108 protein-coding genes (1 of these 108 only partly in view) are annotated in these 114,539 nt (G+C 69.4%); 81 read left to right on the top strand and 27 right to left on the bottom strand.

Annotated features, from left to right (window positions below; translation table 11 throughout):
- The first annotated feature begins 95 nt into the window (after positions 1–95).
- Positions 96–1,751, top strand: a complete 1,656-nt coding sequence (locus FDZ84_RS03165) for a CdaR family transcriptional regulator (RefSeq protein ID WP_246868762.1) — start codon at positions 96–98, stop codon at positions 1,749–1,751.
- 338 nt (positions 1,752–2,089) lie between these two features.
- Here FDZ84_RS03165 and coaA read toward each other — a convergent pair whose 3' ends face one another.
- On the bottom strand, positions 2,090–3,022 hold the full coding sequence (gene coaA, locus FDZ84_RS03160; RefSeq protein WP_168584637.1) for a type I pantothenate kinase: 933 nt from the start codon (positions 3,020–3,022) through the stop codon (positions 2,090–2,092).
- A gap of 323 nt (positions 3,023–3,345) precedes the next feature.
- A complete protein-coding gene (locus FDZ84_RS03155) occupies positions 3,346–4,797 on the bottom strand; it encodes an amino acid permease (RefSeq protein WP_168584636.1) in 1,452 nt (483 codons plus the stop codon).
- Positions 4,798–4,982: 185 nt separating this feature from the next.
- On the opposite strand from FDZ84_RS03155, the gene FDZ84_RS03150 reads away from it, so the two are divergent.
- The 5 genes from FDZ84_RS03150 (at position 4,983) to FDZ84_RS03130 (ending at position 12,894) form a co-directional block, all read left to right on the top strand.
- A complete protein-coding gene (locus FDZ84_RS03150) occupies positions 4,983–5,201 on the top strand; it encodes a hypothetical protein (RefSeq protein WP_246868761.1) in 219 nt (72 codons plus the stop codon).
- Between the two features lie 297 nt (positions 5,202–5,498).
- Positions 5,499–6,878 carry an FAD-binding oxidoreductase gene (locus FDZ84_RS03145; RefSeq protein ID WP_168584635.1) on the top strand — a complete coding sequence of 460 codons (1,380 nt, stop codon included), beginning with the start codon at positions 5,499–5,501 and terminating at the stop codon, positions 6,876–6,878.
- Between the two features lie 127 nt (positions 6,879–7,005).
- Positions 7,006–8,235: a cyclopropane-fatty-acyl-phospholipid synthase family protein gene (locus FDZ84_RS03140; RefSeq protein WP_168584634.1), complete on the top strand. Its 1,230-nt coding sequence runs from the start codon at positions 7,006–7,008 to the stop codon at positions 8,233–8,235.
- Positions 8,236–8,420: 185 nt separating this feature from the next.
- A complete protein-coding gene (locus tag FDZ84_RS03135) occupies positions 8,421–8,903 on the top strand; it encodes a VOC family protein (protein WP_168584633.1) in 483 nt (160 codons plus the stop codon).
- Positions 8,904–8,925: 22 nt separating this feature from the next.
- The gene (locus tag FDZ84_RS03130) at positions 8,926–12,894 is read left to right on the top strand and encodes a tetratricopeptide repeat protein (RefSeq protein WP_168584632.1); all 3,969 of its coding nucleotides are present in this window, start codon (positions 8,926–8,928) and stop codon (positions 12,892–12,894) included.
- 274 nt (positions 12,895–13,168) lie between these two features.
- On the opposite strand, the gene FDZ84_RS03125 is transcribed toward FDZ84_RS03130, so the two are convergent.
- On the bottom strand, positions 13,169–14,581 hold the full coding sequence (locus FDZ84_RS03125; RefSeq protein WP_168584631.1) for a lipase maturation factor family protein: 1,413 nt from the start codon (positions 14,579–14,581) through the stop codon (positions 13,169–13,171).
- A gap of 61 nt (positions 14,582–14,642) precedes the next feature.
- On the opposite strand from FDZ84_RS03125, the gene FDZ84_RS03120 reads away from it, so the two are divergent.
- Positions 14,643–15,467, top strand: coding sequence for a putative RNA methyltransferase (locus tag FDZ84_RS03120; protein WP_168584630.1), 825 nt, complete (start codon positions 14,643–14,645; stop codon positions 15,465–15,467).
- Between the two features lie 12 nt (positions 15,468–15,479).
- Here FDZ84_RS03120 and FDZ84_RS38500 read toward each other — a convergent pair whose 3' ends face one another.
- From FDZ84_RS38500 to FDZ84_RS03105, 3 genes are all read right to left on the bottom strand, one after another.
- Positions 15,480–15,683 (bottom strand): DUF397 domain-containing protein, encoded by a 204-nt coding sequence (locus tag FDZ84_RS38500; protein WP_246868760.1) that lies wholly within the window; start codon positions 15,681–15,683, stop codon positions 15,480–15,482.
- Positions 15,684–16,069: 386 nt separating this feature from the next.
- Positions 16,070–16,345 carry a hypothetical protein gene (locus tag FDZ84_RS03110; RefSeq protein WP_168584629.1) on the bottom strand — a complete coding sequence of 92 codons (276 nt, stop codon included), beginning with the start codon at positions 16,343–16,345 and terminating at the stop codon, positions 16,070–16,072.
- 327 nt (positions 16,346–16,672) lie between these two features.
- Positions 16,673–16,903, bottom strand: a complete 231-nt coding sequence (locus FDZ84_RS03105) for a cold shock domain-containing protein (protein WP_168584628.1) — start codon at positions 16,901–16,903, stop codon at positions 16,673–16,675.
- Positions 16,904–17,353: 450 nt separating this feature from the next.
- Here FDZ84_RS03105 and FDZ84_RS03100 point away from each other — a divergent pair, with 450 nt between their 5' ends.
- The gene (locus tag FDZ84_RS03100; RefSeq protein ID WP_168584627.1) at positions 17,354–17,719 is read left to right on the top strand and encodes a hypothetical protein; all 366 of its coding nucleotides are present in this window, start codon (positions 17,354–17,356) and stop codon (positions 17,717–17,719) included.
- An 89-nt stretch (positions 17,720–17,808) separates the two neighbouring features.
- On the top strand, positions 17,809–18,111 hold the full coding sequence (locus FDZ84_RS03095) for a hypothetical protein (protein WP_210435408.1): 303 nt from the start codon (positions 17,809–17,811) through the stop codon (positions 18,109–18,111).
- A gap of 12 nt (positions 18,112–18,123) precedes the next feature.
- Here FDZ84_RS03095 and FDZ84_RS03090 read toward each other — a convergent pair whose 3' ends face one another.
- Positions 18,124–18,465 (bottom strand): DUF397 domain-containing protein, encoded by a 342-nt coding sequence (locus FDZ84_RS03090; protein WP_168584626.1) that lies wholly within the window; start codon positions 18,463–18,465, stop codon positions 18,124–18,126.
- Positions 18,462–19,337: a helix-turn-helix transcriptional regulator gene (locus FDZ84_RS03085; protein WP_168584625.1), complete on the bottom strand. Its 876-nt coding sequence runs from the start codon at positions 19,335–19,337 to the stop codon at positions 18,462–18,464. The genes FDZ84_RS03090 and FDZ84_RS03085 overlap by 4 nt, the downstream gene beginning before the upstream one ends.
- A gap of 144 nt (positions 19,338–19,481) precedes the next feature.
- Between FDZ84_RS03085 and FDZ84_RS03080 the strand changes: the two genes are divergently transcribed.
- Positions 19,482–19,796, top strand: a complete 315-nt coding sequence (locus FDZ84_RS03080; RefSeq protein ID WP_168584624.1) for a hypothetical protein — start codon at positions 19,482–19,484, stop codon at positions 19,794–19,796.
- A gap of 222 nt (positions 19,797–20,018) precedes the next feature.
- Here the strand turns inward: FDZ84_RS03080 and FDZ84_RS03075 are convergent, their stop codons facing one another.
- Positions 20,019–21,488, bottom strand: a complete 1,470-nt coding sequence (locus tag FDZ84_RS03075) for an aldehyde dehydrogenase (NADP(+)) (RefSeq protein ID WP_168584623.1) — start codon at positions 21,486–21,488, stop codon at positions 20,019–20,021.
- Positions 21,489–21,659: 171 nt separating this feature from the next.
- Positions 21,660–23,009: an FAD-dependent oxidoreductase gene (locus tag FDZ84_RS03070; RefSeq protein WP_168584622.1), complete on the bottom strand. Its 1,350-nt coding sequence runs from the start codon at positions 23,007–23,009 to the stop codon at positions 21,660–21,662.
- Between the two features lie 337 nt (positions 23,010–23,346).
- Here FDZ84_RS03070 and FDZ84_RS03065 point away from each other — a divergent pair, with 337 nt between their 5' ends.
- From FDZ84_RS03065 to FDZ84_RS03050, 4 genes are all read left to right on the top strand, one after another.
- On the top strand, positions 23,347–24,156 hold the full coding sequence (locus tag FDZ84_RS03065; RefSeq protein ID WP_168584621.1) for an SAM-dependent methyltransferase: 810 nt from the start codon (positions 23,347–23,349) through the stop codon (positions 24,154–24,156).
- A gap of 5 nt (positions 24,157–24,161) precedes the next feature.
- Positions 24,162–26,273 (top strand): bifunctional diguanylate cyclase/phosphodiesterase, encoded by a 2,112-nt coding sequence (locus tag FDZ84_RS03060; RefSeq protein WP_168584620.1) that lies wholly within the window; start codon positions 24,162–24,164, stop codon positions 26,271–26,273.
- Between the two features lie 184 nt (positions 26,274–26,457).
- The gene (gene thrS / locus FDZ84_RS03055; protein ID WP_168589760.1) at positions 26,458–28,473 is read left to right on the top strand and encodes a threonine--tRNA ligase; all 2,016 of its coding nucleotides are present in this window, start codon (positions 26,458–26,460) and stop codon (positions 28,471–28,473) included.
- A complete protein-coding gene (locus FDZ84_RS03050; RefSeq protein ID WP_168584619.1) occupies positions 28,470–29,045 on the top strand; it encodes an HIT domain-containing protein in 576 nt (191 codons plus the stop codon). Before thrS ends, FDZ84_RS03050 begins: the two co-directional genes overlap by 4 nt.
- A gap of 108 nt (positions 29,046–29,153) precedes the next feature.
- Here FDZ84_RS03050 and FDZ84_RS03045 read toward each other — a convergent pair whose 3' ends face one another.
- Entirely contained in the window at positions 29,154–29,678 is a 525-nt protein-coding gene (locus FDZ84_RS03045) for a YceI family protein (protein ID WP_168584618.1), read from the bottom strand.
- 185 nt (positions 29,679–29,863) lie between these two features.
- Here FDZ84_RS03045 and pgsA point away from each other — a divergent pair, with 185 nt between their 5' ends.
- Together pgsA and FDZ84_RS03035 are read left to right on the top strand one after the other, a co-directional pair.
- Complete coding sequence (gene pgsA / locus FDZ84_RS03040) at positions 29,864–30,469, top strand: phosphatidylinositol phosphate synthase (RefSeq protein WP_168584617.1); 606 nt, start codon at positions 29,864–29,866, stop codon at positions 30,467–30,469.
- A gap of 180 nt (positions 30,470–30,649) precedes the next feature.
- A complete protein-coding gene (locus tag FDZ84_RS03035) occupies positions 30,650–31,486 on the top strand; it encodes a transposase family protein (protein WP_168584616.1) in 837 nt (278 codons plus the stop codon).
- Positions 31,487–31,690: 204 nt separating this feature from the next.
- Here the strand turns inward: FDZ84_RS03035 and FDZ84_RS03030 are convergent, their stop codons facing one another.
- Positions 31,691–33,805 (bottom strand): elongation factor G-like protein EF-G2, encoded by a 2,115-nt coding sequence (locus FDZ84_RS03030; protein ID WP_168584615.1) that lies wholly within the window; start codon positions 33,803–33,805, stop codon positions 31,691–31,693.
- Between the two features lie 212 nt (positions 33,806–34,017).
- Here FDZ84_RS03030 and pdxS point away from each other — a divergent pair, with 212 nt between their 5' ends.
- The gene (gene pdxS, locus FDZ84_RS03025) at positions 34,018–34,935 is read left to right on the top strand and encodes a pyridoxal 5'-phosphate synthase lyase subunit PdxS (protein WP_168584614.1); all 918 of its coding nucleotides are present in this window, start codon (positions 34,018–34,020) and stop codon (positions 34,933–34,935) included.
- 80 nt (positions 34,936–35,015) lie between these two features.
- Here the strand turns inward: pdxS and FDZ84_RS03020 are convergent, their stop codons facing one another.
- The gene (locus FDZ84_RS03020; RefSeq protein WP_168584613.1) at positions 35,016–35,588 is read right to left on the bottom strand and encodes a helix-turn-helix domain-containing protein; all 573 of its coding nucleotides are present in this window, start codon (positions 35,586–35,588) and stop codon (positions 35,016–35,018) included.
- 68 nt (positions 35,589–35,656) lie between these two features.
- Here FDZ84_RS03020 and FDZ84_RS03015 point away from each other — a divergent pair, with 68 nt between their 5' ends.
- The 13 genes from FDZ84_RS03015 (at position 35,657) to FDZ84_RS02955 (ending at position 48,293) form a co-directional block, all read left to right on the top strand.
- Entirely contained in the window at positions 35,657–36,364 is a 708-nt protein-coding gene (locus FDZ84_RS03015) for an AzlC family ABC transporter permease (RefSeq protein ID WP_168584612.1), read from the top strand.
- On the top strand, positions 36,361–36,672 hold the full coding sequence (locus FDZ84_RS03010; RefSeq protein WP_168584611.1) for an AzlD domain-containing protein: 312 nt from the start codon (positions 36,361–36,363) through the stop codon (positions 36,670–36,672). The genes FDZ84_RS03015 and FDZ84_RS03010 overlap by 4 nt, the downstream gene beginning before the upstream one ends.
- Positions 36,673–36,759: 87 nt before the next feature.
- Positions 36,760–37,416 carry a pyridoxal 5'-phosphate synthase glutaminase subunit PdxT gene (gene pdxT / locus FDZ84_RS03005; RefSeq protein WP_168584610.1) on the top strand — a complete coding sequence of 219 codons (657 nt, stop codon included), beginning with the start codon at positions 36,760–36,762 and terminating at the stop codon, positions 37,414–37,416.
- Positions 37,417–37,431: 15 nt separating this feature from the next.
- Complete coding sequence (locus FDZ84_RS03000) at positions 37,432–38,181, top strand: YebC/PmpR family DNA-binding transcriptional regulator (RefSeq protein WP_168584609.1); 750 nt, start codon at positions 37,432–37,434, stop codon at positions 38,179–38,181.
- Positions 38,182–38,311: 130 nt separating this feature from the next.
- The gene (locus FDZ84_RS02995; protein ID WP_246869116.1) at positions 38,312–38,779 is read left to right on the top strand and encodes a DUF4262 domain-containing protein; all 468 of its coding nucleotides are present in this window, start codon (positions 38,312–38,314) and stop codon (positions 38,777–38,779) included.
- A 220-nt stretch (positions 38,780–38,999) separates the two neighbouring features.
- Entirely contained in the window at positions 39,000–39,590 is a 591-nt protein-coding gene (gene ruvC, locus FDZ84_RS02990; RefSeq protein ID WP_168584608.1) for a crossover junction endodeoxyribonuclease RuvC, read from the top strand.
- Entirely contained in the window at positions 39,587–40,186 is a 600-nt protein-coding gene (ruvA, locus tag FDZ84_RS02985; RefSeq protein ID WP_168584607.1) for a Holliday junction branch migration protein RuvA, read from the top strand. Before ruvC ends, ruvA begins: the two co-directional genes overlap by 4 nt.
- Before the next feature lie 10 nt (positions 40,187–40,196).
- On the top strand, positions 40,197–41,267 hold the full coding sequence (gene ruvB, locus FDZ84_RS02980; protein ID WP_168584606.1) for a Holliday junction branch migration DNA helicase RuvB: 1,071 nt from the start codon (positions 40,197–40,199) through the stop codon (positions 41,265–41,267).
- 412 nt (positions 41,268–41,679) lie between these two features.
- On the top strand, positions 41,680–42,060 hold the full coding sequence (yajC, locus tag FDZ84_RS02975; protein WP_168584605.1) for a preprotein translocase subunit YajC: 381 nt from the start codon (positions 41,680–41,682) through the stop codon (positions 42,058–42,060).
- 380 nt (positions 42,061–42,440) lie between these two features.
- On the top strand, positions 42,441–44,003 hold the full coding sequence (secD, locus tag FDZ84_RS02970) for a protein translocase subunit SecD (protein WP_168584604.1): 1,563 nt from the start codon (positions 42,441–42,443) through the stop codon (positions 44,001–44,003).
- The gene (gene secF, locus FDZ84_RS02965) at positions 44,000–45,187 is read left to right on the top strand and encodes a protein translocase subunit SecF (protein ID WP_168584603.1); all 1,188 of its coding nucleotides are present in this window, start codon (positions 44,000–44,002) and stop codon (positions 45,185–45,187) included. Before secD ends, secF begins: the two co-directional genes overlap by 4 nt.
- Positions 45,184–45,750 carry an adenine phosphoribosyltransferase gene (locus FDZ84_RS02960; RefSeq protein ID WP_210435406.1) on the top strand — a complete coding sequence of 189 codons (567 nt, stop codon included), beginning with the start codon at positions 45,184–45,186 and terminating at the stop codon, positions 45,748–45,750. Before secF ends, FDZ84_RS02960 begins: the two co-directional genes overlap by 4 nt.
- Before the next feature lie 224 nt (positions 45,751–45,974).
- Positions 45,975–48,293, top strand: a complete 2,319-nt coding sequence (locus tag FDZ84_RS02955; protein ID WP_168584602.1) for a bifunctional (p)ppGpp synthetase/guanosine-3',5'-bis(diphosphate) 3'-pyrophosphohydrolase — start codon at positions 45,975–45,977, stop codon at positions 48,291–48,293.
- Positions 48,294–48,363: 70 nt separating this feature from the next.
- Here FDZ84_RS02955 and FDZ84_RS02950 read toward each other — a convergent pair whose 3' ends face one another.
- A complete protein-coding gene (locus FDZ84_RS02950; protein WP_168584601.1) occupies positions 48,364–49,206 on the bottom strand; it encodes a peptidylprolyl isomerase in 843 nt (280 codons plus the stop codon).
- A gap of 184 nt (positions 49,207–49,390) precedes the next feature.
- Here FDZ84_RS02950 and FDZ84_RS02945 point away from each other — a divergent pair, with 184 nt between their 5' ends.
- Genes FDZ84_RS02945 through FDZ84_RS02935 form a run of 3 tightly spaced genes read left to right on the top strand, consistent with a single transcriptional unit; the run spans position 49,391 to position 51,995 of the window.
- Positions 49,391–50,074 carry an MBL fold metallo-hydrolase gene (locus FDZ84_RS02945; RefSeq protein WP_168584600.1) on the top strand — a complete coding sequence of 228 codons (684 nt, stop codon included), beginning with the start codon at positions 49,391–49,393 and terminating at the stop codon, positions 50,072–50,074.
- 20 nt (positions 50,075–50,094) lie between these two features.
- A complete protein-coding gene (hisS, locus tag FDZ84_RS02940) occupies positions 50,095–51,363 on the top strand; it encodes a histidine--tRNA ligase (protein WP_168584599.1) in 1,269 nt (422 codons plus the stop codon).
- The gene (locus tag FDZ84_RS02935) at positions 51,360–51,995 is read left to right on the top strand and encodes a hypothetical protein (protein WP_168584598.1); all 636 of its coding nucleotides are present in this window, start codon (positions 51,360–51,362) and stop codon (positions 51,993–51,995) included. Before hisS ends, FDZ84_RS02935 begins: the two co-directional genes overlap by 4 nt.
- 53 nt (positions 51,996–52,048) lie before the next feature.
- On the opposite strand, the gene FDZ84_RS02930 is transcribed toward FDZ84_RS02935, so the two are convergent.
- Positions 52,049–53,515, bottom strand: coding sequence for a YibE/F family protein (locus FDZ84_RS02930; RefSeq protein ID WP_210435405.1), 1,467 nt, complete (start codon positions 53,513–53,515; stop codon positions 52,049–52,051).
- Between the two features lie 132 nt (positions 53,516–53,647).
- Between FDZ84_RS02930 and FDZ84_RS02925 the strand changes: the two genes are divergently transcribed.
- Genes FDZ84_RS02925 through FDZ84_RS02910 form a run of 4 tightly spaced genes read left to right on the top strand, consistent with a single transcriptional unit; the run spans position 53,648 to position 56,759 of the window.
- Complete coding sequence (locus FDZ84_RS02925) at positions 53,648–54,640, top strand: radical SAM protein (RefSeq protein ID WP_246868759.1); 993 nt, start codon at positions 53,648–53,650, stop codon at positions 54,638–54,640.
- Positions 54,641–54,697: 57 nt separating this feature from the next.
- A complete protein-coding gene (tnpA, locus tag FDZ84_RS02920) occupies positions 54,698–55,096 on the top strand; it encodes an IS200/IS605 family transposase (RefSeq protein WP_168584597.1) in 399 nt (132 codons plus the stop codon).
- A gap of 4 nt (positions 55,097–55,100) precedes the next feature.
- Positions 55,101–56,318 (top strand): RNA-guided endonuclease TnpB family protein, encoded by a 1,218-nt coding sequence (locus FDZ84_RS02915; RefSeq protein WP_168584596.1) that lies wholly within the window; start codon positions 55,101–55,103, stop codon positions 56,316–56,318.
- A gap of 24 nt (positions 56,319–56,342) precedes the next feature.
- A complete protein-coding gene (locus FDZ84_RS02910) occupies positions 56,343–56,759 on the top strand; it encodes a hypothetical protein (protein WP_246868758.1) in 417 nt (138 codons plus the stop codon).
- Positions 56,760–56,982: 223 nt separating this feature from the next.
- Here FDZ84_RS02910 and FDZ84_RS02905 read toward each other — a convergent pair whose 3' ends face one another.
- Positions 56,983–58,026, bottom strand: a complete 1,044-nt coding sequence (locus tag FDZ84_RS02905) for a hypothetical protein (protein ID WP_168584595.1) — start codon at positions 58,024–58,026, stop codon at positions 56,983–56,985.
- A gap of 520 nt (positions 58,027–58,546) precedes the next feature.
- Here FDZ84_RS02905 and aspS point away from each other — a divergent pair.
- From aspS to FDZ84_RS02830, 15 genes are all read left to right on the top strand, one after another.
- Positions 58,547–60,367, top strand: a complete 1,821-nt coding sequence (gene aspS, locus FDZ84_RS02900) for an aspartate--tRNA ligase (protein ID WP_168584594.1) — start codon at positions 58,547–58,549, stop codon at positions 60,365–60,367.
- Positions 60,368–60,388: 21 nt separating this feature from the next.
- Positions 60,389–61,330 (top strand): DUF389 domain-containing protein, encoded by a 942-nt coding sequence (locus FDZ84_RS02895; protein ID WP_168584593.1) that lies wholly within the window; start codon positions 60,389–60,391, stop codon positions 61,328–61,330.
- A gap of 220 nt (positions 61,331–61,550) precedes the next feature.
- The gene (locus tag FDZ84_RS02890) at positions 61,551–62,765 is read left to right on the top strand and encodes a phosphotransferase family protein (protein WP_168584592.1); all 1,215 of its coding nucleotides are present in this window, start codon (positions 61,551–61,553) and stop codon (positions 62,763–62,765) included.
- 69 nt (positions 62,766–62,834) lie between these two features.
- Entirely contained in the window at positions 62,835–63,188 is a 354-nt protein-coding gene (locus tag FDZ84_RS02885; RefSeq protein ID WP_246868757.1) for a GNAT family N-acetyltransferase, read from the top strand.
- Positions 63,189–63,494: 306 nt separating this feature from the next.
- Entirely contained in the window at positions 63,495–63,866 is a 372-nt protein-coding gene (locus FDZ84_RS02880) for a hypothetical protein (protein WP_168584591.1), read from the top strand.
- A 90-nt stretch (positions 63,867–63,956) separates the two neighbouring features.
- A complete protein-coding gene (locus tag FDZ84_RS02875) occupies positions 63,957–64,508 on the top strand; it encodes a carbonic anhydrase (protein ID WP_246868756.1) in 552 nt (183 codons plus the stop codon).
- A gap of 86 nt (positions 64,509–64,594) precedes the next feature.
- Positions 64,595–66,109 (top strand): SulP family inorganic anion transporter, encoded by a 1,515-nt coding sequence (locus FDZ84_RS02870; RefSeq protein WP_168584589.1) that lies wholly within the window; start codon positions 64,595–64,597, stop codon positions 66,107–66,109.
- Between the two features lie 30 nt (positions 66,110–66,139).
- Positions 66,140–67,495: a replication-associated recombination protein A gene (locus FDZ84_RS02865; protein ID WP_168584588.1), complete on the top strand. Its 1,356-nt coding sequence runs from the start codon at positions 66,140–66,142 to the stop codon at positions 67,493–67,495.
- Between the two features lie 153 nt (positions 67,496–67,648).
- The gene (locus FDZ84_RS02860; protein ID WP_168584587.1) at positions 67,649–68,614 is read left to right on the top strand and encodes a D-glycerate dehydrogenase; all 966 of its coding nucleotides are present in this window, start codon (positions 67,649–67,651) and stop codon (positions 68,612–68,614) included.
- 243 nt (positions 68,615–68,857) lie between these two features.
- On the top strand, positions 68,858–69,265 hold the full coding sequence (locus tag FDZ84_RS02855; RefSeq protein WP_168584586.1) for a DUF948 domain-containing protein: 408 nt from the start codon (positions 68,858–68,860) through the stop codon (positions 69,263–69,265).
- Positions 69,262–69,573 carry a hypothetical protein gene (locus tag FDZ84_RS02850; RefSeq protein ID WP_168584585.1) on the top strand — a complete coding sequence of 104 codons (312 nt, stop codon included), beginning with the start codon at positions 69,262–69,264 and terminating at the stop codon, positions 69,571–69,573. The genes FDZ84_RS02855 and FDZ84_RS02850 overlap by 4 nt, the downstream gene beginning before the upstream one ends.
- Before the next feature lie 77 nt (positions 69,574–69,650).
- Positions 69,651–72,323 (top strand): alanine--tRNA ligase, encoded by a 2,673-nt coding sequence (gene alaS / locus FDZ84_RS02845; RefSeq protein WP_168584584.1) that lies wholly within the window; start codon positions 69,651–69,653, stop codon positions 72,321–72,323.
- The gene (gene ruvX / locus FDZ84_RS02840) at positions 72,320–72,790 is read left to right on the top strand and encodes a Holliday junction resolvase RuvX (RefSeq protein WP_168584583.1); all 471 of its coding nucleotides are present in this window, start codon (positions 72,320–72,322) and stop codon (positions 72,788–72,790) included. Before alaS ends, ruvX begins: the two co-directional genes overlap by 4 nt.
- Positions 72,787–73,986, top strand: coding sequence for an endolytic transglycosylase MltG (mltG, locus tag FDZ84_RS02835; RefSeq protein ID WP_246868755.1), 1,200 nt, complete (start codon positions 72,787–72,789; stop codon positions 73,984–73,986). The genes ruvX and mltG overlap by 4 nt, the downstream gene beginning before the upstream one ends.
- Positions 73,973–74,827 carry a shikimate dehydrogenase gene (locus FDZ84_RS02830; protein WP_168584582.1) on the top strand — a complete coding sequence of 285 codons (855 nt, stop codon included), beginning with the start codon at positions 73,973–73,975 and terminating at the stop codon, positions 74,825–74,827. The genes mltG and FDZ84_RS02830 overlap by 14 nt, the downstream gene beginning before the upstream one ends.
- A 252-nt stretch (positions 74,828–75,079) precedes the next feature.
- Here the strand turns inward: FDZ84_RS02830 and FDZ84_RS02825 are convergent, their stop codons facing one another.
- The 3 genes from FDZ84_RS02825 to FDZ84_RS02815 are packed head-to-tail and all read right to left on the bottom strand — an operon-like array spanning position 75,080 to position 77,517.
- Entirely contained in the window at positions 75,080–75,349 is a 270-nt protein-coding gene (locus tag FDZ84_RS02825) for an HPr family phosphocarrier protein (protein WP_168584581.1), read from the bottom strand.
- A 39-nt stretch (positions 75,350–75,388) separates the two neighbouring features.
- The gene (locus FDZ84_RS02820) at positions 75,389–76,651 is read right to left on the bottom strand and encodes a PTS transporter subunit EIIC (RefSeq protein ID WP_168584580.1); all 1,263 of its coding nucleotides are present in this window, start codon (positions 76,649–76,651) and stop codon (positions 75,389–75,391) included.
- A complete protein-coding gene (locus FDZ84_RS02815) occupies positions 76,648–77,517 on the bottom strand; it encodes a GntR family transcriptional regulator (protein WP_246868754.1) in 870 nt (289 codons plus the stop codon). The genes FDZ84_RS02820 and FDZ84_RS02815 overlap by 4 nt, the downstream gene beginning before the upstream one ends.
- A 287-nt stretch (positions 77,518–77,804) precedes the next feature.
- Between FDZ84_RS02815 and FDZ84_RS02810 the strand changes: the two genes are divergently transcribed.
- The 8 genes from FDZ84_RS02810 to FDZ84_RS02775 all read left to right on the top strand — a co-directional run bounded on the left by FDZ84_RS02810 (position 77,805) and on the right by FDZ84_RS02775 (position 84,572).
- Complete coding sequence (locus FDZ84_RS02810; protein ID WP_168589754.1) at positions 77,805–78,041, top strand: glucose PTS transporter subunit EIIB; 237 nt, start codon at positions 77,805–77,807, stop codon at positions 78,039–78,041.
- Positions 78,038–78,493: a PTS glucose transporter subunit IIA gene (locus FDZ84_RS02805; RefSeq protein WP_168584579.1), complete on the top strand. Its 456-nt coding sequence runs from the start codon at positions 78,038–78,040 to the stop codon at positions 78,491–78,493. Before FDZ84_RS02810 ends, FDZ84_RS02805 begins: the two co-directional genes overlap by 4 nt.
- A gap of 129 nt (positions 78,494–78,622) precedes the next feature.
- Positions 78,623–79,234: an A24 family peptidase gene (locus FDZ84_RS02800; protein ID WP_168584578.1), complete on the top strand. Its 612-nt coding sequence runs from the start codon at positions 78,623–78,625 to the stop codon at positions 79,232–79,234.
- A gap of 146 nt (positions 79,235–79,380) precedes the next feature.
- Positions 79,381–80,586: a chorismate synthase gene (gene aroC / locus FDZ84_RS02795; protein WP_168584577.1), complete on the top strand. Its 1,206-nt coding sequence runs from the start codon at positions 79,381–79,383 to the stop codon at positions 80,584–80,586.
- Positions 80,586–81,110: a shikimate kinase gene (locus tag FDZ84_RS02790; RefSeq protein ID WP_168584576.1), complete on the top strand. Its 525-nt coding sequence runs from the start codon at positions 80,586–80,588 to the stop codon at positions 81,108–81,110. Before aroC ends, FDZ84_RS02790 begins: the two co-directional genes overlap by 1 nt.
- Positions 81,111–81,204: 94 nt before the next feature.
- Positions 81,205–82,314, top strand: a complete 1,110-nt coding sequence (gene aroB, locus FDZ84_RS02785) for a 3-dehydroquinate synthase (protein WP_168589753.1) — start codon at positions 81,205–81,207, stop codon at positions 82,312–82,314.
- Positions 82,311–82,745 carry a type II 3-dehydroquinate dehydratase gene (gene aroQ, locus FDZ84_RS02780; protein WP_168584575.1) on the top strand — a complete coding sequence of 145 codons (435 nt, stop codon included), beginning with the start codon at positions 82,311–82,313 and terminating at the stop codon, positions 82,743–82,745. Before aroB ends, aroQ begins: the two co-directional genes overlap by 4 nt.
- Positions 82,746–83,102: 357 nt before the next feature.
- Positions 83,103–84,572 carry a beta-xylosidase gene (locus FDZ84_RS02775; protein WP_246868753.1) on the top strand — a complete coding sequence of 490 codons (1,470 nt, stop codon included), beginning with the start codon at positions 83,103–83,105 and terminating at the stop codon, positions 84,570–84,572.
- A 123-nt stretch (positions 84,573–84,695) separates the two neighbouring features.
- Here FDZ84_RS02775 and FDZ84_RS02770 read toward each other — a convergent pair whose 3' ends face one another.
- The gene (locus tag FDZ84_RS02770) at positions 84,696–85,667 is read right to left on the bottom strand and encodes a GlxA family transcriptional regulator (RefSeq protein WP_168584574.1); all 972 of its coding nucleotides are present in this window, start codon (positions 85,665–85,667) and stop codon (positions 84,696–84,698) included.
- On the opposite strand from FDZ84_RS02770, the gene FDZ84_RS02765 reads away from it, so the two are divergent.
- Complete coding sequence (locus FDZ84_RS02765) at positions 85,666–87,033, top strand: MFS transporter (RefSeq protein WP_168584573.1); 1,368 nt, start codon at positions 85,666–85,668, stop codon at positions 87,031–87,033. The genes FDZ84_RS02770 and FDZ84_RS02765 overlap by 2 nt on opposite strands.
- On the opposite strand, the gene FDZ84_RS02760 is transcribed toward FDZ84_RS02765, so the two are convergent.
- Together FDZ84_RS02760 and FDZ84_RS02755 are read right to left on the bottom strand one after the other, a co-directional pair.
- Positions 87,008–88,183 (bottom strand): glycoside hydrolase family 64 protein, encoded by a 1,176-nt coding sequence (locus tag FDZ84_RS02760; RefSeq protein WP_168584572.1) that lies wholly within the window; start codon positions 88,181–88,183, stop codon positions 87,008–87,010. The two genes, FDZ84_RS02765 and FDZ84_RS02760, sit on opposite strands and share 26 nt — an antisense overlap.
- Positions 88,184–88,951: 768 nt before the next feature.
- On the bottom strand, positions 88,952–89,590 hold the full coding sequence (locus FDZ84_RS02755; protein ID WP_246868752.1) for a methylated-DNA--[protein]-cysteine S-methyltransferase: 639 nt from the start codon (positions 89,588–89,590) through the stop codon (positions 88,952–88,954).
- On the opposite strand from FDZ84_RS02755, the gene FDZ84_RS02750 reads away from it, so the two are divergent.
- The 3 genes from FDZ84_RS02750 to nusB all read left to right on the top strand — a co-directional run bounded on the left by FDZ84_RS02750 (position 89,589) and on the right by nusB (position 91,848).
- The gene (locus FDZ84_RS02750) at positions 89,589–90,698 is read left to right on the top strand and encodes a Xaa-Pro peptidase family protein (protein WP_168584571.1); all 1,110 of its coding nucleotides are present in this window, start codon (positions 89,589–89,591) and stop codon (positions 90,696–90,698) included. The genes FDZ84_RS02755 and FDZ84_RS02750 overlap by 2 nt on opposite strands.
- 88 nt (positions 90,699–90,786) lie before the next feature.
- Positions 90,787–91,353 (top strand): elongation factor P, encoded by a 567-nt coding sequence (efp, locus tag FDZ84_RS02745; protein ID WP_168584570.1) that lies wholly within the window; start codon positions 90,787–90,789, stop codon positions 91,351–91,353.
- Positions 91,354–91,404: 51 nt separating this feature from the next.
- Positions 91,405–91,848, top strand: coding sequence for a transcription antitermination factor NusB (nusB, locus tag FDZ84_RS02740; protein ID WP_168584569.1), 444 nt, complete (start codon positions 91,405–91,407; stop codon positions 91,846–91,848).
- A 228-nt stretch (positions 91,849–92,076) separates the two neighbouring features.
- On the opposite strand, the gene FDZ84_RS02735 is transcribed toward nusB, so the two are convergent.
- Complete coding sequence (locus tag FDZ84_RS02735; protein ID WP_010311046.1) at positions 92,077–92,565, bottom strand: transcriptional regulator; 489 nt, start codon at positions 92,563–92,565, stop codon at positions 92,077–92,079.
- Positions 92,566–92,854: 289 nt separating this feature from the next.
- On the opposite strand from FDZ84_RS02735, the gene pyrR reads away from it, so the two are divergent.
- From pyrR to FDZ84_RS02670, 13 genes are all read left to right on the top strand, one after another.
- Positions 92,855–93,472 (top strand): bifunctional pyr operon transcriptional regulator/uracil phosphoribosyltransferase PyrR, encoded by a 618-nt coding sequence (gene pyrR / locus FDZ84_RS02730; RefSeq protein ID WP_168584568.1) that lies wholly within the window; start codon positions 92,855–92,857, stop codon positions 93,470–93,472.
- Positions 93,472–94,404 (top strand): aspartate carbamoyltransferase catalytic subunit, encoded by a 933-nt coding sequence (locus FDZ84_RS02725; RefSeq protein WP_168584567.1) that lies wholly within the window; start codon positions 93,472–93,474, stop codon positions 94,402–94,404. Before pyrR ends, FDZ84_RS02725 begins: the two co-directional genes overlap by 1 nt.
- A gap of 172 nt (positions 94,405–94,576) precedes the next feature.
- Positions 94,577–95,887 (top strand): dihydroorotase, encoded by a 1,311-nt coding sequence (locus tag FDZ84_RS02720; protein ID WP_168584566.1) that lies wholly within the window; start codon positions 94,577–94,579, stop codon positions 95,885–95,887.
- The gene (locus FDZ84_RS02715; protein WP_246868751.1) at positions 95,887–96,495 is read left to right on the top strand and encodes a transporter; all 609 of its coding nucleotides are present in this window, start codon (positions 95,887–95,889) and stop codon (positions 96,493–96,495) included. The genes FDZ84_RS02720 and FDZ84_RS02715 overlap by 1 nt, the downstream gene beginning before the upstream one ends.
- Positions 96,492–97,613, top strand: a complete 1,122-nt coding sequence (gene carA / locus FDZ84_RS02710; protein WP_168584565.1) for a glutamine-hydrolyzing carbamoyl-phosphate synthase small subunit — start codon at positions 96,492–96,494, stop codon at positions 97,611–97,613. The genes FDZ84_RS02715 and carA overlap by 4 nt, the downstream gene beginning before the upstream one ends.
- A gap of 163 nt (positions 97,614–97,776) precedes the next feature.
- Complete coding sequence (gene carB, locus FDZ84_RS02705) at positions 97,777–101,112, top strand: carbamoyl-phosphate synthase large subunit (protein ID WP_168584564.1); 3,336 nt, start codon at positions 97,777–97,779, stop codon at positions 101,110–101,112.
- Positions 101,109–101,957, top strand: coding sequence for an orotidine-5'-phosphate decarboxylase (pyrF, locus tag FDZ84_RS02700; RefSeq protein WP_168584563.1), 849 nt, complete (start codon positions 101,109–101,111; stop codon positions 101,955–101,957). The genes carB and pyrF overlap by 4 nt, the downstream gene beginning before the upstream one ends.
- Positions 101,958–102,061: 104 nt before the next feature.
- Entirely contained in the window at positions 102,062–102,589 is a 528-nt protein-coding gene (locus tag FDZ84_RS02695; protein ID WP_168584562.1) for a hypothetical protein, read from the top strand.
- Positions 102,590–102,683: 94 nt separating this feature from the next.
- On the top strand, positions 102,684–103,190 hold the full coding sequence (locus tag FDZ84_RS02690) for a YbaB/EbfC family nucleoid-associated protein (RefSeq protein WP_168584561.1): 507 nt from the start codon (positions 102,684–102,686) through the stop codon (positions 103,188–103,190).
- A gap of 11 nt (positions 103,191–103,201) precedes the next feature.
- A complete protein-coding gene (locus FDZ84_RS02685; RefSeq protein ID WP_246868750.1) occupies positions 103,202–103,525 on the top strand; it encodes a WXG100 family type VII secretion target in 324 nt (107 codons plus the stop codon).
- Positions 103,522–104,688, top strand: coding sequence for a WXG100 family type VII secretion target (locus FDZ84_RS02680; RefSeq protein WP_168584560.1), 1,167 nt, complete (start codon positions 103,522–103,524; stop codon positions 104,686–104,688). Before FDZ84_RS02685 ends, FDZ84_RS02680 begins: the two co-directional genes overlap by 4 nt.
- On the top strand, positions 104,685–105,383 hold the full coding sequence (locus tag FDZ84_RS02675) for a hypothetical protein (RefSeq protein WP_168584559.1): 699 nt from the start codon (positions 104,685–104,687) through the stop codon (positions 105,381–105,383). Before FDZ84_RS02680 ends, FDZ84_RS02675 begins: the two co-directional genes overlap by 4 nt.
- Positions 105,384–105,394: 11 nt before the next feature.
- Positions 105,395–106,090, top strand: coding sequence for a hypothetical protein (locus tag FDZ84_RS02670; protein WP_168584558.1), 696 nt, complete (start codon positions 105,395–105,397; stop codon positions 106,088–106,090).
- A gap of 175 nt (positions 106,091–106,265) precedes the next feature.
- On the opposite strand, the gene FDZ84_RS02665 is transcribed toward FDZ84_RS02670, so the two are convergent.
- Complete coding sequence (locus FDZ84_RS02665) at positions 106,266–107,174, bottom strand: serine/threonine-protein kinase (protein ID WP_246868749.1); 909 nt, start codon at positions 107,172–107,174, stop codon at positions 106,266–106,268.
- 46 nt (positions 107,175–107,220) lie between these two features.
- The gene (locus tag FDZ84_RS02660; RefSeq protein WP_210435403.1) at positions 107,221–109,077 is read right to left on the bottom strand and encodes an ABC transporter ATP-binding protein; all 1,857 of its coding nucleotides are present in this window, start codon (positions 109,075–109,077) and stop codon (positions 107,221–107,223) included.
- A 547-nt stretch (positions 109,078–109,624) separates the two neighbouring features.
- Between FDZ84_RS02660 and FDZ84_RS02655 the strand changes: the two genes are divergently transcribed.
- Together FDZ84_RS02655 and FDZ84_RS02650 are read left to right on the top strand one after the other, a co-directional pair.
- Positions 109,625–110,899 carry a serine/threonine-protein kinase gene (locus FDZ84_RS02655; RefSeq protein WP_168584556.1) on the top strand — a complete coding sequence of 425 codons (1,275 nt, stop codon included), beginning with the start codon at positions 109,625–109,627 and terminating at the stop codon, positions 110,897–110,899.
- Positions 110,896–111,387: a hypothetical protein gene (locus tag FDZ84_RS02650; RefSeq protein ID WP_246868748.1), complete on the top strand. Its 492-nt coding sequence runs from the start codon at positions 110,896–110,898 to the stop codon at positions 111,385–111,387. The genes FDZ84_RS02655 and FDZ84_RS02650 overlap by 4 nt, the downstream gene beginning before the upstream one ends.
- 320 nt (positions 111,388–111,707) lie before the next feature.
- On the opposite strand, the gene FDZ84_RS02645 is transcribed toward FDZ84_RS02650, so the two are convergent.
- Both FDZ84_RS02645 and FDZ84_RS02640 read right to left on the bottom strand, forming a co-directional pair.
- Positions 111,708–112,895 (bottom strand): hypothetical protein, encoded by a 1,188-nt coding sequence (locus FDZ84_RS02645; RefSeq protein ID WP_168584555.1) that lies wholly within the window; start codon positions 112,893–112,895, stop codon positions 111,708–111,710.
- 251 nt (positions 112,896–113,146) lie between these two features.
- Positions 113,147–113,362 (bottom strand): hypothetical protein, encoded by a 216-nt coding sequence (locus tag FDZ84_RS02640; RefSeq protein ID WP_168584554.1) that lies wholly within the window; start codon positions 113,360–113,362, stop codon positions 113,147–113,149.
- Between the two features lie 162 nt (positions 113,363–113,524).
- Between FDZ84_RS02640 and FDZ84_RS02635 the strand changes: the two genes are divergently transcribed.
- Entirely contained in the window at positions 113,525–114,373 is an 849-nt protein-coding gene (locus FDZ84_RS02635; protein WP_246868747.1) for a helix-turn-helix transcriptional regulator, read from the top strand.
- On the top strand, positions 114,370–114,539 hold the 5' portion of the coding sequence (locus FDZ84_RS02630; protein ID WP_168584552.1) for a DUF397 domain-containing protein. 55 nt of this gene lie beyond the right edge of the window; 170 of the gene's 225 nt are visible here — the first part of the coding sequence; the start codon lies at positions 114,370–114,372; its stop codon lies off the right edge, out of view. Before FDZ84_RS02635 ends, FDZ84_RS02630 begins: the two co-directional genes overlap by 4 nt.

The following is a 114,539-nucleotide window of genomic DNA, read 5'->3' as shown; positions in this document are numbered from 1 at the left end:
TTGGGAGGTTAAGGTTTCGTTAGCGCCCCGGGCTTGTCCGTTCGGCTATCGTTGACATTGTTGGATTGTTCGGTTGGACAAGTGGGGTCCTTGGGTTGCACGAGGTCGAAGTTGACGCCGTGGGCGTTGCCGTGGTGGGCGTGCCGTTGCGCCAACTCCTGATCGCAGTGGGGGAACCGCTGGTCGACGTGCTCGCGGCGCCGCGCGGCTTCGACGTCGAGGTGCGCGACGTCGTAATTGTCGACCCGGAGGAGGAGTCCGGCAGCGGTCGCAGCGGCGATTTCGTGCTGGTCATCGGCGCGCGGGGCAGGGCGGCCGCCCGGTTGGTGCGCGCCGCGGCCCGCGACGGGGCGGCTGCCGTGGCGGTGAAGGTCGATTCCGAAACCGACGCGCGGGCCCTGCGCGACACCGCGATCGACTGCCGGATCGCGCTGCTCGGCGTGCGGCCCGAGGTCCGCTGGGAGCAGCTGGAGTCCTTCGCGCGTTCGGCCGTCGACAACGCCCGGCTGACCACCGACGCGGACCTGGGCGAGGCGCTGGGCGACCTGTTCTCGCTGGCCCAAACGGTGGCGGCGATGACCGACGGCATCGTCGCGATCGAGGACACCGCTAGCCGCGTGCTGGCGTATTCGCGCTCCGACGACGAGGTCGACGAGCTGCGCCGCCTGTCGATCCTGGGGCGGCAGGGGCCGGAGCCGTACCTGGCGATGCTCCGCGAATGGGGCGTTTACCAGCGGTTGCGTGCCGGTGAGGACGTCGTGCGCATCGACGAGCGGCCGGACCTGGGCATCCGCCGCCGGATGGCGGTCGGTATCCACGCGGGCGCCCAACCGCTGGGCACGATCTGGGTGCAGGAGGGCAAGCGGCCGCTGTCCGAGCATTCCGAGCGGGCGCTGCTGGGCGCGGCGCGCGTGGCGGCGCTGCAGCTGATCCGGCAGCGCACCGAGGCCACGGCCGGGCCGCGGTTCCGGGAGAACCTGCTGACGGGTCTGCTGGACGGCCTCATCGACGCGCAGTCGGTGGCCGGCAACATCGGTGCGGATCCGGCGAAGCCGGCGGTGGTCGTGGTGTTCACGCTGCGCCCGTCGGACGCCAGCGCGGACCGCTCCGAACTTGAGCTGCAGCGGTCCGAGATGACCAGCCTGATCTCGGTGCACGCCTCGGCCTACCGGCGCAGCGCGCTGGTCACCACGATCGGTTCACGGGTGTACGTGCTGCTGCCGGACCTGCCGGAACGCTCGGCGGTGGCGTCGGCGCTGGGCCTGACCAGGGAGATCGTGGCGGCGGCCAAGCAGCACCTGCGGACGCGGGTGCAGGTGGGCGTTGGATCGGCGGTCCGGACGCTGGACGAGGTGGCGGAGTCGCGCACCGAGGCGGACCGGATCCTCGACGCGATGACCCACGACCTGCACGCGGAGATCGCCACCATCTCGGATGTGCGGGCGCAGGTGGTGATCAGCGAGATCCTGACGGTGCTGCAGGGCAACGAGCAGTTCCGCGACTCCCGCCTGGCGGCGCTGCACGAGCACGACGCGGAGCACGGAACCGACCTGGCCCGCTCGTTGCTGGCGTACCTGGAGGCCTTCGGCGACGTCCGCGCGGCCAGCGACGGCTTGCACGTCCACCCGAACACCCTCCGCTACCGGGTCCGCCGGGCCGGTGAGATCACGGGCATCGACTTCGCCAACCCGACAGAACGCCTGAGCGCCCACCTGCAACTACTGCTCGCCCGCCGGACCGCCCGCCGCTGACGGCCACTCGGTAGCGTTCTTGCGGTGCTCGCCACCAGCAAGGCGAAGTCGTCGTAGGACGCCGGATCAGCACCGTCGCCGGGCCACCAGCCGTACGCGGTCCACTCGCCGGCAGGCTGCACCCCGAGACGTTCCTGGCAGTCGTGAGTGCGCAAGCGGGCTCCCACCCGCTTATGCACTCACGACCTGACCGGGGTCACAGGAGGGCGAGGACTGAACCCGTTGCCGTATCCCATCATCGCCGGACTGCCAGATCCACCGCCGATCTCGTGATCGTACCGGCGGCAAAAGCGGTGACCTGGACTTTTCGTTGCGCTATCTGGGATCGGCGTCCGGCGTCAGAGCTTGCGGAGGCGGACCCGGTTGATCGAGTGGTCGATGTCCTTGCGCAGCACCAGGGTTGCGCGGGGGCGGGTCGGGAGGATGTTTTCCACCAGGTTCGGTTCGTTGATCGTGCGCCACAGGTGCTCGGCCTCGGCGCGCGCCTCGTCGTCGGAGAGCTCGGCGAAGTGGTGGAAGTGCGAGTTCGGGTTCGCGAACGCCGTGCTGCGCAGCGTCAGGAAGCGGTCGGTGTACCAGCGGGCGATGTGGTCGGTGTGCGCGTCGACGTAGATCGAGAAGTCGAACAGGTCCGACACGGCCAGGCTCGGCGCGGGCTGCAGCACGTTAAGCCCTTCGATGATCAAGATGTCCGGCTTGCGGACCACGTGCTGCTCGCCGGGCAGGATGTCGTAGGCGACGTGTGAGTAGACCGGCGCGGCCACCTCTGGCGCCCCGGACTTCACCTCGGTGACGAAGCGCAGCAGTGCCCGCCGGTCGTAGCTCTCGGGGAAGCCCTTGCGGTGCATCAGGCCGCGGCGCACCAGCTCGGCCTTCGGGTACAGGAAGCCGTCGGTGGTGACCAGGTCGACCCTCGGGTGGTCGGGCCAGCGGGCCAGCAGCGTGCGCAGGATCCGCGCGGTGGTCGACTTGCCGACCGCGACGCTGCCTGCGATGCCGATCACGAACGGCACCTTCGTGCCGCGGGTCTCCTCGCCCAGGAACGTCGTGGTGGTCTCGTGCAGCCGCTGGCGGGCGGCCACCTGGAGGCTGATCAGCCGCGACAGCGGCAGGTAGACGTCGGCGACTTCGGCGAGGTCAACCGGCTCGCCGAGCCCGCGCAGGGCGACGAGCTCGTCCTCGGTCAGCGGCAGGGGAAGGGAGTCGCGTAGTTCCCGCCACTGCGCGCGGTGCAACTCGACATACGGGCTCAGTTCGCGAACGCGCGTCACAGGCACCCCTCGGCATTGAGGCCCGGTAGGAACTCAGACGCCCCCGGGAGATTTCCGGCGGCGCTGGGAAAAACCCTAGGACGCCGATGCCGTGCGACGCTGTGACCCAGTGCACGCTGAGACGCAGCGAACACCCTTGATCGATCGCGAGTTCTTCCGCTTCGCGGACACCAAATTCCATTTCCAGCAATTTCAATGGAAATCGGACCTTCGATTTCCATTGAAATCGCACTACCGGAACGCCGGAACGCCGGACGTCGTAGGGAGACGACGTCCGGCGTTCCGGGGTCCGGGTTCCCGGTCCTCCGACCGGGGTCAACGGCTCACTTCTGGGGGTCGGTAGACGAGAGCTCGTTGAGCTTCGACTTCCGGTAGCCGTAGGCGAAGTAGATCACCAGGCCGATGGCGAACCAGACGGCGAACCGCAACCACGTCACCGGGTCGAGGAAGGTGACCAGCCAGATCGAGAACACGATCCCGATGATCGGCACGATCGGCATGCCGGGGCACTTGAACCCGCGTGGCAGCTCCGGCCGCTTGTAGCGGAGGACGATGACTGCGGCGCACACGATCACGAACGCCAGCAGGATTCCGATGTTGGTCAGCTCCGCGGCCTCGCCGATCGGCAGCAGACCCGCGATCAGTGCCGAGGCGATGCCGATGAGCCAGGTGAAGCGGCTCGGCACCTTGCGCACCGGGTGGGTCTTGGAGAACCACTTCGGCAGCAGGCCGTCCCGGCTCATCGCGAAGCCCACCCGGGTCACGCCGAGCATGAAAGTAAATAGCACGGTGAGGATGCCCAGGATGGCGCCGACGGCGATGACCGCGCCCAGCACCGGCAGACCGACGTCGGCGAAGGCCGTGGCGAACGCGCTCTCGGCGCTGATCTGCTGGTACGGGATCATGCCGGTCAGCACCAGGCAGGCCAGCACGTAGAGCACCATCGAGATGGCCAGCGAGTACATGATCGCCTTCGGCATGTGCCGCTGGGCGTCCTTGGACTCCTCCGCCGCCGTGCTCATCGCGTCGTAGCCGAACACCGCGAAGAACACCGTTGCCGCACCGGCGAACGCGCCGCTGATGCCGAAGGGGAAGAACGGGTTGTAGTTGCCGGTGTTGATGTGGAACGCGCCGACGACGATCACGACCAGCACCACGGCGACCTTCAGGTACACCAGCAGCGTCTCGAAACGCGCCGCGCTCTTCATGCCCTGGTTGAGGATGAAGGCGATCAGCAGGCACAGCAGCGCCGCGAACAGGTTGATCTTGTAGCTGCCCGCCGGGGCGGCGCCGTCCTCGGTGCCCGGCGCACCCATCATCCACAGCGGCAGATCGATATGCAGGAAGCCGAGCAGCTCGTTGAAGTAACCCGAGATGCCGATGGCGACCACCGCGACGATCGCGGTGTACTCCAGCAGCAGGTCCCAGCCGATCAGCCAGCCGACGACCTCGCCGAGCACCGCGTATCCGTAGGTGTAGGCCGAACCGGCCTTGGGGATCATGCCCGCGAACTCCGCGTAGGAGAACGCCGCGGCCGCGCTGGCGATACCCGCGATCAGGAAGGAGATCAACACCGCGGGTCCGGCTTTTTCGTTGGCGACGGCGCCGGCCAGGGAGAAGATCCCGGCGCCGATGATGCCGCCGACGCCGATCGCGGTGAGCTGCCACAGGCCCAGCGAGCGCTTGAGCCCGGTCTCTCCGTCGTCCTCGACGATCGAGTCGATCGGCTTGCGGCGGAATATCCCCCGCCCTGGGGTCAGGCTTGGTGTGGTCACGGATTCTCCCGAATGCGTTCGTCCTGCGCGAAAGGGTACGTACATCGCGTGATCCGGCCCGGTGGACGTCCCGCGCAACGTCGTCCGTGTCCTGCATCACCGAAGGGATTGCACGTCGCGGCGAAACCTACGCGCCGCCGACGCGTCACTTGGTTGTGGGGTCGGATGAGAGTTTCGAGCCTCGTTTGGTCGAGCGGACAAACGGCTGGTGGACGTCCCGCGGGGCGGAGGCGACGAAGATCGAGACCTTCGCGTCGGTGGCGTGCCCGGCCTCGGTGCTGGTGGAGCGGGAGCTGGCGGCCGCGTTGCGGGGGCACCCGGAGTACCGGCTGATCTCGGTGGGGCCGACCAAGGTGCAGGGCTTCCGCGGCCTGCGCGCCTGGGCGCTGCGTCGTTCGTGGTGAAGTCGCATCGCCTGCCATGAGTCTTTCGGGTTGCTGTTGCCGCCCAGAAGGCTCACGGTCGGCGTGCGGCACCGGCCCGGTGCCGATGTGACCGAAATCCCGCTGCATTTGCATGCGGCAAGCAAGGATCTTTGATAGCGCACCGGTTCTACGTCGATCACCTGGCGTTTTGCGATCCCCGACGACCGTCGCCGACGGTCCCGCCTGGTTGATTTACCCCTTTCACCCGCGTTGCCGCCACGTTCGGTCCACGTAAAACGGGATGCCTGGGGGCTGGACCAGCAATAGAGTCGAGGCATGGCCGATCGGGGAACAGTCGTGGCAGAAAGCCATTCCGACGAAGTATCCGCTCTGGTGGCGCAGTACGGCCGGTTGCCGGCCGGCGCGCCAGTGCGCCTTGCCAAACCGACCTCGAACCTCTTCCGCTTCCGCGCGCCGTCGCAGGGGCCGGGACTGGACGTCGGGCGGTTCAACCGGGTGCTGGAGGTGGATTCCGCCGGCCGCACCGCGCAGGTGCAGGGCATGGCGACCTACGAGAGCATCGTCGACGCGCTGCTGCCGTCCGGGCACATCCCGCTGGTGGTGCCCCAGCTCAAGACGATCACGCTCGGCGGTGCGGTCGCCGGGCTGGGCATCGAATCCACCTCCTTCCGCAGCGGTCTCCCACATGAATCCGTGCGGGAGATGGAGATCCTCACCGGAGCCGGTGAGGTGGTCCGGGCCCGGCCGGACAACGAGCACGCCGAACTCTTCCGGGGATTTCCGAACTCCTACGGCACGCTGGGCTATGCGCTGCGGCTGGAGATCGAGCTGGAGCAGGTCAAGCCGTACGTCCGGTTGCGGCACGCGCGCTTCGGCTCGGCGCGGGAATGCGCCACGGCGATCGCCGAGATCTGCCGCGACCGCAGCTTCGACGGGGAGCCGGTCGACTTCGTCGACGGCACCGTGTTCAGCCCACGCGAGCAGTATCTGACGCTGGGGTCCTATGTGGACGAGGCGCCGTTCACCAGCGACTACACCGGGCAGCAGGTCTACTACCGGTCCATCCAGCAGCGGCAGGTCGACTACCTGGGCATTCACGACTACCTGTGGCGCTGGGACACCGACTGGTTCTGGTGCTCCCGAGCGCTCGGCGCGCAGCACCCGCTGGTCCGCCGCTTCTGGCCGCAGCAGTACCGCCGCTCCGACGTCTACCGCCGGATCGTGGCCTGGGACCGCCGCCACTCGGTCACCGACCGGATCGCGGTGCTGCGCGGCAAGGGCCTCAACGAGCCGGTGATCCAGGACGTGGAGATCCCGGTGGACCGGCTGCCGGAGTTCCTGGAGTTCTTCCACCGCGACATCGGGATCTCCCCGGTCTGGCTGTGCCCGGTGCAACTGCGCGACCGCGAGGGCTGGCCGCTGTACCCGATGGACCCGGACACGCTGTACGTCAACGTCGGTTTCTGGGCCACGGTGCCGCTGAAGCCGGGCGAGGCGCCGGGGCGGCACAACCGGGCCATCGAGCGCGCGGTGACCGAACTCGGCGGGCACAAGTCGCTGTACTCCAACTCCTACTTCGAGGAAGCGGAGTTCTGGCAGCTCTACAACCTCTCCGCCTACCAGCAGTTGAAGGAGAGGTACGACCCGAAGGACCGGCTTCCCGGGCTATACGAGAAATGCGTGGGGGAAAGATGATTTCTACGCAGCTTGAGTCATGGTCACGTCGTTTTTGGCAGGCCGGGCACGTCGCTCGAATGCCCTTCGGGCATAAAAGCAAATCCCACGCAGCCCTCGAACTGAGCGGCAGGAAGGAGATCCGCTGATGGGCTGGGCAGAGGCGTTCACGCGCATCCTCGGAAGCGACGTCTCGGTGGAGGTCCGCGCGTTCGACGGCAGTCGCGCCGGGCGTGCCGGGGCGGATGTGTGCGTAAAAATCCGTTCGCCGCTCGCACTTTCGCATCTCGCCGCCGCGCCGGGCGAGCTCGGCCTGGCGCGCGCCTACGTCACCGGGGCGATCGAGGTGCACGGCGACATGTACACCGCGCTGACCGCGTTCCCCAGCGTGGCGCTCAACGACATCTCGCCGAGCCTGCGGCGCGAACTGGCGGTGAAGCTGGCCGGGTACCGGTTGTGGTGGCCGGTGCGACCGCCGGCGGTGGAACACCGCCCGCGCGGCTGGCGGCACTCGAAGCGCCGCGACAGCAAGTCGGTCTCGTACCACTACGACGTGTCCAACCGGTTCTACGAGTGGGTGCTGGGCCCGTCGATGGCCTACACCTGCGCGGTGTACCCCGAGGCGACGTCCACTTTGGAGGAGGCGCAGTTCACCAAGCACGATCTGGTGGCGCGCAAGCTCGGACTGCAGGAAGGCATGCGGCTGCTGGACGTCGGCTGCGGCTGGGGCGGCATGGTGATGCATGCGGCCGAGCACTACGGGGTGCGCGCACTCGGCGTGACGCTGTCCCGGCAGCAGGCGCAGTGGGCGCAGAAGACCATCGCCGAACGCGGGCTGGCCGACCTCGCCGAGATCCGCCACCTGGACTACCGCGACGTCACCGAGACCGGATTCGACGCGGTCAGCTCGATCGGGCTCACCGAGCACATCGGCCTGGCGCAGCTGCCGGGCTACTTCTCGTTCCTGGCGGGCAAGCTGCGCCCCGGTGGGCGGCTGCTCAACCACTGCATCACCCGGCCGGACGGCAGCCACGGGTCGCGGCCGGGCAAGTTCATCGCCCGCTACGTCTTCCCGGACGGCGAGCTGGAGCCGGTGGGCACGCTCGTGTCGGCGATGAACGACAACGGCTTCGAGGTGCGGCACGACGAGAACCTGCGGGAGCACTACGCGCTGACGCTGGCCGGTTGGTGCCGGAACCTGGAGGAGCACTGGGACGAGGCGGTCGCCGAGGTCGGCTTCGACCGGGCGCGCGTGTGGCGGCTCTACATGGCGGCCTGCCAGCTGGGTTTCGAACGCAACATGGTCCAACTGCACCAGGTCCTCGGCGTCCGCCTGGACGGCACCGACGCCCACTACCCGCTACGTCCGACCTGGTAACCGCTCCATGCCGGTCATCCATGTAGGGCTCGTGAGGACATGGGGTCCGCAAGTTCCATTGAAATCGAAGGTTCGATTTCAATGGAACTTGCGGAGGACGGACTTCGCACCCGCGATGAGTTCTGCCGCGGTGGCCGGTCTACCTGTCTGCGGCCAGCATGATGGCGACGAGACGGGAGACGGGCATGTACGAGATCAAGCAGAAGATCATCACCAACCTCTGGTTCGACACCGCGGCCGAGGAGGCAGCGCGGTACTACGCCGCCATCTTTGACGACTCGCGCGTCGTGCACGTGCAGCGCTACGGCGAGGCGGGGCCGGGCGAGCCGGGAACGGTCATGACCGTGCTGTTCGAGCTGGCCGGGCAGCAGTTCGTGGGCATCAACGGCGGGCCGCATTTCAAGTTCACCGAGGCCATCTCGCTGGAGGTCCTGTGCGACTCGCAGCACGAGGTGGACCGGCTGTGGCAGCAGCTCGGCGAGGGCGGCGAGCCCGGCCCCTGCGGCTGGCTGAAGGACAAGTACGGCCTGTCCTGGCAGATCGTCCCGCGCCGTCTGTACGAACTGATCACCGCTGCGGACGAGGCCAAGGCCCAGCGAGCGATGAAGGCGATGCTGAGCATGGGCAAGCTCGACATCGCCACCCTTGAAGCAGCAGCCGAAGGCTGAGCGCCCCCAGCGTCGGCGACGGGTGACGGCGATCTGCGCGTTCTTCCCCGGGCTGGTGTTCGCTGCTGGCAAACTGCCGCTGGCAGCGAACGCGAGGCGAGGGGTGAGCAAGATTTCCAGGGAAGTGCGCGACATCAGCGACATCGACCTGCTCCGACGCCGCTGCGACTTCGGCGCGGCGCAGCAGGCCGCCGATGCGGCCCTTGCCCGCGGCGACAGCGCCGAACTGCGCATCCTGCGAGGCAGGGTGGCGTTGGGCCGGATCGCCATCCGAACCGCGCTGGTGGATTTCGAGCGCGCGCTCGAACTCGACCCGGCATCCGAACGCGCGCACGCGTGGCGCATCGCCGCGTTGGAGCGCAGCTACCGCTACGCCGCGGCGCTGGAGTTCGCCGAGTCCGCGCTTGAGCGGTTCCCGGAAGGCGTGTTCGTCCGCGTGGCGATCGGGCGCCTGCTCATCGAGATGCAACGGCCCGACGATGCGACGCGCCACCTGGAGAAAGCGCTCGCGATCGCCCCGGATGACGTCAATGCCATCGAATGGCGATGCTTCGCGCTGCACGCGGCAGGCGACCTGAACGCCGCCGTTGCCACTTCGCGCGAAGCGCTGCGCCGATTCCCGGACGAGGCAGATCTCGTGGACCTGCTGGCCTTCCTGGAGGTCGAGGAGCTCCGCTACGAGGCGGCGTTGCGCACCGTGGACCGCGCGCTCGAACTGGACCCTTGGCACGAGCTCGCCCATGAACGCAAGATCTTCCTCTTGCGGCTGCTGGACAGGTTCGAGCAAGCCGAGCAGGCGGCCTCCGAGGCGCTCACCCGGCTGCCGCATTCCCCGGATCTGGTCTGCGAGCACGCACTGGTGGCCAGTCGGCGAGGCCAGGACGAGCTGGCCGTCGAGCGCATCGAGCGGGCCGCCGCTGCGGACCCGGACAACCCGTTCCTCGCCGACTGGTACGCGACGTTGCTCCGGGACGCGAAGCGGCCCGAAGACGCCGAAACCGTGCTTGACGCGGCCCTGGCCGCGAACCCGGAATCTCCCCGGCTGCTGCTTGAACAGGCGTGGCTGCGCGACGCCCAGGGCCGCTTCGACGAGGCGATCGAGCTGGCGCGGACCGCAGCGCGGATTGATCAGTACCTGCCACGAGCCCGCAGCATGGAGGTCATCCTGCTGCGCAGCGCAGGTCGGCCGGAAGACGCCGGGAAAGCGGCCAGGGACGCACTGCGGCAGTTCCCCACCCACCGACCGCTGCGGCTCGGGTTGGTCAACTCGCTCAACGCCCGGGGCCGGACCGATGAGGCATTGCAGGAGTGCGTCCGCTTCCTGGACGACGACCCGTACGACATCGACCTGATTCTCGCCAGGTGCAACCTGCTCAACGGGTTGTACCGCTACGACGAAGAGCTGGCGGCGGCGCAAGAAGCACAGCGCCGGTTCCCGGACGTACCGGCGCTGCGCTACCGGTTAGGGCGAATCCACCGGGCCCGGGCGGACTACGACGCCGCACTTCCGTGGGTGGAACGCACCCTGGAGGTGGCGCCGGGCCACGTCGAGGCGTTGGAGTCCAAGGCCATCGTCCTCCGCCTGACCAGCCGGTTCGACCGAGCCGAACAGGCCGCCCGGGAGGGGCTGCGCGAAGCCCCGCTCGCCCCCGAACTGCATGAGGAACTCTCCCTCGCGCTGTCTTGCCAGGGCCGGTACGACGCTGCGGTCGCTGCGCTGGAAGACGGGCTCGAGGCATGCGGCGAGACTTGGTACCTGCGCCAGGCGCTGATCGCGGAGTACGTCCGCCAGGGCCGCTACGAGGAGGCGTTGCAGGCCACCGATCATGCATTGCGATCGGACACCGGGAACGTGCCGGCCTTGCTGGAACGCTACGACGTCTTGGTGGAGCTGCGCCGGTTCGGCGAGGCCGAGGCCGTCGCCGCCCGAATGGCCGAGGAGTTCGGTGCGGATGAGGACGTCATCCGCACCCTCGGATGGCGGGAGGTTCGCTTCGGCCGCATCGATGCGGCGATCGAGTTCTTCCGTCGCAATTCCAGCAGCGACGATTCGATGCTCGCCTTGCAGGATCACGTTCGGGCGCTGCGCATCGCCGATCGTTACGACGAAGCCGTCGCGTTGCTGCGCGGGGAGCTGGCGCAGGACCCGGATTCGCGATTCCTCCTGGTGGAACTGAGCCGGACGTTCCGGCAAGCCGGTCGGTTCGAGGACGCCTTGCGGCTGGCGCGCCGGGCGAAGCGGGCGGAGCCGCATTCCCGGGTGGCGATGTGGGACGAGATCATCGCATTGCGGCGGATGCGCCTGGCCGCGGAGGCCGAGGAAGCCACGCTGGCCGCGATCGAGCGGTTCCCCCACGACCTGGACTTCTTGCGTCTGCTGGGCGAGATCTACGTCGACACCTACCGCCTCGATCAGGCGCTGTCCTGTGTGGCCAAGATTCTGGCGATCAGGCCGCTCAGCCTGAACGCCGTTGTGCTGAAGACCGGTGTGCTGCGCAAGCAGCGCAGGTATCGCGAAGCGGAGCACGTCGTGCGCGGTTACCTGCGGCGATTCCCGGGTGATCGGTCGCTGCTGGTCGAGCTGGGCTGGATCGAGCTCGCGCAGCAGCGGTTCACCGAGGCGGAGAAGCACTTCTCGGCACTGCTCGACGACGCGTTCGGACCGGACGAGCGAGGCGACGCGCTCGTGGGCCTGGGCCGGGTGGCGTTGCGCGGCAACGACATCCAGAAGGCGCAACGGCATTTCCGGGCCGCACTGGAGATCGACCCGCGCGACGACGAAACCCGGCTCTCGCTGGCCGCCGCGTTGCTGCGCGACGTCGGAACAGCGCAGCACGACGAGGTGGAACGGCTGTGCCTGGGCGTCATCGAAGACGACCCGTGCGACGACGAGGCGCATGCGCTGCTGGGCGTGCTGAACTTCCGGCGCGGCAACCACGCCGCAGCCGAGCACCACCTGCGCACCGCCACCGAACTCGACCCCTACGCCGGCGCCCACGTCGACCTCGCCGCGCTGTACAGCCAGCTCGGGCGTTTCGACGAGGCCGAGAAGCTGCTTGACCAGGCCGTCGAACGGGACTGGTACGACGTGCAGGCGCACGTCGAGCTGGGCAACGTCTACCTCCAGCGGGACGTCGACGGCGGGGAGCCGGGGGAGTGGGCCGGGCGGGCGACGCAGCAGTTCCGCCAGGCGACCGTGCTCGATCCGGGCAACGGGACGGCCGCGATCGGCCTGGCGCGCTCGGTGGTGCGGTCCGCCGGGGACCTGGTGAGCGCGGAGGAGCCGCTGCGCTACGTGCTCGACCGGTCCGACTGCGACCTGCCGAAGTGGCGCCTGCAGGTCGAGTTGGCCCGGCTGCTGGTCCAGCGCGGCGACGCGACCGGCAGCGAGGACCTCTACCTGGAGGCGCTGGCGGTCGCCCGGGAAGCGATCGGTTCGGCCTCGGACCAGGCCGAACCGTACTTCGTGGCCGGTGTCGCGGCGTACAAGATCGGGGAGAGCGGCGACGTGCAGCTCTCGTCGCTGCACTTCCGCCGGGCGATGCGCTATCTGCGCCGGGTGGAGAAGTTCGACAGCCGGCACTCCGAGGCGCACCGGGTCCGGGTGCTCGCGCAGCAGCGCATCCGGCGGGCCCGCTCCAGCGTCGTCGGCAGCACCGCGCTGATCACCGTGTCGCTGGTGATGCTGGCGTTGATGTGGGGCGCGTTCTTCCTGCGGTACCAGGTGCCGACCGTGCTGCTCGGCACCTTGACGCCGGTGCTCGTGGCGATGGTGGCGATCGGTTTCCTGCTGCCGCTGCTGGTCCGGCTGAAGCTGCCGGGCGGTCTGGAGGCCGATCTTTCCGCGAGCCTGCACCAGGTTTCCTCCGGGCCGACCGGTGAGGTCACCCTCGGCGCCGGGCGTTACGGGGGTCGGCGCAACGAGCAGGCGCGCTCCCGCCCGGCATCGCTCAGCGAAGGTCCGCGCGGGGAGCTCTCCGGCCGTAGCTGACTAAGAGGGCGCGCAGGATGGGATCGCCCCGCGCCGCGATTTTGGTGGGGCGACGGAGCGAACGGACAGTTCGCGCAAACGCCCGTCCGGCCGCGCGCGTAGCAACGCCCGGTAAGGCCGACAGATCCGTTCCAGGACAGGCAAGCCGTCAGTCCGTTCGAGGGTCAGACCCACCAGCGGCGTCACTACACACATCATCACTGTCCGTTCGCGCCAACCAGCGACCCCGTGAGGAGGGGGACCGCGGCGATACTCACGCCAATCCGCACAGCCGCTACACCAGGTCCTCCAGCGTCAGGGGCGGGATGAAGTCGCCGACGCGACTGCGGATCCAGAATGCGCCGGTCTCGCGGCGTTCGGCGCGGGTCGCGAAGCGGTAGCGGTACAGGTGCGCCCGCACGAACATCGGCGGCGACTCCGGGAACGGGTTGCGGCGCAGCAGGCGCAGCACGTGTTCTTCGTTGCGCAGCAACGCTGCCACCAGGTTCGGGAGCCACGTCCGGCCGTAGCTGGGGGAGATCGCCAGGAACCACATCAGCCAGTCCAGGCGGAGGTGGTAGGGCGCGACCTGCGGCGGACGCCGCCCCGGGTCGCCGGGCTTGCCCTTGAACTCGTACTCCAGCCAGGCGCCGTCCGCGTCGGCCGCGCCCTCGATGATCACCTCGTAGCGGGTTCGCGTGACGCTGCCGAAGGCGCCGTAGGTGTTGCCCAGGTGCAGCCGGTTGAAGCTGCGGTTCATCACCTGCCGCCGCCCCAGCATGTTCCGCACCGGCCAGTAGCTGAGCACCATGAAACCCACCGTCACGGCGAGCACCGCGGCCACGAACCACGGCGGCGGGGCGGTCAGCGGCGGCGGGGCGGGCGTCACCCAGCGCAGCAGCCACGAGCCCATCGCCGAGAACGCCAGCGTGATGGTCAACCAGTTCAGCCACGCGAAGTTGCCGCTCAGCATCAGCCAGCCCTGCGTCACCACGACGATCAGCGCGGCCACCGTGGCGGCGGGCTGCGGGGCGAACAGGATGAACGGCACCACCAGCTGCGTGCCGTGGTTGGCCATGACTTCGACCTTGTGCAGCGGGCGCGGCAACCAGTGGAACCAGCGGCTGAACGGGCCGGGCATCGGCTGGGTCTCGTGGTGGTAGTACAGCGCGGTGAAGTCCCGCCAGCAGGAGTCGCCGCGCAGCTTGATCAGCCCGGCGCCGAACTCGACGCGGAACAGCAGCCAGGTGAGCAGCCACAGCACCGGTGCGGGCGGGGCGACCGATCCGGGGCCGAGGAAGATCGCCAGGAATCCCGCTTCCAGCAGCAGCGATTCCCAGCCGAACGAGTACCAGACCTGCCCGACGTTGACGATGGACAGGTACAGCAGCCACAACACCAGCCACAGCGCGATCCACGCCCACAACGGCGCGAGGTCAACGACCAGCGCCAACAGGCTCCCGACGACCCCGACCCAGCAGACGCCCGCGTAGAACCGGTCGGAGTAGTGCAGGTGGAACAGGCTCGGCGAGCCGCGAAACGGGACCCGGGCCAGGAACCGGGGGATCGGCGTCAGGCCGCGTTCGCCCAGCAAGCCCCGGAACTGGCGCAGCGCGCTGGTGAAACCAAGCAGGTATCCGACCGCGATCAGGTGCTGCACCGCGAACCGCGCGGCCCAGTAGTCGGGTGCCGAAACCCAGTCCCCCATCCTCCCCACCCCTGCCGGTGGACGGCTCCTAGAATCGCGTACCGACGGTGTGGAGGCGAGCTTGCTGGACGACGTGGTGGTGCTGCTGGCCTGTCCGCACTGCGGTGCGGACCTCGACCGGGCCGGGAACAGCCTGCGCTGCCCGGCCAACCACGTGTTCGACATAGCCCGCCAGGGCTACGTGAGTCTGCTGTCCGGCGGCACGAAGGTCGTCGGTGACACGGCGGCGATGGTCGCGGCGCGCGCGGAGTTCCTCGAAGCCGGCCATTACGCCCCGATCGCCGAAGCGGTCGCGACGGCGGTGTCCTCGCTTGCTGGCTGCATCGTGGATGTCGGCGCCGGCACCGGTTATTACCTGGCCCGGGCCCTGGGCGGATCTGACCGGGTCGGGGTCGCGCTGGACGTCTCCAAGTACGCCTGCCGCCGCGCGGCGAAGGCGCATCCGCGCCTGGGAGCGGTGGTGGCCGACGCGTGGCAGGCGCTGCCGGTGCGCAGCGGTGCGGCAGCGGCGGTGCTGAACGTCTTCGCGCCGCGCAACGCCGCGGAGATGCACCGGGTGCTGCGTCCGGGCGGCGAACTGGTGGTTGTCGTCCCGAACTCGGGCCACCTCGCGGAGCTGGTGTCCGCCCTCGGATTGCTGAACGTGGACGAGCGCAAGCAAGAGCGGCTCACCGAACAACTGGCCGACCACTTCGACCTGGTCTCACAGGAGACCCGCGAGTTCGGGTTATCGCTGAGTCCGGAGGAGGCGGTGTCGGTGGTGGCGATGGGCCCCAGCGCCTGGCACGCCGACCCGGAAGACCTCCGGGCCCGAATCGCCGACCTGCCGAAGCCCCTCACCCTGACCGCATCTGTCACGGTCGCCCGCTACGCCCGCCGAGGCTGAGCCCGGCGCTGTTCAGCGGTCGAATCGATCCGCCTTGAGGCCGCTGAGAAACCCGTCCCAAGCATCGGCGCCGAACAACAGCGCCGGACCACTCGGATCCTTCGAGTCCCGAACCCCGGTCAAGGACTTGGCGCCGATAGAAACCAACGTCTGCTGGTCCGCGGCGTCGGCGAGCTCGTCGACGCGTCGTGAGTGATGCGAGTGAGTGAAGGGCACCTTCGACCGGCAGATCAATCTTGTAGCGGTTCGCGATCGCCAGGACGTAGATCAAGATGTCCGCAAGTTCTTCATTGACCGTGCCGGTCACCGACTGGTGGTCGATCGGAACTTGGCCTGCTTGCGGATGGCCTTGAACAGCTCGCCCACTTCTTCGCCGAGTTTGAGGCCCTGCTCCAGAACGGTGCTGTCAGCGAACCTACGCTCCCCAAATGGGCATCCGCGATTTGCTTGACAGCAGCCCCGATCCCTGTAAAAGCAGAATCGAATAGTGGGAACGCAACGAGTCCCGCGCCGATCCGATGTACCGAATCGGCGCGGGGCCCTGTGCTGTCCGACTGGCAGCCCTTCTACCGCGCCCCTTCGATCTAATCGTTAGGGCGAAATCAGCCGGCGTGATCAACCGTCAGGACACTCGAAAATGGCGCAGACGACGCACTGCTGGGGGTTGTGACACTCGCAGGTTCATCGAGGTACGTGATCTCCAGGTTGCTGGAGAATTTCGACCCCTGCTCGTCCTCCACGAGCGTCCGGGGAATGTTGTTAATCGAATATCGGAATTCGAGCTTTAGATTGGCAATACCGGGTCGGCCGCCGACATTCACATTGAAACGACAGTTGCCCCACATGTCGTAGGGAGTGCCCAGGTAGCTGCCCGTCACGGTCGAGTGCCAAAGGTAGGTAACCGGCACGCTCGGGTGGCGGTCGTGATACGGAGGTATGGGCTGGACGAGCCCAGCGCTACAGTCCATTGGCGACGTTGCGATCGCTTCGATGTGCGGTGCAAGATCCCAGGACCATGCCATCGGCACGCCAGGGGCGGAAAAGTTTACTTGCCCGGTAAACCTGCCGTTGTTGTCCGTCGCATCAAAAGCTGGATAGTTCAGGAAAAGTCGTGATAATATGCGGCTTGAGCAGTACCAGTAAGGCCGACAAACGACAGTGTGGTAGCGACTAGAACGCCAAGCGAAGAGAAAACCTTTCGCAAATCAAGGCTCTTTTCTGATCCAGGTAGCACGCCAATGGTAGCCATCTTGATCTGCGGGCTCAGCCTTGATTTTCACTCGATCGCCAATGGCAAGTGAGCGAAACCCTGAAGCCTCTATGTGTGAATAATGGCCCCAGATTTTGCTGCTTTGACCTTGCACGCCGACAACCCCCCAGCCATCATTGACGTGCCAGATTTCTACATGTCCATTGTATTCAACGCCAGACTCCATGTCGAAATACTAGCACGATATCGCGTTTAGTGCCTCCTTTTTCTAGACTGCGCCAAAGGGGTCGATCTTTCCACGGCTTTACAGGGAAATGCAATACTAGAACATCTGGCAAAGGTCATATCACCCTTTTGGGTGACAACGAAAGTGGTATAGGAAAGCTAGAGTCAGGTATTAACATGAGTGTTGGACAGGTTCAGTTGTCCTCGAAGTACATAGACAGCTGGTACGGCTCGCGACCCGCTCAAGTTTGAGGCGGTTCGACCACGAACGCGTCGGCCTGTTCCTTGTTGTCCTGCCCACCGGGGCGGTGACCTACTGTTCGACGACCGGCCCATCATGTCGGCGATGATGGGCTTCAAGACGGTCGCCTCGGCATGCGGGTTGGCACCGCCGGCGCTTTCCAGCCAGGCGGCGATGCCGAGGGCCAGGTCGGTTCAGGCGGTGGCGTCCATGACGGCGTTGGTCATGTTCTCGGCGGCCTGGAGCGGGCGCTGTCGGCGGCGTTGGGTCCGTGGCGGCCGCCGCTGGCAGTGCATGATCCGGGCAAGATCGTGGCCGATCTCGCGATCGCGGTCCGCGCTGGGCGGGGACTACGCGTCCGACATCGCCGTCGTGCGCACTCAGCCGGAGGTCTTCGGGGCGGTGATCTCGGATCCGACCGTGTCGCGACTGATCGACAGGCTGGCCAAGGGTGCCGATCGGGCGCTGCATGCGATCCGCGGTGCCCATGCTGCCGCGCGGGCGCGGGTGTGGGACCGGGCGGGCACCCCGCGGCAGACGGGAACTGGTAGTGCTGGGATCTGGACGGCACCCTGATCGCCGCTCATTCGGAGAAAGAATGGGTAGCCAAGACCTGGAAGAAAGGCTTCTGGTTTCACCCGCTGTCGCCTACGCCGATCATGGTGATGGCGGCACCGGGGAAGCCGGTCGTCGGTTTGCTGCGTCAGGGGTACGTGAGTCTGCTGTCCGGTGGCACGAAGGTCGTCGGTGACACGGCGGCGATGGTCGCGGCGCGCGCGGAGTTCCTCGAAGCCGGCCATTACGCCCCGATCACCGAAGCGGTCGCGACGGCGGTGTCGGTGGTGGCGATGGGCCCCAGCGCCTGGCACGCCGACCCGGAAGACCTCCGGGCCCGAATCGCCGACCTGCCGAAGCCTCTCACCCCGACCGCATCTGTCACGGTCGCCCGCTACGCCCGCCGAGGCTGAGCCCGGCGCTGTTCAGCGGTCGAATCGATCCGCCTTGAGGCCGCTGAGAAACCCGTCCCAAGCATCGGCGCCGAACAACAGCGCCGGACCACTCGGATCCTTCGAGTCCCGAACCCCGGTCACCAAGGCCCCAAGCCCAACCTCAACGCACTGCCCACCACCATGTCCACTTCGACTGCTCTTCCGCCAGATCATGCCGACCTCGACGCATGCTCCGCCGTTGGGGCCGCTGTAGCTGCTCTTGCGCCAGCTCACGCCGACTTCGACGCATGCTCCGCCACCTGAACCGCTCCGGCTGCTCCGACGCCAGGCCACGTTGGCTAACTCAGAGGCATCGGCGACATGGGTGTTCATGCTGTGTCCTCCACTAGCTCGGCTAGGAACTTCGTAGATTCTGCGGGTGATAGCGCTCTTTGTTCAAGCTGCGCGAACTCCTCATGGAATCCGGCGATCTCGTGGGGCTCTTCGAGGTACAGGCCGCCCTTCTGGTTCTCGACGTAGACGACTCCGGGATCGTCCGGTCTCGGAAAACCAAGCCACTGAAATGACCCCAGTTGGCCCCGATGCGGCCCTGCTTCGAACGGGATGACTTGCAACGTGACCTGCCGGTGACTGCTGACCGTAACGAGGAACTCCAGTTGCTCGCGCATCACCTGCGTACTTCCGACCCGGCGTTGCAGAGCGGCCTCGTCAACGATCGCATGGAGTTTCAACGGGTATTCCGCTCGATCAAGCGCCGTCTGCCGGTGCAACCGAAGTTCCGTCTGCTCGCCAAAATGGCGCTCAGTGGCCGTTAGGCCATCCCGAATCACCGCCGCCGCGTACGACCTCGTCTGAAGCAGACCTGGCACGTATCCCAGATCCCACTCGTGGATCTCGCTGGCTCCCCATTCGAGTCCGATGTAGAGGGAGAACCACTCCGGGATCGCACGGTTGCCGTCCCACCAGCCCTTTTCCTTGGCGGTGTCGGCCAGTTGCAGGTACCAGTCGACGCGTTCCGACGGCACGCCGAGGAACGGGAGCATGACCTCCAGATCCGGGCCGCTGACGGCGTTCCGCATGCTCTCGATATGCGCGATCTTCGCGTGGTTGCACCGAAGGCGCTTGGCAACGTCGGACTGCTTGAGGCCGGCGGCCTCGCGCAGTCGCTTGATTTCCTGCGCCAGCCATCGACGACCCACGGTCGGGCTGATCGTCTGCGGGCTCGGCGCCTCGGCGTCGTTCACGGTCACCCCTTCAGGTCTGAGCGGTCGCTACCACCCAAACGAGGCCTTGTCGTGTCAAGTTTACTGCGTCAAATTGACTACTGTCACTCTCGGCGCGGACAACACTACTTTTCGCAACTGTCACCACTGTCACGGGGAGGCTCCATGCGCTGTGCGATTGCCCTTTACCAGGTCGTTCGCCCCGAATCGATCGGCTCGTACGACAGGCTGCTGCTCGTCGAGCCACTGCTCGGGGACGAATCGCTGGACGTGTGGCAGGGATGCCTGCACGACTGGGCGCTGGCGAAGCTCCGTCGAGGCGATCACAGCTTCGGGATGTACCTCGCCGCCGTCGTCCCGGTCGACGACCACGGGCAGCCGGACGAGGAAATGCTCTACGACCTCATCGAGCAGGACTTGGCGCCGATCGAAACCAACGTCTGCTGGTCCGGCGTCGGCGAGCTCGTCGAAGCGTCGTGAGTGACGCGAAGTGAGTGAAGGGCACCTTCGACCGGCATAGTCCTTCGGTCAAAGGTGCCCTTCACTCGTCGCCTGAAAGCGCGGGTTAAGGCGCGCGGGCTGGGCCTTGCCCTGGGGCGATTTCGCGCGAAATCGGCACTTGTTGTGCGTGCGGGGCGGCGATTTCGCGCGAAATCGCCGCCCCGCACGCTCCAGGTGACGTGCCCCGTTATGCGCGACCAGTTACCTGGGTTCGTGAACGGTTTGCGGGATGCCCCACGGGTTTTCGTCGCGTAGCGCCTCGGGGAGGAGATGCTGCGGGACGTTCTGGTACGTCACCGGGCGCAGGAAGCGGTCGATCGACGCCGTGCCCACCGACGTGAAGCGGGCATCCGTCGTCGCCGGGTACGGTCCGCCGTGCTGCATCGCCGGGGACACCGCGACACCGGTCGGCCAGCCGTTGAACAGCACTCGGCCCGCGCGCTTGCGCAAGCGGCTCACCAGGGTTCCCGCGAACTCCGTGTCGTCGTCCTCCGCGTGCAGCGTTGCGGTGAGGTTGCCCTCGAACGCCTCGGCCGCGCGCCGGGCCTCGTCCTCGGAGGAGTAAGTGACCACGATGGACAGTGGTCCGAAGACTTCCTCCAGCAGTTCCCGGCGGTTCGCCAGCAGCGTGTCGACGTCGGTGGCCAGCAGCGTCGGCACCGCGCCGTCGTCGACGCTGCCCTCCGCCAGCGCCCGCACGCCCGCCACCTCGGTGACGGCGGCACGCCGCCCGCAGTAGCCGTCGTGCAGGCGCTCGTTGAGCAGCTTGTGCGCCGCGACGGCCTTCGACTCCGCCGCGAGCACCTCGTCCAGGCCGTGGTCAGCAGGCAGGAACAGCAGCCCCGGCTTGGTGCAAAGCTGCCCGGCGTTGCCCGAGTACGACGCCACGTAGCCCTTGGCGATCTCCTCGCCGCGGGCGCGCGCCGCGCTGGGCGTTACGAAGACCGGGTTCAGGCTGCCGAGCTCGCCGAAGAACGGGATCGGCGTGGGCCGCGAGTTGGCGATGTCGAACAGGGCACGACCCGCCGGGACCGAGCCGGTGAACGCCGCCGCCTTGATCCGCGGGTCCTGCAACGCAGCGGTGCCGACCTCGAAGCCCAGCACGACGTGGAAAGCCCCGTCCGGGGCACCGGATTCGGCCAGCGCCTGCACGATGATCTCGCCCGTGCGCACCGAAAGCCGTGGGTGCCCGGGGTGGCCCTTGAGCACCACCGGGCAGCCCGCCGCGAGCGCCGAGGCGGTGTCGCCGCCGGCGACGGAGAATGCGAACGGGAAGTTGCTCGCCGCGAACACCAGCACCGGGCCGATCGGCTGCAGGATCCGGCGCAGGTCCGGCTTGGCGCCCAACGGGAATGCGGCGTCCGCGCGGTCCAGGGTGGCCTGCAGGTAGCTGCCCTCGTCGAGGACCTCGGCGAACAGCCGCAGCTGGAAGGTGGTGCGCTTGAGCTCGCCGGTCAACCGCCCTTCGGACAGGTTGGACTCGGCCATCGCCAGCGGCACCAGCTCGCCGCTGGCGGCGTCAAGCGCGTCGGCGACGGCGACGAGCTGGCGGGCGCGGGCGGCGGGCGACTGCGCGCCGAAGGGCTCGGCGGCGTCGGCGGCCCGCTGCAGTACGGTGTCGAGTTCGGCTTGGGTGGTGTCCGGAATCCGGGTCGCGGTCAACGTGCCCATCCTTTGCGCGGTACGAGAGCTTCCCCCCACACCGTAGTGCGCCACACAACCGGCAGACCGAACGACGTTCGAAATCGCGCACCGCGTGGTGTCAATTTCGCGAGAAATTGACGTTCACCCGGGTGACGGTCAATTTCTCGCGAAATTGCGCCCCACCCGCCGCGGGAAAGATCACTCGCCCCGCGAGATTCGGACCATCTCCTCGCGTGGGACGACCTTGATGCGCTCGCGGCCCTGGGCTTCGCCCAGCGCCTTCTCGTGCGCGTCCAGGCGGCCCCAGCCCTCCCACGTCGTGTACTCGACGCCGCGATCTTCCAGCAGCCGCAGGATGCTCTCGCCCGACGGCTCCTCCGCCTTCGGCATCGTCGCCAGGTCCGCGAGAAGGTTGTTGATCGTCTCCAGCGCGTCGCCCTTGGTGTGGCCGATCAGGCCCACCGGGCCGCGCTTGATCCAGCCGGTGGTGTAGACACCCGGGATGTGCTCGCCGTCCAGGTCCAGCACCCGGCCGCCCTCGTTGAGCACGGTGCCCGTCTGGTGGTCGAACGGGATGTCCGCCACCGGCGAGCTCAGGTACCCGACCGCCCGGTAGACCTGCTGCACCGGGTAGGTCTCGTACTCGCCGGTGCCGCGCACGTTGCCGTCGCCGGTGAGCTCCATGACCTCGACCTTGAAGCCCTCGACCCGGCCGGTGCCCAGCACCTCGACCGGTGAACGCAGGAAGTGCAGGTGCAGCCGCCGCGCGGTGTCGTGCTTCGGGTCCCGCAGCGCCCAGTCCTGCAGCGTCTTGACGATCGTCTTGACCTGGTTGTGGGCGCGGATCGCCTCCTCGCTGGCTTCGTCGAGCTCGAAGCCCTCGGGGTGCACGATGATCTCCACGCCGGCCTGGTGGTCGAGCTCGCGCAGTTCCAGCGGGGTGAACTTGGCCTGCGCCGGGCCGCGCCGGGCGAACAGGTGCACGTCGGTGACGCGGGAGTCCTTCAGGCCCGCGTGCACGTTGTCCGGGATCTCGGTGCTCAGCAGGTCGTCGGCCTGCTTGGCCAGCACCCGGGCCACGTCCAGCGCGACGTTGCCGGCACCGATCACCGCGACCTTCTCGCCGTCCAGCGTCCAGTCGCGCGGGGCCCCCGGGTAGCCGTCGTACCAGTAGACGAAGTCGGCCGCGCCGAAGCTGTGCGGCAGGTCGATGCCGGGGATGTCCAACGCCCGGTCCTGGTCCGCGCCGGTGGCGAAGATGACCGCGTCGTAGTGGTGTCGCAGGTCGTCGAGCTTGACGTCCACGCCGTAGTCCACGTGCCCGAAGAACCTGATCTCCGGCTTCTCCAGCACCCGGTGCAGCGCGCTGACGATGCCCTTGATGCGCGGGTGGTCCGGAGCCACGCCGTAGCGGATCAGGCCGTAGGGCGCCGGCATCCGGTCCAGCAGGTCGATCTCGACCGGGGTCTCGGACTTGGTCAGGATGTCGGCGGCGTACACGCCGGCCGGACCGGCCCCGACGATCGCAACCCGCAAAGGGCGAGTCATTCCATCTCCTCCTACGCCCCGCACCGGCCCGAACGGATATCGGCCGGATTGCGGCGCTCGCTGACTGGCCCATCACGACTGGGCACGGTGGGCGTCCACCAAGACCCCACCAGCTTAGGTACCCCTTATCCCGGATCCCGCGATGCGGACGGTGACAATGCTCATATCCGGTTCCGGGGCCTCCGGTGGGCGACGTCAAGTGCGTGACTCGAAGCGGTGGGTGACAGTAGGATCGCCGCTTGATCAACGCTCCCGAGCGCGGTGACCACAGCTCGAAATGGTTCTGGTCGGTGCCGCGGTTCGGGGCGCCGGAAGATCAGCGCTGGAGGTCACGCGCATGGAGTTACGGCCGGACTGGATACCCGAGGGCGTCGACCTGGAGAAACCCAGCGCCGCCCGATGCTACGACTTCTACCTCGGCGGGGCGCACAACTTCGCCGTCGACCGCGAACTCGGCCGCAAGGTCATGGAGGTCGTGCCGAACGTGCGGGAGGTCGCCCGGAACAACCGGGGCTTCCTGCGCCGCGCGGTTCGGTACTGCCTCGATCGGGGCGTGCGGCAGTTCCTGGACATCGGCTCCGGGATCCCCACCGCGGGCAACGTGCACGAGATCGCGCAGGCCGTAGACCCCACGACCCGCGTGGTCTACGTCGACAACGAGCCGGTTGCCGTGGCGCACAGCCGTTCGATCCTCAACGGCAACGAGAACGCCACGATCGTGCAAGCCGACCTGGCCGACGTCGATGACGTCCTGGACGCCCCGGAGACCCGGCGGATGCTCGACTTTTCCCAGCCCATCGCGGTCATGATGGTCGCGCTGGTGCACTTCGTCCCGGACAGCAGCAAGCCCCGCGAGGTGATCCGGCGCTACCACGACCGCCTCCCGGCCGGCAGCTACCTCGGCTTCTCCCACGTCACCGGCGACCACTACCCGGAAGGCGTCCAGGGCCTGGTCGAGCTGTACAAGAGCAGCACCAACCCGGTAACGCTGCGCACCCGCGACGAGGTCGCCGAGCTGGTGTCCGACTTCGAGATCGTCGATCCGGGCGTGGTCTACGTGCCCGATTGGCGCCCCGACACCGACGAAGACGTCTGGGAGAAGCCGGAGCGGTCGATCGTTTACGGGGCCGTGGCCTGCAAGGTGTGACCCGCATGCCAGGAACGGGGGGATCGGTTGCCGACGGCGGGGAGCTAGGCCAGGAGGACCTGGTCAGGCAGTGGACCCGGGAGGTCATCCACACGAGCTACGTCCCGATGGGCCGCCCCGACGTCGAGGCCTTCCTGGCCGAATGCGTCGACGATCTGCTGTCCGTCCTCGACGGCGGACCGGTCGATGCCGCGCGCGGCATCGGTGAGCGGCTCGTCGGGGCGCACCTCACCAACTCGGCGGCGCTGGCCCGCACGCTGCGGCACCTCGCCACGGAGCTGCCGAAGATCCGGGAGACCGACCCGCTCAGGCTGATCGAGGCGCTCAGCGAGCTGGCCGCCGGGTTCGCCGGGGTGTTGCGGGAGCAGACGCTGCGCGAGCAGGAAGTGATCCAGCGCGCCGTGTCGGACGCCCGGGACGCGGCGGAGGAGGCGCTGCGTTCCAGCGAGGCGCGCTTGCGCGCGGTCTTCACCTCCTCGGCGCTGGGCATCGCGGTCGTCACGCTGGACGGGGTGGTGGAGGAGTCAAACGGGGCGCTGGCGCGGATCTTCCGGCGCCCGGAGTCCCAGCTCGTCGGCGGCACCGTGTTCGAGCTCGCCGACGAGACGTGGCTGGCACAGCTGACCGGCACCATCGCCGAGCTGGCGGCCGGCGTCGCGAACCGGAGCTTCCTGGACATCCGGTACACCGCTCCCGACGGCGCGCACGTGTGGACCCAGCTGTCCGCGTCGCTGGTCCGCGACGCCCACGGCGAACCGGACTACCTCGTGCTGCTCTACGAGGACATCACCGACCGGCACATGCTCCAGGAGCACTTCCGCCAGCAGGCCGTCCGGGACCCGCTGACCGGCCTGGCCAACCGCACCAAGCTGGGATCCAGCCTGGACGCCGCGCTGGAGCCGACGCGCCCGGGCCGCCGGGTGGGGCTGTGCTTCTTCGACCTCGACGGGTTCAAGGCGGTCAACGACAGCCTCGGCCATCCGATCGGCGACCGGTTGTTGCGGCAGGTCGCGCAACGCCTGGAGGCGATGGCCGTGGCGGTGGGCGCGGTCGCGGCGCGGATGGGTGGCGACGAGTTCGTGGTGCTGGTTCCCGACTCGAGCGGCGCAGGCCCGGTGATCGACCTGGTGGAACGCCTGTTGCGGGAGATCACGCGGCCGGTGCTGATCGGCGCGCACGAGCTCAGCGCTTCGGCCAGCGTCGGCGTCGTGGAGCGCGAGGTGGCCGGCACCGACGCCGGGGCGCTGCTGCGGGACGCCGACATCACCCTCTACCGGGCCAAGAGCGACGGCCGCGCGCAGTGGGTGCTGTTCGACCCCGAACGCAACGCGGCGGCGCGCGACCGGTTCAAGCTCTCGGCGGCGCTGCCCGCTGCCCTGGACCAGCACGAGCTGTTCGTCGAGTACGAGCCGGTCATCGCGCTGGCGAGCGGACGGCTGGTCGGAGCCGCCGCCAACATCCGCTGGGACCACGAGGAGTTCGGCGAGCTGGGCGAGGAGCGGTTCCTGGGGTTGGCGGAGGAGACCGGGCTGATCACCCGGCTTGGCACCTGGGCGCTTCAGCAGGTGTGCGAGCACGCCGCGCGCTGGGTGAAGCGGCTGGGCCCGGAGGCGCCGGTCGCTGCGGTGCACCTCTCGCCGCGGCACTGCCGCGACCCCGAGCTGGTCGCCGACATGCAGCGCATCCTCCGCGAGACCGGGCTACCGCCGCAATACCTAGCGCTCGGGCTGCCCGAGTCCGCGCTGTTCGATCACCAGGGTGACCCGGTGGACACGCTGGAGATCTTCGCCGAGATGGGGCTGTGGTTGGGCGTCTACCAGTTCGGTGGCGACTACGCCCGGCTGCCGCGGCTGAAGGGGCTTCCGCTGGGGATGGCGCGCATCGAGGGCCCGCACCTGGACAGCTTCGTCGACCCGGACGGTCCTGACCCGCTGGACCGGCATCTCGTGGCGGCCGCCTGTGGCGCGGCCCAGCTGCTGGGCCTGCCGGTCACCGCTGCCGGCGTGCGCGATCGGTTGCAGGCGCACCGCCTGCGCGAGCTGGGCGTGTCGCTGGCGCTGGGGCCGTTCACCGGCGGTCTGGTCTCGGCGACGGAGCTGGAGCAACTCGCGTCGTGAGTGCGCAGCCGGGCCGGGGCCCGGCTGCGCACTCACGACCCCCGGGCGCGGGAGCTGGGGGAAAGCGGTCCGCGACAGGCCGATAGCATCGGTAAGCGAAGTGCGTCCGCGCCGGTCGGTGGGCCGGCCCAGCCTAGGAGTGATCGTGTCCGTACAGCCTTCCCAAGCTCAACAAGCTCTCCGGGTGAAGGTTCCGGCGGGCACTACTGCGGGCGAGGCGGTCGCCGAGGCGGGGCTGCCGTCGAAGGGGCCGGAGGCGGTCGTGGTGGTCCGCGACGCCGAGGGCAACCTGCGTGACCTCGCGTGGGCGCCGGAGGCCGACGTCGAGGTGGAGGCGGTCGCCGCCGACACCGAGGACGGCCGCAGCGTCATCCGGCACTCCGCGGCGCACCTGCTGGCGCAGGCGGTGCAGAACCTCTTCCCCGACGCGAAGCTGGGGATCGGTCCGCCCGTACGGGACGGCTTCTACTACGACTTCGACGTCGACCGCCCGTTCACCCCGGAAGACCTGCAGGCGCTGGAGAAGCGCATGAAGCAGATCATCAAGTCCGGGCAGAAGTTCTCCCGCCGCAGGCTGGAGTCGGTCGACGCCGCCAAGGAGGAGCTGGCGGGCGAGCCGTACAAGCTGGAGCTGGTGGACATCAAGTCCGATGTGGACACCAGCGAGGTGATGGAGGTCGGCGGCGGCGAGCTGACCGTCTACGACAACATCGACCGGCACGGCGAGGTCGTCTGGGGCGACCTGTGCCGCGGCCCGCACGTGCCGCACACCCGGTTCATCCCGGCGGTCAAGCTGATGCGGGTGGCCGCCGCGTACTGGCGGGGCAACCAGAACAACCCGCAGCTGCAGCGGGTCTACGGCACGGCCTGGGAGTCCAAGGAGAAGCTCGACCAGCACCTGGAGTGGCTGGCCGAGGCCGAACGTCGCGACCACCGGCGGCTCGGCGCCGAGCTGGACCTGTTCTCCTTCCCGGACGAGATCGGCTCCGGGCTGCCGGTGTTCCACCCCAAGGGCGGCATCATCCGCCGCGAGCTGGAGGACTACTCCCGCAAGCGGCACGAGCAGGCGGGCTACGAGTTCGTCAACACCCCGCACATCACCAAGGACACGCTGTTCAAGACATCCGGGCACCTGGACTGGTACAAGGACGGCATGTTCCCGGCGATGCACCTCGACGAGGAGCGCGACGCCAACGGTGAGCTGCGCAAGCCGGGCGTGGACTACTACCTCAAGCCGATGAACTGCCCGTTCCACAACCTGATCTTCCGCTCGCGCGGGCGCTCCTACCGGGAGCTGCCGCTGCGGCTGTTCGAGTTCGGGTCGGTGTACCGGTACGAGAAGTCCGGCGTGGTGCACGGGCTGACCCGGGTGCGCGGCATGACGCAGGACGACGCGCACATCTACTGCACCCCCGAGCAGTTGCAGGACGAGCTGAAGTCGCTGCTGGGCTTCGTGCTGGACCTGCTGCGCGACTACGGCCTGGACGACTTCTACCTGGAGCTGTCCACCCGCAACGACGAGAAGTACGTCGGCAGCGACGAGAGCTGGGCGGTGGCCACCGAGGCGCTGCGCACCGCCGCCGTGGACTCCGGCCTGGAGCTGGTGCCGGACCCGGGCGGGGCGGCGTTCTACGGCCCGAAGATCTCCGTGCAGGCCAAGGACGCGCTGGGCCGCAGCTGGCAGATGTCGACCATCCAGGTCGACTACCACCTGCCGGAGCTGTTCAATCTGGAATACACGGCGCCGGACGGCAGCAAGCAGCGGCCGATCAAGATCCACCGCGCGCTGTTCGGCTCGATCGAGCGGTTCTTCGGGGTGCTCACCGAGCACTACGCGGGCGCCTTCCCGGCCTGGCTGGCGCCGGTGCAGGCGGTCGGCATCCCGATCGCCGACGAGCACGTCGAGCACCTGCAGCGGGTGGCGAAGGCGTTGCGCGCCAAGGGGATCCGCGTCGACGTCGACACCAGCGACGACCGGATGCAGAAGAAGATCCGCACCCACACCACGCAGAAGGTGCCGTTCCTGCTGCTGGCCGGCGGCAAGGACGTGGAGGCCGACGCGGTGTCGTTCCGGTTCCGCGACGGCAGCCAGATCAACGGGGTCCCGGTGGACACCGCGGTCGCCGCGCTGGAGGAGTGGATCGCGCGCCGCGAGAACGCGTCGCCGAGCGCGGCGAACTTCCAGGCGGAGCGGGCGTGAGCGGAGTTCGCGGCCCGGAGGGCGTGGAGCTGAGCGAGCAGCACGGCGTCGGCGTCCAGGACGCGTTGCAGCGGCTGTGGACCCCGCACCGGATGGCCTACATCCAGGGCGAGAACAAGCCGGAGGGCGACGACAGCGACGGCTGCCCGTTCTGCCGGCTGCTCGAGTCGGGGCGGCCGGACGACGAGACACTGATCGTCGCGCGCGACGAGTTGGTCTTCGCGATCCTCAACCTGTACCCGTACAACCCGGGGCACCTGATGGTGCTGCCGTACCGGCACGTGGCCGACTACACCGAGCTCAGCGCGGCGGAGACGGTGGCCGTCGCGGAGTACACGCAGCGGGCGATGCGGGTGATCCGGCGGGTTTCCGCGCCGCACGGCTTCAACATCGGGCTCAATCAGGGGCCGGTGGCGGGGGCGGGCATCGCCGCGCACCTGCACCAGCACGTGGTGCCCCGCTGGGGCGGCGACTCGAACTTCATGCCGGTCATCGGCCACACCAAGGTGCTGCCGCAGCTGCTCGGCGAGACCCGGCAGCTGCTGGCCGACGCCTGGTCCGAAGTGGACTGACCGGGCGGTCGCCTTTTTCCGTTGAAACTGCACCGGGACGGCACAGCGGGCCGAGGACCTGGTCGTCCTCGGCCCGCTGCGTCGTCGGCCCGCTGCGGCGTCGTCAGCTCAGCTGCGGAGCTTGGCCTCGATGTCGAGGGTGATGGTGATCTTCTCGCCGACCATGGCGCCACCGGCCGGGCCCACGCCGAAGTCGGTGCGGTTGAGGACGACCTTGGCGGACAATCCCAGCAGGCCGTCGGCGAAACCGCCCAGCTCGGTCTCCAGCGACACCGGCTTGGTGACGCCGTGCAGGGTGAACTCGCCGTCGATCACGAAGTCGTCGCCGTCCTGGCGGACGCCGGTGGAGCGGAAGGTCGCGGTGGGGAACTGCTCGACGTCGAGGAAGTCGGCGTTGCGCACGTGCGCGTCGCGGTCGGTGTTGCCGGTGTCGATCGACGAGGCGTCGATCGTGGCGGTGACCGTCGACTCCAGCGGGTCGGCGGCGGTGACGATCTCGCCCTGGAAGCTGCCGAACCGGCCTCGGGACTTGCCGATGCCCAGGTGGCGAACGGAGAACGCGATGTCCGAGTGGACGGTGTCGATGTCCCAGGTACCCGCGACGTAGCCGGGGATCTGCGCCGTTGCCGTCATGCTGCCTCCAAGGAAAGAACGGGACGGAAGTTTCGACCATCCAAACGCGGTTGAAGCTTCAAGCATTCCGATCTGTGTCCGAACTCACTGCGCCCGCGTTCTCGGGCGTCCGCCGGTGCCGCTGATCACCGACGGCTAATCTGCAGGCAAGGACAACTCTGCACAGGCGGCTGACACTACAAGCAATGCTCAACATCTTCGCGCGGGCTTCTCTATCGCGACTGACCGACCCGATCGGCGCGGGCTTGGTCCGCCTCGGGCTGTCGCCGAACGCGGTGACGGTGACCGGCACGGCCGCCAGCATCGCCGCTGCGCTCTGGTTCTTCCCGCACGACCAGCTGTTCGTGGGCACCGTGGTGGTCGCGGTCTTCCTGCTGTTCGACATCCTCGACGGCGCGATGGCGCGAGCCGGTGGCAAGGCGACGCGGTTCGGCGGCGTGCTGGACGCGAGTTGCGACCGGCTGGTCGACGGCGCGCTGTTCGGCGCACTGGTGTGGTGGTCGCTGGTCGTCGAGGTGAACCAGCTGCGCGGCCTGGCATTGCTGATCTGCCTGGTGAGCGCCCAGGTGATCTCGTACGTGAAGGCGCGTGCGGAGGCCAACGGCCTCAGCGCCGACGGCGGCCTCGCGGAGCGCGCCGAACGGTTCCTCGTGGTCCTGGTCGGCACCGGCCTCCACGGCCTGGGCGTGCCGTACGTGCTGGACGTCGCGGTCTGGCTGCTGGTGGTGCTGTCGCTGATCACGATCGCCCAACGCCTGATCGCCGTCCACGCCACCTACCGCGACCCCTGATGCGCCCCACCCCGCGTTCCCCGCAATTTCAATGAGGTGATCTCAGTAAGAAGTCTCTGGAGGGCGGCCTGCCGGAATGGGTGTGTGATCGGGTAGGGCTGGCCCGGGGAGAGTGGGACGTGGGGTCCCTGGTAGAAGAAGTTCGACCAAGAAAGGATCTTCGACCAGGGAGGGCCCCACGTGGTCACGTATTCTGCCAAACTCGATGTTCCCCGTGAACTGGTGGTCTTCCTCAGCCGGCTGTTGGCCGGTGAACGCCGCCGGAAAGGGACCCGCAAGGGGCGCCGGGCGTTGACCACGTTCTGGCAGGCTGTGCTGGTCCTGCGGTGGTTCCGGGACGATACCGACATCACCAAACTGGCTCGCGATCACGGTGTCGCCCGTGCCACCGGCTACCGGTATGTCGACGAGGGCATCAAGGCACTGGCCGCGCAGGCCCCGGATCTGCACGACGCCCTGCAACGGGCCAAAGACAACGGCGACGCCTATCTGATCCTGGACGGCAAAAACTTCTCCTCCGACCGTCTCGGCGAAAAGACCACCAGCGCCAAAGGCGCCGAGATCGACCTGTGGTACTCCGGGAAAACCCGCGAACAAGCCGGCAACATCCAAGCACTGACAGACCCGGACGGGTTCCCGCTGTGGGCCTCCGACGTCGAGCCCGGGTCCATCCACGACATCACCGCCGCTGAAAACCACGTCCTCGGCGCCCTGTACTGGGCTTACTCCCAGCTCAACCTACCCACCCTGGCCGACGGCGGCTACCAGGGTGCCGGAGCCGGGGTCCTCACCCCGATCAAACGCCCCAAAACCAGCAAAGGCCGCCCACTCGACGTCGACAACCAGACCTACAACAAACTGCTGCGCGGCCTGCGCGCCCTCGGCGAACGTGGATTCGCCCTGCTCACCGGCCGTTGGCGCGTCCTACGACACTTCACCACCAGCCCCCGCAAAATCGGCCTCATCGTCAAAGCCGCACTCGTACTCACCCAATTCGAACACGGCCGACTCGCATAACCCCCTACTGAGATCAATTCAATGGAAATCGAACCTTGAACCTTCGATTTCCATTGAAATTGCGGAACCCCGAACCCGAACCCCGAACCCGAACCCCGAACCCGAACCCCGAACCCGAACCCCGAACCCCGAACCCCGAACCCGAACCCGAACCGCCCGGGAACCCGGAACCCGGGAACCCGGAGCCCGGGGCCGGGGCGGTGGTCACTTCTGCGGGACGAGGGACTCCGGCATCGGTTCGTAGCTCTCGAACTGCCGTGTGTAGGTCGCGCTGCCGGAGCTCAGCGACCGCACGTTCACCGTATAGCGCACGAGTTCGCTCGCCGGCACGTGCGCGCGCACCACGGTCCACCCGCTGTCCTCCGGCTCGGTTCCGATCACCTTGCCGCGCCGGCTGGACAGGTCGCCGAGCACCGCCCCGAGGTGCTCGTCGGGGATTCGCACCGCGACCTCGTCGACCGGCTCCAGCGTGATCAGCCCCGCCTGCTCGGCGGCGGCCTTGAGCGCCAGCGCGCCCGCAGCCTGGAACGCCGCGTCGGAGGAGTCGACGCTGTGCGCCTTGCCGTCCACCAGCGTGACCCGCACGTCCACCAGGGGGGCGCCCTCGTTGATGCCCTTCTCGATCTGCGCCCGCACGCCCTTCTCGACGCTCGGGATGAACTGTCGCGGCACCGCGCCGCCGACCACCCGGTCGGCGAACTCGACGCCCGAACCGCGCGGCAGCGGCTCGACCTCGATGTCGCACACCGCGTACTGACCGTGCCCGCCGGACTGCTTGACGTGCCGCCCGTGGCCCTTGGCGGGCTGGGCGAAAGTCTGCCGCAGGGGCACCCGAACCGGCACCGTGTCGACCTCCGCGCCGCCTTCGCGCAGCCGTTGCAACACCACTTCCGCGTGCGCTTCGCCCATGCACCACAGCACCAGCTGGTGGGTCTCGCTGTCGCGGTCCAACCGCAGGCTCGGATCGGCGGCGATCAGCCGGTTGAGGTTGCGCGCCAACGCGTCCTCGTCGCTGCGGGTGTGCGCGGTGACGGCGATCGGCAGCAGCGGCTCCGGCATCGGCCACGGCTTGAGCAGCAGCGGCTCCGACGGATCGGACAGCGTGTCACCGGTCTCGGCCGAGCCGATCTTGGTCAGCGCGCACAGGTCGCCGGCGATGCAGTGCGGCACCTCGCGCAGGTTCACGCCCAGCGGCGAGTACAGGTGGGCCACCCGCTCGTCCTCGTCGTGGTCGGGGTGCCCGCGCTCGGCCATGCCGTGACCGGAGACGTGCACCGGGCGCTCCGGGCGCATCGTGCCGGAGAACACGCGCGCCAACGAGACGCGGCCCACGTACGAGTCGACCGAGGTGTGCACCACCTCGGCCGCCAGCGGCCCGTCCGGGTCCGGAGTGAGCGTGCGCGGGTTGCGGCCTTGCGGGTCGGTGAACTCCGGCAGCGGGTGCTCCAGCGGCGACGGGAAGCCGCGCCGGATGCCCTCGAGCACCTCGCGGATGCCGACCCCGGTCATCGAGCACACCGGCAGCACCGGGTGCAGGCCGCCCTGGGCCACCGCCTTCTCCAGGTCGGTGATCAACGTGTCCTCGTCGATCTGCTCGCCGTTGAGGTAGCGGTCCATCAGCGACTCGTCCTCGCTCTCGGCGATGATCGCCTCGATGAGCTCGCCGCGCGGCTGGTCGATCTGCTCGCGCAGCCGCTCGTCGGCCGCGACGGTGCCGCCGAGCTCGTAGACCTGCTCGGTGAGCAGGCCCACCAGCCCGAAGAACTCGCCTTCCGCGTCGAAGTGCGGCAGGTACAGCGGCAGTACCCCGGAGCCGAAGGCGTCCTGGCAGCTCAGCAACGCGGTTTCGTAGTCCGCGCGCGGCTGGTCCAGCCGGGCGATGATCACCGCGCGCGGCATGCCGACCGCCGCGCACTCCTGCCAGATCGCACGGGTCGCGGGGTCGACGCCTTCCGCGGCCGCTACCACGAACAACGCGGCGTCCGCGGCGCGCAGCCCGGCGCGCAGCTCGCCGACGAAGTCCGCGTAGCCGGGCGTGTCGATCAGGTTGACCTTGATGTCGCCGTGGTGCATCGGCGCGACGGCGAGGCCGATGGACCGTTGCTGCTCGATCGAGGCGGGCTCGTGGTCGCACACCGTGGTGCCCTCGGTGACCAGCCCGGTTCTGGGGATCGTCGAGGTGGCGGCCAGCATCGCCTCGGCGAGCGTTGTTTTGCCGGCCGCCGACGGGCCGACCAGCACGACGTTGCGGATCTTCGCGGGTTCTGAGGGGGCCGGGATCGCCGGCCCTCCTACCGTGCCGCTTTGTTTGCTGCCCATGAGTCAACTCCCTGCGCGCTCCCGGCGACCGACTGTGTCTCCGATCACACACCTCGTATCCGGGTCGTGCAAGGCCGGTGGTCACCCGTCGTGCGGGTGGTTTCCGGTGGCCGCAAGTGGACTACCGGAATTCGGGGTTAGTGGACCGTGGAAATGGTCCAGTTCCGGAATAGCCTGGTCGCGGCAGAGTACCGACAACAGGAAGGCCGAAGGTGACGACCGTCGACGCCAAGGACACCACCGGCAACGCCCAGACCGGTACGGACGGGGTCAAGCGGGGCATGGCCGAAATGCTCAAGGGCGGCGTGATCATGGACGTGGTGACGCCCGAGCAGGCCAAGATCGCCGAGGCCGCCGGTGCGGTCGCGGTGATGGCGCTGGAGCGGGTGCCCGCCGACATCCGCGTCCAGGGCGGTGTGGCCCGGATGTCCGACCCGGACATGATCGAGGGCATCATCGACGCCGTGTCCATCCCCGTGATGGCCAAGGCGCGCATCGGCCACTTCGTCGAGGCGCAGGTGCTGCAGTCGCTGGGCGCGGACTACATCGACGAGTCCGAGGTGCTCACCCCGGCGGACGAGGTCAACCACATCGACAAGTGGGCGTTCACCGTGCCGTTCGTGTGCGGCGCGACCAACCTCGGCGAGGCCCTGCGGCGCATCTCCGAAGGCGCGGCGATGATCCGCTCCAAGGGCGAAGCCGGTACCGGGAACGTCGTCGAGGCGACCCGGCACATGCGGCAGATCCGCGCCGAGATGCGGCGGCTCTCGGTGCTCAGCGACGACGAGCTCTACGTCGCGGCGAAGGAGCTGCGCGCCCCGGTGCAGCTGGTCCGGGAGATCGCCAAGACCGGGAAGCTGCCGGTCGTGCTGTTCACCGCGGGCGGCATCGCGACCCCGGCCGACGCGGCGATGATGCGCCAGCTGGGCGCGGAAGGGGTCTTCGTCGGCTCGGGCATCTTCAAGTCCGGCGACCCCGCGAAGCGCGCCGAGGCGATCGTCAAGGCGACGACGTTCTACGACGACCCGGACGTGATCGCGAAGGTCTCCCGGGGCCTAGGCGAGGCGATGGTCGGCATCAACCTCGACGACCTCACCGAGCAGCAGCGCTACGCCCAACGCGGCTGGTGATCCCGATCGTGTGCAGGTGAAGGGCGCCGCTGGCCGGCTACGTCGGTCGGAGGCGCCCTTCGCGGCATTCGTGATCGCCGTCAGGCGTGTTCCATGACGAGGACCGCTTTGGTGCTCGGTTCGAGGGCTTCGTAGATGTGGGGGACGTCGCCGGAGAAGGAGATGTAGTCGCCAACCTCCAGTTCCACCGGGTCCTCCTCCGGACCCGCTCGCAGGCGCCCCGCGGTGAGGACGACGTGCTCCACCGAACCCGGGATGTGGGCGTCCGCGCGGCGGACCCTGCCCGGTTCCAGTTCCAGGACGTAGAGGTCGCGGCGGGCGCCGGAGCGGCCCGAGGACAGCAGCGCCGCGGCGTAGGCCGACTGCTCCGAGCGCACGAGCGGGACCTGACCGGCCCGGACGACCCGCACCTGCGGAGTCGGCGGGTCGACGAGACGGCTGAACGGCACGCCCAGCGCCACGCCGAGCGCCCACAGCGTTTCCACGCTGGGGTTTCCGGTGCCGGATTCGAGCTGCGACAGGGTGGACTTCGCGATCCCGGCGCGCCGGGCTAGTTCGGTGAGGGTCAGCCCGGCGCGGTCGCGTTCGCGGCGCAGGGAAGCGGCGATGGTCTCCAGCGGCGGCGCGGCCGCGGTGTTCTCGGTCTCACTCATGGCTGTTCGCTCTATCAGTCCTTGAATTCGGTTTGACGAACACGGCCTCGGTGTTCAGGATAGCGAACGTGAGTACGTTAGAGCGAACACGAGTGGGATTCTGGCGGGATGAGCTGCTGCGCGACGTGCTTTCGATGGCGGTGGCGATGGCCGTTGTCGGCGCCTCGCTCGGCGCCATTGCGGTGAGCAAGGGCGTGCCGCTGTGGATGATCACGCTGATGGGCGCGGTCGTGTTCGCCGGCGGCTCGGAGTTCATGGTGGTCGGCCTGGCCGCGGCCGGCGCCGCCCCGGTCACCGCCGTCCTCGGCGGGCTGATGCTCAACGCCCGCCATCTCCCGTTCGGCGTGGCGGTCGGCGGACTGCTGGACCGCGGCTGGCCGAGCCGGTTGATCGGCAGCCACCTGATGGTCGACGAATCCGTCGCGTTCGCGCTCGCGCAGGACACCGCTACCGAGAAGAAGCGCGCGTACTGGCTGACCGGCATCGCGCTGTACACCGCCTGGGCCCCGTCGGTGTTCCTCGGCGGGCTGCTCGGCCAGGGCGTCGGCGACCCGGGCGCCTTCGGCCTGGACGCCGCGATGCCCGCGGCGCTGCTCGCGCTGATCATGCCGTCGCTGCGCGAATTCCGGACCCTGCGGGCGGTCGCGGTGGGTGCGCTGGTCGCCGTGCTCACCACCCCGCTACTGCCCGAAGGCTTGCCCGTGATGGCCGGGCTGGTCGGCCTGGCCGCCGCGCTGCCGCTGCCGAAGCGACTGGCGGGGGAGGCGGTCCGATGACGCTCGGAGTGGTCTTCGCGCTCGCCGCAGGCACCTACGCCATGCGCCTGGCCGGCCCGCTGCTGCGCGACCGGATCCGGATCTCCGACCGGTGGGAGCAGCTGATGTCGATCGCCGCGATCGTGCTGCTCGCGGCGTTCGTCGCCACCAGCACCGCGTTCGAGTCCGGTGGCTTCGCCGGCTGGGCCCGCTTCGCGGGCGTCGCGGTCGGCGGTGTGCTGGCCTGGCGCCGGGCCCCGTTCGTGCTCGTGGTGGTCGCCGCGGCCGTCACCACGGCCCTGCTCCGGCTCACCGGCATCGCGCTGTAGGTCCTCGGTTCGTAGCGCCGGGCGCGGGCTCGCGAGCGACGCATCCCGGGTTTCGGCTGCGGGCGGAAGTGCAGGAGAATCGGGACCGTGACGAAACCCGTGATCGGAGTCCTCGCGCTGCAGGGCGGCGTGGCGGAGCACCTGGCCGCGCTGGAGCGCAGCGGGGCCGACGCCCGGCCGGTCCGCCGCCCCGAGGAACTGGCCGCGGTGCACGGCATCGTGGTGCCGGGCGGCGAGTCGACCACGATGACCCGCCTGCTGGACACCTTCGAGCTCTACGAGCCGCTGCGCGAGCGGCTCGCGGCGGGGCTGCCCGCCTACGGCTCGTGCGCCGGGATGATCATGCTCTCCGGCGAGGTGCTCGACGAGGACCGGGAGCCGCCAGCGGTCCGCCCGCTGGGCGCGCTCGACATTGTCGTGCGGCGCAACGCCTTCGGGCGACAGGTCGACTCCTTCGAGACCGACCTGGACTTCGCGGGCATTCCGGACGGCCCGGTGCACGCGGTGTTCATCCGCGCACCTTGGGTCGAGAAGGTCGGCGCCGACGTAGCGGTGCTGGCGACCGTGCCCGACGACCCGGACAACACCGGGCGGAACGAGGCCGCCGGTAGGATCGTCGCGGTTCAGCAGGGACCGGTGCTCGCCACCTCCTTCCACCCGGAGCTGGTAGGCGGGGACGAGCGCGTGCACCGCTATTTCGTAAAGATCGTCCAAGCGCGGCTGAATACCGCAGCGCAGGCGTAGAAAGACGGAGGAGAGATGAGCGGCCATTCCAAGTGGGCCACCACCAAGCACAAGAAGGCCGCCCTCGACGCCAAGCGCGGCAAGCTCTTCGCGAAGCTGATCAAGAACGTCGAGGTTGCCGCGCGGACCGGTGGGGGCGACCCCGAGGGCAACCCGACCCTGTACGACGCCATCCAGAAGGCACGCAAGAACTCGGTGCCGTTGGACAACATCGAGCGGGCGCGCAAGCGCGGTGCCGGTGAAGAAGCCGGCGGCGCCGACTGGCAGACGATCATGTACGAGGGCTACGGCCCCAACGGCGTCGCGATGCTGGTCGAGTGCCTGACCGACAACCGCAACCGGGCGGCCGGCGAGGTCCGCACCGCGATGACCCGCAACGGTGGCTCGATGGCCGACGCGGGCTCGGTGGCGTACCTGTTCAACCGCAAGGGCGTCGTGCTGCTGCCGAAGAACGGCCTCAGCGAGGACGACGTGCTCTCGGCGGTGCTGGAGGCCGGCGCCGAGGAGATCAACGACCTCGGGGAGAGCTACGAGATCCTGGCCGACCCGACCGACCTGGTCGAGGTGCGCAAGGCGCTGCAGGTGGCGGGCATCGAGTACGACTCGGCGGAGACCAACTTCCTGGCCTCGGTCAACGTCGAGCTGGACGCCGAGGGCGCCCGCAAGATCTTCAAGTTGATCGACGCGCTCGAGGACTGCGACGACGTGCAGAACGTCTTCGCCAACTTCGACATCTCCGACGACATCATGGCCGAGGTCGGCTGACACGAGCCGTGCACGGACCGCTCCCGTCGGTGTCCACAGTGGCCCAGTGCCCTGGGTGCCGGCGGGGGCGGTTTTGTTTCGCGGGCAGAATGGCGCCGTGGTCGACACTGATGAGGCTCTGCGCAAGTGGATGGTGAACACCGCGGACGAGCACGGCGCCGCGGTAATGCACGTGGCGGGCGACGACCGCGGCGCGGCGTACGCGTTCTCGGTGGGCGCGTGGCGGCGCTTCGGAAAGCCCGAGGTCGTCGTGATCGGGCTGCCCCAGGAGGTCGCGCACACGGTGGTCAACACCTACGTGGAGCGGGCGGGCAGGGGCGAGCGGTTCCAGCCGGGGCAGCTATACGACGGCTTCCTGCAGGGCTGCCCGATCACCTTCGAGAAGGTCGCGCTGCAGCACTACCCGGAGTACCTGGGCAGCGCGTTCCTGGTCTACAACGGGCCGGACTTCCCGGCGGTGCAGCTGATCGCGTCAAGCCCGGAGGGCGGCAAGTTCCCCTGGCAGCCCGACGCCCCGGGCGGCTTCCGCGAGTACCAGCCGATCCTGACCGACAGCGGCCTGCCCGAGAGCTGGACCCCCGGCGCCAACGGCCCCTGACCGGCTGCCCACCCACCGCCACTCCGCAGGGGAGCAATTTCGTGAGAAATTGACGTTCACCCGGGTGACGGTCAATTTCTCACGAAATTGCACCCAACCCGGGTGATGGAGCCGTTGCTGGACTTGCCCGGGTGAGGTGCGCGCGTGTCGGTGCGGTGTCGGTGTCCGGCTATTCGATAGGGTTCGAACGAATGTTCATCGGGCGAGGGCGGGTGGCGTCGTGCGCGTGCTGGGAGTCGACCCCGGGCTGACCCGCTGCGGGCTCGGCGTGGTCGACGGCGGTCGCGGCCGGGAGGTCGCCTGCGTCGCGGTCGGCGTGGCGCGCACCCCGCCCGAGGACGCGCTGGCCAGCCGGCTGCTGGCGGTCGCCGACGTGGTGGAGCAGTGGATGGACGAGCACCGCCCCGAGGTGGTGGCGATCGAGCGTGTCTTCAGCCAGCACAACGTGCGCACCGTGATGGGCACCGCCCAGGTCTCCGGCGTCGTCGCGCTGGCCGCCGCCCGGCGCAACCTGCCGGTGGCCTTCCACACGCCGAGCGAGGTCAAGGCCGCCGTCAGCGGTTCCGGCCGCGCCGACAAGCGCCAGCTCACCACGATGATCACCAAGATCCTCGGGCTGGCCGCAGCGCCCAAACCGGCCGACGCCGCCGACGCGCTGGCGCTGGCGGTCTGCCACCTGTGGCGGGCCCCGATGGCGGCCCGGCTCGCCGCGGCGGAGGCCCGCGCCGCCGAGCTCGCCCGCAACCACCGCGCCCGGCTGAAGGCCGCGCAACAGGCCACCCGGGCTCGAACAGGAGGGTTTTCCCGATGATCTCCACGGTGCGAGGTCCCGTGCTGTCCGTCGGGCTGGACCACGCCGTGATCGAAGTCGGCGGCGTGGGCATGGCGGTGCACGCCACCCCGGTCACGCTGGCCGGGCTGCGCCGCGGCGAGGAGGCGCGGCTGTGGACGTCGCTGATCGTGCGCGAGGACTCGCTGACGCTCTACGGCTTCGCCGACGCCGAGGCCCGCGACCTCTTCGTGCTGCTCCAGACCGCCTCCGGGGTCGGCCCCCGGCTCGCGCTGGCCACGCTCGCGGTGCTCGCGCCCGACCAGCTCTGCCACGCGCTGGCCGACGGCAACCTGACGGTGCTCACCCAGGTGCCAGGCATCGGCAAGAAGAGCGCCGAGCGGCTGGTCCTGGAGCTGCGCGACAAGGTCGGGGTGGTGGCCGGGTCCGCGGCCGGTCCGCCGGCGGCGGTGGACCGCGGCCGGGTCCGCTCGGAGGTGTCCGAGGCGCTGGTGGCCCTGGGCTTCTCGGCCAAGCAGGCCGAGCACAGCGTCGAGGCCGTGCTGGCCGCTGGCAACGGCGACCTGGATACCTCGGCGGTGCTGCGCAAGGCGCTGGCCACCCTCGGCCCGAAGTGAGGTCGGCCTGATGCACGAGGACAACGACGGCTGGCCGCCGTCCGATGACGGCGTCGCCCTGACCCCGCACCAGGACCCGGGCGACCAGGACGTCGAGATGACGCTGCGCCCGCGCAAGCTGAGCGAGTTCGTGGGCCAGGCCCGGGTGCGCGAGCAGCTCGAACTGGTCCTGCACGGCGCGCTTAAGCGCGGCGAACAGCCCGACCACGTACTGTTCTCCGGCCCGCCGGGGCTGGGCAAGACCAGCCTGTCGATGATCATCGCGACCGAGCTCGGCGCCTCGATCCGGGTCACCTCCGGCCCGGCCCTGGAGCGCCCCGGTGACCTCGCGGCGATGCTGTCCAACCTCGCCGAGGGCGACGTGCTGTTCATCGACGAGATCCACCGGATCGCCCGGCCCGCCGAGGAGATGCTCTACCTGGCGATGGAGGACTACCGGGTGGACATCGTGGTCGGCAAGGGCCCAGGGGCCACCAGCATCCCGCTGGAGCTGGCCCCGTTCACGCTGGTCGGGGCCACCACCCGGTCCGGCGCGCTGACCGGGCCGCTGCGCGACCGGTTCGGCTTCACGGGGCACATGGAGTTCTACACCGCGGCGGAGCTGGAGCAGGTGGTGCGCCGCTCGGCCGGAATCCTGGGCGTGGACCTGCGCGACGACGGGGCCGTCGAGATCGCCGGCCGGTCCCGGGGTACTCCGCGAATCGCCAACCGGTTGCTGCGGCGGGTCCGAGACTTCGCGGAGGTGCGGGCCGACGGAACGGTGACCCGTGAGATCGCGCAGGCCGCGCTGGAGGTCTACGACGTCGACGAGATCGGCCTGGACCGGCTGGACCGGGCCGTGCTCCGGGCGCTGATCAGGTCCTTCCGCGGCGGCCCGGTGGGGATTTCGACGCTGGCGGTCGCGGTCGGCGAGGAGCCCAGCACCGTCGAGGAGGTCTGCGAGCCGTACCTGGTGCGGGCCGGCATGCTCGCCCGCACCCCGCGCGGCCGGGTCGCGACGGTGGCGGCGTGGCAACACCTGGGCATGACGCCGCCGCAGCACGCGCCCGGCGAGTCGCAGTCCGACCTCTTCGGCGAGTGATCGAATAGCGGCCAGGGACACCCGCCTGTTGCGCAGCTCGGCGGTGTCGAAGCGACAAATCGCCGATACTGTGACCCACGCCCAGCTTTCGGCTCGCCGTCGGGGTGCTGGTCCGTGCTTGCGGCGTGACGTTATCCTCCTCAGGTCCCGCTCGGTGGAGACGGGCCGTGTCAAGCGGCGCTGCCGGACGGGAGGTGTGCAGCGCGGCAGGCACGAACCGCGCCCCGCGCGAGAGCGGGGAGGCGCGTCCGCGAACAGCTCGCGGCCCGCGCGGGCCATGAAGACGCTCCTGGTTCCCAGCGGGAGATGACGTCGACCCGAGTTGACCTGGCACACTGGGGCAGAACATCCGAACAATTCGGGCGCAGTACTGCGAGGGCTGGGCCCCGAAGCGTCCGCTGAACGGAGCACGATGGACCTCCAATCCCTGATTCTTCCGCTGCTGATCGTCCTGCTGGCGGTGCCGCTGTTCCTGCAGGCCCGCAAGCAGAAGCGCGCGATGGCCGAGCAGCAGAAGCTGCAGAACTCGATCGCCCCCGGCGACAAGGTGATGACCACCTCCGGCGTGTTCGGCACCGTCGTCAGCACCAGCGACGACAGCATCGACCTGGAAATCGCGCCGGGCATGACCACCACCTGGGTGCGCGCCGCGGTCCGCGAGAAGGTCAACACCGACACCGCCGCGGAGGCCAAGAAGGACGAGGCAGCCGAGACCGACAGCGCCGAGGCCGCCGTGATCACGGAATCGAAGGCCGAGGTCGCCGAGCCGATCGAGCAGCAGAAGATCAACTGACGTCCGGCGGGACGTTCCCGCGCCACCGGGTGCCGCACCGGCGCCCGGCAGGCGGGGCCGTCGCCGCCCGGGGCGCGACGCGGGCACCGGTTCTCCGGGCCCGCGTCCGTGCGTAGTGGACGATCAATGCACAGCTGCCACCCGGGCCGGTGGCGCTTGCACCGGGCCTGTCAGACTGGAAAGCGGAACGCGGTGATCCGCCACTCCGTCGTGGCGAAGATTGCCAAGAGAGCGCGCCGATCGGGGAACCTGGCAAACCCGGCTGTAGTTTGGCGGCGTTGCGGCGGAACCGCCCGCCGCGGCTCGCGCAGTTCGGTGGGTGACGTCTATGCGAACCGACCGCGCACCCGATACGGACCGTGGACAGGAGAACTGACGCCGTGGCACCTCCGGCCGGGCAGCTTCGCCCAGGGCGTTATATGGCGATCTTCGCGCTGATCGTCGTGGGGCTGTACGCACTGGTGTTCTTCACTGGTGACGGCAAGCCGACGCCGAAACTCGGGATCGACCTGCAGGGCGGCACCCGCGTGACGCTGACGGCTCGCACACCGGACGGCCAGCCGCCCACGAGCGAGTCACTGAACCAGGCCCGGCAGATCATCGAGACCCGCGTAAACGGCATGGGCATCAGTGGTTCCGAGGTGACTCGGGACGGCAACAACCTGGTGATCACCGTGCCGGGCGCGGGCGGTGAGGAAGCCAAGCAGCTGGGACAGACCGCCGAGCTGAACTTCCGCAAGGTCGTCAACGCGGTGCCCGCGCCGCCGCCGCCGGCGGGGACCACCCCGCAGCAGGCCGTGCCGCCGCCCGGGCCGGGCGACCAGCGGAAGGCGATCGACGAGGCGAAGGCGCTGCGCCAGAGCACCGACCCGAACATCCAGATGCAGGCGCTGCAGTCGCTGAACTGCGCCGCCGAGGACCCGCTGCGCGGCAACGACGACCCGAAGCTGCCGCTGGTCACCTGCGACCGCGAGGGCCAGCAGAAGTACCTGCTGGAGCCGGTGTTCCTGCCGGGCAAGGAGGTCGCGAACGCGCAGGCCGTGCCGCCGCAGCCGCAGGCCGGGCAGCCGGGCTGGACGGTGTCGCTGGACTTCAAGAGCGAGGGCGCCAAGGTCTGGGCCGACTTCACTTCCGCCAACGTCGGTCAGCAGGCCGCGTTCGTGCTGGACACCGAGGTGGTATCGGCGCCGGAGATCCAGCAGGCCCTGCTGGGCGGCAACGCCAGCATCAACGGGCAGTTCAACCAGGAGAGCGCCACCGACCTGGCCAACATCCTCAAGTACGGGTCGCTCCCGCTGGCCTTCGACCAGTCCGAGGCCGAGACGGTGTCGGCGACCCTCGGGGTGGCCTCGCTGGAGGCGGGCCTGATCGCCGGCGGCATCGGCCTGCTGCTGGTCGCGGTGTACTGCCTGCTCTACTACCGGCTGCTGGGCATCCTGACCGTCCTGTCGCTGGCGCTCTCCGGTGGCGTGGTCTACGCGGTGCTGGTGTTGCTCGGCCGCTGGGTCGGCTTCACCCTCGACCTGGCCGGCATCGCAGGTTTCATCGTCGCGATCGGCATCACCGCGGACTCGTTCATCGTGTTCTTCGAGCGGCTCAAGGACGAGATCCGCGAGGGCCGCACCTTCCGCTCGGCGGTGCCGCGGGCCTGGACCCGGGCCCGGCGCACGATCCTGTCCGCCGACGCGGTCAGCTTCCTGGCCGCCGCGGTGCTGTACGTGCTCGCCGTCGGCCAGGTGAAGGGCTTCGCCTTCACCCTGGGCATGTCGACGGTGCTGGACCTGGTCGTGGTCTTCCTCGTCACGCATCCGCTGGTGGCGATGGCTTCGAAGAACAAGTTCTTGTCCAAGCCCTCGGTCTCCGGCCTGGGGGCGGTGCAACGGCTCGGTGACCAGTACCGGGCCGCCCGCAAGGCCGCCGCGACCACCGCCAAGGAGGCGTGAAGGTGACGACTCCAGGAACGGAAGGCGCCCAGCGCGGAAGCGTCTTCCACCGCCTCTACACCGGAACCGGTGCCTTCGACATCGTCGGCAAGCGTTCCTGGTGGTACATCTCGCTGGGCCTGCTGGTGCTGGTGTGCATCGGCGCTATGGGGTTCAAGGGCTTCAACCTCGGCATCGACTTCGAGGGCGGCACCAAGATCCAGATGCCCGCGGTCGGCGTCCAGGGGCCGATCCAGGCCGACCAGGTGCAGGCCGCGTTCCAGGACGCGCTGGGCCACCCGGCCGAGACGGTGCAGATCGCCGGTTCAGGGAGCAACCAGAGCATCCAGATCCGCTCGTCGTCGCTGACCACCGAGCAGGTGGCCGCCGTCAAGCAGTCGCTGTTCAACGAGCTGCAGCCGCTGAACGCGCAGGGCGCCCCGAGCGAGCAGGTGATCAGCGACAGCGCGGTCAGCGGCACCTGGGGTGGCGAGATCACCCAGCAGGCGCTGATCGCGCTGGGCGTGTTCCTGGTGCTGGTCACGATCTTCCTGGCGTTCTACTTCGAGAAGTGGATGGCGGTGGCGGCGCTGATCGCGCTGCTGCACGACGTCGTGGTGACCGCCGGGATCTACTCGCTGGTCGGATTCGAGGTCACGCCGAGCACGGTCATTGGCCTGCTGACCATTCTCGGGTTCTCGCTGTACGACACGGTGGTGGTCTTCGACAAGGTCAAGGAGAACACCCGCGGCCTGCTCGGACTGACCCGCCGCACCTACGGCGAGGCCGCGAACCTCGCGGTCAACCAGACCCTGATGCGCTCGATCAACACCTCGGTGATCGCACTGCTGCCGGTGATCGGGCTGCTCGTGGTGGGCGCCGGGCTGCTCGGCGTCGGCGTGCTGCAGGACCTGGCGCTGGTGCAGATGGTCGGCATGATCGCCGGTGTGGTGTCGTCGATCTTCCTGGCCACGCCGCTGCTGGTGGACTTCAAGATGCGTGAGCCGAAGTTCCGGGAGCACGCGGCGAAGGTGCAGCAACGCCGCGAGCGCGCCGCCCTCAAGGCCGCCGGGGAAGACGTCCCGGTCGAGCCAAAGCGCGCGGCCGAGCCAAAGCGCGCCGTCGCGGCGGGCTCGGGTTCGCGCGGTGGGCGTCCCGGTCCCGGTGGCAAGGCGGGACGCCCGTCGGGGAAGCGGCGGCGTTGACCGCTGCGGAGGAGACGGCCATTTCCGTTCAGGTGACAGATTCGACCGATCACGCGCTCCGGCAGGCAACGGAGCTGATCCGGGAGGTGCCGGACTTCCCCGAACCGGGGGTGCTGTTCCGCGACATCAGCCCGCTGCTGGCCGACGGTGCCGGGCTGAACGCCGTGGTGTCGGCGCTGGGAAGGGACATCGAGTTCGACGTCGTGGCCGGTGTGGAGGCGCGCGGTTTCCTGGTCGGCGCGGCGGTGGCGCAGGAGTTCGGGACCGGCGTGATCGGGCTGCGCAAGCCCGGCAAGCTGCCGGTGGTCGCGGACCGGGTGGACTACACCCTGGAGTACGGCCGCGCCACGCTGGAGCTACCGGCGGACACGCTGCGCGCCGGTCAGCGGGTCCTGATCGTGGACGACGTGCTGGCCACCGGCGGCACCCTGGGCGCGGCGTGCCGCCTCGTCCGCCAGGCCGGTGCCGACGTCGCGGCGGCGGCCGTGGTCCTCGAGCTGACCGCGCTGGAAGGCCGCGACAAGATCATGGGCGAGACCGTCCGGGCCCTGCTGCAGGCCTGATTCGTCGAGGCGAGGGGCACTCGTGACCTGCTGGCCGGGTTGCGGGTGCCCCTCGCCGTGCTGATCGGTCGGGCTGAAGTTTCCGGGTCCGTCGACTGCGCCAGGTGACCGCTCGGCGTATCACACCGGGACCAGGGAAGGTTCGTATCCCGGATGGCGTTATTCTCAGTGTCCGGGTCCCCCGGACCTGGGACGAGAGCAATGCCTGAGCCCGGGAGCGTGCGGTGAGCCAACACGTCGAATCTCCTGCTGCGGCGACCGATCCGGTTGCCGAGCCGAGGGCGGCCTCCGCGACGCGTCGGGTCCGCGCCCGGCTGGCCAGGAGGATCACGGCGCAGCGGGCCACCCCGGTGAAGCAGGTGCTGGAGCCGCTGGCCACGGTGCACCGCGAACTCCACCCGCAGGCGGATCTCGCGCTGTTGCAGCGTGCCTACGACGTCGCCGAGGAGAAGCACAGCAGCCAGCGGCGCAAGTCCGGCGACCCCTACATCACGCATCCGCTGGCGGTCGCGACGATCTTGGCCGAACTCGGCATGGACACCACCACGCTGGTGGCCGGGCTGCTGCACGACACCGTCGAGGACACGGACTACTCGCTGGAGAAGCTCGGCGCCGAGTTCGGCGAGGAGGTGGCGCACCTGGTCGACGGGGTCACCAAGCTGGACAAGGTCAAGCTGGGTGCCGCCGCCGAGGCCGAGACCATCCGCAAGATGATCATCGCGATGGCGCGTGACCCGCGGGTGCTGGTGATCAAGCTCGCCGACCGGCTGCACAACATGCGCACCATGCGCTTCCTGCCGCCGGAGAAGCAGGCCCGCAAGGCGCGGGAGACCCTCGAAGTGCTGGCGCCGCTGGCGCACCGGCTGGGCATGGCGACCATCAAGTGGGAGCTGGAGGATCTGGCGTTCGCCATCCTGCAGCCCAAGAAGTACGACGAGATCGTGCGCCTGGTGGCCAACCGCGCGCCGTCCCGCGACACCTACCTGCGCACCGTCATCCACGAGCTCTCGCACCAGCTCGACACGGCCCGGCTGGCCGCGAAGGTGGAGGGCCGCCCCAAGCACTACTACTCCATCCACCAGAAGATGATCGTGCGGGGCCGCGACTTCGACGACATCCACGACCTGGTGGGCGTGCGGATCCTGGTCGACGAGGTGCGCGACTGCTACGCCGCGATGGGCGTGGTGCACGCGCTGTGGCAGCCGATGCCCGGCCGGTTCAAGGACTACATCGCCCAGCCCCGCTTCGGCGTCTACCAGTCGCTGCACACCACGGTGATCGGCCCGGAGGGCAAGCCGCTGGAGGTGCAGATCCGCACCCACGAGATGCACCGCACCGCCGAGTACGGCATCGCGGCGCACTGGCGATACAAGGAGACCAAGGGCCGCAACGGCAGCGGCGGGCAGTCGGCCGTCGAGGTCGACGAGATGGCGTGGATGCGGCAGCTGCTCGACTGGCAGCGGGAGGCCGCAGACCCCGGCGAGTTCCTCGAGTCGCTGCGCTACGACCTCGCGACCAGGGAGATCTTCGTCTTCACGCCGAAGGGCGACGTGATCACGCTGCCGTCCGGCTCCACCCCGGTGGACTTCGCGTACGCGGTGCACACCGAAGTCGGTCACCGCTGCATCGGCGCCCGCGTCAACGGCCGGCTGGTGGCGTTGGAGCGCAAGCTGGAGAACGGCGAGGTCGTCGAAATCTTCACGTCCAAGGCGGAGGGCTCCGGCCCGAGCCGGGACTGGCTGTCGTTCGTGGCCTCGCCACGCGCCAAGGCGAAAATCAAGCAGTGGTTCGCCAAGGAACGCCGTGAGGAGGCGATCGAGTCCGGCAAGGAGCTGATCGCCAAGGAGGTCCGGCGGCTCGGCCTGCCGGTGCAGCGCCTGGTGTCGGCCGAGACGCTCGGCGCGGTGGCCCGCGAGCTGCACTACGTCGACGTCACCGGGCTGTACGCGGCGGTGGGGGAGAAGCAGCTGTCGGCGCAGCACCTGGTGCAGCGCCTGATGACGTTCATCGGCGGACCCGAGCAGGCGGCCGACGAGATCGCGGAGCGGTCGACGCCGTCGACCCTGCTCGGCAAGCGCCGCAGCAGCGGCGACTCCGGTGTCGTGGTCAAGGATGCCGGGGACGTGTGGGCGAAGCTGGCGCGCTGCTGCACGCCGGTTCCGGGCGACGAGATCCTGGGCTTCGTGACCCGCGGCGGCTGGGTGAGCGTGCACCGGACGGACTGCACCAACGCCGACGACCTGCGCCGCACGCCCGAGCGGCTGGTCGAGGTGTACTGGGCGCCGTCGGCGTCGTCGGTGTTCCTGGTCGCGATCCAGGTGGAAGCCCTGGACCGGCACCGGCTGCTCTCCGACGTCACCAAGGTGCTGGCGGACGAGCGGGTGAACATCCTGTCGGCATCGGTGACGACCTCGAAGGACCGGGTGGCGGTCAGCCGCTTCTCCTTCGAGATGGGCGACCCGAAGCACCTGGGCCACGTCCTCAAGGCGGTCCGCAACATCGAGGGCGTCTACGACGTCTACCGCGTGACCTCGGCGGCTTAGTTTCCGCAGCTCAGGAGCCGTGAGTGTTTTCGGGTGCCATAGCACCCGAAAACACTCACGGAAGGTTCGGTCAGCCCTGGACGTCAACCTTCTCAAAGGTGACGTTCTCCTTCGGGTGGCCGCCGCCCGGCGACGGCTCGAACGCGCCGTCGTGGCCCGCGCGTGCGATGCCGTCGATGACCTGCAGGCCTTCCTCGGAGATCGTGCCGAACACGGTGTAGTCCGGCGACAGCGGAGCATCCCCGAAGACCATGAAGAACTGGCTACCGTTGGTGTTCGGGCCGGCGTTGGCCATCGCGAGGTAGCCGCGCCCGTACTGCAGCTCCGGGAACGTCTCGTCGTCGAAGGTGTAGCCGGGGCCGCCGGAACCCTTGCCCGTCGGGTCGCCGCACTGCAGCATTTGCAGGCCCTCGGTGCCGATCCGGTGGCACGACGTCCCGTCGTAGTAGCTCTGCTTGGCCAGGTTGATGAAGCTGTTGACGGTGCACGGGGCCAACGCGCGGTCGAGCGTCAGCGGGATCGCGCCGTGGTTGGTGTTGATGGTGGCCTGCACGGTGCCCTTGGACGACACCTTGCCGTTGGCCGGCGGCTGCACCGGCTTGCTCGCGCCCTTGCTGTCCGGCTTGTACTCGCAGGAGACCGGGTCGGCCAGCGGCGTCGGCCGCGCCGGCGGCGGTGCGAGCTGGGTGGGGATCTGGATCTCCGGCTGCGCCTGCGGCTGCGGCGGCTGCTCCTGCGCCGTGTCGCCACCCGTGCGGGTGAAGTAGAAGACGCCCACCACGACCGCGATGACCACGACGATCGTCGCGCCGATGGTGATCACCCGGCGTCGCTTGTCCTGCTCCGCACGGCGCTGCAACTGGCGTTCGAGCTTCCGCTTGGCCGCCTGGCGACGCTGCTCGTTGCTGGGCACCTGCTCCCTCCCCGGATTCGGTGAACCTGATGTTGTCCGGGGATTTTATGGGGTCGGTCGCGGACCGTTCCTGAGAGCCCGCGCATCGTGCGTGCCGCGCGCGAAGGCGCACGTGGGCGGGACGATAACCTTGGGACAACCGACCCGCTCCATCGGGTGTCGCCGCAACGAAAGGTCGCACTTCGTGCTTGTCCTCGGGTTCCCGGTCGGACCGCTGCAGGCGAACTGCTACGTGCTCGCGCGCGGGGAAGGCGAACCCTGCGTCGTCGTGGATCCCGGTCAGGATGCCGTGCCGCAGCTGGACGAACAGCTGCGCAAGCACCGGCTCGCGCCCGCCGCGGTGCTGCTCACCCACGGGCACTTCGACCACGTCTTCTCCGCAGGTCAGGTGTGCGCCGCGCACGACGTGCCAGCCCACGTCCACCCGGCCGACCGGTTCATGCTCGACGACCCGGGCGCCGCGCTCGGCCCGGCCGGCCGGCAGTTGTTCGGCGACGGCCCGATGATGGACGCGCCCGCCGACGTCCGCGACCTCGCCGGCGGCGACGTGCTGGAACTCGCCGGACTGCGCTTCGACGTCACGCACACCCCGGGCCATACCGGCGGATCGGTGCTGTTCGGCGTCGGGACCGACGAGGGTGGGCGATTGTTGCTGTCCGGCGACACCCTCTTCGCCGGCGCCATCGGGCGCACCGATCTGCCTGGCGGCGACCACGGCCGGATGCTCGAGTCGCTGAGCACCAAGGTGCTGCCGCTGGACGACGAGACCGTCGTGCTGCCGGGCCACGGACCGACCACCACCATCGGGCGCGAACGCGCGGGCAACCCGTTCCTGCAGGGTCTGCCGGCGTCCGAAGCCACTTCCTGACGAGGACTGAACCACCACTCATGAGCACGTTCACCGCACCCAAGGGCATCCCGGAGTACTACCCGCCGGAGTCGGCGGGCTTCCTGGCGGTCCGCGACACCCTGACCGACGCCGCGCGCCGCGCCGGCTACGGCTACATCGAGCTGCCGCTGTTCGAGGACACCACCCTGTTCGCGCGCGGCGTCGGGGAGTCCACCGACGTCGTCACCAAGGAGATGTACACCTTCGCCGACCGCGGCGGCCGGTCCATAACGCTGCGCCCGGAGGGCACGGCGGGCGTGATGCGCTCGGTCATCGAGCACGGCCTCGACCGCGGCCAGCTGCCGGTGAAGCTGCACTACAGCGGGGCCTTCTTCCGCTACGAGCGGCCGCAGGCCGGGCGCTACCGGCAGCTGCAGCAGGTCGGGGTGGAGGCGATCGGCGTCGACGACCCGGCGCTGGACGCCGAGGTCATCGCGATCGCCGACGAGGGCTACCGGCGGCTGGGGCTCACCGGGCACCGCATCGAGGTCACCTCGCTCGGCGACAACACCTGCCGCCCCGCCTACCGGGCGAAGCTGCAGGAGTTCCTGCGCGGGCTGCCGCTGGACGAGGAGACCCGGCGCCGCGCCGAGCTCAACCCGCTGCGGGTACTCGACGACAAGCGGCCGGAGGTGCGGGAAATGGTCGCCGACGCCCCGCTGATGGTCGACCACCTCTCGGCGGAAGCCAAGGAGCACTACGAGCAGGTCAAGGCGCACCTGGTGGACCTCGGCGTGCAGTTCGTGGAGAACCCGCGCATGGTGCGCGGCCTGGACTACTACACCAAGACCACCTTCGAGTTCGTCCACGACGGGCTCGGCGCGCAGTCCGGCATCGGCGGCGGCGGGCGCTACGACGGCCTGATGGCCGAGCTCGGCGGGCAGGAGTACTCCGGCGTCGGCTTCGGGCTCGGTGTCGACCGGACCCTGCTGGCCTGCCAGGCCGAGGGGCTGACCGTCGGCGACCAGGCGCGCTGCGACGTGTACTGCGTGCCGATGGGCGAGACCGCCAAGCGCCGCCTGGTGGCGGCTGCGGGCGGACTGCGGGCCGTCGGGGTCCGCGTCGACGTCGCCTACGGCGGCAAGGGCCTCAAGGGCGCGATGAAGGCGGCGGATCGCTCGGGTGCCCGCTTCGCGCTGGTGCTCGGCGAACGCGACATCGAGGCCGGCACCGCGCAGCTCAAGGAGCTGGCCAGCGGCGAGCAGCGCGCGGTTGCACTGGATTCGCTGGTGGACGAGGTCCGGGCCGCCGTGGCGGAGGGGAGATGACCGGAGTCGAGACGATTCCGCTGGATCTGCTGGATCGCAAGACGATCCGGACCCGGGCCCGGAACGTCGCGATCGCCGCGCTGATCGTCGCGGCCGCGCTGGGCGGCATCGTGAGCCTGTTCGCGGGCCCCACGGGCTTCGCGATCACCGCGGCGATCGCGGGAATCCCGTTGCTGCTCCTGGCTTTTGCGGAATCCCGCAAGACCATCGCGTTGCGCGGCAGCGAGCTGGTGGCGCGCGCGGTGGGAACCCGAGTGGTCGATGTGAAGGCCGCGGAACGCTTCGACCTGTTCGTCACCGACCTGCGCGGCGCGCGGACGATCAACCTGCTGATCGGCGGGCCGCCCAAGGGCAAGGCGATCAGCGTTTCGCTGGCGCTGTACGCGGGCACCGGCGGCCGGGAGCTCGGGATTCTCGCGCTGCGCCGGCTGGCGGACACGCTGGCCGGTTCGGCCGATACCCGGGCGCTGGTGCTCTCCCAGCTGGTCGTGGCCCAGCTGAGGGCGGAGGCTCGCGGCGACGCGGCCCCGGACCGCCCGCTGTACCGGCTCGCATCGGTCGCACCGCCGGGCCGGATGGCGCAGCGCCTGCATCCCGACGCGGTCGCCAAGTTCGTAGCGGCCCTGGGCTAGCGCCGTCCTCGTGAGTGTTCGTGCCGGTTCTTACCGGAACGAACACTCACGACTCAGCGGCCAGGCCTGCGGTTCTGCGGACGCCACCACACCGTCGCCGTCTCCGAGCCGGTGGCGGCCGCACGTCCCACGCGGTCCGCGACCGAGCTCCCGCTCCGGCCCGCTGCGGCCTTCGCGGGTTCCCGAACCGCTACCGCGGCGGCGATCGCCGTCGTGATCGGCACCGCCGCCACCAGGCCGATGCTGCCGACGAGGGTGCGCACCACTTCCTGCGCCACCGCCTGCGAGCTCACCACCTCGCCGAAGGTCCGGCCGGAGAGCGTGTAGGCCAGCAGCATCGGCAGGGCCGCGCCCGCGTAGGCCAGGACCAGGGTGTTCACCGCCGATGACACGTGGTCGCGGCCGATCCGCTGCCCCGCCTTGTAAAGCTGCCGCCAGGACAGCGCCGGGTTGGCCTTGCGCAGCTCCCACACGGCACTGGTCTGGGTCACCGTCACGTCGTCGAGCACGCCCAGCGCACCGATCACGATCCCGGCCAGCAGCAGCCCGCGCGCGTCGATCGGCGCGCCCAGCACGCCCATCAGGCTGGACGTGTCCTCGTCCAGCCCGGTCAGGCTGGTGGCCGCCGAGAAGACCGCGCTGAGCACGCTGATCAGGGCGAGGCTCAGCAGGGTGCCCAGCACCGCGGTCGAGGTCCGCGCGGAGAAGCCGTGCGTCAGGTAGAGCACCACGAACATGATCACCCCGGCCCCGGCCACCGCCACCAGCAAGGGATCCTGGCCGGCGAGGATGGCGGGCAGCACGAAGCCGACCAGCACGACGAGGCTCAGGCCGAGCGCGACCAGCGCGGCCAGGCCCTGCCAGCGGCCGAGCACGATCACCGCCGCGGCGAACGCCAGCGCTAGGATCAGCAGCGGCGCGCCGCGCTGGAAGTCGACGACCTGGTAGGACGCCGGGTCGTCGGGGTTGGCCCCGGCGTAGCTGAGCACCACCCGGTCACCGACGGCGAAGCGCGGCGAGCCGGGGTCGGTCGGCACCACCTGCCGGATGGTCTGACCGGGCCGCGGGCCGTCCTGCGTCCGCACCCCGAGCACGACGCAGCCGCCCTGGTCGGGCGAGTCCTGGGTGCAGGAGCCGGCGACGGCGGAGACGACCTCGGCGTTGACCGGGTCCTGGCCGAACCCGAGACCGGCGCCGGTGCGCTGCTGGTGGCCGAACGGGTAGAGCAGCAGTGCGCCGACGATGGTGGCCAGCGCGAAAGGCAACAGCGCGATCGCGAGCACCCTCTTGACCTGCTTCGACGCCGGCTCGGCGGGGCCGTGCTCGTGCCCGTGACCATGCCCGTGGCCCTGCGCGGTGCTGCTTTCGGAGCTGGGGCGGCGATCGCGTTGTGCCTGGCCCGGGCCTGTCTGGGCGGCCTGCGCCCGGGGCGTCTGGTCGCGATCGGCGGCGCGGCGGTGGCGTGCCCGGTGGCCGCCTCCGGGCTCGAGAGGCTCTCCGGTGGGGTGGCGGTCGGTCACCGGGCAATTATGCGGACCGCCCACCGAGCGACCACCGGAGAGGTACCCGACGACCCTCCGTCGCCGCTGCCTCCCAACTGAAGAGCCATCCTGGCCTGGACTCCTGGCAGCAGCGCGGCGAGTGAATCCACAATGGACATTTACTGGACCGGATGCGGCAGTTGTTGCGGTTTTTGTGATGGGGCCCGCCTTTCCGCAGCGTTTTGCGGTTGGTGCGTGGCCATGCGCACGGGGGTTTACCCGATAGGTGGGTGTCCGTTCAAAGCGCTCGACACGATCTCGAAACTGTGTTCGAATCAGATCATGCGATGGGAACAGCAACGGGTCACGCCGCCGGCCGGGGATGCGCCGGAACTGCCGCTCGCGTTGCCGGAGCCGCAGGCGCGGTCCGGCGGGCGCGCGGGCTTGCGCCTACCGGAGCCGGTGCCGATCGAGGCGGGCACCGCCGAGGCCTACGCGATCGAGATCCACGCCAAAACGATCATCAACCGCGTGCCGGGGGAGTCCCAGGTTCCATTTCGCTGGACGGTGAATCCATACAGAGGATGCACCCATTCTTGCATTTATTGCTTTGCCCGCCGCACTCACACGTATTTGGACTTGGACGCCGGGCATGACTTCGACAGCAAGATCGTGGTCAAGGTCAACGCCGGGACCTTGTTGCGCAAGGAGTTGGCCTCCTCGCGTTGGGCCGGCGAGGCGATCGCGATGGGCACCAACACCGACCCGTACCAGCGCGCCGAAGGGCGCTACCGGCTGATGCGGGAGATCCTCGCCGCGCTGCGCGACCGGGCCAACCCGTTCTCGGTCCTCACCAAGGGGACGCTGATCCTGCGGGACGTCGACTTGATCACGGAAGCTGCGCAGCGGACCAGTGTCTCGGTAGCGGTGCCGGTGGGTTCGGTCAATGAGGCTTTGTGGCGGGCAGTGGAGCCGGGGGCGCCATCGCCGCTGCGTCGTCTCGACGTTGTGCGACGGTTTACCGAGGCGGGCATCGGGTGCTCGGTCTTGATGGCGCCGATCCTGCCCGGACTCAGCGACTCGTCAGCCGAGATTGATCAGGTAGACGTAGTGCGCAGACCCCCGGATTTATCCGTGGGGTTAGCACGTCAAGTCCGATCCTGACGTGCCCAGCGGTAACCCTGCCAACGTTAGATAGTTCGGCGCTGTATAGTTCTGGGTATGGTCGTCACGCTGCGATCGAACGCGAACATCACCTTTCAGTGCGCGTTCCGCGTCGTGTGGTGCCCGAAATACCGGCGCCGGGTCATCGGTGGCCGGATGGAGGAACGCTTGAAGCAGCTCATCCGGGAAGTCGTCGAGGAGAAGGGGGCGTGGCTGGTGGAGCTGGAAACGATGCCGGACCACGTTCACGTTCTCGTCGAAGTCGACCCGCAGTACGGGGTGCACAAGCTGGTCAAGGCGATTAAGGGACGTTCGTCGCGGGTGTTGCGGGAAGAGTTCCCGTGGTTGCGGTCGAAGCTTCCGACGCTGTGGACCAACAGCTACTTCGTCGCGACGGTCGGCGGCGCACCGCTGTCGGTCATCAAGCGCTACGTCGAACAGCAGAAGGCCCGGTGAGCCGATGCTGACGGGACGTCGCTACCGCTTGAAGCTCAGCACCGCGCAGGCCGCCCAGTGCGAGGAGTTCGGCAATATCTGCCGGGCAGTGTGGAACACCGCACTGGAACAACGCCGCGAGTACCGGCGGCGGGGGGCGTGGATGAACTACAACGAGCAAGCCGGACAGCTCGCCGACGCGAAAACCGAGCACGACTGGTTGCAGACCGTGCCGTCGCACATCCTCCAGCAGGCGTTGAAGGACCTGGACCGGGCGTGCCGCGACCACGGCACGTTCCGGGTTAAGTGGCGCGGCAAGCAGCGTTGGAACCCGTCGTTGCGGTTCCCGATGGGCAAGCTCATCGAGGTCGAGCGGCTGAACAAGCGGTGGGGACGGGCGAAGCTCCCGAAGCTGGGGTGGGTGCAGTTCCGCATGACCCGCCAGCTCGGCGGTGCCGTGCGGTCCGCGACAGTGTCCCGCGACGGCCGGGACTGGTTCGTGTCGTTCCTCGTCGACGACGGCGCCATCACCCCAGAACGGCACGCCGCACCCCACAGCGGCGTCGGTGTCGATCGTGGAGTCGCGGCAGCGGTAGCTACCAGTGACGGCAAGCTCATTGACCGCGATTTCGTCTCGCCTGGCGCGGATGAGCGTTACCGCGGGTTGCGGCAGAAGCTTTCCCGGCAGAAGCGGGGCAGCGCAAACCGTAAGAAGACGCTCGGCAAGATGCGCCGGTTGAAGCGGCGCGAACGCGACCGGCGAGCGGACTTCTGCTCGCAGGTCGCGGCCGAGCTCACCGACCGCAACGCGCTGGTCGTGCTGGAAGACCTCCGTACCCGGAACATGACCCGGTCGGCGAGCGGAACCGCCGGAGAACCCGGCCGGAACGTCGCCCAAAAGTCCGGCCTGAACCGCGCCATCCTCGACAAAGGCTGGCACAAGTTTGAACTGGCCCTGCGTAACGCTGCCCGCTATACCGGCAGCGAGATCGTGAAGGTGCCTGCTGCGTACACGTCGCAGACGTGCGCGGTGTGTCGTGCTGTGGACCCGGAAAGCCGTGAGAGCCAAGCGGTTTTTCGGTGTACCCAGTGCGGCCACACGGCGCACGCTGACGTGAACGCGGCGAAGAACATTCTCGCCGCCGGACGGGCGGTGACAGCCTGTGGAGACCTCGCCGTTAGGCGGTCCGTGAAGCAGGAACCGCAACCGGCGTTAGCGCTGGTTGGAATCCCCCGGCTTTAGCCGTGGGAAGGACGTCAACGTACGGTGGCCGCGATCGCCGAGGCTGGGGCGACAAGCCTGACGCCCATAGTGCTGCATCTGCGTCCGGGGGCGCGCGAGTGGTACCACGAGTGGCTGCGCAGCAAGCGGCCCGACCTACTCCCGTTGTATGAGCGGCTGTACCGCAACGGCGCGTACACCCCGAAGTCGTATCAGCGAGAAGTCGCCCACCTGGTGGAGCAAGCCAAGCGTCGTCATGGGTTGGCGCACCCACAGCCACCGGAGAACTTCCGGACGCAGCAGCATGATCCCCCGCAGTCCGATGCCGAAGGGGTGGCCGACGCGAAGCGGCGGCATGGCATCGGCTTGTCGCGGGCGGAGGAGTTCCGCGAGGTCGAAGCCGGTGGCACCGCCCGGTCCGCGGTCGACGAGGAGGGGGTGCGTCAGCTCAGCCTGTTGTGAGCTCGGTCGGGTAGTGGCAGTGCTTCAGCAAAATGCATATAATTTTCGATTGGTATTGGACAATTGTTGAGGAAAACGATTTCTGCGCAGTTCGGTAAGTCGATCGTTCGTTTCCGGAATGTGAGGGCGGCGGCGCTGTTCGCGATTCGACCGGCGTTCGGAGGCGCGCCGATTTCTGGTTACCTTCCGTGCTGGTCGTCGGGTCGCTCGTCCCCGAATCGGGTCAGCGCGTCGTCGTGCGCGAAGACGTGCTGGAGCCCAGGTGCTCCTCGGGTTGCCACCGGACGCCGAAGACGCCCATGCCGTAGTCCAGCGCCACCGCGTGCGTCCGGCCGAACCGGTCGACCGTCAGCGGCTTGGGGGTTTCCACCTCCTGCGTGGTGGAGTCGCCGACGTAGCTCTCGCACCGGGTGGGCGGGTGCGCCGGGTCGAACTGCAACTCGACCACGTACTGCCGCACGGGCAGCCGGAAGAGCCGACAGAAGCTGTGCTCGACCTCGTTCGGGCCGGTCGGCGGGTCGATGATCTCGTACTCCAGCAGCAGCGTCTCGCCGCGCGCCAGCGCCCGGTCGAACAGCAACTCGGCCACCACCAGGTCGCGGGCGTGGTCGGTGAGCACCTGACCGAGCCGGCAGGACCGGATCGGGCGGATGATCGGCGGCGTCTCGCCGGACGAGGCGCCGTCGAACATGATCACCCAGCGGTCGACGTCGTTGGTCTCGGCCCGGACCAGCTTGCGGGTCCGGATCTTGCGCAGCTCACCGCGCTGGTCCACGTGCACCACGTCGTGGTGGCTCAGCCGCGCGAGCTTGCTGTCGTGGCTGGTGTCGATCTTGGTGAGCAGCTCGGCGGCCGACTCGTTCTCAGACCAGAGCGCGCTCAGCGGCGGCGCTTCGGCGGGGGGCTGCCGGGTGCGGCCGCGCGGTCGGGGCGGACCCAGCAGCGCCGACAGCGAGCTCTCCGGCACGCCCAGCACCTGCTCCAGCTGTTGCAGCGCGAGCAGCGAGTCGGGGCGCTCCGGGCGTCGTCGGCCCGACTGCCAGTAGCTCAGCGCGGTGATGCTGACCGGGGTGCCGCGGGTGCGCAGCCGGTGCTGGATGCGTTCCAGGCTCAACCGGCTCGCCCGGATCGCGGTGCGCAGGGCGGCTTCGAACGGACCGGTTCGGAGCAGTTCGGAGAGTTCGGCGGACAATGCGTTCACTTCTTGCTGCGTGCCGCGGAGGGCCGGGCGGGTCGCCGGGCGAGCCTCGGTTTTCGGGCCGGTCATCGTTACTCCTCGTGTCCGCCGAATTCCGAACTTACGCTAAACAGCGGGGTCAGTGTTGTGCAACGACCGAGTTTCGATAGGCACCTCCGACTAAAGGAGGAGCCCGGGGGTACTTAAGGTGGGAATCGCCTCCTTCATCGCTTCGCGGGCACGCCTAACAATGCCGTTGCGCGATCGTCGGCAGTGCCTCGAATCGGTTAATTGTGGACCATCGGCGGTGAAATTGGTATCGACCATTTGGTGTCAAGGCGGCGAAAGGGCGAACCGGACACCGCCGCCGCGAACCGGCAGGCTGGTGGCGGCAACGTCGCGGGGCGCGGTCACGCTCCGCGCCGGCGGCCCGACACGCGGCACCTGAGCGCTGCGCCCCGGTGCCCGTTGGCTAGCCTTAATGTCTTGCGTCCTGGTGGCTGAACACCGTGATCGGAGCCTTCCCGACGATCGGGTGTGGCGAGGCCCGGGACCAGCTACACGTCAATACCGTCAAGCGCTGGACAGCGGAAGAAGGAGCTCAGTACCCGTGATGCGCACGCACGAGGCCGGATCGCTTCGCGCCGGTCATGCCGGGCAGACCGTCACCCTTGCCGGGTGGGTGGCGCGCCGTCGCGATCACGGCGGGGTCATCTTCATCGATCTGCGCGACGCCTCGGGCGTCGCCCAGGTCGTCTTCCGCGAAGGCGAGATGGCCGAGCGCGCCCACCGGCTGCGCGCCGAGTTCTGCGTCCGGGTCACCGGCGAGGTGATCCGCCGCCCGGACGGCAACGAGAACCCGGAGATCGCAACCGGCGAAATCGAGGTGACCGTCACCGGGCTGGAGGTGCTCTCGGAGGCCGCGCCGCTGCCGTTCCCGCTGGACGAGCACCTGGAGGTCGGCGAGGAGGTCCGGCTCAAGCACCGCTACCTGGACCTGCGGCGCGCCGAGCCGGCCCGGATCATGCGGATGCGCAGCGAGGTCAACCGGCTCGCCCGGGAGGTGCTGCACGACCGCGACTTCGTCGAGGTCGAGACGCCCACCATGACCCGCTCGACGCCGGAAGGCGCCCGGGACTTCCTGATCCCGGCCCGGCTGCAGCCCGGCAACTGGTACGCGCTGCCGCAGTCGCCGCAGCTGTTCAAGCAGTTGCTGATGGTCGGCGGCCTGGAGCGCTACTTCCAGATCGCGCGCTGCTACCGCGACGAGGACTTCCGCGCCGACCGGCAGCCGGAGTTCACCCAGCTCGACATCGAGATGAGCTTCGTCGAGCAGGACGACGTGATCGAGCTCGGCGAGGCGGTCCTGGCGGCGCTGTGGGGCAAGCTGGCCAACCACGAGATCCCGCGCCCGATCCCCCGGATGACCTACGCCGAGGCGATGGCCAAGTACGGCACGGACAAGCCGGACCTCCGGTTCGGGCTCGAGCTCACCGAGATGACCGAGTACTTCAAGGACACCACGTTCCGGGTCTTCCAGGCGCCCTACGTCGGGGCCGTTGTGATGCCCGGCGGTGCAGACCAGCCGCGCCGGCAGCTCGATGCCTGGCAGGAGTGGGCGAAGCAGCGCGGGCACAAGGGCCTGGCCTACGTGCTCGTCGGGGCCGACGGCACGCTGTCCGGCCCGGTCGCGAAGAACCTGTCCGACGCCGAGCGCGAAGGCCTCGCCAAGACCGTGGGCGCGTCCCCGGGCGACTGCGTGTTCTTCGCCGCCGGCCCGCGCTCGGCGGCCCGTGGCCTGCTCGCCGCGGCGCGACTGGAGATCGGTGAGCGCTGCGGCCTGATCGACCACGACGCCTGGTCGTTCGTGTGGGTCGTGGACGCCCCGATGTTCGAGCCGGTCGACGAGACCGACGACGTCGCCGTCGGCACCGGCCGCTGGACCGCCGTGCACCACCCGTTCACCTCGCCGAACGCCGACTGGATCGACAACTTCGACCAGGATCCCGAGCACGCGCTGGCCTGGGCCTACGACATCGTCTGCAACGGCAACGAGCTCGGCGGCGGCTCGATCCGTATCTACCGCTCCGACATCCAGGAGCGGGTGTTCGAGTTGCTCGGCATCTCGCAGGAGCAGGCGCAGGACAAGTTCGGCTTCCTGCTGGACGCGTTCAAGTTCGGCCCGCCGCCGCACGGCGGCATCGCCTTCGGCTGGGACCGGGTCTGCATGCTGCTGGCCGGCGCCGACTCGCTGCGCGACGTCATCGCCTTCCCGAAGAGCGGCGGCGGTTTCGACCCGCTGACCAGCGCGCCCTCGCCGATCACCATCGAGCAGCGCAAGGAAGCCGGGATCGACGCCAAGCCCGCAGCGCAGGTCGGCGACCAGAGCATCTCGGTGTTCCCGCCCGGTGTGGTGGAGAAGCAGGGCTGACCGGGGCGCGGCGGGCACCGCGTGCTGCACCTGCGGATCATCTGTCCGGCCGAGTACACCGATCGGGTGTTGGCCGGGGCCCGGGCGCACCCGGGCACGGCGCACCTGGTGGTCGTGCCCGGCGGCGCGGTCGACCCGGCGGGTGATCTCGTCGAGGTCGACGTGGCCCGGGAGGCCGCCGACGAAGTGCTGGATGCGATCGGCGCTTCGGAGCTGGCCGCGGTCGGCGCGGTGACCATCACCGAGGCCGGCACCACCCTGTCGCGCCGCGCCGAGCGCGCCGCGGAGGAGGCTCCCGGCGACGGCGGCGACGCGGTGGTCTGGGACGAGCTGATCGCGCGCACCGGCGAGGAATGCCGGTGCAACGGCACGTTCCTGGCGTTCCTGTCCATCGCTTGCGTGCTGGCGGCGATCGGGGTGGTGACCGACTCGCCGGTGACGATCGTCGGCGCGATGGTTGTCGGCCCCGAGTTCGGGCCGCTGGCCGCGATCGCCGTCGGGCTGGTGTCCCGCCGCTGGTCGCTGGTGCGGCGGGCTTCCACGGCGCTCGCCGTGGGTTTCCCGGTGGCGATGGTGGTGACCGCGGCGGCTGCTCTGCTCGGCGAGTGGGCCGGCCTGATCGACCGGCTCGGCCTGCCGGAGAACAGCCAGGTGGCGTTCGTCTACCAGGTCGGCTGGTCGTCGCTGATCGTGTCGCTGTTGGCCGGGGCCGCCGGGATGCTGTCGCTGACTTCGGCGAAGTCGGCCGTCCTGGTCGGCGTGTTCATCTCGGTCACGACGGTGCCCGCCGCCGGTTACGCGGTGGTGGCGGCGACGCTCGGCGACTGGGCACAATGTGCTGGCTCGGTCGGGCAGCTGGTGGTCAACCTGGTCGGCATCGTCGCGTCGGCGTCCGCGGTCCTGGCGCTGCGGCGCAGGCGGGCGAGCCTGGCCGACCGGGTGCCGACGGGGGAGATGCGGTGAGGCGCGCCGCGCCGCGTCTCACAATTTTCGCGGCCGTGCAACGCCGCCGTCGCTTGGTTCCGTCAGCGTCTACAGGGAGACTACGTCCGATGGCCGGTCGAGGGGTGGGAGGCAGGGCTGTCGGACGAACACGCTGTGGTTACGGGTGCTGACCGATCGTGTGTCACTTGACCGGTCATGCCCTTTTGGGTTCAGGTTGTGGGGGTAGTGTCTGGAGACGATGAGCGTGGAGATCACCACCGGCCCCCCGGAGGTTCGCGTCCCGGCCAGCGCCGAGGCGACCGACACCGTCGGGACCGCGGAAGCTGTGCTGAGCAAGCGGACGGGAGCACCGGTCCGGCTTGCCGATGCGGAGGACCTCGGCGGCAGTGACCGCTCGGTCGTGATGCGGGTGCGGATCGCCGAATCGCCGTTCGAGCTGCCTCGCACCGTCGTGGTCAAGCACTACGGGGAGTGCCCGGTGGAGGCCCGTTCCGACCCGTTTGCGCACGAGGCGGCGAGCTGCCAGCTCACCACCGCCCTGCCGCCGGAGGCCCGGGTCGGCCCGGAGCTCATCGCGCACGATGCCGCCGAGCGCCTGCTGGTGCTGGAGGACCTCGGGCGAGGCTTCACCTTGGCCGACGTGCTGTTCGCCGACGACCCGCGGGTGGCGGAGCGGGCGCTGCTGGCGTGGGCTCGGGCGCTGGGGCGGCTGCACAGCACCACTGCCGGCTGCGAGGCGGACTTCGACGCGCTGATGCGCCGGCTGGGCGCGAAGTCGTGGACCGACCCGGTCGCCGACGACATCGTGCGTTCGGTGGGCGAGTTGCCCGAGCTGCTGTCGCAGACCCTCGGCGTGGACACCCCGCCGCTGATGGTGGAGCGGCTGACCGCCGCCGCCGGGCTGCTGGAGTCGAGCCGGTACCGGGCGTTCAGCCCGTCGGACATCTGCCCGGACAACAGCCTCGTGACCGGTAGCAGCGGCGTGCGGTTCCTGGACTTCGAGTGGGGTTGCGTGCGCGATGTCGCGATGGACGCCGCGTACCTGCAGTACCCGTTCCCGTCGTCGTGGTGCTCGTACGCGCTGCCGGGCAACCTGGCCGAGAGCATGTTGTCGACGTGGCGTTCGGAGATCGTCGAGGTCTGGCCGGAGCTGGACGACGACGAGGTGCTGATGCCCCGGTTGTTCAACGCCCAGCTGCTGTGGGTGTGGGTGTCGACCTGGTGGTTCCTGCCGCGGACCGGGGAGACCGACCGGCCGATCGACCTGCACATGCCTTCGCCGCGCCGCAGCACGGCGCTGGTCGACCGGTGGCGGCACCTGCGTTCGGACGCGGACGGGGCGGACATGGCCGACGTGGCGGAGTTCGCGGACCGCGTGGTCGACGCGCTGGTGGACCGCTTCGGTGCCGGTGCGCTCCACCTGCTGCCGTACCCGGCGTTCCGGACCGAGTAGGCGCCTACGAGCGCTCGCCCGCCAGGCAGGCAGCGTCAGCCGCCGTCCTGGCTCGTCGCCGGCGAGGCGGTGGGCAGCAGGCCGGAGGCGAGCCTGGAGCGCGTTCCGCAGCCGGTGCGGTTCGCCATCGCCCTGCACGGCGGTGTTCCGGTCGGGGTCGGGATGTTCGCCGTCTCGGACGGTTGGTGCGGGATCTACGGCATGGCCACGCATCCCGGCTGGCGGCGGCGCGGAGCGGGTAGCGCGGTCCTGCGCGCGGGAGCTCGGCGGGCATCGGATGCCGGGGCGGAGCGGTTATTCCTCCAGGTCGAGGCGGGCAATCCCGGTGCGCGGCGGTGCTACGAGGCACTGGGCTTCGCCCTCGCACGAGTACCACTATCGGGTTCGCTAAGATTTCGTGTTTCGGTCGTGTTGCATGGCTGAATAAGCTTCAGCCTCTAGACCACCTCGATGCGGTAATGCTGGTCACATCTCGAATACGGTCCGTAGTGAACATCGTTTACGCAGCGCAGTGATGGGTCTCTTGTCCACCCGGCATACGGGTGAATTCGCAGGTCGAGCCGGGTTGCGTTAGTACATCTTCATTTGTTTCCCGGCGGCGTGACCAGATCTGCGGCTTGCGCTCGTACCGCAGTTATCGGATATCTTTAGTTCAGCGTCTCGCTACTTCTCCCCGCTACCGTCGATGTCGCCGGAAGGGGATCGGCTGCTCTATTACGGGAGGCATTCGTGCGCGGCAAGGCATGGCAGATCACGAGGGCGGGGTTGTTCCTGCTCCTCGCGGTCGTGCTCGCCTTGCTGGGGCCGCTCAACGCCGAAGCCGGCTCGTTGCGTACCGGGCCTGCGGAGACGAAGTCCGAGACCAATGAGCACCGGGACGGCGAGAAGCTGCGCGAACGGGTGCCGGGCATCGCGTTGCACCGGCGTTGCTGCGACCGCCGGGAAGGTCGCCGCCCGCTCCTGCCGCGGGGATTGCAGCACGTCGTCCATATCGGGAAGCGGGCGCTGACGGAGAAATTCCCGAACGCTGGGAGCAAACCGCACGACGCCTTCGCCAAGGTCAGACATTCCCCCGCAGTCCTTCAGGTGGTCCGCCACTGATCGATGCTCGCGGCATATTCCGAGCAGACGATCAGAGAGGCGACAATGAGCTTCGAACATTTTGTGCGACACGCTCGGCAACACCCGGGCATGCTTTCCGCTGACCGCCGCAGGCAGCTCGCCGCAGGTCAGAAACCGGCCGCGTTGTTCATCGGTTGCTCCGATTCGCGGGTGGTCCCGTCTCAGATCACCGGCGCCGAACCGGGGAATCTGTTCGAACTGCGGACGGCCGGCAATGTGGTGCCGAAATACGCGCCGAACTCGGCGTCCAGCGAAATGGCCACCATCGAGTACGCCGTGCTGCAGTTGCGCGTGCCGGAGATCATCGTCTGCGGGCACTCGCATTGCGGTGCCGTGACGGCGTTGACCCTGGCCGGGCGCGGCTTGGAGGAACTGCCGGCGCTGCGGACCTGGCTCGGCACCGACGGGCTGGCCGGTGTCGAACCGGACGATCCGAGCGTGCGCGCCGAGAGCAAGCGGCACATCCACGCGCAACTGCAGACGCTGCGCGAATACCCGTTCATCCGGGACCGGCTCGACGCCGGTGAGCTGCGGTTGCACGGCTGGTTCTACGAGATCGACACCGGTCTCGTCTTTGCCTGCCCGCAAACCCCGGACATGTCGGACTTTCTCCCGCTCTAACTCCCGTCCACCGGGTCGACGCCCGCACCGCCAGGTGCGCGGCGCGATACCCGTTTCCCGCATTCCTACCTGCCCTGGAGGGCATTGTGACGACGCGACTCGAAACGCCTCGCCCGGCGCGCCGCAGCCTCGGGGTGCCGCGCTGGCCGAAGGCCACATTCGGCGCCGATCTGGGGGCCTCGCTGGTGGTGTTCCTGGTGGCGGTGCCGCTGTGCGTCGGCGTGGCCGTCGCCTCCGGCGTCCCCGCTGAACTGGGCATCGTTACCGGCATCGTCGGTGGGCTCGTGGTCGGGCTGCTGCCCGGCAGCACGATGCAGGTGAGCGGCCCCGCGGCGGGGCTGACCGTGCTGGTGGCCTCGGCCGTGGACCAGCATGGGCTGGGCGCGCTGGGCGTGATCGTGCTCGGCGCCGGCGTGGTCCAGATCGTGCTCGGGCTGAGCAGGCTCGGCACCTGGTTCCGGGCGATCTCGCCGTCGGTGGTGCAGGGCATGCTGGCCGGCATCGGGCTGGTGCTGATCCTCGGCCAGATCTACCCGGTGGGCGGGCTCGCGCAGCCCGACTCCACCTTGGCGAAGTTCGCCGGTATCCCGGATCTGCTGGTCGCCGCGGTGACCAGCCCGGAGGGCATCAGCGGGCTGGTGCTGGCGGTACTGGCCCTGGTGATCATGAGCGTCTGGAAGAAGGCGCCTGCGAGGCTCCGGCTCGTGCCCGGCGCACTGGTGGCCGTCGTGGCGACCAGCGCCTTGGCGGCGATCGCCGCGATGCCGGTGCACAAGGTGGAGGTCGGCTCGCTGCTCGCGGCGCTGAACATCCCCACCGCCGCTGCTTGGGGCGAACTCGTCACGCCCGCCGTGCTGGGTTCGATCCTGACCTTCGCCCTGATCGCCTCGGCGGAAAGCCTGTTCAGCGCCGCTGCCGTGGACCGCATGCACGACAGCCCGAAGACGCAGTACAACAAGGAACTCGTCGCGCAGGGCGCGGGCAACGCGCTCTGCGGCGTGCTCGGGGCGTTGCCGATGACCGCGGTCATCGTGCGTAGCGCCGCGAACGTGCAGGCCGGTGCGAAGACCAAGCTCTCCCGCGTGCTGCACGGGTTCTGGCTGCTGCTGTTCGTGGTGCTGCTGCCGGGGGTGCTCGCCTTCATCCCGACGGCCGTGCTCGCGGCCCTGCTGATCCAGGCCGGCTGGAAGCTGCTGGAGCTGCGCCAGGTCGTCGCGCTGGTGCGGGAACACCGCTCCGAGGCCTTCGTGCTGGTGCTGACCGCGAGCATGATCGTGGCCACCGACCTGCTGATCGGCACCCTGGCCGGTCTGGCGGTCGCCATCGTCAAGACCGCGATCGAGGTCTCGCGGCTGTCGGTGACGGCACAGCACGGCGATGAGCACGTGCGCGTCGAGATGGGCGGCAACGCGACGTTCCTGCGGCTGCCGCGGCTGCTGGACCACCTCGAGCAGCTGCCGACGAGCAAGCACGTGCACCTCGACCTGACGATGGTCCGGCACCTCGACCGCGCCTGCCACCAAGCGGTCGAGCACTGGGCGGCCCAGCGCCGCCGGGGCGACTGCACAGTCGAGGTCGCCCTGCCCGCCCGGGTGGGCTGAGCGGTCAGGGGTGACCGGTAGCGTCGGGGTGTGAGCGAGGGCTTGTTCGACGAAGGGCTGTTCGGCGCCGACACAGAGATGCGAGCGGGCGAGAAGCTGGCCGAGAACGCGCCGTTGGCGGTGCGGATGCGGCCCCGCTCGCTGGACGAGGTCGTCGGGCAGCAGCACCTGCTGGGGGCGGGGGCTCCGCTGCGCCGCCTGGTCGAAGGGGCCGCACCGGCGTCGGTGCTGCTCTACGGCCCGCCCGGCACCGGCAAGACCACCCTGGCCAACCTCGTGTCGCTGGCCACCGGCCGCCGGTTCGCGGCGCTGTCCGCGCTGTCGTCCGGCGTCAAGGAGGTGCGTGCCGTCATCGAGGAGGCGCGCCGCCGGCTCGGCCGGTCCGGCGAGTCGACCGTGCTGTTCATCGACGAGGTGCACCGCTTCTCCAAGACCCAGCAGGACGCCCTGCTGGGTGCGGTCGAGGACCGCACCGTGCTGCTCGTGGCGGCCACCACGGAGAACCCGTACTTCTCCGTGGTGGCCCCGCTGCTCTCGCGATCGCTGGTGCTGCAACTGCGCAGCCTGGAGGACGACGACATCCGCACGCTGCTGCGCAGGGCGGTCGGCGAGGAACGTGGCCTGGGCGGGGCGTTGGGCCTGGAAGAGGCGGCGGAGGAGCATCTGGTGTCGCTCGCCGGTGGCGACGCGCGGCGGGCGCTGACCGCGCTGGAGGCGGCGGCGGAGTCGGCGAGCTCGACCGGTGCGGAGGCGATCGACCTGGCGACGGTAGAGGCCACCGTGAACCGCGCCGCCGTGCTCTACGACCGCGGCGGCGACCAGCACTACGACATCACCAGCGCGTTCATCAAGTCCATCCGCGGGTCCGATGTGGACGCCGCGCTGCACTACCTGGCCCGGATGGTGGAGGCGGGGGAGGACCCGAGGTTCATCGCGCGCCGGCTCGTCGTGCACGCCAGCGAGGACATCGGCATGGCCGATCCGACCGCACTGCAGTCCGCCGTCGCGGCGGCGCACGCGGTGCAGTTCATCGGGATGCCCGAGGGCCGGCTCGCGTTGGCGCAGGCCACGATCCACCTCGCCACCGCGCCCAAGTCGAACGCCGTGATCACGGCTATCGACGAGGCGCTGGGCGACGTGCGGGCGGGCAAGGGCGGCCCGGTGCCCCCGCACCTGCGCGACGGGCATTACGCCGGGGCGAGCAAGCTCGGCAACGCCAAGGGCTACCTTTATCCGCACAGCAAGCCGGAAGGCGTGCTCGCCCAGCAGTACCCGCCCGACCAGCTGGTGGGTCGCGACTACTACCAGCCGACCGGCCGCGGCGCGGAGCGCACGCTCAACGACCGCGTGCCAAAGCTCCGCGGCATCATCCGCGGCGACGACTGAAGACGGCTGGGCGCAATTTCGCGAGAAATTGACCGTCACCCGGGTGAACGCCAAATTCTCGCGAAATTGCGCGGCCTCAGGGTGACGCGCTCGGTGATCTTCCGGTGCGGCGGCGGGTAGTTTTCCACGGGAACTCGTCGCGAGGAGGTCGCAGTGGACAAGCGGATCGTGGTCACCCGGACGGTGCCGGGGTCGGCACTGGGCGTGTTGCGCCAGGTCGGGGACGTGCACGTCTGCCCGCAGGACCGGCCGCTGACCGCTCCCGAGTTGCGCGAGGCCGTGCGCGGTGCGCACGCGATCGTGGCGATGCTGCACGACCGGATCGACGCCGGCCTGGTGGCCGCGGCCGGTCCGCAGCTGCAGGTGGTCGCGAACGTCGCGGTCGGCTACGACAACATCGACGTCCCGGCGGTGACCGAGCGCGGCGTCATCGTCACCAACACGCCGGGCGTGCTGGTCGACGCGACCGCCGACCTGGCCCTCGGACTGCTGCTGATGGTGACCCGGCGGCTCGGCGAGGGCGACCGGCTGCTGCGGGCCCGCCAGCCGTGGACCTTCCACCTCGGTTTCATGCTGGGCGCCGGGTTGCAGGGCAAGACGCTCGGCATCGTCGGACTCGGCGACATCGGGCAGGCCGTGGCCCGGCGGGCCCGCGCGTTCGGGATGAGCATCGCCTACACCGGCCGCCGCCGCGCCGCCGCCGAGGTGGAGGCCGAGCTCGACGCCCGCTTCCTGCCCCAGGACGAGCTGCTGCGCACCGCCGACGTGGTGTCCCTGCACTGCCCGCTGACCGAGCAGACCCGGCACCTCATCGACGAAGCGGCGCTCGCGGTCATGAAGCCGACCGCGTTCCTGATCAACACCAGTCGCGGTCCGGTGGTCGACGAACGAGCGCTGGCGAAGGCGCTCCAGAAGGGCCAGATCGGTGGTGCGGCCCTGGACGTCTTCGAGCGCGAGCCGGAGGTGGAGCCGGCGCTGCTGGACCTCGACAACGTCGTGGTGGTCCCGCACCTGGGCTCGGCGACCACCGAAACCCGCACCGCGATGGCCGAACTCGCCGCCCGCAACGTCGCCGCGGTCCTCACCGGTGCTGAGCCTCCGACCCAGGTCCGGCCGTAACACGATCAGTCCGAGATTCGGGCCCCCGGCCGGGTTGCCCGGCTGAGGGCGCCCTTGCGTTTCACGCGTTCGGGGCCTGGCTGGGGCACCGCCGGGCGGGTGCGTCGCCCGATGGTGCCCTTCGCCTGGCGGGGCCGACCGGGTGCTGGGGTGGGGGAGCGGGGCCGGTAACCTGACGCACGATCAACGGACCGGGACTTGGCCCCGGTCCCACCGACATGACGTGGACATACGGGAGGGCACGTGACGCCCACGCAGATCGCCGCGCTGATCGCCGCCGGAGCGTTCGTGCTGCTGGTCGTGCTGCTGGCGATCCCGCTGATCAAGCTCGGCCGCACGCTGGACGAGGCGACCATCGCGATCCGCAAGGCGCACGAGAACTCCGATCCGCTGTTCACCGGGGCGAACTCGACCATCACTCACGTCAACACCCAGCTGGAGCGGGTCGACGGGATCACCGCCAACGCCAAGACGATCAGCGGCAACGTATCGGCGTTGTCCTCGCTGTTCACGGCTACACTGGGTGGTCCGTTGGTGAAGACGGCGGCGTTCTCCTACGGGGTCGGCAAGGCGCTGCGGGCCCGCCGGAAGCGGCGGCAGGAGCCCGCCGGCCGGCACTTCCGCCGCAAGGGCAAAGGGGGGCGCAAGTGAGGCGCCTGTTCTGGTTCGGCGCCGGGGTCGCGGCCGGGGTCGCGTTGACGCGCAAGCTCAACGAGACCGCCCGGAAGGCGACCCCGAGCGGCATGGCCGAGCAGCTGGGCGGCGCGGTCCGGGAACTCGCCGGAGCCGTCGGCTCGTTCGGCGCCGAGGTGCGCGCGGGCATGCAGGAGCGGGAGCAGGAACTGCACGACGTGGTGGAGCGCGGCAGCGCCGCGGACACGGTGCAGTTCCGCCGGATCGACGCGGACTCCGACGCGGGCGCGGTCAACGGTCGGCGAGCTCGCCGGGCGGGCCGCTGACGCCGGCGCCCCGCGCCGCCAGCCGCTCGCCGACACCACCAGCCGTGTCCGTCACCCGAATTTCCTGAGGAACCAGCGTGCAGACCCACGAGATCAACAACCGGTTCACCGAGCACTTCCGCAGCCGCGGCCACACCGTTGTGCCCAGCGCGTCGCTGATCCTCGACGACCCGACGCTGCTTTTCGTCAACGCCGGCATGGTGCAGTTCAAGCCCTACTTCCTGGGTGAGGCCCCGGCGCCGTACCCGCGGGCCACCAGCATCCAGAAGTGCGTACGCACCGGCGACATCGACGAGGTCGGCAAGACCACCCGGCACAACACGTTCTTCCAGATGGCCGGCAACTTCTCCTTCGGCGACTACTTCAAGGAAGGCGCCATGCAGCACGCCTGGGAGCTGCTCACCGGCTCCCAGGCCGACGGCGGTTACGGCTTCGACCCGGAGCGGCTGTGGGTGACCGTCTACGAGAAGGACGACGAGGCCGCCCAGCTGTGGCAGCAGGTCGCCGGCGTCCCCGCCGAGCGGATCCAGGCCCGCGACGGCAAGGACAACTACTGGGACATGGGCGTGCCCGGTCCCGGCGGCCCGTGCTCGGAGATCTACTACGACCGCGGTCCGAAGTACGGCCGCGAGGGCGGCCCGGTCGCCGACGAGGACCGCTACATCGAGATCTGGAACCTGGTGTTCATGCAGGACATCAGGGGTGACCAGTCGCCGAAGCTGGGCCACCCGCCGATCGGTTCACTGCCGACCAGGAACATCGACACCGGCATGGGCGTCGAGCGCGTCGCGTGCCTGCTGCAGGGCGTGGAGAACGTCTACGAGACCGACCTGGTCCGCCCGGTGATCGCCAGGGCAGAGGAGCTCTCCGGCCGCCGCTACGGCGCGAACCACGAGGACGACGTGCGCTTCCGCGTCATCGCCGACCACGCCCGGTCCGGCGTGATGCTCGTCGGCGACGGCGTCACCCCCGGCAACGAAGCCCGCGGCTACGTGCTGCGGCGCTTGCTGCGCCGGATCATCCGCTCCACCCGCCTGCTGGGCGTGCAGGAGCCGGTGCTCGGCGAGTTCAGCAAGGTCGTGCGCGACGCGATGGCGCCGAGCTACCCCGAGCTGGTCACCGAGTTCGACCGCATCGACTCGGTGCTGCGCAACGAGGAAGAGGCCTTCCTGACCACCCTGACCGCCGGCTCGAAGATCTTCGATCTGGCGGTGGCCGACACCCAGAAGGCCGGTGGCAAGCAGTTGGCCGGGGAGAAGGCCTTCCAGCTGCACGACACCTACGGGTTCCCGATCGACCTGACCCTGGAGATGGCTTCCGAGCAGGGCCTGACCGTCGACGAGCAGGGCTTCCGGAACCTGATGTCCGAGCAGCGCCGCCGGGCCAAGGAGGACGCCAAGGCCCGCAAGACCGGCCACGGCGACCTGTCGACCTACCGGACCCTGCTCGACCAGCACGGCACCACCGAGTTCATCGGCTACACCGACCTGCAGTCGCACAGCCGCGTGCTGGGCCTGCTGGTCGACGGGCAGCCGGTGAAATCCGCCGCCGCGGGCACCGAGGTCGAGCTGGTCCTGGACCGCACCCCGTTCTACGCCGAGGGCGGTGGCCAGATCGCCGACACCGGTCGGCTGGTCGGTCCCGGTGTGGCCGTCGAGGTGCACGACGTGCAGCGCGCGGTGCCGGGCCTGTTCGTGCACCGCGCCAAGGTCGTCGAAGGCGAGCTCGGCGTGGACACCACGCTCGAAGCCGCCGTCGACGTCGCGCGCCGCCACGCCATCGAGCGCTCGCACTCCGCCACCCACCTCGTGCACGCGGCGGTGCGCAGCGCCTACGGCAGGCGCGCCGCGCAGGCCGGTTCGCTGAACTCGCCGGGCCGGATGCGCTTCGACTTCACCGCCCCGACGGCGGTGTCCTCGAGCGTGCTCACCGGGGTCGAGGAAGAGGTCAACGACTACCTGCAGAGCGACGTCGAGGTGCAGTCCTACACCACGACGATGGACCGGGCGATGGAGCTCGGCGCCATCGCGCTGTTCGGCGAGAAGTACGGCGACCAGGTCCGGGTCGTCGACATGGGCGACTACTCCCGCGAGCTGTGCGGTGGCACCCACGTGCCGCGCATCGGCCGCCTCGGCGTGGTCAAGCTGGTGGCCGACTCCTCGGTGGGCTCCGGCGTGCACCGCGTCGAAGCGCTGGTCGGCATGGACGCGATGCGCCACATCAGCAAGGAACATCTGCTGGTCAGCCAGCTCGCCGAGCAGTTCAAGGTGCCCGCCGACGAGCTACCGGAACGCATCCAGGGCGTCGTTTCCCGGCTGCGCAGTGCGGAGAAGGAGCTGCAGCAGCTGCGCATCGCGCAGATCCTGCAGTCTGCGGGTGAACTCGCCGACAAGGGCACCAACGTTCATGGCGTGACGCTGGTCGCCGAGCAGGTACCGGACGGCGTGGACGGCAACGCGCTGCGCGCGCTGGCCGGCGAGATCCGCGGCCGGCTGGGCTCCCGCCCCTCCGTGGTGGCGCTGTTCGCCGCCGACGAGGGCAAGGTCAGCTTCGTGGTCGGCGTCAACGACACGGCCCGCGACAAGGGCATCGCCGCGGGCAAGCTGGTGCCCGGCTTCGCGGCCGAGGTCGGCGGGCGCGGTGGCGGCAAGCCGGACATGGCGCAGGGCGGCGGCTCGAACCCGGCCGGGATCACGGCGGCGATCGAGGCGCTGCGCAAGGCGCTGGACCAGGTGGTGGCTGGCGGGTGACCGAGCACCGGCAGGCGGATCCCGGAGCGGGGCGTCGGCTAGGCGTCGACGTGGGCGCGGTCCGGGTCGGGGTCGCACTCAGCGACCCCGCGCCGATGCTGGCGACCCCGCTGATCACCTTGCAGCGGGACGCCACCGGCGGCAGCGATCTCGCGCAGCTGGCCGGGCTCGTCGCCGAGCACCAGGTGGTGGAAGTCGTGGTCGGCCTGCCGAAGACGTTGGCGGGCCGGCACGGAACTGCAGCGGAAACGGCGCAGGCCTACGGGGCGGCGCTCGCGGAACGGATCGCACCGGTGCCGGTGCGGTTCGCCGACGAGCGGCTGACCACCGTGACGGCCAGCCGGATGCTGTCGCAACGCGGCGTGCGGGGGAAGAAGCAGCGCGCCGTGGTCGATCAGGCGGCGGCGGTGGAGATCCTGCAGGCATTCCTTGACAGTCGGGGGAAGACACGAGAGGACCTTTCGTGACCGACGATCTCGGACTGTTCGCCGACGAGCCCGGCGAGCGGCGGCGTGCACCGGACCCGGAGCGGTTCCGCCGCCGCAAGCGCCGCCGGATCGTGACCGCGGTGGCTAGCTTGTTCGTGCTGCTGCTGGTCGGCGTCGGCGTGCTCTATGGGGCCAGCCAGATCATGCAGATCGGCTCCTACGAGAACTACGAGGGCGAGGGCGCCGGCGACATCGTCATCGAGATCAAGCCCGGTGACACCGTCAGCGCCATCGGTCGCACCCTCGCCGAGCGGGACGTGGTGGCCAGCACCAAGGCGTTCACCAAGGCCGCCGAGGAGAACCGGCAGATCAACAGCATCCAGCCGGGCTACTACCTGATGCGCAACAAGATGTCCGGCGAGGCAGCCGTCGCGCACATCCTGTCGGCGGCCGCGAAGGTGGGCCGGGTCGACATCCGCGCCGGCATGCGGCTCGAGGACCAGCTGGCGCCCGACAACGGGCACACCCCGGGCATCCTGACCAAGCTCGCCGAGGCCACCTGCGCCGGGGCCAACCCCACCTGCATCACCTCCGAGGAGATGCACCGGGTCGCCACGACCGCCGACCTGGCCTCGCTCGGCGTGCCGCAGTGGGCGTTCGCGGACGCCTCCAAGGCTGAGCCGAAGCGGCGGCTGGAGGGCCTGATCCAGCCCGGTCTCTATGACGTGAAGCCGGGCGAGACCGCGGAAAACGTGCTGCGCGACGTGGTGACCCGGTCCGCTGCGCAGCTCGAGGTCGCGGGGTTGCCGCAGGCCGCCGAGGGCACCGGGTACAGCCCGTACGATCTGCTCAAGATCGCTTCGCTGGTGCAGAGCGAGGGCATCGCCAAGGACTTCGGGCAAATCTCCCGGGTGATCCACAACCGGTTGACCCACCCGGTCATGCACCTTCAGCTCGACTCCACGATCAACTACCCGCTGGACAAACCGTCCCTGCTGACCAGGCCCGAGGACCGCGGGATCGATGGGCAGTACAACACGTACCGGAACTACGGCCTGCCACCCACGCCGATCTCGGCTGTCAGCAGGGAAGCCCTGCAGGCAGCGGAGAAACCCGCTGACGGCACTTGGAAGTTCTTCGTGAAGTGCTACCCGGACGGCACCTCCTGCTTCGCCGACACCCAGGCACAGCACGACGCTTACATCGACGAGGCACAGGCACGTGGGGCGTTCTGAGCCCCGGCGGGCAGCGGTGCTCGGTTCGCCGATCGAGCACTCGCTGTCCCCGCTGCTGCACGGCGCCGCCTACGCCGCGCTCGGCCTGCGCGGCTGGACCTATGAGCGGGTCGAGGCCGACGCGGACCGGCTCGTCGAGTTCGTCGCCGGGCTCGGCCCGGAATGGGCCGGGCTGTCGGTCACCATGCCAGGCAAGCGGGCGGCGCTGGGCGTCGCGAGCGAGGTCAGCGAGCGGGCTGCGGCGGTCGGAGCGGCGAACACCCTGGTGCACCGGGCCGACGGCAGCTGGGCTGCGGACTGCACCGACGTCGACGGAGTCGTCGGGGCGCTGCGCAGCGCGGGCGGATTCACCACCGGCCACAGCGGGCTGATCCTGGGAGCCGGCGGCACCGCCGCCGCGACCCTGGCCGCGTTCGCGGAGCTCGGGCTGAACGAAGCGACGCTCGCGGTGCGCGAGCCCGCGCGAGCGCGCGACGTGGCCGAGATCGCGGAGCGGGTCGGCCTGCGGGCGCGCGTCGAGCGGCTGGACAGCGTCGTGCTCGCGGACGCCGCGGCAGCGGCGGACGTCGTGGTGTCGACGCTCCCGGCAGGGGCGTTGGGCGCGCAGGCGGCGGAGCTTGCGACGGCGGGTTGCGTGTTGGACGTCGTCTACCATCCGTGGCCGACGCCGCTGGCCGCTGCGGTGACCGCGGCGGGCGGGCGGATCGCCACCGGACTGGACATGCTGCTGCACCAGGCGTTCGGCCAGGTCGAGCAGTTCACCGGGCTACCGGCTCCGCGCGAAGCCATGCGCGACGCCCTCGCCGCCGCGACCGGCAACGAGCTCCCGCTCCCGCTCTGACCGCAATTTCAATGGAAATCGAATGTCCGATTTCCATTGAAATTGCGGGAGTTCTCCACAGGCGTCGGTGTGTCGTACCTCGACACGCCGATGGGACGCAAGTTCCATTGAAATCGAAGGTTCGATTTCAATGGAACTTGCGGGTTACGTCGGACGGCCCCCTCCCCCCCGGGGGGGAGGAGGGGTGGGTTCTAGGAGTCGTCGCAGCACCCGATCTATGGGGATGCGGTGAACTTCGAGATCCGGGACCGGTCAGTTGTTGTCGAGGTCCGAGGCGACCAGCCGGGCGAGGTGGTCCAGCGCCGCCTCCGCGCCTTCGCCCTCGGCCGCGAGCACCACCTCGTCGCCGTGGCCCGCGCCCAGGGTCATCAGCCCGAGGATGCTGCCCGCCTCCACCGGATCAGTATCGTCCTTGCGGATCGTGATCTTCACGGGCTGCGCCGCGGCGGCCTTGGCCACTAGTGCCGCCGGCCGCGCGTGCAGCCCAACCTTGCTTGCCACGGTGACCCGTCGTTCGAACATGATTCTCCGTTCGTCGGGGAGGGAAAACGATCGCCGGGGTCAGCTCCTGTCGGGGCCCGGCTTGGCGTCCCCACCAGCATTATCCGCGCCCACCTCGGCGTTTTCCGTGTCGTCCTCGTCACGGCCCGGGGTGCGCAGGTTCCACTTCGTGATCACGAACCGGAACACGAAGTAGTAGATGACCGCGTAGCCCAGGCCGATCGGGATCAGCCACAGCGAGTTCTGCGAGATGCCGAAGTTGAGCACGTAGTCGATAGCGCCCGCGGAGAACCCGAACCCGCTGTGGATGTCCAGCGCGTTGACCAGCGCCATCGAGGTCCCGGTGAGCACCGCGTGGACCAGCAGCAGCGGCCAGGCCACGAAGATGAACGAGAACTCCAGCGGCTCGGTGATGCCGGTGATGAACGCGGTGAGCGCCACCGAGATCATCACGCCGCCGACGATCTTGCGCTGCGACGGCTTCGCGCACTGCCAGATGGCCAGCGCCGCGGCGGGCAGGGCGAACATGAAGATCGGGAAGAAGCCGGTCATGAAGGTGCCGGCGTTCGGGTCGCCGGCGAAGAAACGGGCGATGTCGCCCTTCTCACCGTGGTAGTCGCCGAAGAGGAACCAGACCACGTTGTTCGGGATGTGGTGCAGGCCGAACGGCAGCAGCAGCCGGTTGATCACGCCGTAGATGCCGCCGCCGAGCACCGCGTTCTGGGTGACCGCGTCGCTGAAGGCCGTCAGACCGGCGTCGAAGATCGGGAACACCAGGCCCAGGACCACGCCGGCGATCACCATGGCGAACGCGGTGATGATCGGCACGAAGCGCCGTCCACCGAAGAAGCCCAGGTAGGCGGGCAGCTTGATGCGGTGGTACCGCTGCCACAGCCAGGCCGCGGTCAACCCGGCGATGATGCCGCCGAGCACGCCGTACGGGCCCTTGTTGAACGCCTTGTCCGACTCGGTGCCGGTGATCTCCCAGAGCACGCCGGAGAGCACCAGGTAGCCCACCGCGCCGGCCAGCGCCGTGGAGCCGTCGGCCTTCTTCGCGAAACCGATCGCCACACCGATGGCGAACAGCAGCGGCAGGTAGTTGAACAGCGCGTTACCGGCCGAGCCGATCACCCCGGCCACGGGCTGCATCCAGGGCAGCACCGCACCGAGCCCCTCCTTGCCGAGCAGGTCGTCCTGGCCGAGGCGCATCAGCAGCGCGGCGGCGGGCAGGACGGCGATCGGCAGCATCAGGCTCCGGCCGAGCCGTTGCAGTAGGGCGAAACCCTTCCCGTTGCCGCTCGCCGTGGTGGCGCTGGCACTCATCGGTTACCTCCTGTGTCGTGGAGACCGGGTCGTCTGGCGGGATGTTGGCGTCCGGTCGGCCTGGTGGGCCGCCTGGACGGGCGGTGGTGGCTGGAGCCGCTCGGGTTGCGGTCCAGCTGCATGGTCACCTGGTACAGATCGCCGCGATACCAGGAAGTCATGTCCTCGATCGGCCGGCCCTGCGCCGTGGAGATCCGGCGGAACACCAGGACCGGACTGCCGGTGCGGACCCCGAGCAGCCGCGCGGTTTCGGCGTCGGCGCCCTCGGCGAGCACGGTCTGCGTGCCGTTTTCCAGCTGCACCTGGTAGTTGCGGGCCAGCAGGGTGTACATCGAATCGGTCAGGTCGTGGTCGAGCAGGCCGGGCAGCAGCCCGGCGTGGTACCAGCCGCGTTCCACCGCCATCGGCGCACCATCGGCCTTGCGCAGCCGGCAGAGCCAGTACGCGTGCTGGTCAGGCCGGAGGTCGAGCGCTTCGGCGGTGGCGGTCGGCGGGACCGCCTCGGCCGCGTCGAGCAGCACCGTCTCCGGCCGCATGCCGCGGCGGCGCATGTCCTCGGTGAACGAGGCGAGGTGCAGTTGGGAGTCCACCCGGGGCCGGGTGGTGAAGGTGCCCTTGCCTCGGACCCGCACCAGCAGGCCCTCGGCGACGAGCTGTCCGACCGCCTCGCGGACGGTGAGCCGGGACACGCCGTAGCGCACCGCGAGGTCGCGTTCGGACGGCACCGGCGAACCTGGCAGCAGTTCCTCGCTCGCCAGCTCGCGCAGGATCTCGCGCAGCTGGGCGTGCTTCGGCGTCGGGCCGTCGCGCAGCACGTCAGCCGTTCCCGGGCGGGAACAGCCGTCTGTGGTTCGCCGTGCGGCCACGCTGCCTCCATCGGTCTTGCCAGCGGTCTTGCCGGACATCGACGCACGGTGCACCCCTTGGGCACCCGGCACCGGTCGAACGCGGGCGGATCGAATCCAGTGCTGTTCACCGGTCCTACGGGGTTGGTACTGTCCGGTCTAAACCAGTCGGTTGCGAACAATGCGCTTTCATGCGATCGGGTGTCAAGACGGCTCGCGATTCGTTGCCGCATCGACACCCAGTGGCGCAAGATCGTCTCGACGCGGTGCGCAACGCCTGCGTCGTCGGAGGACGAAGGGAGCACGGGGTGGCTCAGGACAAGGCCGCGGCAATCCTGGCCGCACTTGGCGGCGGGGACAACGTGGTGGAGATCGAGCCGTGCATCACGCGGCTGCGCTGCGAAGTCGAGGACGGTTCCAAGATCGACGAGGCGGCGCTGAAGGCCGCCGGGGCGCACGGCGTGATGGTGCAGGGCCCGGTCGTGCAGGTCGTGGTGGGCCCGGAAGCGGACACCCTGGCCGAGGACATCGAGGACCTGCGGTGAGCACCGAGGTCGGCAGTCCGGTGGCGGGCCTGGCCACCGCGATCAGCGAGGTGCCCGACCCGGTGTTCTCGCAGGCCATGGTGGGTCCGGGCGTGGCGGTGAAGCCGACCGGCGGTCGGGCCGACGCGGTCGCGCCGGTGGCCGGCACGGTCGCGACCCTGCACCCGCACGCTTTCGTCATCGCCTCGCCCGGCGGCGCCGCGATCCTGGTGCACCTGGGCATCGACACGGTGAAGCTCAAGGGCGAGGGCTTCGAGCTGCACGTGGCGAAGGGCGACGTCGTCGAGGCGGGCCAGCGCATTGTCACCTGGGATCCGTCCGAGGTGGAGTCGCACGGCTACTCGTCGATCTGCCCGGTCGTCGCCCTGGACGTCGTGCCGGACGCCCTGACCGATGTGCGCGAGGACGGTCAGGTCGTCGCGGGCGACCCGCTGTTCGCGGTGGGGGCCTGAATGCCCCGTGAGTGCTTTTTGGTGCGATAGCGCCTGAAAGCGCTCACGGGCCTTGGCCGGCTGCCCGACACGCGCACCTTCGCGGCTGGGAAGCCGGATGTTCCCCGTCGTGTGCCCGACGCTGTTGCGATGATCGTGTTGATCGGGATCGCTGGTGGTGCAACGGGCTTCGCGGCGGGTCGGCTGGGTCGGCTCGCGCTCTGCTCGATGCGCAGGGGAGTTCGGCCGCCTCGCATGTGGTGCGAGGTGGCGGTGGGCCTGCTGTGGGCCGTGGTGTTCGTCCGCGTGGTGACCGGGATGCCGTTGTGGTGGGCGGCGATCCCGCTGGCGCTCGGCTGGTTCGCGGTGTTGCTGGCGGTGTGCGACGTGCTGGCCGGGCGGCTCCCGGATGTGCTGACGCTGCCCGCATATCCGGTCGCGGCGGTGTTGCTGACCGTCGCGGCGCTGCACAGGTCAGATGTGCTTCTCGGTGCCGTTGCCGGCGCGGTGGTCTTCGCCGGGACGTATCTGTTGGTGCGCGTCGTGTCGTCGGGTGCGATGGGGCCGGGCGACGTGAAGTTGGCGGGCAGCCTCGGTGCCGTGGTGGGCGCGGTGTCGCTGTCGGCGGTGCTGTTCGTGATGGCCGCCGCGGCGGCGTTGACGCTGGTGGCGGCGTTGTGGACGCGGCTGGGCGGCGTCCCGCACGGCCCTGCCATGCTCGCCCCGGCCTGGCTCATCACGGCCTTCGCGCCGTGGCCGTAGGCGCGGCGATCCCGAACGGCGTTTCGTTGCTGCTGGTCCGACCCCGTGGCGCCCGGGAGGTGCCGAGGGCGCGGGGGCGGGCGAAAGCGCATTGCGGGACCCCCGGCCGGGTTCACCCGGGACCGAACGTGGCAGGATCTATAGCTGTGCTGCGTTGGATGACCGCTGGAGAATCGCATGGTCCCGCCCTGGTGGCGGTGCTGGAAGGCATGGTGGCCGGGGTCGAGGTGACCTCCGCCGACATCGCGACCCAGCTGGAGCGGCGCAAGCTCGGTTTCGGGCGCAGCCCGCGGATGAACTTCGAGGCCGATGAGCTGGAGCTGATCGGCGGCATCCGGCACGGCCGGACCCAGGGCGGCCCGATCGCGATCCGCATCGGCAACACCGAGTGGCCCAAGTGGGAGCAGGTGATGGCCGCCGATCCGATCGACGAAGACGTGCTGTCGTCGCTGGCCCGCAACGCGCCGCTGACCCGTCCCCGGCCCGGGCACGCCGACCTCGCCGGGATGCAGAAGTACGGCTTCGAAGAGGCTCGCCCGGTGCTGGAGCGCGCGAGCGCCCGCGAGACCGCCGCCCGCGTCGCCGTCGGCACGGTCGCCCGGCAGTTCCTGCGGCAGCTGCTCGGGGTCGAGATCGTCAGCCACGTCATCAGCCTGGGTGGCGTCGACGCCACGCACGACGTGCTGCCCGGCCCGGACGACCTGGGTGCCATCGACGACAACCCGGTGCGCGCCTTCGGTGACGAGGCGACCGAGAAGATGATGGCCGAGGTCGACGCGGCCAAGAAGGACGGCGACACCCTCGGCGGGGTTGTCGAGGTCATCGCCTACGGGCTGCCCCCGGGCATCGGCTCCCACGTGCACTGGGACCGCAAGCTCGACGCGCGGCTGGCCGGTGCGCTGATGAGCATCCAGGCGATCAAGGGCGTCGAGATCGGCGAGGGCTTCGCCAACGCGCACCGGCGCGGTAGCGCGGCGCACGACGAGATCTACCCGGACCAGGGCGCCAAGTGGGTGCGGCGGGGCAGCAACCGGGCGGGCGGCCTGGAAGGCGGCATCACCAACGGCGAGCCGCTGATCGTCCGCGCCGCGAAGAAGCCGATCTCCAGCCTGCCACGCGCACTGGCCACTGTGGACATGGTGACCGGCGAGCCGGCGCAGGCGATGCACCAGCGCTCCGATATCACGGCCGTGCCGCGCGCCGCCGTGGTCGCCGAGACGATGGTCGCGCTGGTCCTCGCGGAGGCCGCGCTGGAGAAGTTCGGCGGCGACTCGCTGCCGGAGACCCGGCGCAACGTCGAGGGCTACCTCGCCTCGCTGCGCGAGCGCGCCGAGAAGCGGCAGGTGCGGTGATGGGCCCGCGCGCGGTGGTGATCGGCCCGCCGGGAGCGGGCAAAACGACGATCGGCCAGTTGCTGGCGCAGCGCCTCGATGTGCCGTTCCGGGACACCGACGACGACATCGTGCGGACCGCGGGTCGGCCCATCGCCGACATCTTCGCCAACGACGGCGAGCCGGCGTTCCGGGCCATGGAAGAGGACGCGGTCGCCGCGGGGCTACGCGAACACGACGGCGTTCTGGCGCTCGGCGGCGGCTCGGTGCTGTCGGAACGCACCCGCGAACGACTGGCCGGGCACCCGGTGGTGTTCCTGTCGGTGGGGCTGGCCGAAGGCGCTCGGCGTGTCGGGCTGTCCACGGCTCGACCGCTGCTGGCCGGGGTGAACCCCCGCGCCACCTTCAAGGCGCTGCTGGACGCGCGGCTGCCCATTTACCGCTCGGTGGCCGCCGTCGAGATCGTCACCGACCACGTGGCGGCCACCGAAGTCGTGGAGCAGGTCGTCGCCGCCCTGTCCGTGCGCAACAAGCCGTCCAGCTGATCATGACGGTCGGGAGTGGGATGCTTCCAACCGCACCCACCGCCGGGCAAGGGGTGGGGCCAAGCCGAGAACTCGCTCAGCCGAAGGGACGATGATGACCGAACCGGTGCGGATCAGGGTGGCCAGCCAGCAGCCCTACGACGTGGTGGTCGGCCGGGGACTGCTCGGCGAGCTCGTCGACTTCCTGCGCGACGCATCGGTGGTGGCGCTGGTGCACCAGCCCACCATCACCAGCACCGTGGAGGCGGTCCGAGAGGAGCTGACCTCGGCCGGGGTGGACGCGCACCGGGTGGAGATCCCGGACGCCGAGGACGGCAAGAGCCTGCAGGTCGCCGGGTTCTGCTGGGAGGTCCTGGGCAAGGTCGGCATGGACCGCAACGGCGTGGTGGTGTCCTTCGGCGGCGGCGCGGTCACCGACGTCGCCGGTTTCGTCGCCGGGACATGGATGCGCGGGGTCCGCGTGGTGCACGTGCCGACCACGCTGCTGGGCATGGTGGACGCCGCGGTCGGCGGCAAGACCGGCATCAACACCGACGCGGGCAAGAACCTGGTCGGGCTGTTCCACGAGCCGAGCCTGGTGCTGGCCGACCTGGCGACGTTGGAGGGGCTGCCGCGCAACGAGCTCGTGGCCGGCATGGCCGAGATCGTCAAGGCGGGCTTCATCGCCGACCCGGAGATCCTGCGGCTCATCGAGGCCGACCCGGCGGTGGCGACCGATCCAGCCGGTGACGTGCTGGGCGAGCTGGTGCGCCGGTCGATCCAGGTCAAGGCCGACGTGGTCGCCGCGGACCTGAAGGAATCGCACCTGCGCGAGGTGCTGAACTACGGCCACACGCTGGCCCACGCCATCGAGCGCCGGGAGCGCTACCGCTGGCGGCATGGCGCGGCGGTCAGCGTCGGACTGGTGTTCGCCGCGGAGCTGGCGCGGTTGGCCGGGCGGCTGGACGACGAGACCGCCGACCGGCACAAGCGGGTCCTCGACCTGCTGGGCCTGCCGACCAGCTACGCCCCGGACGCGCTCGGCCAGCTGCTGGAAGCGATGCGGGTGGACAAGAAGACCCGCTCCGGGGTGCTGCGGTTCGTGGTCCTGGACGGCCTGGCCAAGCCCGGTCGCCTCGAGGGACCGGACCCGTCGCTGATCGCCGCCGCGTACTCGGCGGTCACCGGCGGCGAGGCCAAGCCGGGTTCGGAGGTGCTGCTGTGAAGGTCCTCGTCCTCAACGGGCCGAACCTCGGGCGCCTGGGCAAGCGCGAGCCCTCGGTCTACGGCAGCACCACCTACGCCGACCTGGTCGGGATGTGCGAGCGCGCCGGCAAGGAGCTGGGCGTGGAGGTGGCGGTCCGGCAGACCGACCACGAGGGCGAGATGGTCCAGTGGCTGCACGAGGCCGCCGACCAGCGGTGGCCGGTGGTGCTCAACGCGGGCGCGTGGACGCACTACTCCATCGCGGTGCGCGATGCGGCGGCGCAGCTCGAAGCGGACCTGATCGAGCTGCACATCTCCAACGTGCACAAGCGCGAGGAGTTCCGGCACACCAGTTACCTGTCCGACGTCTCGACCGCGGTCATCGCCGGCCTCGGCGTCGAGGGCTATCCGCTAGCGATCCGGTGGCTGGCCGACAAGTCACGCAGCTAGTTCCCTTTCCGGGCCGTGTGTCTTTGGGGCGCTGTAGAGGCTGTTTCCATTCTCGTCCTGCATGGCGGTGCGGGTGGCGGCCCCCTGCGGTACAGGGTGGGCACAGCCTGAGAACCCGCGGCGGTACGAGCCGTGAGGGTGGGCTAAGCGGTTGCGCCGCTTGAAAGGCATGAGCCCGCCGCCCTACCGCCCCTCCGGACGATCAAGCCCAGGCAGCCCCTACCGCAACCCAGAAGACTCACGGCTAGGTGCCCAGCGGCGATACATCGGTAGTGAGTCCTGCGGCCCGCGCGTTGCAAGTAAATTGGGCGGAGGTGTCCGTCACCTCGGTGTTGGCGCGGGTCTGGGGGAGCATCGGTGAGGGATCGGATTCCGTTGCGGCGATTGGCCGGGTTGGCCGCGGTGGTGCTGCTGGCCGGGTGCGCGCCGGTCGAGGGCACGCCCCGGCCCCAGCCGCGGGCCGAGCAGCGGGTTGAGCCTCCCGAGGCACCGATCGCGCTGGGCGTCGGTGGCGCGCGGGGCGGCGCCGGGGTGGTGGTCGCCGGAGGGTTGCCCGCGCCCTACAACTACGGGCCGACGGTGCTGCAGGACGGCGGGCAGTACCGCACCTGGTGGTGCAGCCAGCTGCCCGGGATCGGCCCGCCGGGCGACGACATCTTGACGGCCGCGTCGGGAAGCCCCGACGGGCCCTTCACCGCTGCCGGTGGCGCTCCCGCGGTGCCCATCTTCAGCGGCCGACCCGGGGGGTTCGACGGCAAGCACACCTGCGACCCGTCGGTGTTGAAAGTGGACGGTCGCTACTACCTCTACTACACGGGCGCGGCCGGGGATCACGCACACGGCAACGCCATCGGCGTCGCCGGCAGCCCCGACGGCCTCTCCTGGCGGCGGGAGGCCGGCGGCCGCCCGATCGTCACGGCTTCCGGCGAGGTGAACCGGGAGAACGTCTACGGCGCGGGTCAGCCCTCCGCGCTGTACCTGGACGGCTGGTTCTATCTTATGTTCACCGACACCACCGCTGCCGGCGCGGGCTGGAACGGCGCTGGCCAGTTCGTGCTCCGCGCGCGCAATCCCGAGTTCACCGACCAGCCGCAGGCCTTGACCGAGAAGGGTTTCGACGCCGCGGGCGCCAAGCGGTCGCGTTCGGTGGTGGATGCGTTCAGCGCGGACTGGATGTGGGTTCCGGCGCTGGACGCGTTCGCGATCGCCCACCAGACCGCCACGGGCACCACGATCACCTTCTGGGACCGGGATTTCACCCGCCATCCCTACGTACCGGTGGTCGTGCCCGGCCCCTGGCAGGAAGGCCCAGGTCTCGTCCGCGGTCCCGGCGGGCACGCGCCCGTGTCCACAGTGGATCCTTGCGGGACGGTTCCGGTGGACCTTCTCCGCGCCACCGCGTTGTTCCCGGCTCCGACCGACATCCGCCACTTCGGCATCGACGTCACCGGGGCCGACGGGTGCCGGACGCCCAGGCAGGCGGCGGCGGTCCTCGACGGCTTCGCGGCGCCATCTCCGGCTCGCACGGTCGATGTGGTGCGCAATGGGCAGCGGGTCCGCGTCGAGCGTCGCTCCGTCGCGGAGCAATTGGTCACCAGGGTTCTCGACGTGAGGGTGCCCGCGCTGGACGGGCTACCGGTCGCCGGCACCATCCGCGCCGCGGCGCCCGCGATGCGATCCCCGCGGGGGGTGGTCGGTCTGCTCGACGACAACGGTCTACTGTGGACGGTGAGTGCGGAGGCCGCCGCCGCCAACGGTTCGGCGATCGCCGACGTCTCCCAGCAGGAGTGGGACGCGCACGCCCCGGCCGGTGACCTCCGCCGCTGATCAGCGGCGAATTACCTTTTCCGTGACAGTTCAGCCAGGGGCGAGAGGACCCGTGAGCGTTTCTGGGTGCCATAGCGCCCAGAAACGCTCACGGCACCCACGCCCTCAGGTCACGCCGTCAGGTCACGTCGTGCGGCGGAAGGTTCGGCGGTAGGCGGCGGGACTGGTGCCGAGGCGCAGGCGCAGGTGCTTCCGCAGCGACGTCGCGGTGTGCAGGCCCGACTGCTCCGCGACCGCGTCGATCGGCAGGTCGGTCGCTTCCAGGAGGTGGCGGGCGCGTTCGATGCGTTGCTGCAGCAGCCAGTCCAGCGGGCTGGTGCCGGTCTCCTCCCGGAACCTGCGGGTGAAGGTGCGCACGGTCATCCCGGCCTGGACCGCCACGTCGTCCAGGGTGAGGGGCTCGGCGAGGCGTTCGAGCATCCACGCGCGCGTCGGTGCGGTGCCGTTGCCGCCGGTTTCCGGCAGCGGCCGCTCGATGAACTGGGACTGGCCGCCGTCCCGCCACGGCGGCACGACGCTGGACCGGGCCGCGTGGTTGGCGACCTCGCTGCCGTGGTCGCGGCGAATCACGTGCAGGCACAGGTCGATCCCGGCGGCCACCCCGGCCGAGGTCAGCACGTCGCCGTCGTCCACGAACAGCACGTCCGGGTGCAGCCGCACCTGCGGGTAGAGCCGTTGGAACCGCTGGACGTGCGCCCAGTGTGTGGTCGCCGGGCGCTCGTCGAGCAGCCCGGCCGCGGCGAGCACGAAGGCACCGGTGCAGATCGACATGATCCGCGTGCCGCGCGGCAGCCCGGCCAGGTAGTCCGCCAGCTCCGCGTCGATGCCGCCGTCGGTGCGCGGCCCCGCGACGTAGGTGCCCGGGATGATCAGCGTGTCCGGCGCGGTCAGGAAGTCCGGGCTGGCCCCGGGTAGGATGGAGAACCCCTTGGTGGTGCGGATCGGGCCGCCGTCGAGGCTGCAGACCTGGACGTCGTAGAACGGCTTGCCGTCCTCGTCGCGGGCGCCGGCGAAGATCTGCGAGGGGATCGCCAGGTCGAAGCCGACGACGTCGGGGATGCCGAGCACGGCGATCCTGTGTGGGCTGGTGGCCATGGCCGGATCTTCTCACATCTTGTCTCTCCGGCCACTGGTTCCGGGCGGCGGACTCGGCGAGGCTGGCAGGGTGATCACCACTGGGACCGCGCGACGCGTCCACCCTGCCTGGTGGGTGGCCGGTGTCGCCTTCATCGCCCTGCTCGGGTCCGCCGCCTTCCGGTCGATGCCCGGAGTCTTCATGAATCCGCTGCACGACGAGTTCGGCTGGCCGCACAGCGTCATCTCGGCCGCCGTGTCGCTGAACCTCCTGCTCTACGGCCTCACGGCGCCGTTCGCGGCGGCGCTGATGGCGCGCTTCGGCATCCGCCGGGTCACCGTCGCGGCGCTGCTGCTCATTGCGGTCGGCAGCGGGCTGACGGTGTTCATGACGGCCAGCTGGCAGCTGATCGTGTGCTGGGGTCTCCTGGTGGGAGTGGGCACCGGGTCGATGGCGCTGGCGTTTGTGTCCACTGTGGTCGATCGGTGGTTCGTGCAGCGGCGCGGGCTGGTCAGCGGCGTGCTGACCGCCGGTAGCGCGACCGGGCAGCTGATCTTCCTGCCGCTGGCGGCCGTGCTCGTCGAGAGCCAAGGCTGGCGGTTCACGTCGCTGGTCATCGCCGGGACCGCACTGCTGGTCGGCCTGCTGGTGCTGCTGGTGATGCGCGATCACCCCCGCGACGCCGGCGTAACCGCCTACGGCGCGACGGGCGTGGATCCGGAGCAGGTCCGCGACCGCGGCAACCCGGCCGTGATCGCGCTGCGCACCCTGCGCGACGCGACCCGCAAGCCCGCTTTCTGGCTGTTGGCCGGTGGTTTCGCGATCTGCGGGGCGAGCACCAACGGCCTGGTGAACACGCACTTCGTGCCGGCGGCGCACGACCACGGCATGCCGACCACGACCGCCGCCGGGCTGCTCGCGGTGATCGGCGTCTTCGACGTGCTCGGCACGGTGCTCTCCGGCTGGCTGACCGACAAGGTCAACCCGCGTGTGCTGCTCGCCGCCTACTACACGCTGCGCGGCCTGTCGCTGTTCGTCCTGCCGCAGCTGCTCGGCCCCTCGGTGGAGGCGAGCATGGTGCTGTTCGTGGTGTTTTACGGGCTGGACTGGGTGGCCACCGTGCCGCCGACCATGGCGCTGTGCCGGGAGCACTTCGGGCCCCGCGCCTCAGTGGTGTTCGGCTGGGTGTTCGCCTCGCACCAGATCGGCGCGGCGGCCATCGCCAGCATCGCGGGCGTGGTGCGCGACCAGTTCGGCGACTACGCCGCCGCCTGGTACGGCGCGGGCCTGCTGTGCCTGCTGGCGACGGCCTTCTCGGTGTCGATCCGGGTCGCCGCGCCGCGGCGGGAGCCGGAACCGGTCACCACGGCGTCAGCGTCACGGTGATCGACTTCGGCGCGCCGTCCTGGATGTAGGAGGCGAAACCGGCCACGTCGTCGAAGGCGAACCCGTACGCCTTGCCGTCCTCGGTGTTGGCGTGCATCACCTTGGCGAAGTGGTTGGTGACCTGGTGCTGGTAGAACGCGCCCGGGTCGGTGCCGGGCTGGTCGGCGAGGTCCAGCAGGATCGACCGGTTGAACCCGGCGCCCAGGATCGCCGCCACCGGCCCGGTGATGCCGTCGTTGGGGGCGGCCAGCGCGCCGTCGCAGAACAGAACATCCCTTGTGGACGGTCGGCCGATCGGTTGCACGCCGCCGTCGAAGTTGAAGGTGTCGCCCGAGATCTGGCCGGTGAAGATCCGGCCGTCGCCGGTGTTCACCTTCAGCTGGGAGCCCTGGTACTTGGCCCAGACCGCCTCGATGTAGGAGTCGTAGTAGGTGTCGTAGAAAGCGCCGAGGTCGAGCCCGTGGCCCGGCGCGATCACCCGTAGGTCGTCCTGGCGCAGCCCGGCGAAGTCCGCGTTCTCCGTGACACCGCTCAGGATTCGCTCGCGACCGCTGGCGGCGATCGTGCCGGTGGTCTGGTCCTGCGCGCCCCGCAGCCGGATCGACAGCGGCACGCTGAACATGTCGACCATCGTGGTGTTGCAGTACATGCCGTCGCGTTTAAGGGTGAACTCGACGGTGTCGTGCGGGATCGAGTGGTTCGGGTCGGTGTCGACCCAGCCCGCCGGGTACTGCAGCGCGGGCTTGCCGTCGCCGCCCGCGACGACCTTGAACTTCAGCTTCTCGTCCAGCGCGAAGTAGATCCGGCCGGACATGCTCGGCAGGTTCAACGTGGTGTCGCCGCTGTCCTGCAGCGGGATGGCGTAGTCGGCGAAGCCGTCGGAGCCGTTGTCGGACGGCGAAACCGCCACCAGTCGGCCGTCCGGGGTGACCCGGGACTGCTCGCCGGAGTCGAGGTTCACGCCGACGACGTAGACCCAGATCGAGGCGTTGTCGAACTGGCCGCTCTGGTTGACGATTGTCAGCGGTAGCGGGACGTCGGGGCGGCGCGGCCCGGCGAGGGCCGCCGGAACGGTGCCGAGGCTGCCGATGGCGGGGACGGCGAGGGCGGCGGCGGAGACGCCGCCGAGGAAGGATCGTCTGCTGAGCACGGCAAATCCCTTCGGGGCGGGGAATTAGTTTAGGGTCACAACAATTGTGGGAGCGGCCTCACCAACCGCCAATACTCCGAAGCGCCGCCGACGACTGCTCGATCCAACCCAGCGAACAAGCCATTTCCGGACAACCGGATTCCGTGGATGGCGAAAACCGGCAACAGCGCGAAAGTCCGGGAACGGTTCCCGGTTTCCGGAAATCGGCTGGCATCCCTCACGAATCCCGACAGCACCAACCGCGAGCCCGGGAACGCGTGCCCGAAGCAGGCCCCGTCACCCGGGGTGGGCGCAATTTCGCGAGAAATTGCGCCCACCCCGGGTGACGGGGCATCGTTGCGCTTCGTGATCGCCGCGGTGCGTTCGTGCAGGTGGTGACAATTTCGCGAGAAATTGACCGTCACCTGGGTGAACGTCAATTTCTCGCGAAATTGCGCACGTGGCCGAGCTGCACGATGGACAACCGGCGGCAGCTTCGACGTCCTGCTCGATGTGGACAACGGAGCAGGCTTCGTCGTCTACGACGGTAACTCCGCGTTCTACCGGGCCGAATTCCTGAGCCGTTGCGGGGAAAAGCTCGCCCCCGGAATGCACTTTGGCGATCTGCTCGGCCGACACCTCACCGGACCTCAGCGCGGCGCTGCACGTGGTTTCGGGAACTGCGAGGAAATCCCGATTCCGGTGACCCTGGGCCAGAAGGCGACGACCTACCACCTGTCCCTCGTGGGTGAATGTTCCGACTCAAGACCGGTTTACCGGCACGATCACTCACGACAGCAGGTCCAGCTCCAGCAGGCTGGGTTCCAGGACGCCCTCCAGCACCAGCAGCCGCCGCTTGGCCTCCAACCCGGGGCCGAAACCGCCGAGCCCGCCGCCGCTGGCCAGCACCCGGTGGCACGGCACGAGCAACGGGACCGGGTTGCTGCCCATGATCGTGCCGACGGCCCGCGAAGCCTCCGGCCGCCCGGACAGCTCCGCCAGCTGCTTGTAGCTCACCGTCTCGCCGAACGGCACCATTTCGTGCAACGTGCGCAGCACGTGCAACCGCAGCCCCTCCAGCGGCTCCCACTCGATCGGCAGGTCGAACTCCCGGCGCTGCCGCGCGAAGTACTCGCCGAGCTGCCGCGCGGCCTCGGACGCGACGCCGGTGTCCCGGCTCAACGCGGCCTCGTCGAACTCGCCGAGCGCCCGATCCGGCCCTGCGAAGTCCACCCGGCAAACCCCGGATGCGGTCGCGACCACCGTCAGTTCCCCGAAGGGACTGGCGAACGCGCTCCACGACAGCGACATGCCGGCAGGGTAGCGCCGGGCGCCGACGACCCGCCCCGCGCAAGGTCGTGGCGGCTTCCCGCCGATGCCGGCGTGACCCGGCCCGTTCGCGGATTCGCGGGTTAGGCTCCGAAACATGTCCGAACCGCACGCCCACCGACGCCACGCCCTCCGCAACCACCTGCGCGAGCAGGAGTTGGACGCGATGTTGGTGACCGAGCTGCTCAACATCCGCTACCTGACCGGCTTCACCGGATCGAACGCGGCGCTGGTGGTGCACGCCGCCGACGAGCCGGGAACCGAGCCGCACACCGTGTTCTGCACCGATGGCCGGTACCTGACCCAGGCCGAGTCGCAGGTGCCGGACCTGGAGCGGGTCATCGAGCGGGCGAGCGATCTGGCGTTGGCCGAGCGGATCGGGGGCACCGCCGCCGAGCACCGCCGGGTCGGCTTCGAGAGCCAGCACGTCACCGTCGACGGCCGCGACGCGCTCGCCGACGCGGCGGGCAAGGCAGAGCTGGTGCGCGCGCCGGGCCTCGTCGAGCGGCTGCGGCTGATCAAGGACGAAACGGAGATCGAGGCGCTGCGGATGGCCTGCGCCGCCGCCGACCGGGCGCTGGCCGACCTCATCGAGCACGGCGGGCTGTGCCCCGGCCGCACCGAGCTGGAGGTCGCCCGCGAACTGGAGACCCGGATGCTCGACAACGGCGCCGCCGGGCCGTCGTTCGCCACGATCATCGCCGCCGGGCCGAACTCCGCGGTGCCGCACCACCGGCCGACCGGCGCTGTCCTGGCCGCCGGCGACTTCGTGAAGATGGACTTCGGCGCACTCGTCGACGGCTACCACTCGGACATGACCCGGACCGTGGTGCTCGGCAAGCCCGCGGATTGGCAGCGCGAGATCTACGAGCTGGTGCGCGCCTCGCAGGCCGCCGGGCGGGGCGCGCTTAGCATCGGCACCGAGGTGAAGGACGTGGATGCGGCGGCCCGCAAGCTGATCGAGGACGCGGGCTTCGGCGAGCGGTTCCCGCACGGCCTGGGACACGGCGTCGGCCTGGAGATCCACGAGGCACCGGCGTTGTCGCAGCGGGGGGACGGTAGAATCGCCGCCGGGATGGCGGTCACCGTCGAGCCTGGCGTCTACCTGGCAGGCCGGGGCGGGGTCCGCATCGAGGACACGCTGGTCGTGCGTCCCAGCACACCGGAGCTCCTCACCTTGACGACGAAGGAGCTCGTCGAAGTCTGACGCACCGAGGTGCGCCGGCCCCGCCGGAATCCGGTTCGCGTTGCAGACGAAACACGCCCAAGCCATCACCACAGGAGAGACCCCCACCGTGGCATCCACGAACGACTTGAAGAACGGACTGGTGCTCAACATCGACGGCCAGTTGTGGACCGTCGTGAACTTCCAGCACGTCAAGCCCGGCAAGGGCGGCGCATTCGTCCGCACCACCCTGAAGAACGTGCTCTCCGGCAAGGTCGTGGACAAGACCTTCAACGCCGGCGTGAAGGTGGACACCGCGAACGTCGACCGCCGCGAGATGACCTACCTCTACAACGACGGCACCGACTACGTGTTCATGGACCCCGACACCTACGACCAGGTCAACATCTCGCCTGACGTGGTCGGTGACGCGGCGAACTACATGCTGGAGAACAGCGCCGTGGTGGTCGCCCGCCACGACGACGACCCGCTGTACGTCGAGCTGCCGGCCTCGGTCGAGCTGGTCGTCCAGCACACCGACCCGGGCCTGCAGGGCGACCGCTCCACCGGTGGCACCAAACCCGCCACCCTGGAGACCGGTGCGGAGATCCAGGTGCCGCTGTTCCTCAACACCGGTGACAAGGTGAAGGTCGACCCGCGCGACGGCCGGTACCTCAGCCGCGTCAGTAGCAAATGATCGCCTGCTCATCCGCCGCAGGACTCGGCCCGGCCGGAAAGAGGGTGTGAGGTGGGTTCTCGGAGCAAGGCACGCAAGCGTGCCGTGGACTTCCTCTACGAGGCCGACCAGCGCGGCATCGACGCGGTGACGCTGCTGGCCGATCGGGTCGGCTCGCCGGAGGTGCCGCCGGTCGGCGACTACACGGTCACCCTGGTCGAGGGTGTCACCGCGAACCGCGAGCGGATCGACGAGCTGCTCACGCAGCACGCCGAGGGCTGGTCGCTCGGGCGGATGCCCGCGGTGGACCGCTCGGTGCTGCGGCTGGGCCTGTACGAGCTGCTGTGGAGCGACGACGTGCCGCCGGCGGTGGCCATCGACGAGGCGGTGGAGCTGGTCAAGGCGCTGTCCACGGACGACTCGCCGCGGTTCGTCAACGGCGTGCTGGGCCGCATCGCCGGCATCGCCGACAGCCTCCGCAAGTCGGTCCGCCCGGAGCAGACCGCCGCAGATTAGCCCGAACGAGTTACGTGTGAGGGACACCCTTGGTCGAACAAGGGCGCACTCACACGTAGCTGCGCCGCCGTACGGGTGATGGGTGAAGGTCACCTCCATCCGGCATAGCCGGGCGAACGCTCTCTTCACTCGGACATAGCGGAGGGGCACCCGTCTGCGACTCCTGAGTCGCGGTGGGTGCCCCTTCCCGTGCCCGGCCTCGCCCGAACGGGTGGACCGGGTGTGGTGTCACTCCTCCCGGGCTGGGCGGGCCTCCGGGGGAAGCACGCCCCAGTCGATGAGCTGCTCGGTGAGCTCACCTGGCGTCATGTCGTAGATGATGGCCAGGGATCGCAGGTCCTCGGTGCGGATGGACAGCACCTTGCCGTTGTAGTCACCGCGCTGGCTCTGGATGGTGGCCGCGTAGCGGGCCAGCGGGCCCACCTTCTCCGCAGGTAGCTGCTGCAGCCGCTCCAGGTTGATCACAACTTTGGTGGCAGGCTCGGCGCCGGACGGCACCCGGCCTTCGGGAAGCAGTTCCGCGACCGGAACCCCGTAGAAGTCGGCCAGTTCGGCCAGCTTCTGCACGGTCACCGCACGGTCGCCTCGCTCATAGGACCCGACGACCACGGCCTTCCACCGCCCGCCAGACTTCTGCTCGACGCCGTGCAGCGACAGACCCTGCTGCTGGCGGATAGCGCGGAGCTTGCTGCCCAGCGCCTTGGCGTAGTCGCCCATGTGGCGTTTCTCCGTTTCGTTCGCCCCGTCAGCCGATAACGGCAGCCGGGGAGCAAAGCTCAGATCGATACGGAGAGTAATGTTCGCTCGCTAGCGTCACCAGGTCAAGTTGGTCTTTCTCGGCAATGCGGCGAACGCCACCACACCACCCGGTCGATTGACCTCGCGGCGCTGATAGCGTACAAGGCAGCCCGGCATGCGGCAGCGGTTTTCGAGCCCGCCACTGCGGGGCAGCTCATACACCATCCTTTAAGGACCCGTCCAGAGAGGCGGGGAAGGAGGTCGCACCGTGGCGTCACGCCAACCGGCGGACGCGGCGGACCCGGTCGGGCAGCGGGAGCTGCTTTCGGCCGGTGACGTTGCGCGCACGATAGCCCGGATCGCCCACCAGATCATCGAGAAGACCGCGCTGGACGCCGGAAACAGCGACGTGGTGCTGCTGGGCATCCCCACCAGGGGGACCTCGCTCGCTCGGCGGCTCGCCGCGAAGATCGGCGAATTCAGCGGCGTGACGGTGCCCACGGGCACCCTCGACATCACGCTCTTCCGCGACGACCTGCGGCACCGCCCGAACCGTCCGCTGGAGCCCACCAACCTGCCCAAGCAGGGCATCGACAACGCGCTGGTCGTGCTCGTCGACGACGTGCTGTTCTCCGGCCGCACCGTGCGCGCCGCCCTCGACGCCCTGCGTGACCAGGGCCGACCGCGGGCCGTGCAGTTGGCGGTGCTGGTCGACCGCGGCCACCGCGAGTTGCCGATCCGCGCCGACTACGTCGGCAAGAACATCCCGACGTCGCGTTCCGAGGACGTCGCCGTGCGGCTCGCCGAGACCGACGGCGAGGACTGCGTGGTGCTGCGCCGCCCGGGTGCGGGAGTCCCGCAAGGCACGGGGGAGGTGACCTACTGATGCGCCACCTGCTTTCCACTGAGGGGCTGGACGCCGCCACCGCGACGAGCGTGCTCGACACCGCCGACACCCTGAAGCAGACGCTGCTGGGGCGCGAGGTCAAGAAGCTGCCGACGCTGCGCGGCCGGACCGTGGTGACCTTGTTCTACGAGAACTCCACGCGCACCCGGGTGTCCTTCGAGATCGCCGGGAAGTGGATGAGCGCCGACGTGATCAACGTCTCGGCCAGCAGTTCTTCGGTGAACAAGGGCGAGTCGCTGCGCGACACCGCGCTGACGCTGGCCGCCGCCGGGGCCGACTGCGTGATCATCCGGCACCCCGCTTCGGGCGCCGCGCACCGGCTGGCCGGATGGCTGGACGAGGTCGGCACCCAGGTCGTAAACGCCGGCGACGGCATGCACGAGCATCCCACCCAGGCGCTGCTGGACGCCGCGACGCTGCGGGAGCGGCTGGGCGAGCTGTCCGGTCGCCGCATCGCGATCGTCGGCGACCTGCTGCACAGCCGGGTGGCGCGCTCGAACGTGCACCTGCTGCGCACCCTCGGCGCCGAGGTGGTGCTGGTCGCGCCGCCGACGCTGGTGCCCGCCGGGGCGCAGCAGTGGGGCGCGGAGGTGCGTCACGAGCTGGACCCGGAGCTGCCGAAGCTGGACGCGGTGATGATGCTGCGGGTCCAGGCGGAGCGGATGCACGGCGGGTTCTTCCCGTCGGCGCGCGAGTACTCGATCGCCTACGGCCTCAACGAGGCTCGGCTGGGCAAGCTGCCCGAGCACGCCGTGGTCCTGCACCCCGGCCCGATGCTGCGCGGCATGGAGATCGCGCCGGCCGTGGCCGATTCGCCGCGCGCCGCCATCACCCAGCAGGTCAGCAATGGCGTGCACGTGCGGATGGCGGTGCTCTACCACCTGCTGGCCGGAGAGGAGCTCGGCGCATGAGCAGCCCTGTGTCAACCCGCGTCCTCCTCAACCGCACCCAAGGGGACCGCGACGCAAACCAGCCACAAGAAACCACCAAACGTGAGATTGGTCCCGGGCGCAACCACAACTGTGAATCGCGGAGAGGCGGAACTGTGAATCGCGGAGAGGCGGGACTGGAGGCGGGACAGCCATGAGCCGGGTGCTGTTGAAGGACGTCCGCCCGTACGGCGTGGGCGATCCGGTGGACGTGCTGGTCGACGGCGAGGTGATCGCCGAGATCGGTCCTGGTCTGGAGTCGGGTCCCGCTGCGGATGTCGACGAGATCGTGCACGCCGGGGGCGCCGTGGCGCTGCCGGGCTTCGTGGACCTGCACACGCACCTGCGGGAGCCGGGCAGGGAGGACGCCGAGACCGTCGAGACCGGTTCGACGGCCGCCGCGCTCGGCGGCTACACCGCGGTCTTCGCGATGGCCAACACCGATCCGGTCGCGGACAACGCCGTGATCGTCGAGCACGTTTGGCGGCGCGGCCGCGAGGTCGGCCTGGTCGACGTGCACCCGGTGGGCGCGGTGACGGTGGGGCTGAAGGGGGAGAAGCTCGCCGAGCTGGGCACCATGCGCCGCAGCGCCGCCGAGGTCCGGGTGTTCTCGGACGACGGCCACTGCGTGCACGACCCGCTGATCATGCGCCGCGCGCTGGAGTACACGAAGTCCTTCGGCGGCGTGGTCGCGCAGCACGCCGAGGAGCCGCGGCTGACGGTGGGCGCGCAGGCGCACGAGGGCGCGAACGCCGCCCGGCTGGGCTTGGCGGGCTGGCCCGCCCCGGCCGAGGAAGCGATCGTCGCGCGCGACTGCCTGCTCGCCGGGCACACCGGCGGCACGCTGCACATCTGCCACGTCTCCACCGAGGGCACCGCGGAGATCCTGCGCTGGTGGAAGTCGCGGAAGGCAGACGGCCGGGTTTCGGCCGAGGTCACGCCGCACCACCTGCTGCTGACCGACGACCGGCTGGAGACCTACGACCCGGTGAACAAGGTCAACCCGCCGCTGCGCACCGAAGCCGACGTGCTGGCGCTGCGCCGGGCGTTGGCCGACGGCACCGTGGACTGCGTGGCCACCGACCACGCCCCGCACGCCGCGCAGGACAAGGACTGCGAGTGGTCCGCGGCGAAGCCCGGCATGCTCGGCCTGCAGACCGCGCTCGGCATCGTCGTGCAGACGATGGTGCGCACCGGCCTGCTGGACTGGCGCGGCGTGGCCCGGGTGATGAGCGAGCGGCCCGCCGAGATCGCCGGGCTGACCGGCCAGGGCCGACCGGTCGCCGCGGGCGAACCCGCGAACCTGGTGCTGGTCGACCCGGACGCCGAGTGGACGGTGCGCGGCGCGGAGCTGGCCAGCCTCGGGGAGAACTCGCCGTTCGAAGGCATGCGGCTGCCCGGCCGCGTGGTGGCGACGCTGCTGCGCGGCAAGGTCACCGCGCACGAGGGCAAGGTGAGGCGCTGATGGAACGGTTCCTGTGGGTGCTCGGCATGGCCGCGATGGTCGCGCTGGTGTTCTTCGGCATGCGGCGCGGCTGGGCCAACCGGTCCCGCCGCCAGGCCGCCGAACTGCCGGACTTCCCGGTGCCGCCGGCCGAACCGGGCGAGGAGCTGCTGCCCGCCGCGACCGGCATGTACGTCGGGACCACCCGGGCGACCGACTGGCAGGACCGCATCGCCGTCGGCGACATCGGCCACCGCGCCAACGGAATCGCGCACCTGCACGCCTCGGGTCTGCTGCTGCGACGAACCGGGGCCAGCGACCTCTGGATCCCGGCGGAGTCCATCGTGGACAGCCGCCTGGACCACAAGCTGGCCAACAAGGTGGTGCCCGGAGCCGGCCTGGTCGTGGTGACCTGGCGGCTGGGCGAGCAGCTGCTGGACACCGGGTTCCGCGGCGACGACAAGACAACGCAGACCGAGTGGGTCGAAGCGGTCCGGGCGATCTCGCCCGCCGACGAGGTCGTGAGTGCGAAACAGGGCTCCAGGCCGGTTTCGCACTCACGACCCGAACGCGACCACCTACCCGAATCGACCCGCGACTCCGCTGAGTCGCGGCAGGAGGACAAATGACCGCGTACACCCCGGCCGCACTTGTGCTCGAGGATGGCCGGATCTTCCGCGGGGAGGCTTACGGCAAGGTGGGTCGCACCCTCGGTGAGGTCGTGTTCACCACGGGCATGACCGGCTACCAGGAGACCCTGACCGACCCCTCGTACCACCGCCAGATCGTGGTGCAGACCGCGCCGCAGATCGGCAACACCGGCTGGAACGACGAGGACGACGAGTCCGCGCGCATCTGGGTCGCCGGCTACGCCGTGCGCGACCCCGCCCGCATCCCGTCGAACTGGCGCTCCCGCCGGTCGCTGGTCGAGGAGCTGGAGCGGCAGGGGATCGTCGGCATCGCCGGGATCGACACCCGCACCCTGACCCGGCACGTCCGCGAGCTGGGCGCGATGCGCGGCGGCATCTTCTCCGGCCCGGAACTGGGTTCCGACGACGAGATGGTGGCCGCGGTCAAGGCCGGCGCCGAGATGGCCGGCGCCTCGCTCGCCGGTGACGTCACGACCAACGAGCCCTACCTCGTCCCGGCCGTCGGCGAGAAGCGGTTCACCGTGGCCGCGCTGGACCTGGGCATCAAGTCCAACACGCCGCGGATGATGGCCGAGCGCGGCATCGAGGTCCATGTGCTGCCGCTGTCGTCCACATTGGACGAAGTACTGTCGGTGCGGCCGGACGGGCTGTTCCTGTCCAACGGGCCGGGCGACCCGGCCACCACCGACCAGCAGGTCGAGCTGACCCGCCAGGCCCTGGACCGCAAGCTGCCGCTGTTCGGCATCTGCTTCGGCAATCAGATCCTGGGTCGCGCGCTCGGCCGCGGCACCTACAAGCTGCGCTACGGGCACCGGGGCATCAACATCCCGGTGATCGACGCCGAGACCGGCCAGGTCGCGATCACCGCGCAGAACCACGGCTTCGCCGTCGAGGGCGAGCCGGGCGAGCGGTTCGACACCGACTTCGGCCGCGCGATGGTCAGCCACCACTGCGCGAACGACGGTGCGGTCGAGGGGCTGCGGCTGCTCGACGGCCCGGCGTTCAGCGTCCAGTACCACCCCGAAGCGGCGGCGGGTCCGCACGACGCCGCGCCGCTGTTCGACAAATTCGTCGACCTGATGTCGGAGGCGTCATGAGTAGCGCTGTGTCAAGCAGAGTCGTGCTGTACCGCACCTCAGGGGACCGTGACGCAAACCCGCCACCGGAAACTGCGAAACGCGAGATGGAGCCGGGACGCAACCACCACTGTGAATCGCGGAGAGGCGGACCAGTGAATCGCGGAGAGGCGGTACTGCGCTGATGCCGAAGAGGACCGATATCAAGCACGTACTCGTCATCGGTTCCGGGCCGATCGTGATCGGCCAGGCCTGCGAGTTCGACTACTCCGGCACGCAGGCGTGCCGGGTACTGCGGGAGGAGGGCATCCGCGTCTCGCTGGTGAACTCCAACCCGGCGACGATCATGACGGACCCGGAGTTTGCCGATGCCACCTACATCGAGCCGATCACCCCGGAGTTCGTGGAGAAGGTGATCGACGCCGAGCGGCCGGACGCGATCCTGGCCACGCTGGGCGGGCAGACCGCGCTGAACACGGCGGTCGCGCTGCACGAGCGCGGGGTGCTGGAGCGCTACGGCGTGGAGCTGATCGGCGCCGACTTCGAGGCGATCCAGCGCGGTGAGGACCGGCAGCGGTTCAAGGACATCGTGCGCGCCGTCGGCGGCGAGGTGCCGGAGTCGGCGGTGTGCAAGTCGATGGAGAACGTACGCGCGTTCGTCGCGGAGCGGGGCCTGCCGGTGGTGATCCGGCCCAGCTTCACCATGGGCGGCCTGGGTTCGGGCATGGCGCACACCGAGGAAGACCTGGAGCGGATGGCCTCCTTCGGGTTGGCCGAGTCGCCGGTGCACGAGGTCCTGATCGAGGAGAGCGTTCTCGGTTGGAAGGAGTACGAGCTCGAGCTGATGCGCGACCACGCCGACAACGTGGTGGTCATCTGCTCGATCGAGAACATCGACGCGATGGGCGTGCACACCGGTGACTCGGTGACGGTGGCGCCGTCGATGACGCTGACCGACCGCGAGTACCAGCACATGCGCAACGTGGGCATCGCGGTGCTGCGCGAGGTCGGGGTGGACACCGGTGGCTGCAACATCCAGTTCGCCATCCACCCGGACACCGGCCGGATGGTGGTCATCGAGATGAACCCGCGGGTGTCGCGGTCCTCGGCGCTGGCGTCGAAGGCCACCGGCTTCCCGATCGCGAAGATCGCCGCGAAGCTGGCCGTGGGCTACACCCTCGACGAGATCCGCAACGACATCACCGGCGAGACCCCGGCGAGTTTCGAGCCGACGCTGGACTACGTCGTGGTGAAGGTGCCGCGGTTCGCCTTCGAGAAGTTCCCGGGCGCGGACCAGGAGCTGACGACGACGATGAAGAGCGTCGGCGAGGCGATGGCGGTGGGCCGCAGCTTCTCCGAGGCGCTGGGCAAGGCGCTGCGCTCGATGGAGACGAAGGCGGCCGGTTTCTGGACTGTGCCCGACTCTCCGGGGCAGGACCCTGACGGCGTCACCGTCGAGTCCACTCTGGACGAACTGCGGACGCCGCACGACGGGCGGCTCTACACCGTGGAGCGCGCGCTCCGGCTGGGCGCCACGATTGAGCAGGTGCACGAGGCATCGGGCATCGACCCATGGTTTGTCGACCAGATCGCGGCGTGGGTGGAGCTGCGCGGCGAGGTGGTCGAGGCGCCGGTGCTGGACGCGGCGCTGCTGCGGCGCGCGAAGCGGGCCGGGCTCTCGGACCGGCAGATCGCGGCGCTGCGGCCGGAACTGGCCGGTGAGGACGGGGTTCGCGCGCTGCGGCACCGGCTGGGCGTGCGGCCGGTGTACAAGACGGTGGACACCTGCGCGGCGGAGTTCGCGGCCCGGACGCCGTACCACTACTCGGCCTACGAGTCCGACCCGGCGGCCGAGTCGGAGGTCACCGAGCAGCGCGAGCGGCCGAAGGTGATCATCCTCGGTTCGGGCCCGAACCGCATCGGCCAGGGCATCGAGTTCGACTACTCCTGCGTGCACGCCGCGATGGCGCTGCGGGAGGCCGGGTACGAGACCGTGATGGTCAACTGCAACCCGGAGACGGTCTCCACCGACTACGACACCTCGGACCGGCTTTACTTCGAGCCGCTGACCTTCGAGGACGTCCTGGAGGTCGTGCACTCCGAGCAGCAGTCCGGCACCGTGGCGGGCGTGATCGTGCAGCTCGGCGGGCAGACCCCGCTGGGTCTGGCGAAGCGGCTGGCCGAGGCCGGGGTGCCGATCGTGGGCACGCCGCCGGAGGCGATCCACCTCGCCGAGGACCGCGGCGCGTTCGGCGACGTGCTGGCCGGGGCGGGCCTGCCCGCGCCGCGCTACGGCACCGCGACGTCGTTCGAGGGTGCCAAGCGGATCGCCGACGAGATCGGCTACCCGGTGCTGGTGCGGCCGTCCTACGTGCTCGGCGGCCGGGGCATGGAGATCGTCTACGACGAGGCGTCGCTGGAGAACTACATCGCCCGCGCCACCGAGGTCACCCCGGACCACCCGGTGCTGGTGGACAACTTCCTCGACGACGCGATCGAGATCGACGTGGACGCGCTCTGCGACGGCACCGACATCTACCTCGGTGGCGTGATGGAGCACATCGAGGAGGCCGGTATCCACTCCGGCGACTCGGCGTGCGCGCTGCCGCCGATCACGTTGGGGCGTCAGGACATCGAGCAGGTGCGAAAGTCCACCGAGGCCATCGCCCGCGGCATCGGCGTGCACGGCCTGCTGAACGTGCAGTACGCGCTCAAGGACGACGTGCTGTATGTGCTGGAGGCCAACCCGCGCGCCTCGCGGACCGTGCCGTTCGTGTCCAAGGCGACCGCCGCGCCGCTGGCCAAGGCGGCGGCCCGGATCATGCTCGGCGCCAAGATCGCGGACCTGCGCGCGGAGGGCCTGCTGCCGCCGGAGGGCGATGGCGCGGAACTGCCGATCGACGCGCCGGTCGCGGTGAAGGAAGCCGTGCTGCCGTTCCACCGGTTCCGCACCCGCGAGGGCGTCGGCGTGGACTCGCTGCTCGGGCCGGAGATGAAGTCCACCGGCGAGGTGATGGGCATCGACACCTCCTTCGGGCAGGCCTTCGCCAAGTCGCAGGCCGGCGCCTACGGTTCGCTGCCGACCGGCGGCCGGGTGTTCGTGTCGGTGGCCAACAAGGACAAACGGTCCCTGGTGTTCCCGGTCAAGCGGCTGGCGGACCTCGGCTTCGAGATCCTGGCCACCAGCGGCACCGCGGAGGTGCTGCGCCGCAACGGAATCCCGTCCACGGTGGTGCGCAAGCACATCGAGCGCAACGGCGCGGAGCGCGACATCGTCGAGCTGATCAAGGCCGGCGAGGTCGACATGGTGATCAACACTCCGTACGGCAACCCGGGCCCGCGCGTGGACGGCTACGAGATCCGCACCGCCGCGGTGTCCCGCGACATCCCGTGCATCACCACGGTGCAGGGCGCGGCGGCGGCGGTGCAGGGCATCGAGGCCACCATCCACGGCAACATCGGGGTCCGGCCCCTGCAGGCGTTGCAGGCGGCCCTTCGGCAGGGCGGTGAGCAGCGATGACTGATCCGCTGCGGGCGGGCTTCGGCCAGCGGCTGGCGGAGTCGGTGCGGGCGCGCGGTGCGCTGTGCGTCGGCATCGACCCGCACCCGTCGCTGCTGCACGCGTGGGATCTCGACGAGACCCCGCGGTCGCTGGAGCGGTTCGCGATGACCGCGGTGGAGGCGCTGGCCGGCGAGGTCGCGGTGCTCAAGCCGCAGTCGGCGTTCTTCGAGGTGTACGGCTCGGCCGGAATCGCCGTGCTGGAGAAGACGATCCGGGAGGCGCGGCAGGCCGGCGCGCTGGTGCTGCTGGACATCAAGCGCGGCGACATCGGCTCCACGATGGCGGCGTACGCGATGGCCTACCTGGACGAGCACGCGCCGCTGGCGGCGGATGCGATCACGGTGTCGCCGTACCTCGGCTACGGCTCGCTCGCCCCGGCGATCGGCATCGCCGAGCAGACGGGCCGCGGGGTGTTCGTGCTGGCGCGCACCTCCAACCCGGAGGGCGCGGGTCTCCAGCGGTCGATCCACGGCAGCGGCGACTCGGTCGCCCAGTACATCGTGGACTCGGCCGCGGAGACCAATGCGGACGCGGAGCCGATGGGGCACGTCGGAGTGGTGGCGGGAGCCACCATCGGCGCCGACGAGCTGGACTTCTCCCGCCTCAACGGCCCGATCCTGGCACCCGGCCTGGGTGCGCAGGGTGCGACGGTGCAGAGCCTGCGCGCGCTGTTCGGCGCGGCGCTGCCGAACGTCCTCCCGGCGACGGCCCGCGACGTCCTCCGGCACGGCCCGACGGTCGACGGCCTCCGCGCGGCGGCCCACAAGGTCCGCGACGAGGTGAGCGCGCTCCTCCGCGACTGATTTTTCCCGTGGTAGCTGAGGGGCGCTCTTGATCGAGGGTGCCCCTCAGCTCGTGTTGGCGGGAACGTGCGCGGCGGGAAACGGCTATCTGGTACGAAGTTCGCGTGCATCCCGCAACGAACGGCGCCATCGCGCGGAAGAAACCGCCGCGCGTGCTGCGCTGGATCATCGTTCTCGTGCTGCTCTGGCTGGTCACCGGTGGCTATTTCCTGGTTTCCGCCGAGGTCACCATCGGGTCCCGGGCCTTCGGCGCGGGCGAGGCCACGGCCGACCCGGTCGCACACGTGGAGCTGGAGCGGGGGCAGCCGTTCGGCCTGGCCGCGCAACGGGATGAGTACGTGAAGTGCCAGGTGATCCCGCAGGCCGGTGAGGCGCGCGAGCTCATCCCGGACCGCCCGGCCAGCAGCCTCCGGAGCTCGCGGCTGCCCGGGCCGGAACCCGCGTGGTTCGCCGGCCCGGCCGAGGTCCGCTGCACCGGGCCCACCACGGTGCTCCTGCCGGAGCGCTACGACAGGACCGGGCTTAACGTCCTGCTGGGTCTGATTGCCGCGGCCAGCCTCATGATCGTGGTGGTCCTCGTGCAACTAGCGCGTCGTGTTCGCTTCAGCAACAGGAGGCATGCCCACGGGTGATTTGCTCGCGGGAACGGATTTGCGAATGGCGCAAGGTGCGGTGGACGGTCGGATAGTCTCGATCGCAACGGACCGGAAGCTAAGGGGACAGACGGTGAGCAGCGCGGCTGAGCGCATCCAGGAGATGATGCGCAAGTTCGAAGAGCAGGCGCAGAAGGCGTCGGAACTGCAGTCCGCGATGCAGGGCATGCAGGGCACGGCGAGCAGCCCGGACCGGTCGGTGACGGTGACCGTCGCGCCCTCCGGGGCGGTGCTGGACCTGCGCCTGGCGCCGAACGCGATGCGCCAGTCGGCGAACGACCTGCAGCAGCAGATCATGGCGACCATCCGGCAGGCGACGGCGTCGGCGGCTGAGCAGCTCAACAACACGGTGGCGCCGATCCTGGGCGACCAGTTCGACAAGTTCCAGGAAGCGTTCAACGTCGAAGGCGTGGCGATCAAACCGACAACTGGGGATGAAACGCCCAACCAGCCCGGACCTGCGGCAACACCTCCCCCGCAGCGGGAACCGAATGCGGGTCAGGCGCCGTCCAAGCGGCCGCCGCAGCGAAGCGCCGACGTCGATGACGACGACTTCTCTGCGGGCTCGTTCCTTCGCTGAGGGGAATTGTCTTGACTGACTTGAAGATGACGCCGGGCACGTTGACCGGCCACGGCCAGGGCTGCGAGAGCCTGGCCGACAAGTTCGGCCAGCTCGCCGACCTGCTCCACCAGGCCAAGGTCGACGACCAGTGCTTCGGTCCCATCGGCGACGCCGTGGGCCTGAGCAGCAAGTACTTCGAGAGCTTGGACTCCTGCAAGGAATTGGCGACAAAGGCGCGGGAATTCCTGCAGCACATGAAGGAAGCACTGGACGAGACGGTCAAGGACTACGCCGACACCGAGCAGCAGATCTCCGAGATGCTGAAGAAGGCCGGAGAGGGGCTGGGCGGATGAGCGCGCCGCAGGGACCCGGTGACTTCCAGAGCCTGAACAACGGCGACGGAAACTCGAAGAACTGGTTCGAGCAAGCCGCGGGCCGCGGCTCGTCGTTGGTGGGCACTTCCCAGGACCTGGCGGACGCCTCGTCCCCGCCAGAGTGGGGCGTGGCCATGGTGTCGGCGCGTGCGGAGCAGTTGGAGCTGCTGACCAGCCCCGGCCAGGCGTTGATGAGCAACGGCCTGGGCTTCCTGGTGTCCATCGTGCTCAGCCCGCTGATCGAGCTCGCGGAGTTCGCCATCGGCGACCCAGAGCAGATGCGCGCCACCGGTGAGGGCTGGGAGAACGTCGCGAAGTGGCTCGACCAGGTCGCCGAGCAGGAGCCGCAACGGGCGCAGGCGACGGCGGAGACCTGGGTCGGCAAGGACGGCGACGCATTCCGCAAGCAGATGACGGAATTCGGTGACGGCGCGAAGGCCCTGGCTGCGGACATCCGCGACCTCAAGGGCACGCTGGACATGATCGCCGACATCTTCGACATGTTCGTCGAGTTCGTCATCGACATCATCACCGAGCTGGTCATCGGCCTGATCGTCCAGTGGTTGGCAGCCCTGGCCGCGTCCTGGATCACGGCGGGTGCATCGGTGGCGACCGCGGGTGCGACGACCACCGTCCAGGTCGGCTCCACCGGCGTGCGCATCACCATGCGGGTCACCAAGATCCAGATGCAGATCGCGAAGCTGGTCAAGCGGCTGGAGGAGCTCCTGCAGAAAGTCCGTGAGGTCGGCAAGCTCCGGCAGGTCATCGACAAGATGAACGAGCTGCGCAACGGCGGGAAGGTCGCCCAATTCGTGGCCCGGAAGCTGGACTCGAACGCCATGTTCAGCACCCTCACGCGAGCCGACGCAGGCAGTTTCGCCACGACTACGGGCAACCGCTTCATGCAGGGCGTGACCGGTTCGGAGGCGCTCGCCGGGAACCTGGCCCAGCGATTCCTGACGAGTACCCTCGGTGGCCAGACCCGGTTCACCGGTGCCCTCTTCGATGCGGGCATGAACACGGCCAAGGACGCCGCGATCGAGCAGGGCGCGGAGTACGTCTACGGCAAGGGCGAGGAGCAGGTGACCGGTCAGATGAGTGAAGAAGAGCGTAAATCCGCGCAGGAGAAGGGCTTCTCGTGATCGAAGTCGTCGCATTGCGCCAGTCGTGGGCGCAGCCGGGCGAGCCGATCTGCTGGGTGATCGACGCGCGGGGCAAGTACCTCTTCGAGGTGTCCGGGCGGGATGCGGACGGCAATCCGAAGAAGGGCTTCGCGGCACGGGTCGCCGGCGGAGTCGGCGGTGCGTTGCTGGAAATCGCGGACGGTGCCCTCGGCGGCAGCGATCCGGCCTACCAGGACGCACCGGCGGGTGTGGTGGTGGGTGGACAACCCGATTGTGCGGCGGCGTCGTTGGTCGACGTCTACCGGCAGCAGGGCGGCCGGGCGGTGTGGGTGCTATCCGACCGCCGGCTGGCCCTCGTCGGTGTGTCTGATCCCGAGGAGGAGCCCGCAGCCGAGACTGGGTCCTTGTTCAGCCGCGCCCGGCGGATGGGGGCTGGGCTGCTCTCCGGCGGGAGCGGTGAGAGCAGCGCCGAGCCCGTCGAGGTGGTCGACGACGGGCCGGCGCCGCCGGTCGTGCGGAGTCTGAGCGAATGGCCCCGGTCCGTCGTCGCAACGTGCGACGTGACCACCCGCAAGCTCGGCCGGGAGTACAAGTCCGGGAAGATTCATTTCCTGAAGGTCCAGTTCACGGACGGTTCCGGACTGGAGATCGGCGCGTCCGTGGCCGAAGACGACGGGCGCAGGCTGGTAGCGATGAGCTACGGCCGGGCATGACGGGAGCCGTGGTGGGACGCAGTACTTCGTCGATGGTGAAGCTCCTGGTGAAGCACTGGGTGCACAACTCGGAGCAGCTCGTCTGCGTCTTCGGCGATGATGAGCGGGAGGGTTACGTCGCGTCCAACATCCAGGGAGTGAACCGGGTCCCGCACGTAGTTGCGGGTCCAAGCCTTCGGATGGCGGAGAAGCACCGCGTGAGCCCGGCTCCGATGAAGGTGTTGCGAAGCGGGGCGTTCATGGGTGATGAGCTGGTGCACGACCCTGGGTTGTGGGGACTCGTGCAGGCAGGGTCGCCGACCGATGCCGCGGTCCGCTTCGGCGATAACCTGACCTCGGCCGGCAACGGGAGTTTCCTCGCCGTGACCAGCCATCGCATCGGGGTGCTGGTGGAAACCGAGCATCTCCAAACCGAAGCGGAGCAACCTGCTCCGGAGGAGCCTGCGGAGGGGTTTTCGCTGCTGGGCGCGGCGAAGTCGGTGGTTCGTGGCGTTACGTCGCTGGGCGGGGACGCGCCGGACAACCCGGTCACCTGCGGCTTCGAGATCCAGATGAACCTCATCCGCGAAATCGCCCCGGTGCCGATGGGACGCAGCGGAAAGCCCGTGAGGTTCCTCCGCTTCTGGTTCGCGGACGGCTCATCGCTGAGCATCAAGCATCCCAAGGCCGAACAACTCGCCGACACGATCCGCCAGAACATCCGCTGACGCTTTTAGGAAAGCTGTCGGCTGCGTCTTCTGGCGGTAGCTGGAGTGACTTCGCCGACAGCGACGGGATCGCGAAGGTCCGGCTCTCCGCGGTCGCGTGGGGCGTGCGGATCGTGAGCTACCTGGTGGCGTTGTTGTTCGCGTTCACCGCCGTGGTCTTCCTGTTCGCCTGACGTTATGATTCCGGCCCGGTTGCCGGCACGGGGTCGGCAACTGCGGACAGCGCTTCGGCGAGTTCGGCGACCGCCGGGCGCTGCTGCGGCAGCAGGCGCAGGCACGCGTCGATCGCGGTCGACATCGCCTTGGGCAGCCGCCGCTGAGTTCGGATCGGGGGTGCCGGAACGGTCAGCTGCGGGCACCGCGCGTGCAACGACGACATCGACTCGAAGTTCGTCGGTTCGCCGGAAGTCCCGGCGTCGAACGGCTGGATTCCGGTCGCAGCCCCGTAGAGGACCAGGCCGATTCCCCAGACATCGGTCTCCCGGCCCAGCATCCCGCCACGGATCTGCTCGGGCGCCATGGCGCAGGGCGTTCCCGCTCTGCCGTGGCTGGGGCCGGGTTGGCGGGCGAAGTTGAGATCGATGACGCGCGCCCTGCCCATGTCCGCGATGATGTTGCCCGGGTTCAGGTCGAGGTGCAGGTAGCCGCGGTCGTGCATGTATGCCATCGCCGAGCACAGGTGCTGGCCCAGGTGGGCGAGCTCGGCGGCGGTGAGCCGACGGGTCCGCGTTTCGACCAGGTGCGAAAGCGTCGCCCCGGACAGGGTTTCCAGCACCACTACCGGACCGTGCTCGCCGGCGACGAGGTCGTACGCCCGCACGATGTGCGGGTGGGTGAACGACAGCAGCAGGCGGCCTTCGAGCTCCAGCCTCTCCCGAACGCCCTCGTGGTGCGCCAGATCCGGGCGCACGGACTTGATGAAGCACCGGCAGTACCGCTGTTCGCTCCAGGCGTCGTAGGTGTCGAGTTCCCGTCCCCGGCGCATGTGCTGGATGACCCGGTAACCCGGAGTGATCTCGTAGCCCGGCGGGTGTGGTTCCGGCGCGGATTCCGTCGGCTCGGGTGCAGTGCTGATCGCTGTCATCGAAACTCCCATCGGTGGCTGCCCCGCTTCGGCCGCGGGGCGGAGGTCAAGCCGTCTCCCGTTCGGCGACCGGAGCGGCGTGATCGCGTTCGTGCAGCCGGTAGAGCTCGGCGTACCGGCCCCCGCGGCCCATCAGCTCGGGGTGCGTGCCGGCTTCGGCGATCCGGCCTCCGTCGAGCAGCAGGATCTGGTCGGCGTCCCGGACGGTGATCAGGTTGTGGGACACGACGATCGTGGTGCGGCCCTCCATCAGGCGGCGCAGCGGCGCGAGCACGCGTGCGGTCGCGGCCGCGTCGAGCCCGACCGTCGGCTCGTCGAGCAGCAGGATCGGGGCGTCGCGGATCATCGCGCGGGCGATGGCGATCCGCTGCCGCTGCCCGCCGGAGAGCAGCCGCCCGTGCGGGCCGACCCGGGTCTCGTAGCCGCCGGGCAGCCCGGTGATGAACTCGTGCGCGTCGGCGGCGCGGGCTGCACGCACGACCTCTTCGTCGGTGGCGTCCGGCTTCCCCCAGAGGATGTTGTCCCGGATGCTCATGTCGAGCGCGAGGACGTCCTGGAGCACCACTGAAACGTTGTGGCGCATCGATTTCTGCGGCATCGAGCGCAGATCCGTGCCATCGAGCGTGATCGTGCCGGAGTCCGGGTCGTAGAACCGCAGCAGCAGCTTCCCGGTGGTGGACTTGCCCGATCCGCTGGCGCCGACGAGGGCGATCGTCTGCCCGGGCGCCGCGGTGAAGCTGATGCCGTGCAGCACGTCGCGCTCCGAGTGCGGGTACCGGAAGGTGACGTCGTCGAACGTGACCACGCCGCGCGCGCGGTCCAGTCGCCGTGGGCGGACGGGGTCGTGCACGGTCGGCTGCTGGTCGAGCAGTTCGATTACGCGTTCGGCGCTCGCCGCGGCCGCGAAGACGGTGTTGCTGAGCTGGCCGAATCCGCGCACCGGCGAGTAGAGCTGGCTGAGGAAGCCGAGGAACACCAGCAGCCCGCCCAGCGAGATGGCGTTCTGGGTCAGCTGCCAGGTGCCCAGGCCCACGATGATCAACACCCCGGCCAGCTCCAGGAGCTGGATCATCGGCGAGAACAGCGCTTTGAGCCTGGTGGCGACCAGCTCGGCGGCGAAGCTGCCGAGGTTTTCGCGGTGCAGGCGGTCGGTTTCGGAGTTCTCCCGCCCGTACGCCTTGACCAGCGCGGCGTTGCTCAGGCTCTCTTCCGCGACGGAACTGATCGACCCGGTGCGCTGCCGCTTCTCGCGCGAGGCGGCTTTGATCCGGTGCGAGAAGAACCGTGCGGTCAGCCAGAAAGCGGGGATGGTCACCAGGGACGCGATGGCCAGCTGCCAGCTCAGCACGAAAAGCGCGCCCGTGAACAGCACGATCTTGAACGCGTAGGAGATCGTCTGGGTCAGCCCGGACAGCACCAGGTTCTCGATCGCGGCGATGTCGCCGGTGATCCGGGACAGGGTGTCGCCGATCTTGCGCCGTTCCAGGAATTCCACGGAGAGTTCGTGGAGGTGCCGGAACAGGTCGGTGCGCAGTTCGAGCAGGAACCGCTCGGCCAGCCAGGTGGACAAGTACCGGTCGCCGAACGAGATCAGCCCGGACAGCAGCGTGACGACAACGTAGGCCGCCGCGAGCCCGAAGAAGAGGCTGAAGTCGCGCGGCACCAGGACCTTGTCGACGAGGATCTTGAAGAACCAGATGGTGGCGGCGTCCAGGACGGGCGCGATCAAGATCAATGCCATCACCACGCACAGCCACCCTCGGTAGGGGCGCAGGTACGGCCAGAAGCGGCGGAAGATCTCGCGGACGCTGACCGGCGGCGCCGCTTCGGGCGTTTCTCCGGGGCTGCTGGTATTGACCCCGAACAGGTACCGGATTCTGGAGAAGAAGTTGGTGTTCGTCATGGTTGAAGGGCATCCGGCGGCGGCACCTGGCGTGAGATGCGGAAGATGCCGCCGCCGAACGATCTAGTTACCAGAAACACCCGTTGTTGAAGCTGAAGAATCTGCGACTGCAGAAGCGCCTGCTGAAGCAACGGCCGCTGAAACCGCCAATACCGCCCCAAGCCGGTGCGAGCCCAGTGAAGACTGCCATGTCATCTCCTCGTGTGTCGTCTTTCTAGTTGCGAAGGGCCCGAATCCCCCCGGGGTAACGCTTGTCGGGCAAGCGTTTTCGGACCCCTGTCTGGGCTTTCCGGTCCCCTTAGCGGCCAAACGCCCGGGACGTCAGATTTTTTCGTTGCGACAACGGATGATGTTGGTTTCTGCCGGATTCGGATCAGGTCGCACCACTGCCGCCGGGGCAAACTCCGCGGATTACGCGCCCGAGAAGATTATTTGCGATCGGGAACAGTTGTCGCCGCTGGTCACCGGCCTGCTCGTTCGCCCGGGATGACCCGGGCGGCAGGCGGTCGTCTAGGGTCGTTCTCTCAGCTGACGGTTCGGAGGACTGATGGACGACGTGCCTCTGCTGGGTGAGCGCTACCGGTTGGGCGCTCGCTTGGGTAGCGGCGGCATGGCAGACGTTTACCGGGCGATGGACACCCGGTTGCAGCGCGTGGTCGCCGCCAAGCGCTTCCGCTCCAGAACCGATGCCGCCGGGCGGGAACGGTTCGCGGAGGAAGCCCGGATCCTGGCCGGGCTGAGCCACCCCGGCCTGGTCACGGTGCACGACTTCAGCGCCAGCGAGGACGAGCTCTACCTGATCATGGAGCTGGTCGAGGGCCCGACGTTGTCCGAGGTGATCGCCGAGGGGCCGCTCCCGCCGGAACAGGTCGCCGACCTCGGCGGCCAGCTGGCCTCCGTGCTGGCGCACGTGCACGACAACGGGATCGTGCACCGGGACGTGAAGCCGTCGAACGTGCTGATCTCCAACGACGGCAAGGCCTTCCTGACCGATTTCGGCATCTCCCGGCTGGCCGACGCGGTAGCGCGGATAACCAGCTCCGGGATCATCGTCGGCACCGCCACCTACATGGCGCCGGAGCAGGTCAGCGGCGGAGACGTCGGCCACCCGGTCGACGTGTACGCGCTCGGCCTGGTGCTGCTCGAATGCCTCACGGGCAAGGTCGAGTACCCCGGTGCGGGCGCGGAAAGCGCCGTGGCGAGGCTGGTGCGCGCGCCGGAAGTGCCGATCGGCATCCCGGCGCACCTGCACCGGGCGCTGCTGGCGATGACCGCCGCCGGCCCGGAGCGGCGGCCCACCGCCGCGCAGAGCGCGGACCTGCTCAGCGGCACGGCCACCGAGGTGATCCCGCGGATTCCGGCCGCGCCGCCAACCGAACCGCAGCACACCGAACCGCCGAGCACAGAACCGCCGAGCACCGAACCGCCGCGCACAGAACCGCCGCGCACAGAACCGCAGCGCACAGAACCGCAGCGTCCGCCCCAGCCGCGGAACTGGCCGATGACGCAGCACCTCCGGATGGAAGAACTGCACACCGAACTGCGCACTGAGCTGCGGACCGAGCGGCCGAACCGGTGGCCGAACTGGCGGCCGAACCGGCGGCCGAACCGGCGGCCGAACCGGCGGCCGAACCGGTGGCCGAACCGGCGGCCGCTGCTGCTCGCCGGAGGTGCGCTGCTGGTGCTGCTGATCGCGCTTATCACGTATTTCTCCTTGCCCGAAGCACCTGTCGCGCCGACGCTGCCGCCGGCGTCAGGCCCGGCAGGCGTGGCGCGCTTGCCGGCGGATCTCGCCAACCTGGAAAGGCTGGTCCAAGGATGAAACGCGTTCTGGTGCCCGCTTTCTCGCTGCTCCCCACTTTCTCGCTGCTCCCCACTTTCGCGCTGCTGCCCGCTTTCGTGCTGCTGCTCGCCGGTTGCGGCAGCGCGCCCGAATCGGCTGATCCGCAGGTGCGCCAGCAGCTCAGCGCGCGGGTGGAGGCGGTAAAAGCCGCCGCGCTGGGCAACGATCGCGCCGCCGCCGAGGCCGCTCTCGCCGAGCTGAACCGGCAGATCGCCACCGCGCAGGCGCAGGGCAGGCTCGCGCCGGACAACGCCCAGGTGATCCTCACCGCGGCAGACCGCGTCGCGGAGGACGTGCGCACCATCCCGCTGCCCGAGCCCCCGCCGCCGGTGATCGTGACGGTCACCCCGGATCCCCCGCCCGACCAGCAGCAGGGGAACGACCCGGGCAAGGACCAGAAGGATTGGGAAAAGCAGCAGAGGCAGTGGGAAAAGCAGCGCCATAAAGGCGGCGGTAACGAGGGCTGATGCTTGCCGCCGCAACGATGGCTGATGCTTGCCGCCGCAACGAGGGCTGATGCGGGGAGCCCCGGCGATTTCGCGCGAAATCGCCACCTCGCCTGAAGGGGGAGCGGCGATTTCGCGCGAAATCGCCAGACCGCAGGTGCCGGATCAAGTCTCGCCGAGCTGAACCGGGAAATCGCCACCGCGCAGGCGCGGTCGACGTCGCGGACAGCCCGGCTCGTGAGTGCTCGTTCCGGTTCTTACCGGAAAAATCACTCACGAGCGGAGCGAATGGATCGTGAGTGACGATGCCGGTTCTTACCGGAACGAGCACTCACGAGGGGTCAGGAACGCAGGCTTTCGGCGATCTGCTCCGCCATCGGTGCGAGGCGCTGGGTCTCCTGCTGGGGATCGTCGACCCCACCGCGCGCGCTGAGCGTGGCGGTGGTTCGGCCGACCTTGAAGTGCAGGGTGTAGGCTTTCTTACCGACTTCCTTGATGCATACCGGGCCGTCGCCGATTCGCAAGCTCACCGGGATCGGCTTGATTCCCAGGACTGTGTCACGGCATTCGGCCTGCTGTCGCGTTTCGGCGCCGCGTTCGTCCTGCCAGTAGCTGGTTCCGAGCTTCGATTCGACGTAGTCAGGCGCGAGCCGCCCCTCATCCACGAGCGAGTGCCGAGTGCAGGAAGCGTCGATCCGGAACGCGACCGATCCGTCGAACTCGTACATGATCGAATCGCCGACCTGAAACACCGCCACCGCATGCGGTGCGGCGGGCTTGTGGAACGCCGCTTCCAACGCGCTCGGCGGGAACGCGTCGCATGGGTTCTTGGCTCCCTCGTAGCCGCTGTTGTAGCTGGGCAGCCGATGCGGCGCCGGTCCCGCGAGCGTACGACTCACCAGGGGGCCGCGTAGCGCCTCGGCGATGGCACGTCCGTCCCAGCCGGAGATGTCGCCAGTCGGGTCGTGGACTTGCGCCTCCACAATCAGATGCGGGCGGGATATTGTCGTGACCCACTGCTCGACCCTGTCATCGCGGTAGGTGATGACGTCGAACTTGCGGTCAGTGCTGATCGGGCCGTCCTCGGGATCTGGGCGGTTGGCCTCCATCTGCCTGTCGTCGGAGAAAGGAGGCTGATACATGTCCACCGAGACGCGCGCTCCGTTCGGGACCCCATAGGTGCAGCTGCTGGAGCGTGCCAGCGCGTCCTGCTTGACAATCGCCGGTGCGGGCACGTCTCCGTCGAAGTATTGGTGTATGACCACCAGCTCCGGTGTGATGGCGAGCCCGAGCTTCGGCAGTGCCTCCAGCGGAAGAATTTCGCAGGCGTCGTACAGCACAGTGCCGCCGTAGGTATGCGGCGTACCTTGTCCCGGTGATTGGTCGAAGACGGCGATCCTGTCTGGCCGCTTCGGTTGTTGCTGCGAGTCTTGCTGGCTGTTCGCCTCGCGGCTGGGCTCAGCGGGCGTGGGGTAGACACCGTTGGCGGCCAGGTAGCCGATACGGAGCCCAACGCCGACCACCAGCACCGCAACGACGGCAAGGACGATGTACGGCCATTTCCGCCGCTTCCGGGATGCTGGTGGCACCTGGCCCTGCTGTGGCGGGCCGTACCAGCCCGAAGGCTGATGAGGTCCCCATTGCGGATTTACTCCGGGTTGGGTCGGCACAGCATCTTCCCCCGTCTTGTGTGCCCATGATCGGCGGCAGTATAAGGACCGCGAATCGGGCACTGGATGTGTTTGTACAAAGTGCTAGCGGCATGTGCTCACGTCGGAGTTCATTCCTGGCTGCAAAGGGCTTCGACGACGTCTCGGGCGTCGGCGGTGAAGGCCTGGTCGAGGAAGTAGAGCTTGTCGGCGAGGTCGGTCAGCTGTCGCCGCGCGACTACGACTTCGACGCCGTCCTGGTTGATCGAGACTTCGTCGCGGACGAGCATCCTGACGATGACCTCGGCGCGTCGGTCGTCGGCCGGAATGTTCCAGCTGGCGCACATGTTTCTGCCCTCCCGGAGCGGAATTTCGCTTGCGACAACACTTTCCGGGGTCCCCATTCGGGCACGCAAACATACTTTCGAGTGACTTGGGTTACGTGCCCCGCTGGCAACTGGTGATGGTGATCAGGGGAGTTCAGATCGATTCCGAAAGCGGGAGGGCAGATGAACGGACGAGTCGGGGTCCCGGTCAGGGTCCGAAGGGTGTCCAGCGAGCTCCGCGAGCTGAGGCTGCGAAGCGGCCTGGGAGCGGAAGAAGTCGCTGGGGCACTTGGGTTTTCGATGAGCAAGCTGAGCAGGATCGAGAACGGCCAGCGGGGACTCTACGCCGACGATGTGTCGGCGCTGCTAGGCCTGTACCGGGTACCGGCAGAGCGCCGCGAAGAGCTGCTGAAGATCGTTCGAACGGCGTCAAGCCCGAACTGGTGGCAAGTACACGGTAGTCGCTTGCCAGTTCTGGACGACTTGGTCCGCTTCGAGAATGAAGCCATGGCCTTCCGCAACTACGAGACGATGGTGATTCCAGGTCTGCTCCAGACCTCCGAATACACGGTGGCCATGTGCGAGGGCTCGGGCCGTGATCTCACCCCAGCAGAGGTTGACAGTTTCGTAGGCGAGCGGATGGCTCGCCAGACCCGCCTGCATGCTGCCAGAGCCAGGCAGTTCGAGTTCTTGGTCGAGCAGGGTGCGCTTGAGCGCCTCGTTGGTGGTGCTGGGGTCATGTATCGGCAGCTCAAGCAGTTGAACATCACGTCCAGTCGGGACAACGTGACCCTGCAGGTCTTGCCGTCGTCGCTGGGAGCGCACCCGGGTGTGGATGGACCGATTCTTCTTCTGGAGTTCAAGAACCACGAGGACCTTGTTCTCCTCGAAAACCGTGGCTGCACTTCGTATCTTGAGGAAGTTCAGCACGTCGTCGCGGCGAGAGCAGCCATTGAGCGGTTGCGCGAGATGGCGTTGACCCCCGAGGATTCGGCACAGCTCATCGCCTCTCTCGCTGATCGATTGACATGACTGGCAAGGAGCGGACAGTGGACTCTCTTGATCTTTCCGGGCTTCGATGGCGGAAGAGCACGCGAAGTTCGAGCTACGTCAACTGCGTCGAGGTCGCCTTCGCCGGACCCGTTGTGGCTGCCAGGGACTCGAAGGACCCCGCCGGAGGTGCGCTGCTTTTCGGTGC

Origin of the sequence: Saccharopolyspora sp. ASAGF58, assembly GCF_012277335.1 — a bacterium.
GTDB lineage: Bacteria > Actinomycetota > Actinomycetes > Mycobacteriales > Pseudonocardiaceae > Saccharopolyspora > Saccharopolyspora hattusasensis.
Note: the sequence above shows the minus strand (reverse complement) of the source record. Positions and strands in the feature narration are given on the sequence as shown.

Excerpts from the sequence above, each read along its gene's own strand:
- FDZ84_RS03145 (WP_168584635.1), top strand. The coding sequence starts at position 5,499 with ATGGCCGATCGGGGAACAGTCGTGGCAGAAAGCCATTCCGACGAAGTA.
- FDZ84_RS03140 (WP_168584634.1), top strand. The coding sequence starts at position 7,006 with ATGGGCTGGGCAGAGGCGTTCACGCGCATCCTCGGAAGCGACGTCTCG.
- FDZ84_RS03135 (WP_168584633.1), top strand. The coding sequence starts at position 8,421 with ATGTACGAGATCAAGCAGAAGATCATCACCAACCTCTGGTTCGACACC.
- FDZ84_RS03125 (WP_168584631.1), bottom strand. The coding sequence starts at position 14,581 with ATGGGGGACTGGGTTTCGGCACCCGACTACTGGGCCGCGCGGTTCGCG.
- FDZ84_RS03105 (WP_168584628.1), bottom strand. The coding sequence starts at position 16,903 with ATGGAGTCTGGCGTTGAATACAATGGACATGTAGAAATCTGGCACGTC.
- FDZ84_RS03100 (WP_168584627.1), top strand. The coding sequence starts at position 17,354 with ATGACGGCGTTGGTCATGTTCTCGGCGGCCTGGAGCGGGCGCTGTCGG.
- FDZ84_RS03095 (WP_210435408.1), top strand. The coding sequence starts at position 17,809 with ATGGCGGCACCGGGGAAGCCGGTCGTCGGTTTGCTGCGTCAGGGGTAC.
- FDZ84_RS03090 (WP_168584626.1), bottom strand. The coding sequence starts at position 18,465 with ATGAACACCCATGTCGCCGATGCCTCTGAGTTAGCCAACGTGGCCTGG.
- FDZ84_RS03080 (WP_168584624.1), top strand. The coding sequence starts at position 19,482 with ATGCGCTGTGCGATTGCCCTTTACCAGGTCGTTCGCCCCGAATCGATC.
- FDZ84_RS03075 (WP_168584623.1), bottom strand. The coding sequence starts at position 21,488 with ATGGGCACGTTGACCGCGACCCGGATTCCGGACACCACCCAAGCCGAA.
- FDZ84_RS03070 (WP_168584622.1), bottom strand. The coding sequence starts at position 23,009 with ATGACTCGCCCTTTGCGGGTTGCGATCGTCGGGGCCGGTCCGGCCGGC.
- FDZ84_RS03065 (WP_168584621.1), top strand. The coding sequence starts at position 23,347 with ATGGAGTTACGGCCGGACTGGATACCCGAGGGCGTCGACCTGGAGAAA.
- FDZ84_RS03060 (WP_168584620.1), top strand. The coding sequence starts at position 24,162 with ATGCCAGGAACGGGGGGATCGGTTGCCGACGGCGGGGAGCTAGGCCAG.
- FDZ84_RS03045 (WP_168584618.1), bottom strand. The coding sequence starts at position 29,678 with ATGACGGCAACGGCGCAGATCCCCGGCTACGTCGCGGGTACCTGGGAC.
- pgsA (WP_168584617.1), top strand. The coding sequence starts at position 29,864 with ATGCTCAACATCTTCGCGCGGGCTTCTCTATCGCGACTGACCGACCCG.
- FDZ84_RS03030 (WP_168584615.1), bottom strand. The coding sequence starts at position 33,805 with ATGGGCAGCAAACAAAGCGGCACGGTAGGAGGGCCGGCGATCCCGGCC.
- FDZ84_RS03020 (WP_168584613.1), bottom strand. The coding sequence starts at position 35,588 with ATGAGTGAGACCGAGAACACCGCGGCCGCGCCGCCGCTGGAGACCATC.
- FDZ84_RS03010 (WP_168584611.1), top strand. The coding sequence starts at position 36,361 with ATGACGCTCGGAGTGGTCTTCGCGCTCGCCGCAGGCACCTACGCCATG.
- FDZ84_RS03000 (WP_168584609.1), top strand. The coding sequence starts at position 37,432 with ATGAGCGGCCATTCCAAGTGGGCCACCACCAAGCACAAGAAGGCCGCC.
- FDZ84_RS02995 (WP_246869116.1), top strand. The coding sequence starts at position 38,312 with ATGGTGAACACCGCGGACGAGCACGGCGCCGCGGTAATGCACGTGGCG.
- ruvA (WP_168584607.1), top strand. The coding sequence starts at position 39,587 with ATGATCTCCACGGTGCGAGGTCCCGTGCTGTCCGTCGGGCTGGACCAC.
- ruvB (WP_168584606.1), top strand. The coding sequence starts at position 40,197 with ATGCACGAGGACAACGACGGCTGGCCGCCGTCCGATGACGGCGTCGCC.
- yajC (WP_168584605.1), top strand. The coding sequence starts at position 41,680 with ATGGACCTCCAATCCCTGATTCTTCCGCTGCTGATCGTCCTGCTGGCG.
- hisS (WP_168584599.1), top strand. The coding sequence starts at position 50,095 with ATGAGCACGTTCACCGCACCCAAGGGCATCCCGGAGTACTACCCGCCG.
- FDZ84_RS02935 (WP_168584598.1), top strand. The coding sequence starts at position 51,360 with ATGACCGGAGTCGAGACGATTCCGCTGGATCTGCTGGATCGCAAGACG.
- FDZ84_RS02925 (WP_246868759.1), top strand. The coding sequence starts at position 53,648 with ATGGACATTTACTGGACCGGATGCGGCAGTTGTTGCGGTTTTTGTGAT.
- tnpA (WP_168584597.1), top strand. The coding sequence starts at position 54,698 with ATGGTCGTCACGCTGCGATCGAACGCGAACATCACCTTTCAGTGCGCG.
- FDZ84_RS02915 (WP_168584596.1), top strand. The coding sequence starts at position 55,101 with ATGCTGACGGGACGTCGCTACCGCTTGAAGCTCAGCACCGCGCAGGCC.
- FDZ84_RS02905 (WP_168584595.1), bottom strand. The coding sequence starts at position 58,026 with ATGACCGGCCCGAAAACCGAGGCTCGCCCGGCGACCCGCCCGGCCCTC.
- FDZ84_RS02890 (WP_168584592.1), top strand. The coding sequence starts at position 61,551 with ATGAGCGTGGAGATCACCACCGGCCCCCCGGAGGTTCGCGTCCCGGCC.
- FDZ84_RS02875 (WP_246868756.1), top strand. The coding sequence starts at position 63,957 with ATGCTTTCCGCTGACCGCCGCAGGCAGCTCGCCGCAGGTCAGAAACCG.
- FDZ84_RS02825 (WP_168584581.1), bottom strand. The coding sequence starts at position 75,349 with ATGTTCGAACGACGGGTCACCGTGGCAAGCAAGGTTGGGCTGCACGCG.
- FDZ84_RS02820 (WP_168584580.1), bottom strand. The coding sequence starts at position 76,651 with ATGAGTGCCAGCGCCACCACGGCGAGCGGCAACGGGAAGGGTTTCGCC.
- FDZ84_RS02800 (WP_168584578.1), top strand. The coding sequence starts at position 78,623 with ATGATCGTGTTGATCGGGATCGCTGGTGGTGCAACGGGCTTCGCGGCG.
- FDZ84_RS02790 (WP_168584576.1), top strand. The coding sequence starts at position 80,586 with ATGGGCCCGCGCGCGGTGGTGATCGGCCCGCCGGGAGCGGGCAAAACG.
- aroB (WP_168589753.1), top strand. The coding sequence starts at position 81,205 with ATGACCGAACCGGTGCGGATCAGGGTGGCCAGCCAGCAGCCCTACGAC.
- FDZ84_RS02765 (WP_168584573.1), top strand. The coding sequence starts at position 85,666 with ATGGCCGGATCTTCTCACATCTTGTCTCTCCGGCCACTGGTTCCGGGC.
- FDZ84_RS02770 (WP_168584574.1), bottom strand. The coding sequence starts at position 85,667 with ATGGCCACCAGCCCACACAGGATCGCCGTGCTCGGCATCCCCGACGTC.
- FDZ84_RS02750 (WP_168584571.1), top strand. The coding sequence starts at position 89,589 with ATGTCCGAACCGCACGCCCACCGACGCCACGCCCTCCGCAACCACCTG.
- FDZ84_RS02755 (WP_246868752.1), bottom strand. The coding sequence starts at position 89,590 with ATGTTTCGGAGCCTAACCCGCGAATCCGCGAACGGGCCGGGTCACGCC.
- FDZ84_RS02735 (WP_010311046.1), bottom strand. The coding sequence starts at position 92,565 with ATGGGCGACTACGCCAAGGCGCTGGGCAGCAAGCTCCGCGCTATCCGC.
- FDZ84_RS02725 (WP_168584567.1), top strand. The coding sequence starts at position 93,472 with ATGCGCCACCTGCTTTCCACTGAGGGGCTGGACGCCGCCACCGCGACG.
- FDZ84_RS02720 (WP_168584566.1), top strand. The coding sequence starts at position 94,577 with ATGAGCCGGGTGCTGTTGAAGGACGTCCGCCCGTACGGCGTGGGCGAT.
- FDZ84_RS02715 (WP_246868751.1), top strand. The coding sequence starts at position 95,887 with ATGGAACGGTTCCTGTGGGTGCTCGGCATGGCCGCGATGGTCGCGCTG.
- carA (WP_168584565.1), top strand. The coding sequence starts at position 96,492 with ATGACCGCGTACACCCCGGCCGCACTTGTGCTCGAGGATGGCCGGATC.
- carB (WP_168584564.1), top strand. The coding sequence starts at position 97,777 with ATGCCGAAGAGGACCGATATCAAGCACGTACTCGTCATCGGTTCCGGG.
- pyrF (WP_168584563.1), top strand. The coding sequence starts at position 101,109 with ATGACTGATCCGCTGCGGGCGGGCTTCGGCCAGCGGCTGGCGGAGTCG.
- FDZ84_RS02680 (WP_168584560.1), top strand. The coding sequence starts at position 103,522 with ATGAGCGCGCCGCAGGGACCCGGTGACTTCCAGAGCCTGAACAACGGC.
- FDZ84_RS02665 (WP_246868749.1), bottom strand. The coding sequence starts at position 107,174 with ATGACAGCGATCAGCACTGCACCCGAGCCGACGGAATCCGCGCCGGAA.
- FDZ84_RS02660 (WP_210435403.1), bottom strand. The coding sequence starts at position 109,077 with ATGACGAACACCAACTTCTTCTCCAGAATCCGGTACCTGTTCGGGGTC.
- FDZ84_RS02655 (WP_168584556.1), top strand. The coding sequence starts at position 109,625 with ATGGACGACGTGCCTCTGCTGGGTGAGCGCTACCGGTTGGGCGCTCGC.
- FDZ84_RS02650 (WP_246868748.1), top strand. The coding sequence starts at position 110,896 with ATGAAACGCGTTCTGGTGCCCGCTTTCTCGCTGCTCCCCACTTTCTCG.
- FDZ84_RS02640 (WP_168584554.1), bottom strand. The coding sequence starts at position 113,362 with ATGTGCGCCAGCTGGAACATTCCGGCCGACGACCGACGCGCCGAGGTC.
- FDZ84_RS02635 (WP_246868747.1), top strand. The coding sequence starts at position 113,525 with ATGAACGGACGAGTCGGGGTCCCGGTCAGGGTCCGAAGGGTGTCCAGC.